General features: G+C 57.5%; 84 protein-coding genes, 1 pseudogene and 1 riboswitch (1 of these 86 only partly in view). Of the genes and pseudogenes, 32 read left to right on the forward strand and 53 right to left on the reverse strand.

The genetic code is table 11. The features are described from left to right. Window positions 1-489, forward strand: partial view of an FAD-dependent oxidoreductase gene (locus tag JUF21_RS02085; RefSeq protein WP_203662882.1) — the 3' portion only. The gene continues 882 nt to the left of window position 1, outside the view; only the last 489 of its 1,371 coding nucleotides appear in the window; its start codon lies beyond the left edge, outside the window; its stop codon occupies window positions 487-489. Window positions 490-545: 56 nt separating this feature from the next. Here the strand turns inward: JUF21_RS02085 and JUF21_RS02090 are convergent, their stop codons facing one another. Beyond that, complete coding sequence (locus JUF21_RS02090; RefSeq protein WP_203662884.1) at window positions 546-1,298, reverse strand: NADPH-dependent oxidoreductase; 753 nt, start codon at window positions 1,296-1,298, stop codon at window positions 546-548. A 21-nt stretch (window positions 1,299-1,319) separates the two neighbouring features. Then, entirely contained in the window at window positions 1,320-2,198 is an 879-nt protein-coding gene (gene pepI / locus JUF21_RS02095; protein ID WP_203662886.1) for a proline iminopeptidase, read from the reverse strand. A gap of 531 nt (window positions 2,199-2,729) precedes the next feature. Here pepI and JUF21_RS02100 point away from each other — a divergent pair. From JUF21_RS02100 to JUF21_RS02115, 4 genes are all read left to right on the forward strand, one after another. Continuing rightward, window positions 2,730-4,079, forward strand: a complete 1,350-nt coding sequence (locus JUF21_RS02100) for a PTS sugar transporter subunit IIC (RefSeq protein WP_203662888.1) — start codon at window positions 2,730-2,732, stop codon at window positions 4,077-4,079. A gap of 30 nt (window positions 4,080-4,109) precedes the next feature. Then, window positions 4,110-5,039, forward strand: coding sequence for a haloacid dehalogenase-like hydrolase (locus JUF21_RS02105; RefSeq protein ID WP_203624438.1), 930 nt, complete (start codon window positions 4,110-4,112; stop codon window positions 5,037-5,039). 104 nt (window positions 5,040-5,143) lie between these two features. After that, window positions 5,144-6,019, forward strand: a complete 876-nt coding sequence (locus JUF21_RS02110) for an AAA family ATPase (RefSeq protein ID WP_203624437.1) — start codon at window positions 5,144-5,146, stop codon at window positions 6,017-6,019. Further along, entirely contained in the window at window positions 6,012-6,599 is a 588-nt protein-coding gene (locus JUF21_RS02115; RefSeq protein ID WP_203662890.1) for a YdeI/OmpD-associated family protein, read from the forward strand. The genes JUF21_RS02110 and JUF21_RS02115 overlap by 8 nt, the downstream gene beginning before the upstream one ends. 14 nt (window positions 6,600-6,613) lie before the next feature. Here JUF21_RS02115 and JUF21_RS02120 read toward each other — a convergent pair whose 3' ends face one another. Both JUF21_RS02120 and JUF21_RS02125 read right to left on the reverse strand, forming a co-directional pair. Further along, window positions 6,614-7,765: a DUF2075 domain-containing protein gene (locus JUF21_RS02120; RefSeq protein ID WP_203662949.1), complete on the reverse strand. Its 1,152-nt coding sequence runs from the start codon at window positions 7,763-7,765 to the stop codon at window positions 6,614-6,616. A 25-nt stretch (window positions 7,766-7,790) separates the two neighbouring features. Further along, window positions 7,791-9,758 carry a translation factor GTPase family protein gene (locus JUF21_RS02125; protein ID WP_203662892.1) on the reverse strand — a complete coding sequence of 656 codons (1,968 nt, stop codon included), beginning with the start codon at window positions 9,756-9,758 and terminating at the stop codon, window positions 7,791-7,793. A 61-nt stretch (window positions 9,759-9,819) separates the two neighbouring features. Here JUF21_RS02125 and JUF21_RS02130 point away from each other — a divergent pair, with 61 nt between their 5' ends. Further along, the gene (locus JUF21_RS02130) at window positions 9,820-10,233 is read left to right on the forward strand and encodes a hypothetical protein (RefSeq protein ID WP_203662894.1); all 414 of its coding nucleotides are present in this window, start codon (window positions 9,820-9,822) and stop codon (window positions 10,231-10,233) included. A gap of 31 nt (window positions 10,234-10,264) precedes the next feature. Here JUF21_RS02130 and JUF21_RS02135 read toward each other — a convergent pair whose 3' ends face one another. Then, window positions 10,265-10,990: an alpha/beta hydrolase gene (locus JUF21_RS02135; protein ID WP_239061388.1), complete on the reverse strand. Its 726-nt coding sequence runs from the start codon at window positions 10,988-10,990 to the stop codon at window positions 10,265-10,267. A gap of 151 nt (window positions 10,991-11,141) precedes the next feature. Here JUF21_RS02135 and JUF21_RS02140 point away from each other — a divergent pair, with 151 nt between their 5' ends. Both JUF21_RS02140 and JUF21_RS02145 read left to right on the forward strand, forming a co-directional pair. Next, on the forward strand, window positions 11,142-12,185 hold the full coding sequence (locus JUF21_RS02140; protein WP_203624433.1) for an LLM class flavin-dependent oxidoreductase: 1,044 nt from the start codon (window positions 11,142-11,144) through the stop codon (window positions 12,183-12,185). Between the two features lies 1 nt (window position 12,186). Beyond that, complete coding sequence (locus JUF21_RS02145; RefSeq protein WP_203662896.1) at window positions 12,187-12,873, forward strand: NADPH-dependent F420 reductase; 687 nt, start codon at window positions 12,187-12,189, stop codon at window positions 12,871-12,873. Between the two features lie 238 nt (window positions 12,874-13,111). Here JUF21_RS02145 and JUF21_RS02150 read toward each other — a convergent pair whose 3' ends face one another. After that, complete coding sequence (locus JUF21_RS02150) at window positions 13,112-14,566, reverse strand: peptide MFS transporter (RefSeq protein WP_203624431.1); 1,455 nt, start codon at window positions 14,564-14,566, stop codon at window positions 13,112-13,114. A gap of 118 nt (window positions 14,567-14,684) precedes the next feature. Here JUF21_RS02150 and JUF21_RS02155 point away from each other — a divergent pair, with 118 nt between their 5' ends. The 3 genes from JUF21_RS02155 (at window position 14,685) to JUF21_RS02165 (ending at window position 17,786) form a co-directional block, all read left to right on the forward strand. Then, window positions 14,685-16,070: a TrkH family potassium uptake protein gene (locus tag JUF21_RS02155; RefSeq protein ID WP_203624430.1), complete on the forward strand. Its 1,386-nt coding sequence runs from the start codon at window positions 14,685-14,687 to the stop codon at window positions 16,068-16,070. A gap of 18 nt (window positions 16,071-16,088) precedes the next feature. After that, window positions 16,089-16,724, forward strand: a complete 636-nt coding sequence (locus JUF21_RS02160) for a TrkA family potassium uptake protein (protein ID WP_203624429.1) — start codon at window positions 16,089-16,091, stop codon at window positions 16,722-16,724. Window positions 16,725-17,069: 345 nt separating this feature from the next. Next, on the forward strand, window positions 17,070-17,786 hold the full coding sequence (locus JUF21_RS02165; RefSeq protein WP_203624428.1) for a sulfite exporter TauE/SafE family protein: 717 nt from the start codon (window positions 17,070-17,072) through the stop codon (window positions 17,784-17,786). A gap of 90 nt (window positions 17,787-17,876) precedes the next feature. Here the strand turns inward: JUF21_RS02165 and JUF21_RS02170 are convergent, their stop codons facing one another. The 4 genes from JUF21_RS02170 to JUF21_RS02185 all read right to left on the reverse strand — a co-directional run bounded on the left by JUF21_RS02170 (window position 17,877) and on the right by JUF21_RS02185 (window position 21,566). Beyond that, a complete protein-coding gene (locus JUF21_RS02170; RefSeq protein WP_308439741.1) occupies window positions 17,877-19,133 on the reverse strand; it encodes a divalent metal cation transporter in 1,257 nt (418 codons plus the stop codon). Between the two features lie 112 nt (window positions 19,134-19,245). Beyond that, a complete protein-coding gene (locus JUF21_RS02175; RefSeq protein ID WP_203624427.1) occupies window positions 19,246-19,650 on the reverse strand; it encodes a UPF0158 family protein in 405 nt (134 codons plus the stop codon). A 16-nt stretch (window positions 19,651-19,666) separates the two neighbouring features. Beyond that, on the reverse strand, window positions 19,667-20,836 hold the full coding sequence (locus tag JUF21_RS02180) for a sugar MFS transporter (RefSeq protein ID WP_203624426.1): 1,170 nt from the start codon (window positions 20,834-20,836) through the stop codon (window positions 19,667-19,669). A gap of 316 nt (window positions 20,837-21,152) precedes the next feature. Continuing rightward, window positions 21,153-21,566, reverse strand: a complete 414-nt coding sequence (locus JUF21_RS02185; RefSeq protein ID WP_203624425.1) for a pyridoxamine 5'-phosphate oxidase family protein — start codon at window positions 21,564-21,566, stop codon at window positions 21,153-21,155. Window positions 21,567-21,825: 259 nt separating this feature from the next. On the opposite strand from JUF21_RS02185, the gene JUF21_RS02190 reads away from it, so the two are divergent. Beyond that, entirely contained in the window at window positions 21,826-22,065 is a 240-nt protein-coding gene (locus JUF21_RS02190) for a hypothetical protein (protein ID WP_203662899.1), read from the forward strand. A gap of 67 nt (window positions 22,066-22,132) precedes the next feature. Here the strand turns inward: JUF21_RS02190 and rlmH are convergent, their stop codons facing one another. Beyond that, window positions 22,133-22,612, reverse strand: a complete 480-nt coding sequence (gene rlmH / locus JUF21_RS02195) for a 23S rRNA (pseudouridine(1915)-N(3))-methyltransferase RlmH (protein ID WP_125755716.1) — start codon at window positions 22,610-22,612, stop codon at window positions 22,133-22,135. 325 nt (window positions 22,613-22,937) lie between these two features. On the opposite strand from rlmH, the gene JUF21_RS02200 reads away from it, so the two are divergent. Then, window positions 22,938-24,044 (forward strand): SLC13 family permease, encoded by a 1,107-nt coding sequence (locus JUF21_RS02200; protein ID WP_203662901.1) that lies wholly within the window; start codon window positions 22,938-22,940, stop codon window positions 24,042-24,044. A gap of 175 nt (window positions 24,045-24,219) precedes the next feature. Continuing rightward, complete coding sequence (gene treP, locus JUF21_RS02205) at window positions 24,220-26,220, forward strand: PTS system trehalose-specific EIIBC component (RefSeq protein ID WP_203624422.1); 2,001 nt, start codon at window positions 24,220-24,222, stop codon at window positions 26,218-26,220. A gap of 57 nt (window positions 26,221-26,277) precedes the next feature. On the opposite strand, the gene JUF21_RS02210 is transcribed toward treP, so the two are convergent. From JUF21_RS02210 to JUF21_RS02225, 4 genes are all read right to left on the reverse strand, one after another. Continuing rightward, window positions 26,278-26,673, reverse strand: a complete 396-nt coding sequence (locus tag JUF21_RS02210; protein ID WP_203624421.1) for a DUF1093 domain-containing protein — start codon at window positions 26,671-26,673, stop codon at window positions 26,278-26,280. A 142-nt stretch (window positions 26,674-26,815) separates the two neighbouring features. Next, window positions 26,816-28,255 carry a 6-phospho-beta-glucosidase gene (locus JUF21_RS02215; protein WP_203624420.1) on the reverse strand — a complete coding sequence of 480 codons (1,440 nt, stop codon included), beginning with the start codon at window positions 28,253-28,255 and terminating at the stop codon, window positions 26,816-26,818. Window positions 28,256-28,551: 296 nt separating this feature from the next. Further along, window positions 28,552-28,896: a PTS lactose/cellobiose transporter subunit IIA gene (locus JUF21_RS02220; protein WP_125755726.1), complete on the reverse strand. Its 345-nt coding sequence runs from the start codon at window positions 28,894-28,896 to the stop codon at window positions 28,552-28,554. A 58-nt stretch (window positions 28,897-28,954) separates the two neighbouring features. Beyond that, a complete protein-coding gene (locus tag JUF21_RS02225; RefSeq protein WP_203662903.1) occupies window positions 28,955-29,284 on the reverse strand; it encodes a PTS sugar transporter subunit IIB in 330 nt (109 codons plus the stop codon). 138 nt (window positions 29,285-29,422) lie between these two features. Between JUF21_RS02225 and JUF21_RS02230 the strand changes: the two genes are divergently transcribed. Further along, window positions 29,423-30,130 (forward strand): GntR family transcriptional regulator, encoded by a 708-nt coding sequence (locus JUF21_RS02230; protein ID WP_203662905.1) that lies wholly within the window; start codon window positions 29,423-29,425, stop codon window positions 30,128-30,130. 57 nt (window positions 30,131-30,187) lie between these two features. Here JUF21_RS02230 and JUF21_RS02235 read toward each other — a convergent pair whose 3' ends face one another. The 10 genes from JUF21_RS02235 to yycF form a co-directional block, all read right to left on the reverse strand. Beyond that, window positions 30,188-32,011, reverse strand: a complete 1,824-nt coding sequence (locus tag JUF21_RS02235) for a heavy metal translocating P-type ATPase (protein ID WP_203624418.1) — start codon at window positions 32,009-32,011, stop codon at window positions 30,188-30,190. 61 nt (window positions 32,012-32,072) lie between these two features. Further along, on the reverse strand, window positions 32,073-33,272 hold the full coding sequence (locus JUF21_RS02240; protein ID WP_239061387.1) for a hypothetical protein: 1,200 nt from the start codon (window positions 33,270-33,272) through the stop codon (window positions 32,073-32,075). A 208-nt stretch (window positions 33,273-33,480) separates the two neighbouring features. Continuing rightward, window positions 33,481-33,912 (reverse strand): Hsp20/alpha crystallin family protein, encoded by a 432-nt coding sequence (locus JUF21_RS02245; protein WP_203624417.1) that lies wholly within the window; start codon window positions 33,910-33,912, stop codon window positions 33,481-33,483. Between the two features lie 353 nt (window positions 33,913-34,265). Continuing rightward, entirely contained in the window at window positions 34,266-34,670 is a 405-nt protein-coding gene (locus JUF21_RS02250; protein WP_203662907.1) for an iron-sulfur cluster biosynthesis family protein, read from the reverse strand. Window positions 34,671-35,254: 584 nt separating this feature from the next. Then, window positions 35,255-36,589: a S1C family serine protease gene (locus tag JUF21_RS02255; RefSeq protein WP_203624415.1), complete on the reverse strand. Its 1,335-nt coding sequence runs from the start codon at window positions 36,587-36,589 to the stop codon at window positions 35,255-35,257. A 101-nt stretch (window positions 36,590-36,690) separates the two neighbouring features. Further along, complete coding sequence (locus tag JUF21_RS02260) at window positions 36,691-37,488, reverse strand: MBL fold metallo-hydrolase (protein WP_374706431.1); 798 nt, start codon at window positions 37,486-37,488, stop codon at window positions 36,691-36,693. 132 nt (window positions 37,489-37,620) lie between these two features. After that, window positions 37,621-38,421, reverse strand: coding sequence for a two-component system regulatory protein YycI (locus tag JUF21_RS02265; RefSeq protein WP_203624413.1), 801 nt, complete (start codon window positions 38,419-38,421; stop codon window positions 37,621-37,623). Between the two features lie 14 nt (window positions 38,422-38,435). Continuing rightward, a complete protein-coding gene (locus JUF21_RS02270) occupies window positions 38,436-39,785 on the reverse strand; it encodes a YycH family regulatory protein (protein WP_203624412.1) in 1,350 nt (449 codons plus the stop codon). Continuing rightward, window positions 39,775-41,679 carry a cell wall metabolism sensor histidine kinase WalK gene (walK, locus tag JUF21_RS02275; protein ID WP_203624411.1) on the reverse strand — a complete coding sequence of 635 codons (1,905 nt, stop codon included), beginning with the start codon at window positions 41,677-41,679 and terminating at the stop codon, window positions 39,775-39,777. Before walK ends, JUF21_RS02270 begins: the two co-directional genes overlap by 11 nt. A gap of 272 nt (window positions 41,680-41,951) precedes the next feature. Then, entirely contained in the window at window positions 41,952-42,662 is a 711-nt protein-coding gene (yycF, locus tag JUF21_RS02280) for a response regulator YycF (protein WP_125756463.1), read from the reverse strand. 179 nt (window positions 42,663-42,841) lie between these two features. Here yycF and JUF21_RS02285 point away from each other — a divergent pair, with 179 nt between their 5' ends. From JUF21_RS02285 to argH, 3 genes are all read left to right on the forward strand, one after another. Further along, a complete protein-coding gene (locus tag JUF21_RS02285) occupies window positions 42,842-44,305 on the forward strand; it encodes an ABC transporter substrate-binding protein/permease (RefSeq protein WP_203624410.1) in 1,464 nt (487 codons plus the stop codon). Between the two features lie 94 nt (window positions 44,306-44,399). Beyond that, entirely contained in the window at window positions 44,400-45,620 is a 1,221-nt protein-coding gene (locus tag JUF21_RS02290) for an argininosuccinate synthase (protein ID WP_203662909.1), read from the forward strand. Beyond that, a complete protein-coding gene (gene argH / locus JUF21_RS02295; RefSeq protein ID WP_203624408.1) occupies window positions 45,620-47,005 on the forward strand; it encodes an argininosuccinate lyase in 1,386 nt (461 codons plus the stop codon). Before JUF21_RS02290 ends, argH begins: the two co-directional genes overlap by 1 nt. A gap of 50 nt (window positions 47,006-47,055) precedes the next feature. On the opposite strand, the gene JUF21_RS02300 is transcribed toward argH, so the two are convergent. The 12 genes from JUF21_RS02300 to JUF21_RS02355 form a co-directional block, all read right to left on the reverse strand. Continuing rightward, entirely contained in the window at window positions 47,056-48,252 is a 1,197-nt protein-coding gene (locus JUF21_RS02300; RefSeq protein WP_203662911.1) for a serine hydrolase, read from the reverse strand. Between the two features lie 4 nt (window positions 48,253-48,256). Further along, window positions 48,257-49,507, reverse strand: coding sequence for a D-alanyl-lipoteichoic acid biosynthesis protein DltD (gene dltD, locus JUF21_RS02305; RefSeq protein ID WP_203623730.1), 1,251 nt, complete (start codon window positions 49,505-49,507; stop codon window positions 48,257-48,259). Then, on the reverse strand, window positions 49,507-49,740 hold the full coding sequence (gene dltC, locus JUF21_RS02310; RefSeq protein ID WP_203623729.1) for a D-alanine--poly(phosphoribitol) ligase subunit DltC: 234 nt from the start codon (window positions 49,738-49,740) through the stop codon (window positions 49,507-49,509). The genes dltD and dltC overlap by 1 nt, the downstream gene beginning before the upstream one ends. A gap of 81 nt (window positions 49,741-49,821) precedes the next feature. After that, a complete protein-coding gene (dltB, locus tag JUF21_RS02315) occupies window positions 49,822-51,030 on the reverse strand; it encodes a D-alanyl-lipoteichoic acid biosynthesis protein DltB (RefSeq protein ID WP_203623728.1) in 1,209 nt (402 codons plus the stop codon). Further along, window positions 51,030-52,532: a D-alanine--poly(phosphoribitol) ligase subunit DltA gene (gene dltA / locus JUF21_RS02320; protein ID WP_203623727.1), complete on the reverse strand. Its 1,503-nt coding sequence runs from the start codon at window positions 52,530-52,532 to the stop codon at window positions 51,030-51,032. Before dltA ends, dltB begins: the two co-directional genes overlap by 1 nt. Before the next feature lie 10 nt (window positions 52,533-52,542). Next, a complete protein-coding gene (locus tag JUF21_RS02325) occupies window positions 52,543-52,680 on the reverse strand; it encodes a teichoic acid D-Ala incorporation-associated protein DltX (protein ID WP_203662918.1) in 138 nt (45 codons plus the stop codon). 90 nt (window positions 52,681-52,770) lie between these two features. Further along, window positions 52,771-54,156, reverse strand: coding sequence for a cell wall metabolism sensor histidine kinase WalK (locus tag JUF21_RS02330; RefSeq protein WP_203623725.1), 1,386 nt, complete (start codon window positions 54,154-54,156; stop codon window positions 52,771-52,773). Further along, entirely contained in the window at window positions 54,146-54,841 is a 696-nt protein-coding gene (locus tag JUF21_RS02335) for a response regulator transcription factor (RefSeq protein ID WP_203623724.1), read from the reverse strand. The genes JUF21_RS02330 and JUF21_RS02335 overlap by 11 nt, the downstream gene beginning before the upstream one ends. A gap of 156 nt (window positions 54,842-54,997) precedes the next feature. Then, the gene (locus JUF21_RS02340; protein WP_125756439.1) at window positions 54,998-55,408 is read right to left on the reverse strand and encodes a DUF956 family protein; all 411 of its coding nucleotides are present in this window, start codon (window positions 55,406-55,408) and stop codon (window positions 54,998-55,000) included. 110 nt (window positions 55,409-55,518) lie between these two features. Then, window positions 55,519-56,463, reverse strand: a complete 945-nt coding sequence (locus tag JUF21_RS02345) for a PTS system mannose/fructose/sorbose family transporter subunit IID (protein ID WP_374706428.1) — start codon at window positions 56,461-56,463, stop codon at window positions 55,519-55,521. Between the two features lie 18 nt (window positions 56,464-56,481). Then, the gene (locus JUF21_RS02350; protein ID WP_203623723.1) at window positions 56,482-57,306 is read right to left on the reverse strand and encodes a PTS mannose/fructose/sorbose transporter subunit IIC; all 825 of its coding nucleotides are present in this window, start codon (window positions 57,304-57,306) and stop codon (window positions 56,482-56,484) included. Between the two features lie 42 nt (window positions 57,307-57,348). Continuing rightward, window positions 57,349-58,323 (reverse strand): mannose/fructose/sorbose PTS transporter subunit IIA, encoded by a 975-nt coding sequence (locus JUF21_RS02355; protein WP_203623722.1) that lies wholly within the window; start codon window positions 58,321-58,323, stop codon window positions 57,349-57,351. Between the two features lie 539 nt (window positions 58,324-58,862). Beyond that, window positions 58,863-59,033: riboswitch (Lysine riboswitch) on the forward strand. Between the two features lie 118 nt (window positions 59,034-59,151). Between JUF21_RS02355 and JUF21_RS02360 the strand changes: the two genes are divergently transcribed. Together JUF21_RS02360 and JUF21_RS02365 are read left to right on the forward strand one after the other, a co-directional pair. Beyond that, window positions 59,152-60,738, forward strand: coding sequence for an ABC transporter permease subunit (locus JUF21_RS02360; protein ID WP_203623734.1), 1,587 nt, complete (start codon window positions 59,152-59,154; stop codon window positions 60,736-60,738). Window positions 60,739-60,751: 13 nt separating this feature from the next. After that, window positions 60,752-61,495, forward strand: coding sequence for an amino acid ABC transporter ATP-binding protein (locus JUF21_RS02365; protein WP_203662920.1), 744 nt, complete (start codon window positions 60,752-60,754; stop codon window positions 61,493-61,495). Between the two features lie 61 nt (window positions 61,496-61,556). Here the strand turns inward: JUF21_RS02365 and JUF21_RS02370 are convergent, their stop codons facing one another. The 4 genes from JUF21_RS02370 to JUF21_RS02385 all read right to left on the reverse strand — a co-directional run bounded on the left by JUF21_RS02370 (window position 61,557) and on the right by JUF21_RS02385 (window position 65,552). Further along, on the reverse strand, window positions 61,557-63,422 hold the full coding sequence (locus JUF21_RS02370) for a hypothetical protein (RefSeq protein WP_203623720.1): 1,866 nt from the start codon (window positions 63,420-63,422) through the stop codon (window positions 61,557-61,559). Further along, window positions 63,412-63,735 carry an LPXTG cell wall anchor domain-containing protein gene (locus JUF21_RS02375; protein ID WP_203662922.1) on the reverse strand — a complete coding sequence of 108 codons (324 nt, stop codon included), beginning with the start codon at window positions 63,733-63,735 and terminating at the stop codon, window positions 63,412-63,414. The genes JUF21_RS02370 and JUF21_RS02375 overlap by 11 nt, the downstream gene beginning before the upstream one ends. Beyond that, window positions 63,732-64,769: a DUF916 and DUF3324 domain-containing protein gene (locus JUF21_RS02380; RefSeq protein ID WP_203662924.1), complete on the reverse strand. Its 1,038-nt coding sequence runs from the start codon at window positions 64,767-64,769 to the stop codon at window positions 63,732-63,734. The genes JUF21_RS02375 and JUF21_RS02380 overlap by 4 nt, the downstream gene beginning before the upstream one ends. 72 nt (window positions 64,770-64,841) lie before the next feature. After that, entirely contained in the window at window positions 64,842-65,552 is a 711-nt protein-coding gene (locus JUF21_RS02385) for a WxL domain-containing protein (RefSeq protein ID WP_203623717.1), read from the reverse strand. A 278-nt stretch (window positions 65,553-65,830) separates the two neighbouring features. Here JUF21_RS02385 and JUF21_RS02390 point away from each other — a divergent pair, with 278 nt between their 5' ends. After that, window positions 65,831-66,433, forward strand: a complete 603-nt coding sequence (locus JUF21_RS02390; RefSeq protein WP_203662927.1) for a TetR/AcrR family transcriptional regulator — start codon at window positions 65,831-65,833, stop codon at window positions 66,431-66,433. Window positions 66,434-66,499: 66 nt separating this feature from the next. On the opposite strand, the gene JUF21_RS02395 is transcribed toward JUF21_RS02390, so the two are convergent. Both JUF21_RS02395 and pyk read right to left on the reverse strand, forming a co-directional pair. Beyond that, complete coding sequence (locus tag JUF21_RS02395; RefSeq protein WP_203623715.1) at window positions 66,500-67,813, reverse strand: NCS2 family permease; 1,314 nt, start codon at window positions 67,811-67,813, stop codon at window positions 66,500-66,502. 170 nt (window positions 67,814-67,983) lie between these two features. Continuing rightward, window positions 67,984-69,429, reverse strand: coding sequence for a pyruvate kinase (gene pyk, locus JUF21_RS02400; protein ID WP_125756421.1), 1,446 nt, complete (start codon window positions 69,427-69,429; stop codon window positions 67,984-67,986). A gap of 562 nt (window positions 69,430-69,991) precedes the next feature. On the opposite strand from pyk, the gene JUF21_RS02405 reads away from it, so the two are divergent. The 6 genes from JUF21_RS02405 to JUF21_RS02430 all read left to right on the forward strand — a co-directional run bounded on the left by JUF21_RS02405 (window position 69,992) and on the right by JUF21_RS02430 (window position 77,789). Further along, entirely contained in the window at window positions 69,992-70,675 is a 684-nt protein-coding gene (locus tag JUF21_RS02405; protein WP_203662929.1) for a WxL domain-containing protein, read from the forward strand. A gap of 114 nt (window positions 70,676-70,789) precedes the next feature. Continuing rightward, window positions 70,790-71,839, forward strand: coding sequence for a DUF916 and DUF3324 domain-containing protein (locus JUF21_RS02410; RefSeq protein WP_203623712.1), 1,050 nt, complete (start codon window positions 70,790-70,792; stop codon window positions 71,837-71,839). 3 nt (window positions 71,840-71,842) lie between these two features. Then, on the forward strand, window positions 71,843-72,235 hold the full coding sequence (locus tag JUF21_RS02415) for an LPXTG cell wall anchor domain-containing protein (RefSeq protein ID WP_203623711.1): 393 nt from the start codon (window positions 71,843-71,845) through the stop codon (window positions 72,233-72,235). Further along, window positions 72,216-74,174 (forward strand): hypothetical protein, encoded by a 1,959-nt coding sequence (locus JUF21_RS02420; protein ID WP_203662931.1) that lies wholly within the window; start codon window positions 72,216-72,218, stop codon window positions 74,172-74,174. The genes JUF21_RS02415 and JUF21_RS02420 overlap by 20 nt, the downstream gene beginning before the upstream one ends. Before the next feature lie 197 nt (window positions 74,175-74,371). Beyond that, window positions 74,372-77,206, forward strand: coding sequence for a cation-transporting P-type ATPase (locus tag JUF21_RS02425; RefSeq protein WP_203623709.1), 2,835 nt, complete (start codon window positions 74,372-74,374; stop codon window positions 77,204-77,206). Between the two features lie 283 nt (window positions 77,207-77,489). After that, the gene (locus JUF21_RS02430) at window positions 77,490-77,789 is read left to right on the forward strand and encodes a hypothetical protein (RefSeq protein ID WP_374706432.1); all 300 of its coding nucleotides are present in this window, start codon (window positions 77,490-77,492) and stop codon (window positions 77,787-77,789) included. 100 nt (window positions 77,790-77,889) lie between these two features. On the opposite strand, the gene JUF21_RS02435 is transcribed toward JUF21_RS02430, so the two are convergent. Beyond that, complete coding sequence (locus JUF21_RS02435; RefSeq protein ID WP_203623707.1) at window positions 77,890-79,380, reverse strand: glycoside hydrolase family 1 protein; 1,491 nt, start codon at window positions 79,378-79,380, stop codon at window positions 77,890-77,892. Between the two features lie 159 nt (window positions 79,381-79,539). Here JUF21_RS02435 and JUF21_RS02440 point away from each other — a divergent pair, with 159 nt between their 5' ends. Then, a complete protein-coding gene (locus tag JUF21_RS02440) occupies window positions 79,540-79,794 on the forward strand; it encodes a hypothetical protein (RefSeq protein WP_203623706.1) in 255 nt (84 codons plus the stop codon). 21 nt (window positions 79,795-79,815) lie between these two features. Beyond that, window positions 79,816-80,337, forward strand: a complete 522-nt coding sequence (locus JUF21_RS02445) for a GNAT family N-acetyltransferase (RefSeq protein ID WP_203623705.1) — start codon at window positions 79,816-79,818, stop codon at window positions 80,335-80,337. Between the two features lie 104 nt (window positions 80,338-80,441). On the opposite strand, the gene JUF21_RS02450 is transcribed toward JUF21_RS02445, so the two are convergent. Beyond that, window positions 80,442-81,323 carry a DMT family transporter gene (locus JUF21_RS02450; RefSeq protein WP_203662933.1) on the reverse strand — a complete coding sequence of 294 codons (882 nt, stop codon included), beginning with the start codon at window positions 81,321-81,323 and terminating at the stop codon, window positions 80,442-80,444. A gap of 196 nt (window positions 81,324-81,519) precedes the next feature. Between JUF21_RS02450 and galU the strand changes: the two genes are divergently transcribed. After that, window positions 81,520-82,431 (forward strand): UTP--glucose-1-phosphate uridylyltransferase GalU, encoded by a 912-nt coding sequence (gene galU / locus JUF21_RS02455; protein ID WP_203623703.1) that lies wholly within the window; start codon window positions 81,520-81,522, stop codon window positions 82,429-82,431. An 80-nt stretch (window positions 82,432-82,511) separates the two neighbouring features. On the opposite strand, the gene JUF21_RS02460 is transcribed toward galU, so the two are convergent. The 4 genes from JUF21_RS02460 to JUF21_RS02475 all read right to left on the reverse strand — a co-directional run bounded on the left by JUF21_RS02460 (window position 82,512) and on the right by JUF21_RS02475 (window position 85,975). Then, window positions 82,512-83,252, reverse strand: a complete 741-nt coding sequence (locus tag JUF21_RS02460) for a CpsD/CapB family tyrosine-protein kinase (protein WP_203623702.1) — start codon at window positions 83,250-83,252, stop codon at window positions 82,512-82,514. Window positions 83,253-83,264: 12 nt separating this feature from the next. Next, window positions 83,265-84,005, reverse strand: coding sequence for a YveK family protein (locus tag JUF21_RS02465; protein WP_203623701.1), 741 nt, complete (start codon window positions 84,003-84,005; stop codon window positions 83,265-83,267). Between the two features lie 79 nt (window positions 84,006-84,084). Continuing rightward, window positions 84,085-85,188, reverse strand: coding sequence for an LCP family protein (locus JUF21_RS02470; protein WP_203623700.1), 1,104 nt, complete (start codon window positions 85,186-85,188; stop codon window positions 84,085-84,087). A 16-nt stretch (window positions 85,189-85,204) separates the two neighbouring features. After that, the gene (locus JUF21_RS02475; protein ID WP_203623699.1) at window positions 85,205-85,975 is read right to left on the reverse strand and encodes an SGNH/GDSL hydrolase family protein; all 771 of its coding nucleotides are present in this window, start codon (window positions 85,973-85,975) and stop codon (window positions 85,205-85,207) included. 275 nt (window positions 85,976-86,250) lie between these two features. Here JUF21_RS02475 and JUF21_RS02480 point away from each other — a divergent pair, with 275 nt between their 5' ends. Both JUF21_RS02480 and JUF21_RS02485 read left to right on the forward strand, forming a co-directional pair. Continuing rightward, on the forward strand, window positions 86,251-86,931 hold the full coding sequence (locus JUF21_RS02480; RefSeq protein ID WP_374706429.1) for a sugar transferase: 681 nt from the start codon (window positions 86,251-86,253) through the stop codon (window positions 86,929-86,931). Window positions 86,932-87,046: 115 nt separating this feature from the next. Further along, window positions 87,047-87,811 (forward strand): tyrosine-protein phosphatase, encoded by a 765-nt coding sequence (locus tag JUF21_RS02485; protein WP_203662935.1) that lies wholly within the window; start codon window positions 87,047-87,049, stop codon window positions 87,809-87,811. An 80-nt stretch (window positions 87,812-87,891) separates the two neighbouring features. On the opposite strand, the gene rfbD is transcribed toward JUF21_RS02485, so the two are convergent. The 4 genes and pseudogenes from rfbD to JUF21_RS02505 form a co-directional block, all read right to left on the reverse strand. Next, on the reverse strand, window positions 87,892-88,737 hold the full coding sequence (gene rfbD, locus JUF21_RS02490) for a dTDP-4-dehydrorhamnose reductase (protein ID WP_203623697.1): 846 nt from the start codon (window positions 88,735-88,737) through the stop codon (window positions 87,892-87,894). A 64-nt stretch (window positions 88,738-88,801) separates the two neighbouring features. Beyond that, window positions 88,802-89,827 carry a dTDP-glucose 4,6-dehydratase gene (gene rfbB, locus JUF21_RS02495; RefSeq protein WP_203662937.1) on the reverse strand — a complete coding sequence of 342 codons (1,026 nt, stop codon included), beginning with the start codon at window positions 89,825-89,827 and terminating at the stop codon, window positions 88,802-88,804. A gap of 2 nt (window positions 89,828-89,829) precedes the next feature. Beyond that, window positions 89,830-90,402, reverse strand: a complete 573-nt coding sequence (gene rfbC, locus JUF21_RS02500; RefSeq protein WP_203623695.1) for a dTDP-4-dehydrorhamnose 3,5-epimerase — start codon at window positions 90,400-90,402, stop codon at window positions 89,830-89,832. After that, window positions 90,399-91,067: pseudogene (locus JUF21_RS02505) on the reverse strand (sugar nucleotidyltransferase); the annotation flags it as partial. The pseudogene JUF21_RS02505 and the gene rfbC, both read right to left, overlap by 4 nt. Window positions 91,068-91,131: the final 64 nt, after the last annotated feature.

The raw sequence follows: 91,131 nt of genomic DNA on the forward strand, positions 1-91,131 counted from the left end.
CAGCGCATTGCGCTGGCGACAGTGGCGCGCCGGCAAGGCCGGACGGCGGCAAAGAACATTCTCGGCCAGCCCATGAAAATGCCTGCAGTCTCCGGCTCCTCAGCGCTTTCGGTGTTTGACTACCATTTTGCCAGCACCGGCGGCAAGGAAGGCACCGCTGCCAAGCTGGGCATTGCCATCAAATCGATATATGTCGAAGATACCGCGCGCCCGGCGTTTGTACCAGATGCTGCGGGTAACGCCCCGGTGTACTTTAAGCTAACCTACGCGGCGGATAGCCAGCGCATTTTAGGCGCGCAGATCATGTCCAAGGTCGACGTGACGGCCAACATCAACGCCATCAGCCTGGCCATTCAGGGCAAAATGACCCTGAGCGATCTGGCCTACGCTGACTTTTTCTTCCAACCGGGGTTCGACCGGCCGTGGCACATCATTAACGTCGCGGCCCAGGCAGCACTGCTGGGTAAAACCACAGCGATAGCGGAATGAGTTGAGGCACGGCAAAAGCGGCGTCGGAAAATTTTCCGACGCCGCTTTTGTGCGGTTTATTCAGCTAGAAATCCTTGCTCACGAATCGCCGCCTGAAGCTCGCCGCGCTTTTCCGGCAGAACCTGCGCAAATCGCGCAATACGCGCCGTGAAGGTCTCCTCGCGCCGGTTGGTGTCGCGGGTCGCGTAGTAGTCGTGAATGACCTGATCATAATCCGCCAGCGCCAGCGGCTCTAGCAGCGCGTACCGATTCTCAAAATGCACGGCCGCTTCCGGCAGCCGCGGCTTTTCCTGCGGAGTCTGCGCCGGGTGGCCGACGATCAGGCCCAGCACCGGGAAGGTCAACTGCGGCAGTCCCAGCAGCGAAATCAGCTGCCGCGGGTCGTTCAGGATACTGCCGAGCAGCACCGTGCCCAGGCCCAAGCTTTCGGCCGCGTTCACCACGTTTTGCGCGGCCAGCACAGCATCCGACACTGCCTGAATAAACTTGTCGGTTGATCCAAGATGAGTCTCCGAAACACCGGCCTGCTTGGCGATCACCGCCGCGCGACGCTGGTCGGCGACGAACACAAACAGGTGCCCGTTTTGATTGATGTACGGCTGCTTGGCGATCGCGGCAATTTGGCCGCGCAGGTGTCGGTCTGTGATCGACAGCACCGAAAAGCTCTGCAAATAATGCGAGGTCGCGGTGTGCTGGGCGACGGCGACCAACTGGGTCAAGGTCTCCTGCGACAGCGCCTCATCCGTAAAATATCGGATGGTGCGGTGCTGAAGCTGACGGTTGATCGTATCATTCAGCGGTTCACTCATGTTTTTATCCCTCTTGCACGATTAGTCGTGCGCGTTTAGCCACTGGTCCAGCACGGAAATGAACTCGTCGTGCTGGTCGAGCAGTGCCAGGTGCCGGGAGTTGGCAAACAAGTGCCACTTGGCGCCTGGAATGTGATCGTAGACGGTTTTGGCGATCAGCGGTGTGCAGAGGTCATCGGTGCCGTTTGTGACCAGCACCGGCACGTGAATCTTGTGCAGGTCATCGGTCACTTCAAAGTCGGAAATTGTGCCGTTTTCGGTGAATTCGTTTGGCCCTTCGGCAATCAGGCTCGCGCGCTTGCCGTTGGTCGGCCGGCGCAGCGGCTCCGGGGAGTCCGGTGTTGGGTCGTCCCAGCAGTAACGCTCCATGTAGCGGTCGTTGGCGGCCAAGTACTTCGGACTCGTGAAATCGCCGGTGCGCTCGGCCTCGGCAATCGCGGTGCGGTCCTCGTATGACAGGTAGGAGATCAACCGGTGCTGCTCCTTGATCCAGAGCTTGATGGACGACGGCGAGCCATCAATCATCACCGACTTTATGCCTTTAGGATCCAGCGTGGTCAGGTAGTACATCTCCAGCATCCCGCCCCACGACTGGCCCAGCATGTGGATTTCATCGAGGTGCAGGTACTCGCGCAGCGCGACGAGTTCTTCGCGCCAGGTTTCGCGAACGTAGATGCTTTCGTCCTCCGGCAGCGATGACTTGCCGCAGCCGACCTGGTCATACATGATCAGCTGCCGGCCAGTTTCGGCGTAGTCATCCATCAGCTCAAAATAGTTGTGCGAGGAGCCGGGGCCGCCGTGGATCAGCAGCAGTGGCGCCTTGCCTGGCGTCTTTTCGCCGACAATGCGGTAGTACGTTTTGTAACCGTGAAACGGCATGTAGCCTTCTTCGATTTTCATGGGAGATGCCTTCTTTTCTTCGCTTTATAAGCGTCATTATAGGCCTTATGCGGCGCGTGTGTAAAAGCCGAATCCGGCGCCGCTAACTGCACAAACAATAATTGGTTCTGGTGTTAGACAAGCTGACATAATCTATTGCCATCTGTTTTCATGGCGGTATATTGAACGAGTTATTAAAATTGGTCTAGCAATCAGAAGGTGGTCCCTGCAAACGAAGCCTGACGGCAGCGGCAATTTGTCGGTCAATGCTGCGGCGTCGGCCGTCCTCGCCACCGATTGCGCACTTCCCTTGCCATCAGAAATGCTGACCAAGCAGCCTTATCGGCGGCAATAATAACAATATTTATAATAGCCTTAATAATAACAAAACCATTGGCAGTACGATTGATTGACTACCATGAATTTATTGCTTTAGGCTTAAGTTGTGATCATCAGTGGTCAGGTTTAGGGGGAGCGCTGCGTGATCACACCATTCATTGCTTTGAGGATGACGCCAGGCGCCTAGCGCCGGCGTTAAAGGAGGAATTATCTATGGCTGATTCAAAGAAAGGCGGCGTCTCCGGTATCATTGAAAAGTATCTGATGCCGGTCGCCACCACCCTTAGTCGCTTCAAACCGCTCATCGCGATTCGCGATGGGATCACCACCACGATTCCACTTATCATCGTCGGGTCATTCTTCATGATTCTGGCGAATTTTCCGGTCGCGGCCTGGACCGCCTGGATCGGCAGCGTCAGCATGCACGGCGTGGCCCTGCTCTCAATTTTTACCAAAATCACCAACGGGTCATTCGGGTTGCTGGGCCTGATCGGGTGCTTTGGCATCGCCTCTAGTTACGCCGAGCAGCACAATACCGACGGCAAGTCCGCCGGCATCATCGCTGTCGCCTCGTACTTTGTCGTCACCCCCAGCATTTTCACTGGGGCCAAGGCGCCGGCCGAGGGCATGCCGTACGACTTTCTGGGCTCCAAGGGTCTGTTCGTCGGCATCATCATCGGCCTGCTCGCCGGCGGCATTTTCCAATGGTTCATCAACCACGACGTGCAGATCCACATGCCCGATTCCGTGCCGCCGGCCATCGGGAAAAGCTTCTCTGCGCTGATTCCTGGGTTTGCCATTATTACCTTATTCGGTGCGGTGTACGCCCTGTTTTCTTGGACCGGGATGGGCAACATCCATCTGCTCATCATGCACGTGTTGTCGAAACCGCTGGGACTGCTCGGCGATACCCTGGGCGGCACCCTGGTCATCACGTTCTTGAACAGCGCCTTCTGGTTCGTCGGGATTCACGGCGCCAACGTGGTCAACAACATGATCCAGCCAGTGTGGCTGATGAACTCCGGCGCCAACCTGAAGCTCGCTCAGGCCGGCAAGCTGTCGCTCGACCACGGCGCCCACATCATCACCGAACCGTTCATCGACAATTTTGTCTTCATGGGCGGCGGCGGTGCTACACTGGGATTGGTCCTTGGCATCGGGATCTTGGTGCTCGTGCACCGCTCCAGCAAGCAACTGGAAACACTGGCGCCGTTGACCATCGTGCCTGGCCTGTTCAACATCAATGAACCGACCATGTTCGGGATGCCGATCGTGTTAAACATGACGCTGATCATCCCCTTCATCCTCGCCCCGATGTGGAACACGCTCACGACCTACATCGTCATGGCCACCGGCCTGGTGCCGCTGACCACCGGAACCATGGTGTCATGGACCATGCCGCCAATCATTTCGGGCTTTTTGACCACCAACAGTTTTGCCGGCGCATTGATCCAGATTTTTAACATCGTCATCGACACGCTAATCTATCTGCCATTCCTGCTGGTCGTCAACAAGTCGCAAAAAATCGAAGAAGCTGGCCAGGCTGCAGAAGACGCCGCCTGAGGGTCGGCCGCGTGCGAAAGGGAGTTTCTTATGGTTAAACGTTTGATCAGTACCACCAGCAGCGAGGTCCTCGCCATGAACGGGGCCGAGCTCAAGCAAAGCATCAAGGCCTCCGAAGGCCGCACCGTGTTGTCTGAAAATGTCGTGCTCACGCCACCCCAAGACGGCATCACGTACTCCGAAGTCGCCGCCGCGTTTGGCGCCGACCTGATCCTGCTCAACGGCATGGATGTCCTGAATCCCATTATCCTGGGGCTCTACCCGGGCGAGGACGATCTGGCAACGGCCAAACCGCGCCACGACGGCGAAAGCATTCACCGTCTGCAGAAGCTGGTCGGGCGCCCGATTGGGGTCAACCTGGAGCCAGTCGACCCGAACACCGACATGGCTGAGACCCGGCTGGTGATCCCCGAGGGCCGCATGGCTTCCGAGAAAACCCTGACTGAGGTTCAGCGCCTCGGTTTCAACTTCGTCTGCCTGACCGGCAATCCTGGCACCGGCGTCACCAACGCCCAGATCGCCGCGAACATCAAGGTCGCGAAGAAAGTCTTCAAGGGTCTGGTTATCGCCGGCAAGATGCACGGCGCCGGCGTCAACGAGCCGGTCGTTTCCGTAGAGGCCACCCAATCCTTCCTGGACGCCGGGGCCGACGTGATTCTGGTGCCGGCAGTCGGCACCGTGCCGGGCCTGGACGACGACGAGATCAAGAAGATCGTCAAGCTCGCCCACGAAAACGGTGCGCTGGTCATGAGCACCATCGGGACCTCGCAAGAAGGCTCCGGGGCCAGCTACATTGAGTCCGTCGCGATCCGCAACAAGATCGACGGGGTCGACATCCAGCACATCGGCGATGCCGGCTGGGGCGTTGTGCCGCCAACCGAAACCATTTACCCGCTGAGCAAGGCCATCCGTGGTACCCGCCACGCGATCGCCCGCATGGCCCGGTCGATCAACCGCTAATCCAAACTTCTCATCAAACAGTGACGCAATGATCATGCGCCGCTGTTTTTTTATTGTCATGCCGGCCCTTGACTGGGTACAATTGCCCCAAAGGAGGTGCGCCCATGACTTTTCTGAGCACGTTCACCCTGCCCGATGAGGACGCCGAGTGGGACTTTTTCATCAAACAAAAATCACGTGCGTACTCGACCTACTACCCGTTTCAAATCTTCCCGCAAAAGCATGTGCCAGAGCTGACCTTTGAACCCATCACAATTTTCTACGGCGACAACGGCTCGGGCAAATCGACGCTGTTGAACGTGATCGCCGAAAAACTGGGCCTGGCGCGCGGCACGCTGTACAACCGCTCGAGCTTTGAGGCCGACTACCTGGCGCTGTGCAATTTTGAACTCGCCGCCCCAATCCCAGATGAGTCAGCGATTATCTCCTCCGACGAAGTGTTCGACGCGATGCTGAACACCCGCGCGTTGAACCAGCAGATCGACCGGCGCCGCGATGACATGTTCGACGACTATCTTGACAACAAGTTCGCCAGTTTTCAGTACCACGACCTCAGCGACTACGATGAACTGAAGAAGGTCCTGGAGGCCCGCAGCAAGACCCAGTCTCGCTATGTGCGCGACAACCTGGCCAAAAACGCCCGCGAATTCTCCAATGGCGAAAGTGCCTTGCAGTTTTTCCAGGACAAGCTGCAGGACGAGCGGCTCTACCTGCTGGACGAACCGGAGAATTCGCTGTCGCCGGCCAACCAGCAAAAGCTGGCCGCCGACCTCGCGGACCGTGCCCGCTTTTTCGGTAATCAGTTCGTGATCGCCACCCACTCGCCGTTCCTGCTCGCGCTGTCACACGCTAAACTCTACGACCTGGACCAGGTGCCGGTCGCCCCGGGGCGCTGGCAGAACCTGCCCGAAGTGCAGACCTACGCCCAGTTTTTCGCGGCGCACGCGGCTGAATTCAAAAAGGAGCCTCACCATGACTGAAATTACCGATTACATTGACCAAGCCGCCCCGGCCGCTCAACCCCAGCTGCGGGCCATGTACCAGCTGTTAAAAACGCTGCTGCCAACCGCCCAGGAGAAGATCAGCTACGCCAAACCGACCTTTTTCGAGTCGGGCCGGGACCTGGTGTACTTCGGCGCCAATGCGCACGACATTGCGCTGTACCCGACGAGCGGCCCGCTGACCGCGATCGCACCGGCCAAAATTGCGCCGTACCCGCATTCCAAAGGCGCGATCCGCTTTGCGTTTGACCAGCCGCTGCCTGAAGCGTTGATTGCTGAACTGGTGACTTTGCGCCTGAACGGGGCCGCCTCAGCCGCGCCAAAACGCCGGCCACCTGTGTCTGTCCCCGAAGCAATCACCCAAGCACTGGCGCAAGCTGGCCTCAGCAAGGCGTTCGCCGCCCGGCCGCAATACCAGCGCACCGATTACCTCAACTGGATCGCGCAGGCCAAGCGCCCGGCGACTCGCGCCAAGCGCCAGGCCCAGATGCAGGCCGAACTCAAAGCCGGCAACGTCTACATGAAAATGGCCTGGCATCCCCGCAAAACGCAGGAATGACCAGGCCGATCGCCTTATAATGCCAGCAGCCGCTGGCGCAGCGCCGCATTCACGGCGTACAAGCCCAGCCCCATGCGGCCACGTTTGAGCAAAATATTGATGACGTGAAAAATGATGGCGGTACGATCGGCAGTTGAATCTGTCCCATCGGGCCGCCGCCGAAACGCTGTTTGGTCCTCGAAGCGGGCCGGGTCGATCGTAATCCGGTCCGTTTTCGCCTCGTAATCCACACTGGGGCCCAGGATCACCCCGGCGTAATTGAGGTCAAAGCCCTGAATCGTGTAAATCGAGCCAACCTCATTGATGGTTTGCGGCTGGCTGGCCCAGGGGCGGTCGGTGAAGTTGACTCGGTCCCACGGCAGCCGCAGCTTGCCGGCCTGCACGTACCAAGGGTCCTTCGTGTACACGCGAAACGGAAAATCCGCTGTGGCCAGCACTCGCGCCAGGCCGTGCTGGCGGTTCATCTCCTTGATCCAGTCGTACAAGGGGACCCCGTCTTCAAACACGCGCAGCTGATAATTGGCCGGATGCGGCGGCGGGAGCAGGCGCCCAGAGGCGAATGCATCTACCCACGCTGCGACTGTTGGGGACTGCATCCGCAGTTGCCCCGTCAGCTGCACCCGCTGAACGACATGGCCGGCCAGCGTTTGCTTGATCATCGCCGGAGTCCACAGACTTTTCAACTTGGTGACCTGGTGCAGGTCCAAGACCAGCACGACCACATGGGCCAGCTTTAAGAGCTCTGTGAGCTGGTTAGTTTGGCGGAACCTGTTGAACGGGTCGGGCTGGCTGAGCAGCAGCTGGGCCTCATCGATGAACACGACATCCGCCTTGTGGCCAGCGTTGATAAACGGCGTCGGTTTTTGAAAATCAGCCTTGTGCAGCCACTGGGCCTGGCTGGCCACTTCCCAGTAGATTTTCAGCATTTCGTTATGGTTGACCAGCAGCCGGTTGGTGGTGCCGGCAAGCTTACCGCCAGAGGTTCGGGCCTGCTTTTGCACGGCACTGAACACGGCGCTGAGCAGCGCACTTTTGCCCGTGCCGGCATCGCCTTCGAGCACGAACACGGCGGCTTGGGAGTCGCGGCAGTGCGCGGCAATAAAAGCCAGCACCTGTTGCTGAATGGTTTGCTGTTCGCAAGTCAGCTGCGCCTTTTCAGGCAACATAAACGTCGATTCTGCAAGCGTCAAACTAGTCCTTCTTTCCCGTCATGGCGGCTAATTCCGCCGGAGTGTATCGGTAAGGCACATGCGCGGCGGCCGGCACGTCCTCCCACGCCACCGGGTACCCGGCGCCGTGCGCGCAAAATACAGAGCCCGGCAGGTTGGCGGTATCGCCGATCTCCGTGTAGCCAATGTCCTTGATCACATCCGCCGCGTTGTGGCACGGCCGGTAGCCCGCCACCAGCAGCTCCAGCTGGCCCTGGCCATGGGTGTAGGTGCTGACGGTTTGGCCATAGTCTTGCATGGCCGCAACCGGTGCAAAACCGGTCAGCGTCACGGTGCCATTGCGGTCCGGGACGGTGGGCGGGTCGACCGTGCCGGCCATGCGGTCGACGTCGGCCATGGCGCGCCCCACCTGGTCTTGCGCGACCACCAGCCGAAAACTGTACCACGGCTCCAGCAGCAGGTCGCCGCCGGTTTGCTTTAGTTCCATCAGCCCCTGCCGCACGGCGCGCCAGGTGGCCTCGCGAAAATCGCCGCCCACCGTGTGGACGTTACTCCCGCGTCCGCCGACCAGCGTGATTTTCACGTCGGTTAAAGGCGATCCGGTGAGCACCCCAATGTGCTGCTTGGCCGTCAAGTTGGCCAGAACCAGGTGCTGCCAGTTTTTGCTCAAGGCTTCGACCGGCAAGTCGCTCGCGTAGGTCATGCCGCTGCCGCGCGGCGCCGGTTGCAGCAACAGGTGGACTTCGGCGTAATGGCGCAGCGGCTCAAAGTGGCCGACCCCTTCGACGGCCTGGGTGATCGTCTCCTGGTACAAAATGCTGCCAGTGCCAAACGCAACGTGCAGGTCAAAGCGCTGGGCGAGCAGCTGGGTCAAAATCTCCAGCTGCACCTTGCCCATAATCGACACACGCAACTCCTGCAGCCGTTCGGACCAGCTCACCTTCAGCGCCGGGTCTTCGTCTTCCAGCTGCCGCAGCGCGGTCAAACACGCCCGCGGGTCTTCTGCTTGCGGCGCCAGCTTGTAGGTCATGACCGGCTGCATCACCGGTGGTTTGGCGTCTGGCTCAACGCCCAGGCCAAGCCCCGGGTGCGTGTCCTGAAGGCCCGGGATCGCGCACACTTGGCCGGCACTCACTTCCTGCACCACCGAGAACTTTTCCCCATTGTACAAGCGCAGCTGGTTCGCCTTTTGCTCGCCAAGCAGCACCTGCTTGGGTTTCAGACTGCCGCCGGTGACGCGCAGCCAGGTCAGCCGCTCGCCTTTGTCGTCATATGAGATCTTGAACACGCGCGCCCCAAAATCCGCAGTCGGCTGCAACGGCTGGGTCCAACGTTCAAGCCCGGCAAGCAGGTCATCAATGCCCTGCAGCTTCAGGCCCGAGCCGAAGTACACCGGCGTCACCTTACGGGCAGCAATCAACCGCTGAATCGTGGCATCCGCCAGCTGGCCTGTGGTTGAAAACTCGTCCAGCGCCGCGTCATCCTGCAGCGCAATGGTCTCCTGCCGGTCCTGGTTCAGGTCGGTAAAGGCGATACAGCCGTCCCCGAACGCGCCTTGCAGCTGATCCAGCACCTGGGCCTGGTCGGCACCAGGCACGTCCATTTTGTTCACAAAAATAAACGCCGGCACCTGGTAGCGCGCCAGCAGCCGCCATAAAGTCCGCGTGTAGCCGGGAATGCCGTCGGTCGCTGAAACCACCAGCACCGCACAATCGAGCACGGACAACACCTGCTCGGTCGCACTGGCAAAGTCCACGTGTCCCGGGGTGTCCAAGAGCGTCAGTTCCAGGTCCTGGTATTGAAGCTTCGCCTCGTGCGAAAAAATCGTGATCCCGCGCGCTTTTTCCAGCGCGTCGGAGTCCAAAAAGGCTTCCCCGTTGTCGACGCGGCCGAGCTGGCGCAGCGCGCCAGTTTTGTATAAAAGGGCTTCTGACAGCGTCGTTTTCCCGGCGTCCACATGGGCGATGATGCCGGCGGTAATTTTTTTCATCAAGCTGCCTCCGATTTAAAATGCGTAATCTCATTTTAGCGCAAGGAAAGGAGATCCGCTGATGATCAAACGAGATTACGCGATGGAAGTCTACGAACTGCCGCTGCCGGCTGGCGCCGCGAAAGACACCAAGCCGCTGCGGCGCATCCGAGTGGTCGATCCCATCACGCACGCCGTCCTCGACGACGCCCGCGGCTTTGGCTACCGGTCGTTCCACAGTGCCAACATCGGCTATTATTATCACCGCCACCCGGAAAAGCTGGTGGCGGCGAAGGCCAAAAAGGCTGCGATTCTGCTGTGGGAAAGCCAGCACCCCGACCTCACGGAAAGGTTGACGGCAGCGGTGTTTCAGGCTCAAAAGGCCGGCCATCCGCTGGACGCCAAGCAGCGCCGCGCGCTGTTTGCCGAGCTGACTGCCGGCCTGAAGGAACCGCCGGGCTTTACCGCCGCCGACTTTTTCCGCCGCCATGCCTAAGCCCACGCCTGCCAGGATCTGGCAGGCGCTTTTAGCGGTTGACCTGCGTCTTCAGCCACTGGCGCAGCGTCTGCGCAACGGCGCGCTGCTGGGCGCCATCAGACACCGGGCTTGGGCCGTCGCCGCGTTGCTTGCCGTAGCTGCCAAAACCGGCGTGGTTGCCAACGAGTTCCACGAACTGCGTGGTCTTAGGCAGATTGGCCTTCGCCTTGCGGTACGCGGTCCAGTTCAGCACCTGATCATGGTCGGCGGTGACGGCAAGCACCGGCAGCCCGCGCTTGGTCAGCCGGCCCTTTTGGTCCGCGTAGCTCGCTAGAAAAAACACCCCTGCCAGGCGCTTGGTTTGGTGCACCTTGGCGTAGCGCGCCGCCATGACACCGCCCAGCGAGTGCCCGCCGATGACGACTGGCCCCTTGGTTTCTGCCAGCACCCGGTCGGCCTGGTTGCCGCGCAGCACAGCCAAGTTGAGCGGAAAGCGGACAATGTACACCGAGGTCCCTGAGGCGGCTAAGCGCTTAGCCCAAATACTGTAGCTGGCCGGCGCGACCAGTGCCCCGGGATAAAAGAGCACCCCGGCGCCTGCCGGGTGCTTGGCCTTGAACGCCAGCCCGTAGTCCGTCTTGACGGCACTGCGCGCGGCCTGTGCCGCTGCGGGACTGGGCTGGTGCATGGTCGCCTCAAGCGCGCCCCAGCCGACGCCCACCAGCAGCACCAACCCAATCAGCACGCCCAGCCAAATCTTCGACCTTCGTTTCACGTGAAACAGCCCCTTTCACCGCACCTAGGTTGACGCAATTATAACCCACGGGGCCGGTCAGGAAAAAATCACGCCAAAGACTTGCTTTTTGCCTCGTCAGCAGGTACGATACATTTAAACTTACAAAAAGTAAGCAATCGGAGGCGCAACTATGACTGACACAAAGTATGAGTTTGGACTCGACACATTCGGCGACCTGGCATTCCAGGATGACGGCACCCCACTAAACGGCGATGAAACCCTGCGCCAGGTGATCAAGGAGGCCAAGCTGGCTGATGATCTGGGCATTTACCGCATTGCGCTGGGCGAGCACCACCGCCCGGAGTTCGCCATTTCCAGTCCCGAGGTGGTGCTCGGCGCAATGGCCGCCGTGACCAAAAACATCAAACTGGGCACCGCGGTGACCGTGCTGTCCTCTGACGATCCGGTGCGCGTCTTCGAACGCTTTTCCACGCTGCATGGGCTAAGCCACGGCCGCGAGGAGATCATGTTGGGCCGCGGCTCATTCACGGAATCCTTCCCGCTGTTTGGCTTCAACCTGGAAGACTACAACGGCCTGTTTGAGGAAAAAATCGCGATGTGGCAAAAGTTGCTGGAAGGCAAGCCGATGAACTGGACCGGCAAGTACACCCAGAAGCTGACCGACACCACGGTTTACCCGAAGCTCCCGAGCGGTGAGACCATTTCGACCTCGCTGGCCGTCGGCGGCTCGCCGGAGTCGATCATTCGCGCCGTGGCCTACGACATCCCCGTCGTCATCGCCATCATCGGCGGCGAGCCGATTCGCTTCCGCCCGTATGTGGACCTGTACAAAAAGGCCGCCGCGCAGTTCAAGAAGCCGGAGCACCCGCTTGGCATGCACGCCCATGGCATCATTTTAGACGACGAGCAAGAGGCGGTGGAAGTCGGCTTCAAGTACATCAAGGCCGAAATGGACCGCATCGGCATCGACCGCGGCTGGGCGCCAATGACGCGCGACCGCTTCGAGTTTGAAATCGACAAGGGCTCGTACTACGTCGGCACGCCGGAGCAGGTCGCCCAGAAAATCGCGCATAACATGAAGGCGCTGGACATGAAGCGCTTTGACCTGGTTTACGGCACCGGCGGTCAGCTGCTCAGCCAGCGCGAAGCCACCATTCGCAACTTTGGCGAGCGGGTCATTCCCCGGGTCAAAGAACTGCTGGGAGGCGAGTAAAATGACAGAGCCAGTAATCGGGATTCTCAGCGCCGGCAAGCTCGGCTCCACGCTGGCGCGCATCGCCACCAGCCGCCGCTTACCGACCATGATTGGCAGCACCCATTCGGTCGCGGATCTAAAGTGGGTCATTGATACCTTGGCCCCCGGCGCAGTCAGCGCTACCTCGGCCGATGTGGTCAAAAAGGCCGACGTCATTATCCTGGCCATTCCGCTGAGCCGCTACAAGGACCTGGACCCCGCCGCTTTTGCCGGCAAGGTCGTCCTTGACGCGACCAACTACTGGAAGGAAGTCGACGGAACCCACAACAGCATCTCCGACTTCACGCGTTCCAGCTCCGAGGTCATCCAAGATTGGCTCAAGGACGATAAGGTGGCCAAAGCCTTCAACCACATGGGCTACCACGACCTGGAAATCGAAGTCGACCGTCATCCGGACGTGCCGCGGGCCATGGCCTTCGCCACTGACCACGACGACATTCGGCCGCTGGTCAAACAAGTCCTCACCGCGTTCGGCTTTGACCCGTTCGACCTCGGGCCCTTAAGATTTGGCCTGGTGCTGGAGCCAGGCAGCCCGCTGTTCGGCGAAGCCATCCCGCGTGACCAGTTTCAGGCCAAGCTCGACGCAGTCTACGACAGTCCGTTCGGCAAGGAAATCATTGCCAAGCGCGGCGGTCCAATCAAGTAAGCCTCCCCATCCCTGCCACCTCGGCAGGGTATTTTTTTGTCCTCGATCGTAAAAAGACCTCGTCTGCATCGCGGCAGCGAGGTCTTAAGCCATGAGGGCCACTGGCCGGGTCCGGTGCCGGCCAGTCGCCATTGCGCCGCTCGGGGGAGAAAGCGCCATTTGAGATGACTAGCACCTTCCTAGTCTCAAACAGTTTAACGAAAACAGGCAAACTATACAATGGGGTTAACAAACAATTTTACCCCTCAAGTCCGACTGTGATCCGCCGGTCCGCAAGCAGCATGAACAGCCCCCACAAGACGGCGAGGGCGCCGATGACCAGAAAATACCCGGACTCGTGTCCTGGCGTGTAAAAGTTTGCGGCGATCGCCGACAGGCCGGAACCGGCAGCCTGCGACAGCGTGAACACCGTCATCATCTGGGTCACAAACGCGGCCGGGGCCACCTGGCTCGCCAGCGCCGTACCGATCGGTGAGGTCAGGGTCTCACCTGCGATAATCAGGACGTAGAACATCACGATCCACAGCGGCGACACCTTCACGCTCGGCGGAAACAGGCGCAGCGGCAAGATCATGAACAGCGGCCCGGCCCCCCAAAACAGCATGCCCAGGCCAAATTTTCGGCTGGCGCTGGGCTGCCGCCGCCCCAGCCGCGCCCATACGCCGCTGATCACGGTGCCAAACAGCACCGCCAGGACCGCGGGAATGGTTTGAAAACTAGCGGCCGACAGGTGCAGTCCCCACACGTTCAGGTTCACCTGATCCAGCGTGTACAGCGACAATATCCCCGTCGCCTGGCCGTACACCAGCATCGTGATGCTGTTGCCGATGAGAAACAGCCCATAGGCTTTGACGTGCCGCGCCTCGGCCGCCTGGACCTTGGGACTGCGCACAATGGTGACCAGATACCATACCGGCAGAACAATCCCCAGGATGCCGACGGCGCTGCTAAAGCGACTAGCGGTGAGCCAGCCCAGCTTCAGCGTGCCGCCAATCAACGCGGCCGCCAACAAGGTGCCGATCAGCACCCGCCGGCCCAGCTGCCGGCGTTCACTGGCGCGCAAGGGATCCGGCACCGCCACGCCCAAATCACCGAGAAAGCGGTGATTCAGGATGAGGTACGGCACCGTCGTTACCAGCAGGACGAACACGGCCACCAGAAACCCGGCGTGGTAGCCGAAGCGCACCGCCACCGCGCCGGTGATGACCGGACCCGCAGCGCCGATGTTTGAGACGATGTAAAGCAGCGTGAACGCTGTGCTGCGCATCATTCCGCGATCGCGGTAAATCAAACCGACCAAGGCGTTCAGGCTTTGCCCGGTCACCCCGGACGCGACCACCTGCAGGACCAGACTGGCGAAAAATAACGCGCGCCCGCCGCGCGGCACGGCCAGCAGCGCGATGGCGACAATTTTCAGCAGCGTGCCGTACAGGTAAGGCTTGCGCAGGCCCACCAGCCGGTCGGCCGCGTAACTGCCCGCGATCCCAGCCACGTAGCCCAAAGAGGAGAACACCGCCATGATCTGCGTTGCCGTGATGCGATCCAGTCCGAGCCCGCCCAAGTGCAGCGGCTCGTACAGGTACAAGATCATGATGGCGCTGACTGCGTACGTTGCAAACCCCGTGCCCAACGACCCCAGTGCCATGAGTTTGAATGCCGGCGGCTGCCGGGAAATGCTGCTTTGCTGTGCCACAATTCGCCCCTCTTTGTGCCCAATTATGTTTCAATATAGCACAAGCCAAGGCGTCCGCGATGCTTTTCCCTTGACGCTTTGCTAAGGTTAAGGTAACGACTTTCGAAAGGAGTCCGCGATGCGCAAACGACACTGGCACCTCTCCGCCCCGCAGGCAATCCTGGTCAGTTTCGCCGCAATGATCGGCATCGGTAGCGCGCTGCTGGCGCTGCCGTGGGCCAGCCAAACCGGCCAATCGGTCGGCTGGCTCACTGCGCTGTTCACCGCCACCAGCGCCGGCTGCGTGACCGGGCTCGTGGTGGTCAACACGATGCAGCAGTGGACCCTGTTTGGCCAGCTGGTGATCCTGGCCTTGATTCAGCTTGGCGGCATCGGCTTTATCACCGTGGTCGCCGGCAGCCTGCTCCTGTTTCGCCAGCGCATCGGGCTCCGCCAGCGCCTGGCCATCCAAACTCTGTTCAACCAGGACGCGCCGGGCGGCATGGGACGGCTGGTCCGTCAGGTGCTGCGCTACACGCTCGTGATCGAAGGCGCCGGCGCGCTGTTGCTCACGCTCGGCTTTTTTGCGGCAAACCGCGGCTACGGCATGGGCGAGGCGCTGTGGTACGGCGTTTTTCACGCGGTGTCAGCCTTTTGCAACGCCGGTTTTGACATTATCGGCATGAATTCGCTGGCCGATTTTCAGGGCAGCTGGCTCATCAGCCTCACTGTCATGGCACTGATCACGCTCGGCGGGCTGGGCTTTCCGGTTCTGTACGAGCTTAAGCGCCTGCGCCAAAAAGGCCGCACGCCGCTTCACCGGCGCGGCCGCCTCAGCGTCAACGCAAAGCTGGTCTGCCTCACCAGCCTGATCTTGGTGGGCGCCGGCACCGGGCTGTTTGCCTTGCTGGAATGGGGAAACCCAGGCACCCTGGGTGAACTTGCCACCCCGCAGAAGTGGCTGACGGCGGCTTTTGAGTCCGTCACCCTGCGCACCGCCGGCTTTTCGACGCTGGATCAAAGCCAGCTGGGCGACCTCAGCAAGCTGCTTGCCTGCGGGCTGATGTTCATCGGCGGCTCGCCGGCGGGCACGGCCGGCGGCGTCAGAACCATCACGCTGGCCCTGCTGGCCGCGGCGGTGGTGTCCGGCCTGCGCGGGCGCCTCGGCATCGTGATTTTTGGTCGGCGCATTCCGATGGCACTGCTGCAGCGTGCGTTGGCCGTGTTTTTCGCGCTGTTTGCGGTGGTTGCCGCGGCGGTCCTGCTGCTGCATTTTACCGAGGCCCAAAGCGCGTTTCAGCCGGGGCTACTCGACCTGATTTTCGAGGCGACCAGCGCGACTGGCACCGTCGGCCTCACCACCGGCCTCACGCCGCACCTGAGCAGCGCGGGGCGGCTCATCATCGCCGCCTGCATGTTCATCGGCCGCCTGTCGCCTTTGACCCTGGCCATCGCCTTGACCGCGCGGCAAACGCGCGCGGCGCACACCGTCGACTACCCTGCCGCCACGCTTTTCGTTGGTTGAATCAGAAAGGAGAGCGCCATGACAATCGCCCAGGCTCACTCGTTTGCCATCTTTGGGCTCGGCCGCTTCGGCACCAGTATCGTTTCTCACCTGGCGGAAAATGACGTCGAGATTCTGGCCGCGGACCGCAACCTGGCCCGCGTCGAGGCCGTTGCCGACTGGGTCGACCGGGCCGTGGTGGGCGACGCCAGCGACGACGCGTTTCTGGCGCGCGTGGCCATCGAGCACTTCGACGTGGCCGTGTTTGCCATGGGCGAGCAGTTCGAAGCCAGCGTCATGGCCACCATGCTGGCCAAGGAGCGCGGCTGCCGGCGGGTCGTGGTCAAGGCCCTCGACGCCCGTCAGGCCAAAATCCTCAGCCGTATCGGGGCGGACCAGGTCGTCCTGCCGGAGGTGGAAATGGGGGCAAAAATCGCCCACACGCTGGTCAACGCCAACATCCTCGGCGTGCTCGACCAGATTCCAGGCGTTGACATCACCGAGCGCCGGCCCGACCCTCAGTGGGTGGGCAAGACCCTAGCCGAGGCGGACATCCGCCGCACGGCCGGGCTCGAGGTGCTGGCGCTGATTCGCGCCGGCCGGCCGCAGATCCCGGTGCCGCCCAGCACCATCTTGAGCGCAGACGATGTCCTGCTGACGGTAAATACCCAATGACAAAACGGCCCCGCGTCAGGCGATTGTTCGCCTGGCGCGGGGCCGCTGCTTTTGGGCTCATCATGATTGATCAGGAGTTACTTTGCGGCCTTGCGGGCCTCTTCACACGCCTTGATGATGGACGGGTTCTTGGAGTGGCAGTCCTCGATCATCTGCAGGTCTGCTTCGCTGAGCTTCAAGTCATATGTCATGTCGTTTACCTCGCTTTAGTTTAAAAGATAGTTTTACTGTACCACGATGGCAGACAGTTGCAACCCACACGTGAACACACGGCCGCCTTGACGCCTATTGACAGTGCCACGCGACTTGGCCACACTGAAACTATCGGTGTTAGGAGGCTTTTTCGTGGACTGGCTGCTCATTCTCATCCCCGCGTTTTTCGCGGCGCTCGTGCAAGGTATCACCGGCTTTGGGTCGGTGATCATCATGATGATCTTTTTTCCGGCAATCCTGCCCATCGCCGAAGCCGCCGGGCTGGGCGGCCTGGTCATGCTCAGCTGTACCGCCAGCCTGGCGTGGCGCTACCGGCGCGATTTTCACTTCAAGCAAGTGATTGGGCCGTTTCTGATCTACGCAGCGGTCGCCACCTGGTCGGTCCGCCTCGGCAAAGTGTTGGACACGCATGTGCTGCGGCTGTTGCTGGGCGTGCTGCTGGTTGCGCTGGCGCTGTACTTCATCCTCGCCAAAACTGCCGGCGACCGGCGCTACCCCTGGTACATCGCCGTTGCCTTCATGATCATCTCGGGGTTTTTTAACGGCCTGTTTGGCATCGGCGGCCCGCTGATGGCGCTGTATTTTCTCTCGCTGTCGACTTCGGTGCCGACCTACATGGGCAACCTGCAGGGCTTCTTCCTGCTCGACACGATATACATCACCAGCGTGCGGGTGGCCAGCGGCATCATCACGGTCAGCCTTATCCCCTACATCCTCGGCGGAATCATCGCGGCGACCCTCGGTACTCTGCTCGCCACGCGGTTAGCCGCCAAGTGGGATCTGGCGCAGATCAAGCCGCTGATTTACGGCTTCATCGGCCTCAGCGGACTGTATTACCTGTTCTTCTAGCAAGCGGCAAAAACCGCACCAACCGGGTCGACCCTGCAGTTTAGGGGCGTGCCCGATTGATGCGGTTTTGATGTCTAATGCCTCAAAACACTACCACAAGTGCGTCATCGGCCCGACCATGTACAGCCCAAAAGCCATCACCAGCAGACACAAGGTCGTGGCAACCACCCGGTACCAGCCGTGCATCCGATACTGATCTGGCAGCGCCTTGGCCTCCAGCAGCAACAAGAAGCCCAGCACGATCGGGACCAGCAGCGCGTTGATCACTTCAACCGTGACTGCCAGATCCACCAGCTGAATGTTCGCCAGCACCAGCACCGCGCCAATCACGTGCGCTCCGATATAAATCAGGTAAAAGCCAGCGCTTTTGCGGTTAAACGGCTCGTTGAGGCTGTGCGGCCAGCCGAGCACCTCGGTCAAGCCCCAGGTGCCGGCCAAGGCGACCACCAGGGCAGCGACCAGCGACCCGCCCAGCAAACTGGTGCCAATCAGCAGATTGGCGGGCAGCTCGTCGAGGTACGGCGCCAGCGCAGCCGCCATTTGGCCCACCGTCGCGAAGGCCTCACTGCCGCCGTGCTTGCCGACGGTCGCAGCGAAAGTCACGATGAACACGATCATGATGGCCTGCGAGATTAAGGTGCCAACGGCGGTGTCGCGCCGCTCCTGCGGAATGTCGGCGGCCGTCAAGTGCTTGTCGACCACCGCGCCCTGCTGGTAAAACAGCATCCAGGGCATGATGACCGCACCGACGTTGGCTGCCACCAGGTACACATAGCTGCTATTACGCCAAGGCACGGTCACCAGCCCGCGCATCAGGTCGCCGAGCTGCGGTTTGGCCATGATCATCGCGATGACAAAGGCGAACTCGGCGAGGCCGACCATCACGCCGATTTTTTCCACGCGCCGGTATTCGCCCAAAAAGGCGATGCCGACCAGAAACGCCGTCGCAATTGGAATGGTGATCCACTTTGACACCCCGAACAGTTCACCAACCCCGGCGATGCCGATGAACTCAGTCAACAGCGCCCCGACGGCGGAAATCCCCAACGTCACCGCCGCCAGCCACGCCCAGCCGCGCCCGAAGTACTTCCGGATAAGCGTGCCGTGGCCTTCCTGAGTGATGATACCCAGGCGCACGGTCATTTCCTGGGCCATGAACAAGACCGGGATCAGCACCAGCTGCGGCAGCACCATGGTGTAGCCCCACTGCGCGCCGGATTGGGCCGCCGTGATCAGACAGCCGGCATCGGTGTCGGCCAGCATGACCAAGAGACCCGGTCCCCAGACCGCAAGCCAGCCGTGCCCGCGAAGGCGAGTTTTGATTAAATTGTCATTTTTTTCGATAATTGCCACTCCGCTCTGTCGGCACTTCGCCGCGCATTCAAGAATAGGCTTATTGTACTACCAGAACGGCGGGCACTTGATCCAGAAATAGAAAAGATTCCCACCACTGGTCGCGTCACTCGACATATGCAATGTCATTAGCCTGGCACCACTGCCGAGCCTGTTCCTGGTACGCGGCAGCTTGAAACTCATACCAGCGGTCAAGCAGTCCGGCCGCCTCAAGGACGCGGCGAAACCGTTTAAAGACCCCACGACCATGCAGCGCACGCTCAAATTGAGGGCGCTGCACCCCTGTTGCGACCCTGGCGGTAAATTGAACCATAAGCTGGTAATCGTCTCGGTCATATTGTGTCGGCAGCGCGACATACCGCTCATCATCATCGGCCTCAAAGAGGGCCTCCGCCTCGTCGTCATCGTCCGGAACCGGGATGATTGTTCCCGCTTCGCGATCGTACAAGAACTCTAATTCTTCATCGGTCATCTCGATGGCTTCGCTGACCGCACTTAACTTGATGGGCATCTGAGCACCTTCTCTTCTATTCCGCAGTCTTCCCGCGCATCAGCCGCGTCTGCCAAATCAGCACCCCGGCCATCAGCACCGTGAAGACCAAAATGTACACGGGATACAGCCCGATGGACACTGCGCCGGTCAGCAGGCCAAACAGCGGCGGCGCAAAGGTGGAACCGACATAGGCCGACGCCATTTGCAGCCCGATCACCGCCTGCGACTGATCTGCGCCAAACGAGGCCGGCGTTTCGTGAATGATCGTCGGGTAGATGGGCGCACACCCCACGCCAAAGACCACAAGACCAACCAGCGCGGCCATCACGGGCAGCGGCAAGAGGATCAGCAGCACGCCCACCAACATGATGCCCGTCCCCAGTCCCAGCATGTGCCGGTCGCCCAGCTGATCGGCGATGATTCCGGACAAGAACCGGCCCACTGTGATCCCAATGTAGAACAGCGCGGCGAACCGGGCAGCCGTCGTGACTGCGACCCCGCGGGCCTGAACCAGGTAACTGGCGGCCCAAATGCCGGCCGTTGCCTCGAGCGCGCAGTATGCGAAAAAGGCCACGAGGACCTGCTTGATGCCGCGCAGGCGCAACAGCTGGCGGATTTTCAGCGGCGCGCTGGCGGTTTTCCCGCTTGCCGGGGTTTGGGGCTTGGCCCATAGCGGCAGACTTGCGATCAAGATAAAGGTCAAGACGACCTGAATGATGCCGATGATGCGGTAGCCTGCCTGCCAGCCCAGCTGGTGAGTCAGCGCAAAGCTCATCACGTTCGGGCTGATCGCCGCGCCCACGCCCCAGAAGCAGTGGAGCCAGTTCATTTGCCGACCCTTGTAGTGCAGTGCGACGTAATTATTTAGCGCCGCATCGACCGCGCCGGCGCCGAGCCCGTACGGCACCGCCCAGACACACAGCCAAATGAAACTGGGCGACAGCGAAAAGCCAAACAGCGCCAAAGCCGTGGTCGCGACGCTGGCCGCCGTGACCCTGCCTGCCCCGAATCGCCGCGTTAGCCGATCCGACAGCAAACTTGAAATGATCGTATCCGCCGAAATCAGCATGGTGATGATGCCGACATAGCTGGTCGGCACGCCGAGCTGCGTGTGCATCGCCGGCCACCCGGCTCCGATCAGCGAGTCCGGCAGGCCCAGGCTGATAAATGCCAAATAGATGATCCCCAACAGTAAAGAAAACATAAGCCCCTCCGCATGCGTCAATACCGGTAATTCTAGCGGAGTGGCAAGCAATGTCAACGGTTACAGCGTGACTACTTCGTCACTGGTGTCAAAGCACAAAAAAGACCGCTAGTAAACTTCTGGCAGGAGGTTTAGCGGTCTTCGACTATTCAAACTAAATGCCAACCGTCTTCAGCGGTCTGCAGGGCGACGCGCGGAATGGCACGCCGCCTTTTCTATACCTAAAGTGTAACATGGGTGAGTCCCGAGAGAAAGCCAACGAATGGCGGTTAGACTAGCTCAGCCGACCCAACGACTTGGTTCAGAACTTGCGGTGTTAATCCGCAACCTCGACTGTCGAGTTCTCCCCGCCGATTGTGACTTCCGCCTGCTTAAAGCTCAGGGCGAAGAAGTCGGAGTGGGCGGCGTACTTCGCAGTTTGTGGGTACTTCGCGTTGTACAAAGCCAGCTGCTCCGGCGTTGGGTCGATTTTCTGTACCGTTGCCTTGCGGACACGGGCCACATCGTTGCTGCCAAACTGCGGCGTCGCAAACGATGCCTGACTGTGCTTGCTGATTTCCGCAACCTTTTCCGCGTTCGCGGCCGTCATGAACAGCTCCTGGTTGTTGACCTTGTCGTAAACACCCAAGACAATGCGTACGTCAGGCGCAGTGCCGTCTTCGGTCAATGTCGCGACCGCGATTTGTGATGAGGCGTTAAAAATTCTCTCTAGATCTTCTGTATTAGCCAAAATAATCCCTCCAATAGGTATTTTCGGGCGAGCTATAGTCGTTCGTCACAATAAATGGTAAGCGGTTACGGCAGAGATTACAAGGCTCACCGCTCATGTGTCATGTTCCCCAATAAAAATCTTAGGCCACCGTGATAACTGCCTGAGCAATCCACACCAGCCTTCTCAGCGAATCATTACCGCCCACCCACTGGATTTTACTGCTGTCCTGATACGCTGATTGGATGGACGGCACCCATTAAACGATGGAGGAAAAGACATGAAAAAACGACTAACAGCCGCAATTATCAGCAGCATTTGCGTCATTGGCATCGCCGGGTTCGCGGTTCACCAACTGCGCCCAGCGCATCGGGCCGAGTCCGAAACCGTCATCTATGACAAGAACGGCAAACAGCTCAAGTGGCGGCATGCAACCGGCTCGATCCGACGCGTTTACGACAACAAGACCCATAAGATGATTACGATCGAAGAAAACCCCGACGGCAGTGAAAAGAAATAACTGCCGGCCAAACCAACAGCAGCAGCGCAGCTCATTGCCGCGCCGCCACTGGTCAAAAAGGCGGCCATCACTTGTGGTACGGGCTCCCAATCTGGATCATGAACGCTCGGTAGATCTGCTCCATGAGCACCAGTCGCATCAGCTGGTGCGGCATGGTCAGCTTGCCGAAGCTCAGGGTGTCATTGGCGCGCTTCATCACGGCCGGCGACAGGCCCAAAGAACCGCCAATGACGAAGGTGATATCGGAATGGCCGTACGTGCCCAAGTCCTCAAGCTCCTTAGCGAAGACCTCACTGGCCCGCTGCTTGCCTTCAATGGCCAGCGCGATGACCCACTCCTTGTCCTTGATTTTGGCCAGGATGCGCTCGCCTTCAACTTCTTTGACATGCGCCATCTCAGCTTCGGACAGCGACTCCGGGGCTTTTTCGTCGGCGACTTCGACGATCTGCACCTTGGCGAACTTATCCAGCCGCTTGCGGTATTCGGCGATGCCGTCCTTGAAGTACTTCTCCTTGAGCTTGCCAACCCCGATCACTTTGATGTTCATCCGCTTCACCTCTCAGGCCCAGTATACCCGAAATCCGCTCGCCTCAAAACGGCGCGCTGTGTTCATCAAGCAAGGACAATGTAACGATTTATTTGATGCTTTTTACACACCACCCATGACATAATTCAGGCCGACCATTCATGGTATGAAAAATCTAAATGCCGGTTTTTCAGCTTTTTGTTGCCGTTTCTTACACGTATTTAACCTTCACCACCCATTTTTTCAATGTTCGCTATTTACATGAGTTTTACACAGCGCCCGTTGTACGACCTGCGAAATAAGCGCAGAATAGAAGCGTTGAGTCATTTTTGGAGTGTGTAAACTTATGACTGTAATCAAAAACATTGCAAAGGACCGGGTGCTGCAGATCACCGCGTTCCTAGTAGTGCTGAGCTTGTTCGCGGCCAGACCGAAGCTTGAAGACATCAGCTTCGATACGCTCTGGTCGATTCTCGGGATGATGACTGTCATCCAGATCTTCGAGTACCTGCATGTCCTTGATTATTTTGCCTACCGGCTGACCAGCCTGGCTGCTGATTCACGCCAGCTGCTGCTGATGTTTTTGGGGCTCGCCATCGTCGCCGCCATGTTTCTCACCAACGACGTCACGGTGATCACCCTCATTCCGCTGTACCTTGAAATCGCCAAGAAATACAAGCTGCCCGAGATCCTGCCGGTCACGCTGATCGGCATGGCGGCGAACTTCGGCAGTGCCTTCACCCCGTTTGGGAACACCCACAACATTTTTCTGATGAGCCACTACACCATTGGCATCGGCCACTTCTTCAGCTGGTCGATCCCGCTCTTGATCGCCTCGATTATCCTGCTGCTCGGCTTCACTGTTTTCGTTAAAAAGATTCCCCTGCCGGCAGTCGGGTTTCAGGACATTCACATCCAGACTCGGCCAACCGTGATCACGGCCATCGTGGCGCTATTCATCTTCGCCGGGGTGCTCAAAGTCATCCCCTCCTATGTCGGCGCCATCGCCGCGATCTTGCTGGCGGTGCTGTACAACAAACAGATCATGAAGAAAGTCGACTACGCGATTGTCTTGACCTTCGCCGGCTTCTTCGTCATCGTGTCCGTCCTGCAGCAGATGCCTTGGGTGGTCGACCTGATCTCGGGGCTGGTCAGCTCCGCGCACTCCGTTTTCCTGACCTCGATTCTGACCAGCCAGCTGATTTCCAATGTCCCGTCGACGGTTTTGATCGGTAAATTCACCAACTACGCCGCCGCGCTGTTTCTGGGCTCGAACATCGGCGGCCTGGGCTCTGTCGTCGGCTCGATGTGCAACCTGCTGGTCTACAAAGAATACGCCACCTGGGGCAATCATCACGCCGGCAAATTCCTGATTGGCTTCCTCGTGTTCAACGTGATCGGCCTAATCGTGCTCGCCGGCATGGGCTGGCTCATCTTGGATTTCGTTTATTAAGGGATCGCTGCGTCGTCGCCGTTCGCGGCGCTATTTTTTTGTCTGCGGTTAAAGGACATGGCGATAACTATTGTCCTTTAATCTCGCCGCTACCCTTATTAGTTGCCTCATTTGACTCCACTACGATAAGCTAAAATTAACCTAGGTTATCAATATTTCATTCAAGGAGGCTATTATGGGTAAATATGAGTCCGACGCCAGGCAGCTTCTCACGGCCCTCGGCGGTGCTGACAATATCACGTCGTTCATGCACTGCGCCACGCGCATGCGGTTCGTTCTGAAAGACGACGCCAAGGCAAACAAGGCCGCGATTGAAAAAATCGGCGCCGTGCGCGGCATGTTCACCAACGCCGGGCAGTTTCAGGTGATCATTGGCAATGAAGTCCCTGACTTCTACCACGACTTCACCACTGTTTCTGGCCTGAGCGGCGCCAGCAAGGAAGCGACGAAAGCCGCTGCCAAGACGCACCAAAATGTGATCCAGCGCGCCGTCGCGACGCTGGCCGAAATCTTCACGCCGCTGCTGCCGGCCATCATCGTCGGCGGGTTGATTCTCGGCTTCCGCAACATTCTCGAAGGCGTCCAGTTCGGCGGCGCGACGATCGTTGAACAGTCGCAGTTCTGGGCGGGCGTGAACGCCTTCCTGTGGCTGCCGGGTGAAGCAATCTTCCACTTCCTGCCGGTCGGGATCACCTGGTCGATCACCCGCAAAATGGGCACGACCCAGATTCTGGGGATCGTCCTCGGGATCACGCTGGTTTCGCCGCAGCTGCTCAACGCCTACGCTGTGAGCAGCACGGCCGCCAGCAAGATCCCGTTTTGGGACTTCGGCTTCGCGCAGGTGAACATGATCGGCTACCAGGCGCAGGTCATCCCCGCGATGCTGGCCGGCTTCATGCTGGTCTACCTGGAACGCTTCTTCCGCAAGCACATCCCACAGGCGATCTCGATGATCTTCGTGCCGTTCTTCTCTTTGCTGCCGACGATCCTGGTCGCCCATGTGGTCCTCGGACCCTTCGGCTGGTGGGTCGGTGATGGCCTTTCCGCCATCGTCAACGCCGGTTTGACCAGCAACTTCAGCTGGCTGTTCGGCCTGGCCTTCGGGCTGCTGTATGCGCCGGTCGTGATCACCGGGCTGCACCACACCACCCTGGCGATCGACGCCCAGCTCATTTCCACTTACGGCTCGACCAACCTCTGGCCAATGATCGCCCTGTCCAACATTGCGCAAGGCTCTGCGACACTGGCCGTGGCGATTGCCCACCGTGGCAATAAGCAAGAGGAAGGCATTTCGGTGCCGGCCACCATCTCGGCCTACCTGGGTGTGACGGAGCCGGCGATGTTCGGAATCAACTTGAAGTACGTTTACCCGTTCATCGCGGCCATTATCGGCTCAGGCATTGCCGGCATGTTCGTCACCATCATGGGCGTGCGCGCCTACTCGATCGGAGTCGGCGGCCTGCCAGGGATCCTGTCGATTGTCGGTCAGTTCATCGGCGTCTTCGCCATCGGCATGGTGATCGCCGTAGCCGTACCATTTGTGCTCACCTTCGTCCTGCGCAAGGTGCCAGCGCTGAACAAGATCGAAGCCGTGGATGAAGCAACCGGCGCAATCATCGACGAAGACGAAGCCCCGGCGGCCCAGCCGCTGGCAATGGACGCCGAATCGATCCAGTTCGACTACCTTTATGCCCCGACCACCGGGCAGGTGATGCCACTGGCCGCTGTGCCAGATCAAGTTTTCGCCCAGAACATGATGGGCGAAGGGTTCGCCGTTGATCCTCAGGACGGCCACATCAACTCACCGGTCGTCGGCACTGTGACTTCAGTATTCGACACCAAGCATGCGATCGGCATTCGGATGCAAAATGGGCTCGAGGTGCTGGTCCACATGGGCCTGGATACGGTTGCGCTGAAAGGCGCCCCGTTCACGGTCCACGTGCAGCCCGGCGACGCGGTCGACCCAAGCGTCACCTTGGCGGTCATGGACATCGCCGCCGTCAAAGCCGCTGGCCACTCGGCGGAAGTCATCGTGGTAATCACCAACTCCGACCGCCTCGATGAGTTCAAGCTGCTGGCCACTGGCGCCCACCAGATGGGCGACGAGATTGCCGCAGCCAAAACCGCCGAGATGCCGGAAAAAGCGACCGGCAGTGCGGTGGCGCCTGCGCTTTAACTAATCGTACCTACAGCAAACGCCCGGATCAAATTTTGATTCGGGCGTTTTTTGCGGTCACTGCGCTAGTTTTCTGCGGGCAGCGCTGGGGAGCGCGCTGGCCTTGACCCGGTGCCAGGAAAGCACGGTTTGGCCTTTGGTGCGAACGGCCAGATAGGCGTGTGGCGTCAGCGGCGCGTCCGTCACTTGCAGCAGCACCTGGCGGGCAGTCCCCATGCGCGAGTAGCTTTGCAGGCGGTAGCGATAGTCGCGGCCGCCGTGGCGGTTGGCGACCCACTCGACAGAGCAGCCGCCAGTGGCCACGTACACCGTTTCTTCCGGGACGACGGGATTATACCGGTCAAGCATCCCCGCCGCCTCAGTGGGCTGATTGCGGGTAAATAGCGGCAAGCCAAACAGCACGACCGCAATGATCAGTCCCAACCCGCAAACGTTACACCAGACCCGCTTCATTTGACTCGCCCCTTCCACCCAATAGTTTACCGGGTGAAGCGCGTCGGCTCATAGGGCTTGAGGTCGAGTTTGAAAGAGGCCTGAGAATGATTTTAACGCAAATGCACGCCGCTCAATGACCGAGTGGCGTGCATTTTAGTGCTTACAGATCCTCGCCGCTGCTTGCGATGACCTGCTTGTACCAGTTAAAGGAGTCCTTGCGGCTGCGTTTCCACGTGCCGTGGCCCTGATCGTCGGCATCGACGTAGATGAAGCCATAACGCTTCTTCATTTCACCAGTGGAGGCGGAAACGATATCGATGGCGCTCCACGGGCAGTAGCCGAGCAGGTCGACGCCGTCTTCGGCGACAGCCTTTTCCGCCTGCAGCAGATGGTCGGCCAGGTACTTGATGCGGTAGTCGTCATGAACGCTGCCGTCAGCTTCGACCTTATCGAAGGCACCAAAGCCGTTTTCGACGATCATCATCGGCTTGTGCCAGCGTGCCGTCATCCAGTTCAGACTGTAGCGCAGGCCGATCGGATCGATCTGCCAGCCCCAATCGGAGCGCGGCACGTAGGGGTTCTTCGTGTCGTTTTTGGCTTCGTCGAAGTCCATGTCCGGATTGTCGTCGCTGTACTTGACCACGGCGGAGTTGTAGTAGGAAAAGCCCACAAAGTCCGCAGTGCCGGCCTTGATGATGGCCTCGTCCGCCGGCGTGATGCCAATGTCGTAACCCTTTTTCGCCCAGTACTTCTTGAGCCAAGCCGGGTACTCACCCAGCGCCATGACGTCGCCGAAGTAGTAGCGGTAATTCATCGCGCGCTGGCAGTACATCACATCTTCCGGCCGCGCGGTCAGCGGATAAATCGGGTTGAAGGCGATCATGTCGCCGATCTGCAAACTCGGGTCGATTGCGTGGCCGATTTGCACGGCCTGCGCCGAAGCGACAAATTCGAGGTGCGCTGCCTGGAACATTTTCTCTTCCCAGTTGTCGTCCTTGCCCAAGATCAGGCCGGAGTTTTGCAGCAGCGGGTGCGGATCGCGCCAGGACGTCTGGTTGTTGATCTCGTTGAAGGTCATCCAGTACTTAACCTGGTTGTGGTAGCGGCGGAAGCAGGTCTCGGCAAACTTGGTGAAGCAGTCGACGACCTTGCGGCTGCCAAAACCGCCATAGGCCTTGACCAGGTGCAGCGGCATTTCAAAGTGCGACAGGGTCACGATGGGCTCAATGTTGTACTTGTGGAGCTCGGCAAACAGGTCGTCGTAAAACTTCAGACCGGCCTCATTCGGCACGGCCTCGTCGCCGTTCGGGTAGATCCGGGTCCAGGCGATGGACGTCCGAAACGCCGTCATCCCCATTTCGGCAAACAGCTTGATGTCTTCCTTGTAGTGCGAGTAAAACTCAACACCCCAGTGGTTCGGGTAAATCTGGCCATCTAGGACTTTGTCATCCTCTATGCGCGGTACGCCGTTTTCTCCGGCCCGCATGGTGTCGGCAATGCTCAGTCCCTTGCCGCCTTCTTGCCAGCCGCCTTCCGCCTGGTGCGCCGCAATCGCGCCGCCCCACAGGAAGTCTTTTGGCATTTTGTATCCTTTTGTCATTGGTCTGAAACTCCTCACGTTTTATCTGTAATTGGAACTAAGTGCATGAAATCGGGGCACCTTGTAATCGGGCTCCGGGTTCGCAGCTAAGTGCGCGAACCATGCGCACCTTGCCTAACTGGGCTCCGGGTTCGCAACGCGGGAGTGGCTAGCTACGCTCAGGGCCTCGAAGCCAAAGTACGGCTTCAATGCCCTGAGCTAGGCTACCCATCCCGCTAAGTTCGCGAACCCTGCGCACCTTGCACCTTGCAAAAAAAGCCGGAACATCGCTGTTCCAGCCGCTTGCAATGTAAAGATTACTTGTCCTCGACCTGTTTGCCGTCTAGGCGCTTGTATAGGTCGACAATTTCGCCCGCAAGATCGCGGAATGTGATGCTGGTCATCAAGTGGTCCTGTGAGTGGACCATCAGCAGCGTGACCTTGGCGTGCTCGCCGTTTGCTTCGGCGGTCAGCATCTTGGTCTGTGAGTTGTGCGCATCCACCAAGAAGCCATCCGCTTCCTTGAGTTTTGCATCGGCGGTTTCAAAATCGCCCTTCTTCGCTGCCTGGATCGCTTCGAACGCGGAACTCTTTGCATTCCCGCCGTTCAAAATGAGACCCATGATCGCATCCATGTTCTGATCTTGTTCTTCTTCAGCCATTGTATTCTCCAATCATCCGTGTCAATTAGTCTAGAAAGCGGTTGCGGTTTACCGCAGCTTACTTGCCGGCCTTTTCGATTGATGACAGGGCTTCTTTGAGCACCTTTTCGCCGTTCATCATGCCGTAGTCCTGCATGTTGATGACTTCAACCGGCAGCTTGCCGTCAACCTTGCTTTGGAACTGACCCAGCAGGTAACGAACCTGAGGCCCGAGCATTAAAATGTCTGGGTTCTTGGTTGCCAGTGCGTTGTCAGCATCGGAGGCAGCGGTTGCAAAAATGTCCGCTTCAACACCCTCGGCCGTTGCGGCCTTTTTCATCTTAGAAACCAGCAGGCTGGTGGACATACCAGCAGAGCATACCAACATAATCGTTTTCTTGTCAGCCATAATTAAAACTCCCCTTTGTGTGAGAATAAAATTTTGCGGCTAGAAGTTTAACCGCTTTCATTGCTACAATGCTATAATAATACGTGGGTACGAAATAAACAAGTCCCATGACTTAAAATTTGTTGGGAGGGGCAACTCATGTATCACGAAATCGCGGAAAAACTGCTCCAGGCGATCCAGGCCGGAGAGTATCAAACCAAATTGCCGACTGAGCAGGAGCTGATGAAGCAGTACGGGGTCAGCCGCAACACGATCAGGCGCGCCATCGATGTGGTTTACCAGCATGGGTTGCTGCGCCGCATCCAGGGCTCCGGCTACTACATCAACAACGTGCAGCTGCAGGGCTCGATGACGATCAACCTCTCGATTGGCGCCGGCAAGTCGCTGGCCAAGCGCGGCCCGCTGACCTCCAAGGCCGTCACCTTTGACCGCGTGCAGGCCAGCGAGATCCCGCTGGCGCAAACGATGAAGGTCAAGGACGACACCGAGCTGTGGCGCATCATTCGCCTGCGTTACTTCAACTCAGTGCTGTACTGTTTGGAAGAGGCGTACTACCTGCGCGATCAGATTCCATTCATCTCGACTGACGCCCTGGATGACTCGATTTTTGACTTCATCAAGGAGACTTACGACATCGATCCTGAATCCTCCGACGATTTCCTGTCTTTGACCACGCTGGGCCCCGACAAGGCCGACTTGATGAACCTGGCCGCCGGCACTTCCCTGCTGACGCTGGCACAGATCAATTACACGCATAACAACGTGGTCTTCAATTTCTCCCAGACCGTGTACAGCTACCCGGGGCTGGACTTTTACTTCCACTCCGCGCACCTCAGCAGCAATTAGCTGCCGCTTGAAAACGCAAAAACGCCGCCGCGAAACTTTTTTCGCAGCGGCGTTTTGTTATGCCTTGGCCGGTTTGGCCGGCTCGTACATATCGGCGTTGCGCCGCCCGGAGCGGGCCCGCAGCGCGTACAAAATGGTGATGGTGTCGACGACTTCCTGCAGCATCGCGCCGATAATCACCGGGATCACCCCAAACGCCGCAATCAGCATCAGGCCGGTACAGATCCCGATGCCGATCCAAACGGCTTCCTTGGCGATGCGCATGGTATCTTGCGAAATGATCACCGCGCAGGCGACCTTGGTCAGGTCGTCGCGCAGGATGACCGCATCGGCGCTTTCGCTGGCAGCTGTGGCGCCGTGTGCGCCCATGGCGATGCCGACATCGGCGACCGCTAGCGAAGGCGCATCGTTGACCCCGTCGCCGACCATGACGACTGGCCGCGCGTTTTTCGGCGTGTTATCCAGCACCTTGATCTTGTCTGCCGGCAGCTGCTCGGCAAACACTTTATCCACCCCGACCTGCTGCGCGACATCATCCGCAATGGCCTGATTATCGCCGGAGATCATCATGGTGTTTTCAACGCCGAGTTCGTGCAAGGCGCTGAGGGTCTGCTTGGCTTCCGGCCGGATGCGGTCAGTGAACGTGATGACGCCAGCAAACTGGCCGTCGACGCTGACGTATACCGCTGTGCTATCGACGCTGGCGTCTGTGCCGGCAAAGCTCGGCTTGCCGACCTTGACCAGCTTGCCGTCAACGGTGGCCTGGACCCCTTCTGCGGTGACTTCCTCGGCGGCGGTGGCGGCCAAAAGTTTGCCACTGCCGACTTCGCTGACTAAAGAACGCGCCAGAATGTGCGTCGACTGCTGCTCCGCACTGGCGGCCAGCTTCAGAAGCTGCGCTTGGTCGAAGCCCGGCTGTGCTTGCACCTGATCGACAGCGAGCACGCCTTGCGTGATCGTCCCGGTTTTATCAAACGCCACGGTCTTAGCGGAAGACAGCTTCTCGAGCGCCGTCCCGGACTTCACAATAATCCCGGCGCGGCTGGTGCGGCTCATCCCCGACACCATTGCGACCGGCGCCGCCAAAATCAGCGGACAAGGGCTCGCGACGACCAGCACCTCGGCAAAGCGCAGCGGGTTGCCGGTGACGGCCCAGGCTACCCCGGCAATCACATACGCCAGCAGCGTGAACGGCAAGGCGTAGCGGTCGGCCATGCGGACAAAATGCGCCGGCCGGGCTTCGGATTCCTTGACCAGCTGCACGATCCCCTGGTACTGGCTGTCTTCGGCACGCTTGGTGACGCGCACGGTCAGGGCGCTGTCGCCGTTGACCGTCCCGCTCATCAGCTCGTCCTTGGGATTTTTTTCAACGGGCTTGGATTCACCGGTCAAGCTGGCCTCGTCGACCATGCTGCTGCCTTCGGTGACAACCCCGTCGACGGGCACGACCTCCTGCGGCTTGACCAGCACGATGTCATCCACGTTGACGTCATCAACCGAAATGTCTTCCTGCTTACCGGCCACCAGCCGGTGCGCCGTGGTTGGGGTGTTGTCGAGCAGCTGCTTGAGGTCGGAGTTGGCCTTGGTGGCCGCGAAGTCCTCCAGCGCGTCACCGCCTGTCAGCATCAACAGGACGATCAGCGCCGCCCAGTACTCGCTCACGGCCAGCGTCGCCACCACCGCCGTGATGGCAAGCAGGTCCACGCCAAACGACCCGCTGCGCAGCGTCTTAATCATGTCCCACAGCATCAACAGGGCAATGGCCGCCCCAATGACCGTGATCACGATCTGCGCCCAGGTCGGCTGATGCAGCCCGAACTCCAAGATCAACGCCACGATCCCGACCGTTAACACCGCCCACAGCCGCCGATAATTTCTCAACGCGCTCACTCCCTTGTTTTATCTAGGCTTAATTATAATCATTCTAATTAAGAAAGTCCAGTTAGTTGCGCGGGGAATTTTCTTTGTCTGGCTCACACTCAATGACGATCGGCCAGGCGACCGTCCCCTCAGCGATCAGCGCCTGCAGCCGGTTGAATAAAAAGAGCAGCCAGGCGAAGCCGATCGCGAAGCCTTGAATCTCAAAGGCGGTCAGGCTCGGGTAACCGAAGACTCGAAAGCCCATGTTCATCAAAAACTCGACCACCCCGATAGCGTACGACGCCCACAGAAATTCCTTGGAGACCTCCGGCAACAGCCACCGCAAGCCGATGATGATAATCAAGATGATGGTGACCAGCATCCCCGCGATCTCGTCATGCAGCACGTGAAACTGCGCGTTGTTCGGGAACACCCCGATGCAGCCCAGATCGATCGCCGCCAGCGTCAACAACGCCCGCAGCGTCGTCAGCCGCCAGGACTTGCGGTGCTGCGCGTTCAACTGCACGAATAGGTAGTCGATCAGGCTGATCATCACCAGCGCGGTCATCACCAGCGTGAGGTTGAACTGCCAGGCGTTTGAGGCCAGCTTAGTGCCCAGAAAACTCAGGTTGTGCTGCCACCACTGCCGGCTGCCGTTTGAGGCCATCGAGATGACCGCCCCCGACACGATCACGATGGTCAGCAGGCTGGACAGCGTAGCCGCGTTGATCCGCAGCGCCATCTGCACCATGAACACATTCGCCAAGATCAGAAAGACCAGCACCTGCAGCACCGCCGTGAAGGGATCAAAGGTCGCCCCCGGAAACAGCGTGCCCAGCACCCAAAAGGTGCCCAGCAGGGCCATGCCCAAAATAATGGCAAACGCCAGCAAGATCACCGGGAAGTTCCGCCAGTACACGGCTTTGGAGAACCGGTTATCCGGATCGTTGCGCGACTGCACAAAGAAGCCGGCAAACAGTGCGATGCCGCCCACGACCCCAAAACCGATGGTGAAACTGGCGATCGACACATCCCCGGTCATCGGGATCACGTGCACCCCGATGTGCAGCCAGTAGAGAAAAATCGCCACCGTTGACACCAGGCTGACCAACAGCGGCCAGATAAAGGCCAGCCGCCCTGACCGGAGGCGGTCCGCTGGGGCCGGCTGGATCACGATGCGATCATTTTTAATAGTCAGTTGCATGGGCGTCTCCAAGTCCCCGCGCAGCTGCGCATAGACGCCAGCCGGCACCGTGACCTTGAGTTCGCTTTTTTCTTTCATGACTGTCTCTCCCCCGTATCCTCTTCCATCATCATACCGTAACGCGCCGGCAAACGCTGGGCAAGACCTTTAAAAATCGCCTGTGAGCCGGGCTTTTCGCCTCTTGCTCAACTCAATTTACCATGGCTGAACGGCGGCACCAAAAAAACGGGCTGCCCGGAGGCAACCCGTTTCCTATAGAGGCGGTAATTCAGTTAGAGGCGGTTAATTAGTCAATATCGATTTGGTGAGGGTCTTGTTCCTGCTCGGTCAGTTTTGGCAAGGTGATGGTCAGAACCCCCTTGTCGTATTGCGCCTTGATGTTCGACTCATCCACGTTCGGCAGGCGGTAGCTGCGGCTCATGGCGCCGTAGCTGCGCTCGCTCATCAGGACGTTGCCCTTGTTATCGGCGTGATCATTAACTTCCTTCTTGTTGACGGAAATATTCAGCACATTGTCTTGATAATTCAGGTGAATGTCCTGCTTGTCGATCCCCGGGACATCGACCTTGGCAACATAACTCTTGTCGGTTTCTTGAATGTCAGTCTTGAGCACCCGGCTCGTGTCGCTAGGCATGAAACGATCGAAGAAACGCGCGCCCAGATCATCGAAGAACGGATCCGTCAACCAGTTGTCACGATTCATAATCTCATTAGCCATGATGCAAAACTTCCTTTCATAATTGTCTGTTGGGTTAGTTCAAACAGGGAAAGCAGCCGCCCTGGCAACCGTCCGGCTCACACCTGCTCGCCTGTCGATCGGGGCTTTAGCTTCTTACCTTGTTTACATAAAGTATTATGCCACGGCTTAGCACTCTTGTCAACAGAGTGCTAACTTTTTTCGAAAAAAATCCCAACGATCCAGCAGAACCGTTGGGGCTGTACTGTTTGTTAGATTAGATAAAGTGAGAAAAGCGTTGGGCTAGGCAAGGCGTAGGCGCGCTCAGCTGGCCAACGCGGGAATGGCTGGCTGCGGTTGTCCTCCGCTAAAACCGGCCATTGTCGCAGCCCGGGTTAACAAACTTTTGCACCGAGCGCCTTCATTTCCTCACGGCGGGCCTGTTCGTCGGCCGGGAGCGGCTGGGCGAAGTCGATCGTGACGGCGCCGTCCAGCACGCCGGAGTCGTCATGCAGGTTCAGCATGCCGCTGTGATGATCCAGCGCAAGGCCGTGGCCGAGGTAGGACAGCTCAAGCGGCCCAGTGGTCAGGTTTAACTTCGTATTGCTGGCCAGCGGCTCGGCATAGTCTGGATCCGGGGTGTCCGCAATCACCAACTGAAACTTGTTGCCGATCGCACAGGTCCCGCCGAGCTTAGAGTATTTGCTGGAGCCGTCGTCAAGCGCCAAGAACAGACGGTCGCCCGGCACGAGCTTGTGGTTCAAGTATTCCTTTGCTGCCTCTGTAATGGTAATTTCCATATCGGTCACCCTTTCAACTAGATTGTACACAACTATTATGTCTTCATCATACCGGCTTGTTCACGTCCTGTCAATTATAACTAACCAAATACTAGTGATTGCTGCTTTCACACACAGGCTTACACCAACTATCCCCAGCAGTTATCCACATCACCCCCTTGATCAACCCTAGCGCTGGTGTTCAGAACATTTTTTGATACCAGATTTCGTGCCCGGAAAAATCAAGCACTTTATTTTTGGCCGGGAGTTATCCACGGTTTTGAACATCGGCATTTCACAAAGTGAGGCGTCCAAAATCGCGTCCTCATCGCCCGTACACGCGTTTGGTTCACAAAGAAAAAAGTTTATCCACCGGCTTTTGACCCCCTGTGGATAAGCCTGTGCACGGGCTGAAAAGTGAGTTATAAACACTATCCACAGAGTTATCCACAGGCAAGGGGTGTGATTATCCTCAAGGCGAATTCACACTTGACAACCCTCACCCGAACAATCCTGGCCATTGGGTGTCCAACTGCCGGAAATTGCCGAAAATAACGCATCAAAAAACCGCGCATCACTGCGCGGCTGATCTCACCCTAATTCAGTTATTTCGCGTTCCCGGTGGTGCCATCCAGCTGATCCGTGGTTTGTGACAGCTTGACGTTGACTGTCTTCTTGTCGCTGCCGCGGTAGTAGGTCAGGGAAATGGTGTCGCCGATCGCGTGCTTGTAAAGCTGGGTGTGCAGGGTCGCGACGCTGTCCACCGCGTTGCCGTCAACGGCGACGATCACGTCGTACTGCTTGAGCCCCGCCTTTTTGGCGATACTGGTCGACGTGAAGCCGGCCACTACGACCCCGTTGGTCACACTGGCAGGCACCTTCAGCAGACTGGACTGCTGGCTGGCCGAAACGCTGGAAAGATCCCGCGCCTCGATGCCCAGTGCCGGCCGAACCACTTTACCGTTGGCCACCAGCTGATTGATGATGGACACGACCTCGTTGCTTGGAATGGAGAAGCCCATCCCTTCGATGGTGGCGTTCGAGTTGCTGGTGCCTGACAGCTTCATCGAGTTGATCCCAATGACCTGGCCGTTCAGGTTGATGAGCGGGCCGCCGGAGTTCCCCGAGTTGATCGCGGCGTCGGTTTGAATGACGGTCGCCTGACCGGTCACTTGGCCGGTTTGCTCGTCGCTGACGTCAACGGTGCGGCTGGTGGCGGAGATGATCCCTTGCGTGACCGAGGTCGCATACTGGGAGCCCAGCGGCGAGCCAATGGCAAGGACCGTTTGCCCGGCCTTGATCGCGCTGGAATCACCGAAACTGGCCACGGTATCGACCTTGCTGCCATCGATCGACAGCACGGCGAGGTCAGAATCCTCATCGGTGCCGACTAGTTTTGCGGTGACCTTAGACCCGTCAGCCAAAATGACCTCCAAGGCGTCTGAGCCCTCAACCACGTGGTTGTTGGTGACAATGTAAGCCTTGCCGTCCTTTTTCTCATAAATGACCCCGGACCCTTCGCTGGCGTCCTCGAGCTTGCCGCTGTCTGAGCTTGACGAGCTCGAATCGCTGCCGGAGTCGCCGAACAGGTCACCGAAGGCATCTAGGCCACTGGAGGTCGACTGCGTCTTTTGCATGTTCACAACTGAAACCACGGCGCCTTTGACCTTCGCGAAGGCCGACGAACTGGCGCTGCTTTCGTTCACGCTGACGTTAGAGACCTTGGTGGTCCCGGGCTTGCCTTCGCTGACGGCCTCGTTGACCGAGTTGGTTGGATTGCTGCTCATGATGCCGTATGCGACACCGCCGCCCACGCCACCACCGACGACGGCCGCCACGACCGCCACCAGCGCAAGCTGCTTGATCCCCGACCGCCGCTTTGGCGGCTGCGGGGTCTGCTGCTGATTTTCTTCGGAAAAGTGATGTGATTGGTTATCCATAATGACCCTTCCTCTCTTTTTCTACATAAACCAGTGTACGGGATTGGTTTGACGAAAGTATGAAAAAGCCTGGGCTTTTTCGGCGATGATCCGCCTTAAGCTCAGGCTCCGACGGTAAATAAGGGATCGGCCACGGCGGGATCGGTGTCGAGCACCTGAAAGTCATGCCCAACAGCTAAGCCCTGCGCCTTCAGCAGGTTGACCACGGTCACATGCGCCAGCGGCTTCATGTTATTGTGCGGCGACAGGTGCCCCAAGTAGACGCGCTTGGTTTTCAGCCCGATCACATCCATAATCGCGTTGGCCCCGTCCTCGTTGCTCAAATGCCCAAAATCGCCCAAGATCCGCTGCTTCAGCGGCCACGGATAAGGACCCTCGCGCAGCATTTCCAAATCGTGGTTGGTTTCCATCACGTAGGCGTCAGCGTCTCTGATCGTGCCTTCGACGCGGTCGGACACGTACCCGGTATCCGTCACGATGGCGAAGCGCTTGCCGTCGTGCTGGAACTGGTAGAACTGCGCCTGCGCGGCATCATGGGAGACCCCGAAGCTTTCAACGTCCAGGTCGCCCAAATCGAGCTGGGTCCCTTCGTCAAACACGCGGATCTGATCCTGCGGCAGCACGCCGACGCTTTTCGGCAGCGCCGCAATCGTTGGAGCGTTAGCGTACACCGTCAAGTTAGGGTACTTGCGGGCCAACACGCCCACGCCGCGGCAGTGGTCGGTGTGCTCATGCGAAATAAACACCGAATCGATGTCCTTGAGGTCGCGGCCGATGCTGTGCAGCAGCTCATTCAGCTTCTTGCCGGACAGGCCGGCGTCCATCAGCACGTGATGCTGAGGCGTTTCAATGTAAGTTGCGTTGCCCGAACTGCTGGAGGCCAAAACGGACACACGCATGCCAAAATCTTCTGTCACTCTGCTCACTCTTTTCGCGTCTATTGTACCATACGAACAACCCGCGCTAAACTGAGCGGGCTCGCCCACCAAAAAACGGTGGTGATGAGCTGCCCCACCCCACCGCGGTTTGCGTTATTCTTCGGTGCGTGTTTTCAGCACCGTTTTATTGATGGCGTTCACTTTTTTCACGGTCAAGTTCTTGGAGCCCTGACTTTCGATGCCCACCGACCAGGCCGGCACGTACACGATGCTGCCCTTGGCGTTCAGCAGGTAGGTGTATGACAGACGCGTCCAGAGCACCTTCGAGTTGCTGGTAATCTCGTTTTCGCGGTACAGCGTGGTGACCGCGTCCTGGGCCGAGCACAAGTTGACGTCCTGGCGCAGGGTGATCAGGTTCGGCAGGTAGGTCTGCGTGTACCCGGTCAAGCGCCCGTCGCTCACGTGAAGGGTCAACTGCGCGTGCGGATCATTGACCAGGTGGCCACTGATTTTTTGCGCGAACACGTAGCTGGTGGCGGTGGACAGGTCTTTCTGGTAAACATAGGCGCTGCCATGCGCGACGTTGTCAGCGCGCGCGACCCACCGCTGCAGCCGCGCCGCCGCGTCGGTCTTGACGTTCAGCGCAGTGGCTAAAGTCGCTGTCAGCGTGGTGCCGTTCACGTCGCTGAAGTGCAGCTCCTGACCCTTGACGCGGCTGGCATCCTGGCGCAGCGGCGACGGGGTCGTGTTGGCCAGATAAGCGCCGCGCTCGGTGCTGGTGCTCAGCTTAGGCAGCTTGATGTCATCGCGCTTGATGTCTGCCAGAATCGCGGTCGTGCCGGCGGCGTCCGTTGCCAGATCGACCTGCTGACTTTGAAAGAAGCTGATCCCCAGGAAGACATTCAGCGCGATGAAGACGAAGAGAAAAATCATTTCGATGCGGCGAAAATCCATAAGCCTGCTCCTTTCTAGCGAATTGCCTGCGCGGCGGATTGGTTCTGGTTTTCCGCAGTTTGCGGAGTCAACCACTCGGTGTAGCGCTTGTACTGCCCATTGAGCTCAACGAAGTACGTCGGCGTCAGGTCCACGACCTGCGAGCTTGCGCTTTGCGGCCGCCAGTAGTAACCCAGGCGAATGTCTTGAATGGTCGATTGCGCGTAGCCGGCGGTGGCCAGCTGATTCAAAACGTCCTGCGTGGTCGGCAGAGTCTTGGACGCCTGCGCGGTTGGGATGGCCACAGTCAGATTGTTCAGCGAGAAGGTCGTGGTTAAACCACTTTCGCTGCTGACCGTTTGCACCAGCCCGTTATCCAGGCTGTTGAAAATTGGCAGCCCCTGAGCATATGACCGGAAGCTCACGGTGCGACTGCCCTTATCGTAGCTGAAGTAATGCATCGAGGTGATGCCCTGCAGATTCAGCTGCGAAATGGCCGCCTCTCCTTTGGTCAAGGCCGTGCCCAGACTTTTACTCTTGGTAATCTTGCCCGGGTCCTCGTACTGCATCACACTGGACGAGCTGTTCAGAGTCATGCGCGTATCCCCAAGCGTGTATATCGATTCGTTGCCAATCTCTCGGCTGTCGACCGCCGTGGCGGAATTGGCCGGCATCAGCAGCGACACAAAGTGGTTAGCGGTTTGCTGATCCAGTAAGAAGGCGTAGGGACTCAGCGCCACCGGTTGCGCATAGTACGGAATCAGCTTCCCGTTTAGGCGTTTCTCCACCACCGGCAGCCCACTGGATTGGGCCTTGTTGAGGTAAGCGCGCAACTTGGTGGTCGGGCTTTTGGCGAGGGTCGCGGTACGGCTCATGCGCGTGGCGTCATCCACCAGCGTCAGTTTGGGCTTACTCTTTTTCAGATCGATGATCAGCCGGTCAAACTGAAAGGCAGGCGGATTCTTCAGCGGCTGGTTAAAATAGTGCGCGTTGAACACGCCAAAGGTCACCGGGGCGCTGAACGTCATCTGCAGCGTCTGATCCTGCGTCAACAGCGCCGAAAATGCGCTGGTGCTGAGCTGAACGGAGCTGCTGACTTTTTTAATCTGCCACGGCCGAATCGTCCGGTGAATCTGGCCGGTCGCCGACTGGTCGGCCTGCATCAGCTGCACCTTCTGACTGCCTGCTTGATAGTAGGCGGTCGTGGGGACAAACAGGTAGGCCGCCTGCTGATTGGCTGACGCGGTCTGCGTGGTTTTCAGCGCACTAGAAGTGTCGGTGCGGCCCAACCGAGACGGATTGCGCCAGATCAGCGCCGAGAACACGAGACTGAGCAGCACCATGGCGGTCAGTGAGACCCGTAAAATCAAGCCACTAAGCTTCATCCCAATCGCCTCCCTCATCAAGCGGCTGATACGGCAGCGAAATGTAGAACGTGCTGCCCTTGCCCTCCTGGGAATCGACCCAGATGCGGCCGCCCAGCGCCTCGACAACTTCCTTGGAAATCGCCAGGCCTAGGCCCGTGCCGCCTTGCTTGCGCGAACGGGCTTTATCGACCCGGTAGAAGCGATCGAAGACCTTGTTGATGTCCTGGCGCGGAATGCCCAGGCCCTGGTCCTGAATCGACAAAATCACGTGGTTGTGCGTTTCAAGCAGGCGTGCCGTGATCACGCCGCCATCCGGGCTGTACTTGATCGCGTTATTCATAATGTTGTCGATCACCTGCATAAACTTGTCCTGATCGATGTCGACCCACAGATCGCGCTTGGTAATTTCGCGGCGTAGCGTGTAGTGCTTATGCGGCGTGGTCTTCAGCGGCTCAACCTGATTATTGTCGGCACCGGCGGATTCGTTGTCGGTTTTCAGCATCATGTCAAAGCGGTCCAGAATGTAGTTGAAGAACTCATTCAGGTTGACGGTTTCCTTTTCGATTTTGGCTGTGCCGGAATCCATCCGTGATAGCGACAGCAGGTCGTTGATCATGCGGATCATGCGGTCGGTTTCCTCTTGGGTGACCTTGAGAAACTGCGGCGCAATTTTGGGATCCTTCCAGGCCCCTTCGTTCAGTGCTTCAATGTACGAACGCATCGAGGTCAGCGGTGTGCGCAGTTCGTGCGAAACGTTAGACACGAACTCGCGGCGCTCCCGTTCGTTTTTCTGCTGCTCGGTGACATCGTGCAGCACGGCCACGATCCCGGAGATGAACCCGGTTTCGCGCTGAATTAGGCTGAAGTCGACGCGCAAGATCAGCTCGTGATTGAGCTGTTCGGTGAAGTCCAGGAGCAGCTCCTTCTGGTTTTCCAGGAGGTCCCGCAGCGTGTAGTCCTTTTCGATGTTCAGCAGGCGGAGGATCGACACGCCGATCACGTCTTCATTTTTGGTCGCCAAAAATTCCAGCGCGGTTTCGTTGATAATGATGACATTGCCGCGGCGATCCGTGGCGATGACGCCATCAGTCATGTGGGCCAAAACGGAATCCAACCGCCGCCGCTCGGCCTCGCTGGCTTCCTGGGCTTCTTCGACCCGGACACTCAAGTTGTTGACCGCAACGGCCAGCTGGCCCAGCTCGTCCTGCCCGTAAATCCGGACCTGGCCGGAATAGTCGCCACGAGCCATACGAATGGCCTGCTTTTTCATTTCGTCGATGGGCCGCGTGATAGCGCGGGAGATGACAATGGAGATAATCACCCCGAGAAGGCCGGCGACCAGGCTGGCAATCAGGAAAATGCGGACGATTTGATTGATGTTGTTGTACACCGTCTCCATCGAGGCCGTGATGGCCACCGCGCCAATCACCGCATTGCCGTCCCCGGTCGCGTTAGGATTTTTGATAGGAATAATCTTGGTGTACATCGACCCGGACGAATCGCTGTACTCGTAGCCTTCGAACAGTTGACCGCTATACAGGACGTTTTTAATGCTGTTATTGGCGGACTTGGTGCCGACATCGTTTTGGGAATTAATGTTGGAATTGGCGCGCACCGTCCCCTTGGCATCGACGACCACAATCGTCGCAGTGTTGGCGACATCAGCCTGAGAAATCGTTGACTTGAGGGAATCGTCGGCGGCTGAGGTATCTGACTTCATCAGATCCGTGGCGACCTTATCCTGCAGATAGGGATCAAGGTTGATCGCAGTCTTAAACGTATCGACGTTCTGTTGTTCCAAGGACCGCACAAAATACGCGCCAATGATCTCCACCGTCACCAAAAGCAGCAGAATAAACACCAGCGCGATCTTAAAGTTGATCGATTGAAAAAAACGAATCTTCTTGTTCAATGTAAATCTCCAAGTTGTGAGGCACGACGGTCTTAGCCCGACAGCTAGCCTAGCTCAGAGCATTGCCGCCGCTCTTTGCGGCGAGGCTCTGAGCGTAGCTAGATGCTCGGGCGTTGTCGTGCCGAGCACGATTACGCAAGTTGCGAGGAGCGGCGGGTTTAGCCCGATGCTCGAGCGTTGATCAGCCTGTCTCGCAAAGCGAGTTACAGGCTGACATGCGTTAGCTGCCGCTCCGAGCACGATTACGCCGCAGCGCTATATGCTTTGCACGCCTACTCCTCATTCGGGTTCTTCAGATAATACCCAACGCCGCGCCGCGTGACCAGCCACTCCGGATGGGACGGGTTGTCTTCGATTTTTTCGCGCAGCCGGCGGACCGTCACATCAACGGTCCGAACGTCGCCGAAGTAATCATAGCCCCAAACTGTTTGCAGCAAGTGCTCGCGCGTCATCACCTGACCCAGGTGCTGCGCCAAGTAATGGAGCAGCTCGAACTCCCGGTGCGTCAGCTCGATTTTTTCGCCGCGCTTCGTGACGGTGTAAGCATCCGGATGAATCGTCAGGTCGCCGACGGTCAGCTCCTGATTCTCCGGCTCCTGCGCCTCGGCTTGCACCGGCGTGCCGGAGCGGCGCAGGTTGGCCTTGACCCGGGCCACTAGCTCGCGGTTGGAAAACGGCTTTGTGACGTAATCATCCGCGCCCATTTCCAGCCCGAGGACCTTGTCGATTTCGGAGTCCTTCGCCGTCAGCATGATGATTGGGGTGTCGTGGTCCTTGCGCACCTGGCGCGCCACTTCCAGCCCGTCGATCTTCGGCAGCATCAAATCGAGGATGATGAGGTCGGGATTTTCCTCGCTCACCTTGGTCAGCGCTTCTTCACCGTCTTCTGCAGTGACGACGTCGTAACCTTCCTTATTCAGATTGAATTTGACGATGTCCAGGATCGGCTTTTCGTCGTCGACCACTAGGATCTTTTTTGCCATAATTGGCCTCCATAACGTATACGTGTTACCTACATTATAACGGTTTCGCAGAGAGGGGGCAAAAGCGGGGCAGACTGATTGCCCGTTGAATATATTTTGCATATTTCTCAATTTTGCTTGCATATTTCCTAAAATGGGTATATATTCATTAAAAATTCAAGTTTGAGGGGTTGGCACTTATGCATAAACTTTATCGTTGGGTCATCGGTCTGCTGGCGACGCTGCTGGTAGCCGGCACCGCATTAACCACATCTAACGCCCAGCCGGTCGCTGCGGCGGGCAGTGGCACGACTTCAGTGCAAAAAATCAAGCAGCGCGGCTACGTCATTTTGGGCGTGTCCGCGGACTACGCACCGCTGGAATTCCACGCCACCGTTGATGGCTCGGATACCATCGTCGGCGCCGATATTTCCCTGGCCAAGCAGATTGCCAAAGATATGGGCGTGAAGCTGCAGATCAAGGAAATGGGCTTTGACGCCTTGATCGGCGCCCTGAAGACCGGCAAAGTCGACATGGTCATCTCCGGCATGAGTGCCACGCCTGAACGCGCCAAGCAGGTCAACTTCTCCAAGTCTTACACAGAAGAGAAGCAGATCATGGTCGTCAAGAAAGACGAGGCTTCCAAGTACAAGAACATCGCGGACTTCTCCGGCAAAAAAGTCGGGGCCCAAAAGCAGTCCACGCAGGAACAAATCGCCAAGGCCGAACTGCAAGGCGCCAAGATTGTGCCGCTGGAAAAAGCCAACGACGTCATCGCGCAGGTTGAGTACGGCAAGATCGACGCCGGCGTCATGTCCAACATTGTGGCCGGCGCTTACGTCGAAAAGACCCCGAGCCTGAAGATCATCGATCCTAAGTTCGCCACTGGGAAAGCCCCGACCGTTGTTGCCCTGCCAAAAGGGGACACAGCCATGACCAACCAGGTCAACGGCACCATTAACAAGGTGCGTAAAGACCACCTGTGGGCCGGCTGGATGAGCCAAGCTTACAAGCTGCAGAACCAGAGCAACAGCTTCTGGTCCAAGTACAGCAGCTTCTTCATCAAAGGCGCCCTTTACACCTTACTGTTTGCGCTGCTGACCGTCATCGCCGGGACCATCCTTGGCACGATTCTCGCCTTGATGCGCCGCTCCAGCCTGTGGATCCTCAAGGCCATCGCCGTGGTTTATGTTGAATTCATTCGCGGCACACCGCTGATGGTTCAGGCCTTCATCGTCTTCTTCGGGCTGCAAGTCCTCGGCCTGAACCTCTCCGCCTTTGTTTCCGGCGCGATCGCCATGGGCATCAACTCCGGCGCGTATGTTGCCGAAATCATCCGCTCCGGCCTGAACTCCGTGCCGATTGGTCAAACCGAAGCTGCGCGCAGCCTGGGTCTGAGCAACGGGGAAACCACTCGTTACGTCGTCCTGCCGCAGGCCGTCAAGAACATCTGGCCGGCGCTCGGCAACGAGTTTGTCACTGACATCAAGGAATCGTCCGTCCTGTCCGTTATCGGCGCCACTGAGCTGATGTTTGAAGGCACCACCGTTCAGGGCGCGTCGTTTGAGCCGTTCTTCCCAATCATGATTGTGGCCTTGATCTACTTCGCCATGACCTTCATCCTCAGCCGGGCGCTGGGCTTCGTCGAACACCGCATGAACTAGCTTCAACTGGAACTAAATGGTCAAACGCGCCCCGCGGGCAGCCGCGGGGCGTTATGATGTAAGCGAGTACTAAACTTTTAGGAGGAATTCTTTTATGACTGAAAAAATCGTGTTGGCATATTCTGGCGGCTTGGATACTTCCGTAGCCATTCCGTGGCTGCAGGAAAAGGGCTATGACGTGATCGCCGCCTGCTTGAACGTCGGCCAGCCGAACGCGGACATGGACTTCATTCAGAAAAAGGCCAAACAGGTCGGCGCCATCGAGAGCTACGCGATTGACGCGCAAGACGAGTTTGCTGATGAGTACGTGACCCCGGTCATCAAGGCCAACGCCTTGTATGAAGGCGACTACCCGCTGGTTTCCGCCCTATCACGGCCGCTGATCATCAAGCACCTGGTCGAGATCGCCCACCAGCACGGCGCCGTTGCCATTGCCCACGGCTCCACCGGCAAGGGCAACGACCAGGTCCGTTTTGAAGCCGCCATCCACGCCTTGGATCCGCAGCTAAAAATTGAAGACCCGATCCGCGACTTCCACTGGTCTCGCGAGGAAGAAATCGATTACGCCAAGGAACACAACGTGCCGGTGCCGATCGGCAAGAAGTCCCCATACTCGATCGACGCCAACCTTTGGGGCCGCGCCAATGAAGCCGGCATTTTGGAAAATCCTTGGAACCAGGCACCAGATGATGCCTGGGGCATGACGGTTTCCCCAGAAGAGGCCCCGGACAAGCCGACATTCCTCGACCTGACGTTTGAAAAAGGCATCCCCGTCGCCATCGATGGCAAGCAAATGAAGCTTTCAGACCTCATCAAGTCCCTGAATAAGCTGGCTGGCGCCAACGGCATCGGCCGCATCGACAAAATCGAAAACCGCATGGTCGGTATCAAGTCGCGCGAAGTCTACGAGGCGCCGGCCGCGGCCGTCATCATGGCGGCCCACCACGAAATGGAAAACCTCACGCTGGAGCGCGACGTCGCCCACTATAAGCCGCTGATCGAGCAGCAGCTGACCAACATGATCTACGAAGCCAAGTGGATCACCCCACTGTTTGACAGCTTGATGGCCTTCGTTGACGATACCCAAAAGGTCGTCAACGGCGTCGTCAAGATGAAGCTGTACAAGGGCTCGGCTGTGCCAGTAGCCCGCAAGTCGGACACCAACTCCCTGTACGACGAGAACCTCGCCACCTACACCTCTGCCGATACCTTCGACCAAGAGGCCGCAGCCGGCTTCATCAAGCTCTGGACCCTGCCGGCCACCGTTTACGAAGAGGTCAATCACGTGCACTCAAAGAAACCGGAGGATAAGTAATGACCGATAAGCTCTGGGGCGGCCGGTTTACCGCCAAGGCGGCCGAATGGGTCGATAAGTTCGGCGCGTCGATTTCTTTTGACCAGCAAATGGCTAAAGAAGACCTGACCGCCTCCATCGCCCACGTCAAAATGCTCGGCAAGCAAAACATCATTCCGGCAAAGGACGCCAAGACCATCGAAGACGGTCTGAACGTCCTGATGCAGCGCCTCGAGGCCGGCAAGCTGCACTTCACCGTCGAGAACGAAGACATCCACCTGAACATGGAAAGCCTTTTGACCGACCTGATCGGCCCAGTTGCTGGCAAGCTGCACACTGCGCGCTCCCGCAACGATCAGGTGGCCACCGATTTTCACCTGTGGCTGAAAAACCGCCTGCCAGAAATCAAGGAAGCCATCACCAACCTGCAAACGGTGCTGGTGGAAAAAGCCGAGGAAAATGCCGACACCATCATGCCGGGCTACACCCACATGCAGCACGCCCAGCCAATCACTTACGGGCACTATCTGCTGGCGTACTTTGAGATGCTGCAGCGCGACTACGAGCGCTTCGAATTTAACCAGAAGCACACGGACATGCTGCCGCTGGGCGCCGCCGCGCTGGCTGGCACCACCTTCCCAATCGACCGCGAGTACGTGGCCGATGAGCTCGGGTTCTATCAGGTGTACCACAACAGCCTCGACGCCGTCTCCGACCGCGATTTTGCCTTGGAATTTCTCAGCAACGCCGCGATGCTAATGGAGCACTTGAGCCGGCTGGCCGAAGAGCTGATCCTGTGGTGCACATACGAATTCAACTACATCGAAATGGACGACACCTTCGCCACCGGCAGCTCGATCATGCCGCAGAAGAAGAACGCCGACTTTGCCGAGCTGGTTCGCGGCAAGACCGGTCGCGTGTATGGCGCCTTGATGGGCCTGCTCACCACGATGAAGAGCCTGCCGCTGGCTTACAACAAGGACATGCAGGAGGATAAAGAGCCGGTGTTTGACACCTACAACACGATTCTCGGCTCCCTGCACATTTTCGCCGGCATGCTGGAATCCGTGAAGGTTCACAAGGAAAAAATGCACGACGCGACCAAGAGCGACTTCAGCAACGCCACCGAACTGGCGGACTACCTGGCGACCAAAGGGGTTCCGTTCCGCACCGCCCACGGCATCGTTGGCAAGCTGGTCCTGCACGGCATCGAAACGCACCAGAGCCTGCAGGACATGCCGCTGAAAGAGCTACAGGACGCTGCGCCACAGATTCAAGAAGACGTTTATCAGGAGCTGACCTCTGAGGCAGCCGTCGAGCGTCGCACTAGTCTGGGCGGCACGGCGGTTACGAACGTCAAGAAGGAAGTGGCCCGCGCAAAGCAAATCATCGCGGCACACCATTGATCTAACCGAGTAATAAAATGAGGACCCTGCACAATCGCAGCGTCCTCATTTTATTTTGCGGTCAAAAACTGCTGCCGCAGCTGCCCTGCCAGGTCAATGATGGCAGTGCGGCCGTGGCCTTGCACGTTGCCCAGGATCACCACGGCGTCTTTGCCATCCACCGACAGCTGCATCGTGGTCATGTACCCATAGCCAGATCCGTTGGCTCGCAGAAAGCCGGGCACATTTTGATAAAAACCACCGTCGTAAAGCAAGTTCGGGGTCCCGGGACGATAGACCTGCTTGCGACTCGCCTTGAGCAGGGTACCGGTGACCAAAGAGCGGGTGGCGCGGTAGAAATCCAGCGCACTCATGTACACCTGTCCGGTGCCTAGTTCCGCGTGCATCTGGTCAGAGCTCGTCAGCTGCTGTATCGCATACGGGTTGGCGCCTTGAAGAATATACCCCGAAGCGTAGTTCATCGTCGGTGCCAGCCGATAGGCCATCACGGTCTGCTTTAAGTGCAGGCGGTCGATGTACACTTGTTTGAAAAGTGTCTCATACGGCTGCCCGGAGATTTTTTCCACGATGCCCGCCAATAGGACATAGTTAGCGGGTGTGTAAGCCCAAGTCCCGAACTGCTTAGGGACGAAGGTCAAGTGCTTAGAGACATCATCGACCAACTGGGCGTCCGACTGGTAGTGCGGCGGTGCCATCGGGGCCTGTTTGAGCCCTGAATGCATTTGCAGCAGTGCCCCCACCGTCAGCTGTGGCACGCCCTTGAAGCGCGGGTAGTAAGCCCCGATCGGCGTGGTCAGCTTCAGTTTGCCTGCGTCGATCAGCCGCATCACTAAGCCAGCGGTTAGGCTTTTCTGCAGCGAATCAATTTCAAACATGGTGTCCTCACGGTTGGCGAAGTGCCTTTTCGCACTGGCCTGCCCCAGGCTCACTGAAGCAACCAGCTTATCGTCCTTGATCACGATCGCCGTGCCAGAAAAGTTCTGGGCCTGCAGCTTCGTTTTCAGGGTTCGCTCAATATTGGGCGCAATGGCCCGCGGTACTGCAGAAGCAGCCTTTGCACTCACGCGTTTACCCTTGGAGGAGGAGTTGCTGCGATTCACCTGGGCAGGCACTTTCTCCGTCTTTGGTGCGGTCACGCGGCCCAGCGCAAATCCCGCACCGACCAGGCAGATGGCTGCAAGCGCCAAGACCACCAGTCGCAAACGAACCTTCTGCATGTGGCGTTTTTGATGTTGCGCGCGTCTCATCCAATTACCTCACATTAGTCGTGTTCGCCCAAGTGGTGCCAAAAAAGGCATCATTCAGGCGGTAATGCTCCGCCGGCTGCCGCTGGGTCAAAAACGGGTCAACGGTCTGGTCAACCGCCAGCCAGCCGCGCCAGCCCAAGTGGATCGTGTCCTGCATGAAGTAAGGCTGCCCGCCGTCTCGGCTCAGGTCCTCAACGTGGGTGAAACCTTGACTGGCGAGCTGGTACTTCAGCTTAGCGACCGCCTGCTCATAGTTCCCCATTGGCAGCCCAGTGTAAGCTGCCCACTTGGCGTTGATTGGTGGAATGATGAACTGGACTGTCGTGTGATTTTTCGCAAACTGCTGTAAAAGCAGTTCAAAATCACCGTACTCCGGCCCGTACCGGTACTCGAAATGACGCTGACTGCCGCGCAGTGAGGCCAGCTTGCCATGCCCAAGGCGCTGGCGGAAGAAGGTGTCGTCAATCCCTAACCGATTGTGCTTAGTCTTATTCTTGGCAATTATGCCAGCAAGCTGTTCAAGCTGTTGCGGCTCATCCTTAGCCGGCAGCTGCTTTTCCCCGTCTTTGATCCTTCGCCAGTTGGTCGAATGCGTGAAACGGGAAAACAGCTGATCCTCATTGTTCAGCATGCGCAGCCGCGCCTGAAGGGCCAGGCGCGCCCAGCCCCTCACCGGCCGGCCGGCAGCGATTTGGTACAGCGACTGCCGGTCGAGCGTGCTTTTGGCCGGGGCATTCATCTTGAGCAGCCGGCGAGCCGCATACCGGTCGGCAACGTTCCCCTTTGCTCGCAGCAGCCAAGTGGAAAGTTGAAGCGGCGAGTAGTACATGTCAAAGGCCGCCGGAATCTGTCCCTGCCTGGTAAACCACTGCATCGACACAATGAAGACGACTTTCTTTCCTTTCAGCTGAGCGAGTTCAGACTGGCCGTCCACAAAATGCGTCAGTGACTGAGTGCCGGGATTGCCCAAAAGCAGCGGCTGATATGGCCGATGATACTTGGCCGCCAGCGTCGACGGGTGGAACGGGTCCATGCGTGCCAGCTCAGATGAGCCCATGAATGGCACGTAATGCTGCGCCAGCGCCTGATCTTTGACCCGCGCGCCACCAAGGACAGTCGGCGACAGGGAGACGGCATCCGCCTGCAACCGCGGTTTACTGATCCGACCGTTTGGCAGTGGGGCCAGCAAAATACCGACCACCAGCAATGCCGCCAGGACGACCGGGCCAAAAATCTGCCAGAGGCGCCTTGTCATTATTCCGCGTCCTCGGCTTTCTTGATGATCTTGGCCGGCGTGTTCCACTGATTGCGGTCGAACTCGGACACCGGGACGTCCATCCCCAGTTGAGACTGCAGCTGGAGCAGCAGCTGGACCGTATCCATGGAATCAATCAGCCCTGAGGCAAATAAGTCCTCCTCAAGGTTGTTGCTAAAATCTTCACCGGTGAGGTCGTTCAGAATTGACAGTACTGTTGCTTTTTTATCCATGAGTATTTTCTCCTTTGGTTTGAAAAAAATTAGCGGACCTAGTCGCGCTCAGTCGGGCTAAGTTCGCTCGACTTCGCAGCCTTACTTAAACCATAGCGTGTTTAGAAAACCTGAAAAGATCAGGAAGCTGAAGCAGACGACGCAGAAGGTGGTCGCGATGGCCAATGCTTCAGTCCAGCGATTGTGCGGCAGCTGTTTGCGATGTTTTTTCTTGAAGCGCAACCAGATGTCGTTGATGATGATCGCGCAGGCGTGAAACAGCCCATAAACGATGTAGTACCAAGTCACCCCGTGCCAGAAACCCATGATCAGGAAGTTGATCAGGTAGGCGACCTGGGAGACCCGGATCGGGTTTTTGATCAGCTTGTGCTTCATGATGAAGAATGTGACCCGCATGAAGATGAAGTCGCGGAACCAAAAAGACAGTGTCATGTGCCAGCGATTCCAAAAATCCTTGATGTTGTGCGCCTGAAACGGCCGGTTGAAGTTCATTGGGGTGTCGATGCCCATCACCAAACTGGTAGCGACAGCGAACAGCGAGTAGCCGGCAAAATCGAAGAATAGGTACATCGAATAAACAAACGCGACGCCGATCAGCGCCGGGCTCAGGCCCAGCCAGTACATGTGCCGCGCGGCCAGCGCCGAAAACTCGATGCGCGGCAGCAGCACCGTGCCGAACAGGTAGCCGAGCATGTACTTGTAGAAGAAGCCCAAAAACAGGTACCAGACTGCCCGGCTCAGCATGCTCAAGTACAAGTCGCGCTTGGGTACATTGTCATAGTCTTTTTGGAAGCGGCGGTAACGGTCGATTGGACCGCTGGAAATGACGGGCATGAACAGCATGAACCGCAAGAACGGCATCAGCTTCACGTCCTTCATCGTCCCGTCGCGCAGCTCCATAATCACCTGCACCGCCTTGAAGGTCAGATATGAGATCCCCAGGAAGCCCAGCAGCGATGGGTGCAGCGCCACAGCCGGTGTCACCTTCACCACCACGAGCGGCAAAATGCTCAACAGGACCGTCAGCACAAACACGCCGGTTTGGTTGTGGTGCTTGCGGTAGCGCAGGTAGCTGAACACGATGACTAGCTGCCAAAAAATGTACCCGATCAGCGCCAGACCTTGCTGCCACTTGGCGCCGGTGAACATCAGAATGATGAACAGGAGTGAAATCAGCGTTTCATAAGTTTTGAAGCGGCGCCCGTGGTACAACCCGATCATAACCGGGAGCAACCCCAGCATCAGAAGCAGGAAGTACTGCGGGTCCGCGTACGGTTGTAGGTTCAGCATTAGGCATTGACCTCACTGATGAGCGCCTTGACTGCGACCTTACCGTTTTGCGTCAGCGGCAGACTGTCCTTGTAGATGAACCGTTGCGGGATCATGTAAGGCATCATCACCTGCTGCAGGTGCGTGCGGATTTTCTTGGTCAACGCCAAGCCGCCTTCTTCCCCTTGCTCCGGGACAACGTAAGCCAGCATTTGCTGGACCTTGTGTTCGGCGTTGTACTTCGGCACGGCAACGGCCTGATGGATCATCGGCGCCTGATTGAGGTAATGATCGACTTCCTCCAGCTCGATGCGGTAGCCGTTGAGTTTGATCTGAAAATCGGTTCGGCCCCGGTAAAAAATCAGGCCGTCTTCGGCAATGATCCCCAAATCACCAGTGCGGTATCCGCGCATGCCATGCTCTTCAGTGAACGCCGCCGCAGTTTTCTCCGGCCGGTTCAGGTAGCCCTTGGACACGCTGGGCCCGATGATTTCCAGCTCACCGACCTGCTGATCATCCTCGACGCGCACCGTGCCGGGCACCAGTGTCATCGTGGTGTCGGGCTTGGCGTAGCCGATCGGCAGGCGCGGGTAGTCGGCCAGCACCGAATCGGTGATCTGCACCGCGGTGACCGCCACAGTGGCCTCGGTCGGTCCATAAGTGTTGTAAATTTTAGCCTGCGGGAAGCGCTGGCGAAGCTTGGTGGCAGTGGCGTGGGTCAGCTCCTCGCCGCAGAAGTAGAACTGCTTAAGCGCAGGATAACTGGTCGCGTCAAACAGCGGCGACAAGAGGCAAATATCGACAAAGCTGGGCGTGGAGACCCACACGTCAACCGGAACATGCGGCAACGTTTCAAACAGGGTCTTCAAGTCATCGGTTTGTTCTTTTGGCAGGATCTGTAAACAGCCGCCAGAGGTGAGCGTCGGGTACAGCGACATTACCGACAGGTCGAATGAAAATGGGGCCTGGGCCAGCATCCGCGGCCGCCGCGGCAGCTTGAAGCTCGCCATCCACGAGACAAACGAGATCAGGTTGGCGTGCGAGATCTGCACCCCTTTCGGCTGCCCGGTCGTGCCGCTGGTAAAGATGATGTAAAAATTGTCGTCAGCCGCCAGGTCCGCATTTTTCACTGGTGCCATGGTCATCATCTGACTGAGTTGAGCCGCCTTAACGGTCGTGGTCTGCAGCTCAAGCGGCAACGGAATCGTCGCGAGCACCAGCGCCGGGTGCGCGATTTCCTCGATCATGGTCAGACGGTCGTTCGGCGAATGGCTGTCAACCGGGATATAGGCATGACCGGCCTTCACGCAGCCCAAAAAGGTCGCGATCGCCGCAAAACTTTGATCACAGTAGACCATCAGCGGGGCCTTGGCCGGCAGCTTGCGGGCCTGTAGCGCCGCCGCGATCCCGTCCGATGCCGCCTTCAGATCCCCATACGTTTTCAACTCGCCCAGGGTGTTGACTGCAGGCCAGTCAGGATGGGAAGTGGCGATCTCATCGATAATTTCGATCAGAGATTTCATGTTTTGCCTCCTAGAACTCGTTATAGATAAAGTGGCCGCTGGCAACACCGCGATAGCTGTACAGGTACACCAGCGTCAGCAGCACCACGGCGTAAAATAACGTCTTTAACACAAAGCGGACGCCGGGCCGCGCAAAGAATGTTTTCATTGGGAAGACTCCTTGGCATAAAAAAATAAGCAACGACCACAGTGTAGTGGACGTTGCTTATTTGGTCAGGAGCGGTTTCTAAAGGTCACATTAAAGACTTTCAGAATCCGGTGCTTTTAACTTAATAATAAACCGGCTGCCGCGCGGCTGATTATCCACCACCCGGATCGACCCGCCGCTGAGCGTGATCAGTCGACGCGTGATGGCCAGCCCCAGACCAGTGCCGGAAATGGCTTTAGACCGGGATTCATCTAGGCGGAAGAAGCGGTCAAAAACGCGCGCTTTTTCACTGTCCGGAATGCCGGGGCCAAGGTCCGCGACACTGACTTCCACGTGATCGGCTACTTTTTGGCCACTGATCGTGACAATAGTGTTAGCCGGCACATATTTATTGGCATTGGATAACAATGACAGCAGGGCGTGCTCCACGCTTTCGGCGTTGGCCAAGACTTCAAGCTGCGCCGGCATCACGGCTTTAAGCTTTTGTTTACTTTGCGGCTGGAAGCGGCTGACCACCCGGCGGGCCAACCCCGCAGCGTCAAACGCCGCCACCTGGACCTCGGCGTGATCCATGCGCGACAGCGCCAGCAGGCTTTCGATCAGTTTCTGCATTTTCATCGACTCGTCATCGATCACCGCTAGCGAGTCGGGAATCAGCTCTGGGTGCTCTGTACCGTGCCGCCGCAGCAACGCGACGTGACCGCGGATCGCCGTCAGCGGCGTGCGCAACTCGTGCGACGCGTCGGAGACAAACTGATTATCCCGGATCACCTGCTCATTCAGTGAGTGCAGCAGGCGATTGAACTCCTGCGACAGCTCACGCACTTCCTGTGGCGCGGCCGGCACCGGCAATCGTTCATGATAGTTTGAATCCGGCTGGTCCGTGATCTGCTTGGTCGCCTGCGTCAGCGCCACCAGCGGGCGGTTGAGCCGCTTAGCCAGCCACTTGGTCCCCAGCGTCCCGAGGATCACCCCAACGGCCGTGACCAACAGCGTCATCAACAGGATCAGTTTGAAGATCTCGATCATGTTATTCAAGCTGAGCCACACCGAATACGTCGTTCGCCAGCCGCTTTGATCGACCACCTTGCGGACATGGTAGTAAACGCCCTGGCCGCGCTGATATTGGACGTTGGAGAACAGCGGCCAGGTGCTGAAGTTATCCTCAAGAAAATCCTTGGTGTGCCGCGTGTAGTAATCCGTGACCTGGCCATCCGGTTGGCGGACCCGCACGCGGACAAAGGTCAGCCGCGTGTTCAGCGGTGCGTTGTCGCGCCAGTAGTCCCAGTCGGGCTCGTGGTTGGCAAACGTGTGCCGCAGCGTTGTCATCACCTGTACGGCATCATCGCGCTTGTTCTTAATCAGGCGCCCACCAACTACGCTGATCACCGACACGAAGATCATCACCATCAAGGCAATGATCAGCCCGTTGTAGGCGCGCGCCATCCGGGCGGCGCTGCTGCTCCTATTTGGCATTGTCCGCCGCCTCTTCGAGCATGTAGCCGACCCCGCGCACGGTTTGGATCAGCGCCAGTTCTCCAGGACGCTCCAGCTTTTGCCGCAGGTAACGGACGTACACGTCCACGATGTTGGCCTGGCCGTCAAATTCCGTGCCCCACACCGCATCGAGTAGCTGATCGCGCGAGCAGACCTCACCGCGGTGCTGCATCAGCACCAGCAGCAGGTCATACTCCCTCTGCGTCAGTTGGGCCAGCTGACCGGCGCGGCGCACTTGACGCGCCTTGGTATCGAGCACCAAATCGCCGGCTGTGTAAGTAGCCGGCACCAGTTTTTGCCCGCGGCGAATCAGCACCCGAATGCGGGCGAGCAGCTCCTCAATTTCAAACGGCTTGGTGATGTAATCATCCGCCCCGTTATCTAACCCGGCCACCTTATCGCCGACGTAATCGCGCGCTGTCATCATCATGATCGGCACGTCCGAGGTTTTACGGACGCGCCGCATGACCTCAAGGCCGTCGAGCTTGGGGATCATCCAGTCCAACAGGATCAGGCCGATCGCCGCCTGCTTAGCCTGCCAGGTGTCCCACGCCACCTGCCCGTCCTGGGCGGTCAGGACCGTGTAACCTTCAAAATGTAATTCAGAATCCAGGTACGAGATCAGCCCCGCCTCGTCTTCCACCAAAAGAATCGTTGCCGCCACTTTGGCCACCTCTTCCACTACAGTCTTTATCCAGTCTATCACCCGGTTCGGGCCAACCACCTTTCACTTCTGTTATCTTAACTATTTCCCGGGTAATTACTGGCACTGTCAGACAGCAAAAAGCCCCTGCCGCGACGGGCAGGGGCTCAGCAAAACCTAATCTTTGGCCTGTTTATCTTTGGAAAAATACCGGGCCTTGATGTTGCGCAGGTAGCCGCCGAGAATCTTGAGAAAGGTCCGCGACTGCACCAAGTTCTTCGGGTCCACATAAACGCGGATCGCGCGCAGCGTGCGCTTGGGATCACGGGTGGCAAACGGGAAGCTGCTGCTGGTTTTGGTGTGAACGGTAAAGCGGGGAATGTACTTGCCTTTAAACATCACCGTGACCTCAACGAACGTCACCTCACCCCAAGGAATCTGGATGTACTTCTGGACGTTTTTGTCGGCGTACCATTCGAGACCGCGATCGCCGATCATCATTTTGCCGTAATCGGCAATGCCCATGTAGGATGTGGCATCGACGGTCAAGTCGACTTTTGTATTGATTGACTTCACTGGTTGTTGCATCGATATCCCTCTTTTACCACTTTACTGTCTATTATACGCCGCGAACCCGCGGAGCTCGCATCAAAAAGAAAAGCCTCGGAGCAGCCGCCCCGAGGCCAAGAGGTCTGAACTTACATGAGACCCCAGACATGGAACACAATACCAACAACGAAGAGGCCCAGGATAACGATAATCGGGGAAACCTTCTTCTTGAGGAGCCACATGCAAAGCAGTGTCAGCAGCAGCGCTGCCAGCCCTGGAATCAGCTGATCCAAGTTGTTCTGCAGCGTGGTGACCTTCATCTTGTCAAGCGCCAACCCGTTTGCTTGGTCAGTCAGCGCCTGCTTGATGCCGGCAGCACCCTTTGGCAGCTTCGACCATTCGATGTAAGCACCCTTTTGCTGGGTGATCGTGGAAACCACTGGGGTGAACTTAACTGTGACCCAACGGTTAATCAGAGAACCCAGGATGAACATACCCAGGATCGAAGCACCCTTGGTAACATCCTGCAGCAGCGAACCGGACATGTCGTCCGCGATCCGTGACCCGGCCTTGTAGCCGAATTCCTGAGTGTACCACATGAAGGCCACACGCATCAGGTTCCAAACGACGAAGAAAATGATTGGGCCCATGATGTTCCCAGCCAGCGCCAAGGACGCAGCCAGACCACCAAGGATAGGACGAGCGGTGAACCAGAAGACTGGGTCGCCGACACCGGCCAGAGGACCCATCATGCCGACCTTAACGCCCTGGATGGCAACGTCATCGATTGGGGCGCCGTTAGCACGTTCCTCTTCCAGTGCCAGGACCACACCGATAACCGGTGAAGCCAGGTACGGGTGAGTGTTGAAGAACTCCATGTGCCGCTTCAAAGCGGCGATCTGGTCGTCCTTCTTCGTGTAGAGCTTCTTGATGGCAGGAACCAAGGAGTAGCACCAGCCACCGTTTTGCATACGTTCGTAGTTCCATGAACCCTGAAGGAAGGTAGAACGCCAGCAAACCTTCATCCGGTCAGCTTTCGTCAAACTGTACTTGTGTTCAGCCAAACTTGCTTGTACTTCAGCTGTATCAGCCATATTTTTCTACCTCCTTCTCTAATAGTTGTCGATGATGTCGCCGACTGGATCGCCGGAGCCACCATTGTTGTCAGAAGAGCCACCATTGCTGCTAGAAGAGCCGCCCATCTTGGACAGGGTCAGGTAGATCAGCGCCAGGGACACACCGATCGCGCCAAGGCCGATCAGGGTCAACTGAGAAATGGTTGCCAAAACGAAACCGATGATGAAGAATGGCCATACTTCGCGGGTCGCCATCATGTTCAAAACCATGGCGTACCCAACGGCAACGACCATGCCACCACCGATGCCCAGGCCATCCGTCAACCACTTAGGCATAAGGCCAAGCAGGGAACGAACAGGACCGGCACCAACAGCCAGGATCAAGCCGGCAGGGATCGCGATACGCAGACCCTGCAAAGCAATGGCAACGTACTGCCAGAAGTCCAGCATCTTGAAGCTGCCTTCTTCGGCCGCGTGGTCCATCAGGTGGACAACCGCGGTGGCAATGGTACGAACCAGGGTGGTCAGCAGCAGGCCGGCAACCGCCAGCGGAACCGCAAGGGCGATCGCGGAGTTAACTCCGGCGCGGCCCTGACCGCCAAGAACCAGAATAATAGCAGAAGCAACTGAGGCCAAGGCAGCGTCAGGCGCAATCGCGGCACCAACGTTCGCCCAGCCAAGGGCAATCATCTGCAAGGTCCCGCCCAAAATCAGGCAAGGAAGCAGCTGGCCAGTGACCAGCCCAATCAGCGTGCACGCTACAACTGGCATATGGAATTCGAATTCATCAAGAACCCCTTCCATCCCTGCCAGGAACGCCACGATGAGGACCCCGATGATTTGAAGAAAGTTCAAATCCATGTGAATATCCTCCTTAAATTTAATTAGGAATATAATCTATTGCTACTTGTTCTGTGCATCCAGCGCGTCTTGCGCCTTCTTGAGGATCGCGTCCATGTTGTCCTTGCTGTCGGTTGGGACCTTCCGAACATCGAAGGTGACGCCTTCCTTTTCCAAGTCCCTGAACGTGTCGATGTCGGTCTGGTCAAAGGCCAGAACCTTGTTCGGCTGAACCTTGCCGACTGAGTGCGCCATGGAACCAACGTTCAGTTCCTTCAGCGGCACGCCGCCGTCAATGGCTTTTTTCGCGTCTTCCGGTGTTTCGAATAATAGCAACGCTTTTTCGCCGCCGAAGTGCTTGTCGTCTTTGGCGATCTTGATCATCTGATCAATTGGAATGACGTGAGCCTTAACACCTGATGGGGCCGCTTCGGTGATCAGCTGTTTACGCAGCTTGTCGTGTGCGACACCGTCCGATACAACAATGATCCGCGTCGGCTTGGTCTCTTTGCTCCAAGCCGTCGCAACTTGCCCGTGAAGCAGACGAGAGTCGATCCGAGCCAGAACGTAACTCATCTTCCCTGGCTTACCGCCGCTGACGTGCTGCGTTGGTGCTGCAGCAGGAGCCGCCTTTGGTGCCAGTTCTTCAGGCTTGACTTTGATACCGTCTTTACCTGACTCAATAATGTGCGCCGCAATATCGTGCGCTGAATCCATGGACAAACGGGAACCGTATGCCTCAATCAGCATTGGTAAGTTCAGCCCAGTGACGATGGCCCACTTATCTTTGTGTGCTTCGAACAACCCGTTAGACTGGTTGAACGGAGAGCCGCCCCACAAATCGATAAGGAACAGGACCTGATCATCTGAGTCGAGCTTCGCAATGGCTTCCTCGAGGTGTGCTTTCAAGTCGTCTGGACCCTCGTTGGGCTGGAATGTCACTGCTTCAACATTCTTCTGCTCACCGAAGATCATCTGACCTGATTGCATAATGCCTTTGGCAAAATCGCCGTGGCTAGCAAGGATGATTCCGACCATTGTTTGTCGCCTCCTATATGTATTTAGACATGATAGCGCCACCATTCGGATTTAGGTCAAACCTAGGGTGACGTGTCACATGTCCGACAGTTAGTATGCACAAAAATGGTTGCGATTGCAAAGGTTTACCCCTGCGAAAAAACAATCGTTTTCATGAAAGCCCACTTTTTTCTAAGGCTCTAGGCTCAAAAATTTTTATGATTAAATTTGGCTAAGGCCGCGAGCCGGACCATTCTGCTCTGAAACGGGTACCAGCCTCTGCTTTCCCTAGGGCTAGGTCGCCCAACCGGCCGGTTGCGAGCAACATTCTAATGGAAGAATAAACCTTTAGTTAGTAAAATAATTCATAGAAACCGCGACCGCGCCTCGAGAAAATGTGACAGAAGCCTGCCGCGCTTGCCGCCTGTGCCCAGCACCATGGGCTCACCGAGTGTGACATTTAGCATCTAAGACCAGTGGGTGAAATCGTTATCTTGGCAAGTCGCCTTGACACGGCGTTTTCAGACGCATAAACTGGCAAACGACAACTGAATTTACCACTAAGAAATAGAGGTCGCGGAAACGACGAACGCTGAGGAGTGCCTGTCACGTTGAATCAGCCGTAAGCGAATCCGCCGAAACGCATCCTGCCACAGGGGCAAGATGCGTTGGGCCAGTTTGGGGAAACCCGCTGGACTGTCGAAGCCTAGCTTCGGAGCGCTATGATTCTGGTTTAACCACTGAAATCATCGGTCGGCCTATTTCACATATAGGCCGACCTTTTTACTTCTCTATTTCCCGCGTGGTTCACCAAGTCAACTTGGGACAACACGAAGGGAGTTTTTAATGATGAAGAAGCATTTCTGGGGCCGCCTTGTCAGCGGACTCGCACTGCTCGCCATGGCGGCGGGCATCGCCTCGGGGACGACGCAGCACGTCGGTGCGGCCACCAAAGGCACATTCAAGGTCGGCATGGAGGCCGGCTACGCACCGTTCAACTGGACCCAAAACACGGCTGCCAACGGCGCCGTCAAGATCCAGGGCAGCTCGGACTACGCCAACGGGTATGACGTGCAGATGGCCAAAAAGGTCGCCAAGGCCTTGAATAAAAAGGTCGTCGTCGTCAAGACATCCTGGAACGGTCTGCCGCCGGCATTGACGTCTGGCAAGATCGACGCCATCATTGCCGGCATGAGCCCGACGCCTGAGCGCCGCAAAACCATCGATTTTACCAATACCTACTACGCCAGCAAACTGACCGTCGTGGTGCGCCGCGACAGCAAGTACGCCAAGGCCAAGAGCATCAATGATTTCAAAAACGCCAAAATCACGGCGCAACTGTCGACCTTCCATTATCAAGCCATCAAGCAGATGAAGGGCGTCATCAAGGAACCAGCCATGGATAACTTCCCGGCGATGCGCGTGGCGCTGGAATCCGGCACCATCGACGGGTACGTTTCCGAAGTTCCTGAAGGGATCACGGCGGAAAACGCGAACCCTGATCTGACCTACCTGCGCTTTTCCAAGACGAACGGCTTCAAGACCAATCCTGAAGACGTCGACCTGGCGATTGGGGTCCGCAAGAACGACCCGGACAAGGCCAAGATCAACGCCGAACTAGCCAAGATCTCTCAAAAGCAGCGCGACCAGCTCATGAACGAGGCCGTGGCTAACCAGCCGTCGACCACCAGCCAAGGCAACTGGTTCCTCGCCCTGCTCAAGCAGTACGGCCCGATGCTGCTGCGCGGGACCGGCATGACGCTGTTCATCTCCCTGATTGGCACCGTTGTGGGCTTTTTGATCGGCCTGCTCGTCGGCATTGCCCGCACCACCCCGGTACCGAAGAGCCGCGGCAAGCGCGGTCTGCGCGCCATCGGCAACTGGCTGCTCGCCGTCTACATTGAAGTCTTCCGGGGTACGCCAATGATCGTGCAGGCCGCCGTCGTCTACTACGGCGCCGCCCTCGCCTTCCACGTCAACATGGACCGCACCGTGGCCGCCTTGTTCATTGTCTCCATTAATACCGGGGCCTACATCTCCGAAATCATCCGCGGGGGCATCACCTCCGTCGATTCCGGCCAGTTCGAGGCCGCCCATGCGCTGGGCATGACCCACTGGCAGACCATGACCAAGGTCATCCTGCCGCAGGCGATCCGCAATTCCCTGCCGGCCGTCACCAACGAATTCATCGTCAACATCAAGGATACGTCGGTGCTGTCCGTCATCTCGGTTTCCGAACTGTTCTTCAGCGCCGAAACCGTCGCTGGCCAGAACTTCCAGTTCTTCCACACCTACCTGGTCGTCGCCGGCATCTACCTGCTGCTCACCTTCACCATCAGCCGGCTGTTCAGACTGGTTGAAAAGCGTATGGACGGGCCCAAGGATTACGACCTGATGACCAACCAGATGCAGGTTGACACCCCAAAGATCAAGTAAGGAGGACGTAAACATGTCAGAACCCATCATTGAAGTACGTAATTTGAAAAAGTCCTTCGGCAATCACGAGGTCTTGAAGGATATCAACCTGTCAGTCGACAAGGGCCAGGTGGTGTCGATCATCGGCCGCTCGGGCTCCGGGAAGTCGACCCTGCTGCGCAACATTAACCTGCTCGAAACGCCGACGGACGGCGACATTTTGTTCCACGGCAAAAGCATCCTAACCGATGACTTTAACCTGCCGCTTTACCGCGCCCATGTTGGCATGGTGTTCCAGTCGTTCAACTTGTTCAACAACCTATCCGTGCTGCAAAACGTCATGGTCGGTCAGCAAACCGTCCTGCGCCGCGGCGCCGATGAGGCGAAAAAGCACGCCCTGGAGCTGCTGAACAGTGTCGGCATGGACCCGTTCGTCAACGCCAAGCCGGCCCAGCTTTCCGGCGGCCAGCAGCAGCGGGTGGCGATTGCCCGCGCCGAGGCCATGGATCCCGAGGTCCTGCTGTTCGATGAGCCGACCTCGGCGCTTGATCCCGAAATGGTCGATGACGTTCTGAACGCCATGACCGCCCTGGCCCACACCGGCCTGACGATGATCATCGTCACCCACGAAATGGCCTTTGCCCGCGACGTCTCCGACAAGGTCGTCTTCATGCACGAAGGCGTCATCGCAGAAACCGGCACGCCGGACGAACTCTTCGGCCATCCGCAAGAGCAGGCCACTCAGGACTTCTTGAAGCGGTATTTGAGCCGCATCTAAATCGTCAAAGCTCAACAATTAAGGCAATCGACCGGCGTCGATTGCCTTTTCTGCGTCCTGTTTACTTCATTACAGGTGTGGACGTCAGGGTCCACTCAATCGTGGTGCTGTGCTGGCCGACGGTCGCGTGTGGATATGGCGCGATTGTCAAAGTCGGCTGTAAAACGGCGCCTTCAGGCAACTGACTGCCGGTCACATTAAAGAGCTCGGTCTCACTGTTGTCGTCAGTCAGCGTGCGAATGGCCCCGTTGTACTTAAAAGTCAGGTGCGCACTGCCGGCCTGGTAGCCTGGTCCTAGCTGAAACGGGGCCATTTTGGCGGTCAGGCGGTTGGTCGCGCCTTCAGGAATCGCGGCAGAAATGTTCCCCGAGGCAGTGCCCAGCTTGGCGTTCAGGCCATCGATCAGCTCACCCACCGTAATTTTCGGTGCGCTGCCTTCGCCAAAAGTAAAACTTGGCACCGAGTCGAGGGCCAAAGGCTCCGGTACCACCGCAGGCAGCGAGACGTTTGTCGTTGCCTGGCCGTTATTACCAATTACGGTACCAGCGGAGACTGTTTCAGCACCACCTACATCGGTCGCAATGATTGGGGCACTGAACTTAAGTTCCTGCACCGTCGTGTTTTTGGGAAAAGGCGGTATGTTATCCAGCGCAATTTTATTCACGACCCTCACCGGGTTACCGGCCCGATCGGTCATATCGCGGGGTTTCTCACCGGCTATGGCCTCAGCTAACAACCCCTGCCCGCCACCCAAGTCAAGGTGAACGTTGCCATCATCGGCCATCACAAACCCGTAGTGGCTGCCAGTTAGCAGCTGGGCGTACAAGGAACTCTGCTGCCCATTGCTCGGCTGCGGCCAGGCCTGAAGGCTGCCGTTGGGATCGTAAGTAATGGTGTAATTCTGACTTAATGTCGTGCGCGGATACACAGTGCCTTGAGCCACATCGACCGTCATACTGTTATCCAGCACCCCGGGAATGCTTTGAAAAGCGACCACTGCATCTTCAACGTACGCCCCAGTCGTCCCAGTGAAGCCCCAGTATACGGTTGTGCCGCCGAAGTACCGAGAGACATCTGCGTTATCCCAAGTCAGTGACTTGTCAACTACCTCGCTGCCGACAGCGAAGTGAAACGAGAACGTGCCGCCACCGTCACCTGTTGCCTCCCAATGAATGTGCAGCGGGTGCCATGTGCCGTCAGTCATTGCATTGTCGAGCGCTTGGTAACCGCCCAACCCCGGATTGCCATAGCTGTTGCCCGAGGCCCACTGAATCGGCAAGTCTTCGAGCCCGGTGTCTAACTTCCCTAACCCTTTGGCCGACTGGTTAGGCTGCGCGGGATAGCCCCAACCAACGTACTGGCCCGCCTTCTTTTGGACGACGTTATGGTCCTGGCGATCGTGATTATCCGTGGTATCAAAGGCAATGGCAAAGCTCTTGGGCAGCGCGTCTGTTTTCGAGCCATCTCTAAGCTGAGACCGCCAGATGCCAAGCGCCGAGCCAATGCCGTAGACCTGGGTTGGTTTGGTGCCGCTCATGACGAGCGCCATGCCGTCGCCTAAATCTGTGCCGTTATTAAAGTAAAGATTCATTCGTGCATCGAAGCTCTTGGTCAGATCCAGCGTGTAAATGCTCCAGATTGAGCCACTTTGGGTCGGCCCGTCAGTCACCTGCACGGCGACGTGGTTCCCATCTCCATTTGTCAGGACTTTGCTGGAGTCCTTCGTCCCAGTAAGGGGGCTCATCACCTCTTCAAACGGGACAAAGGCCGGAAGCCCTGTGGCGGGGTCAATCGGTTCTGGGTATGAGCCGGTCAGCCAAGGCAGGTAATCTACCGCGGGCGCGGCCTTAACCACGGCGGTCTGACTGCCGATAGCCAGGGCACCCGCAATAATGATAGAGATGAACGCAAAACCTTTATGCTTCACGATCATCCCTCCTCACCATCACTGTCAGGCCCAAACTGCCGATCACAACTCCGCCAAGAATCACGAGCCAGTGATTGGTCCGATCACCAGTGTTTGGCAACTGCCGCATGTCACCGGTGCCAGGCAACAGGTCATGCGGAGAATAGTCCACAACTGGAGGGGGCGCCGGCTCCTGCGGTGGGGGCCTTTTCCCGGTCACCACAAACTCGGCAACGGTTGCCCCCGATGCGGTGCTTGCACTCACCATTGAAGCCGGCGCGGCGATCACCGCCAGTACGAGCACGATCAACCCAATGCGTAGTCGGCGCATCATGCCTCCCTCCTTTCGCGAAGCAGCGACCTGCTCGGCCGGTGCAGCACCCACCAGCAAGCCGCGACCACTAACAGAAGCGCGAGGCCGATCAGCACCCAACCCCACCACGGCATGACGAACCGCCGCTTGAGGCCGACCTCCTTGTTGATGCTCTCCGCCTCACCGACCAGAATGGAAAAATTGCGGCGGAACTGCCACTGCCCGTGCGGCCCGGTCACCGCCAGATTCAGGGTGTAGTCACCGGGGTCCAGCGCCTGCTGATTGGTCACCGCAAAATTGAAGTGGGAGTTCGGCGCGACCGCGTAATTAGCCGCCTCGCGCTGCATCACGACGGCTTTTTGGTCGCGCTTGGTGACCGTCGCCTTCAACCGCATTTTGCCCCAATAGGTGGGCCGGTCATTTTGCAGCGTCGCTAAGACGCACGGCTGGTTGTCGTGCACACCGGCCCCGACCCCCAATAATTTCAAATGCGGCACGATATTATTGATTGCGCCAGTCGAGGTTTGCAGCTGCACGCCCACCACCGTCGCAAACCGGTTTTGGATCGCCACGCCGCCGCTATCTTCGCCGCCCGAGCGCTCATTGTCCACCAGATACAGCGCACCCAGCAGGGCACCGCGGAACCCGGCTTGGGGAATCCTGAGCGGGACCGTGACAGTTTTGACTTCCTTGGGCGCCAGGGTCAGCGTTATCGGCGGTGGGGCCAATTCGGTCAGGCGATACTCGGCCGAGTCGTCCGCCGGCGCACCGGGGCCGTAACTGACCTGCCCATTCGACTGCGACCATGCGTCGGTCACACTCAGGCGCACGTGCCGCACTTCCGCCGTCCGGTTGGTGACGGCCAGCGTCAGATTTTGCGTCGTCCCTGGCTTCACCACCAGATCATAGTAATTCGAGACCGCCGAGCGCTGATTCTCAGGAATCTGCGGCGCCACCGAAAAGCTCGCGCCTTCCGCCTGAACCACGCGCCCGGTTTGCAGCCAAAAACTGCCGGCGATCAGGATCACGCCTATTAACCATTTCCGCACCTTCACGCCTGTCCCCCCAATCTATAAGCAAAACGACCAAGGCAAATCCTTGGCCGTCATGGTGGCGCGCACAGAGATTTAGTTCATCTCAGGTGTGCCAGCCAGCGTCCAGGTGACAAGCGCATCGTACTGACCAGTGGTGGCGCTAGCGTTTGGTGTGAGCTTAAATGACGTACCAGCACCGACAGTCGCATCGTTGGCACCGGTCCCTTCACCAGGAGTCGCAGGATGGTCTGCGTCAGTCCCCGCAACAGCGGCCTTTGCTTGCCATATCTGGACGTTGTCACCGCCAGCTGTCATGGCGCCGCCAACAGTCCCTGTCGCACCCACATTGGTGAATTTGGAAATCGCTGCAGCCAGCGTCAACGTGCCCTCCAGCGTGGTAGTACCATTTGTTGGTTTGCCGACCTTGGCGGACAGTTTCCAACCGGCGTTGGTGCCGCGATAGTCCAGAACTTCGATGCTCCCATCTTGGACTTCGGCCTTGTCGCCAGTCTGTTTCGTCACGCCATCGGCATACCTCAACGTAGTCCCTGCAATGATGTCACCGACTTTCGGATTGGCCCCGTTGAGCATAAAATGCAGATCTGGAATTTTGTTGAGAATCAGGTTTTCATCCCCGTCCGTGCCGTGATCCCCGCCGTCGGTGCCACCGCTACCGGCATCCACGGTAAACTCTGCGTTGGTCGACCCAGAGGCAGAGCCCGCCGCAACGGTTTGGGCGCCGGTCAGCGCACCAGCTACCGTCATTGCCACGACCGCAGCAGTCACAAATAATGTCTTCTTCATTTCGATTACCCTCCCTAATGAATGTCACACAATAATTGGTCAACACACATCGTCAGAGTATTCACCATTTTCAATACTCTAAACACCGGTAGTATAAGCGCGCCCCGCCAGGAGTTGGTGGCGGTTTGAACCCAGCTGACCGTTTCGGGGCAAGCGCGCCTTGAGTGCCCACAACCCGGGTGCAAATGCTTGTATCCCAAAAAGGCACCCGACTACAATGCAGTCGGAACCTAACTCACTTCGCCAGAGTCGAATCGTCTGCGTGAGGAGAAGATAATGTGTTAAATCCAAATGATCTGAGAGTCCGCAAAACTCGGCGGGCCATTACGACCGCCTTTTATGCACTGCTGTGCGAGGAGTCCTTCGGCGCCACCACCGTGTGCCAACTGGCCAGCCGCGCGGAAATTGGGCAAACGACCTTTGACAATCACTATCAGGACAAGTTTGCGCTGGCCAGCGCGCTGATTCAGGCCACCACCACCCAGCTGACGGCCCTGTTTTTGGGGCAGTGTCATCTGCCCGCAATGGTTGCCCCTGATGGTGAGGACCCAGCGCTGCTCTGCCACGCGCGGCTGCTGAGCAAAATCGACACGGTGGAGGTCAGCTTCACGCGGGTGGCGATCCAGCACATCGCCGCCCTTTATCAGCGTGACCTCAACCGCCGCGGCGTCAAACTGGCTCATCTGCCGGCAATCGCGCAGCACCTGGCTATTTTGACGTACAGTTTCATCACAGCGCTCATCAACCAGCCTGACAGTCAGGCCGTGCCAACCTTAGCCTGCCAGCTCGCCGAGTTCGACCAAGTCCTCACCGGCCTGGGCATTGTGGGCGCGACCGCCAGTGTACCAGTGCAGCACCAAACAAGCACCACTCACTTTTAGCCGACACCAAAAAGGCAGTGCGACCAACTGGTCAGCACTGCCACATTTTTCCAATTTAAAAACCAATCACCCCACGTTCAGAATCCACATAAACCCGATGAAGACGAAGAACAGGCCGTACATGATTGGGGATACTTCCTTGCCGCGGCGGGCCGCCAGCATTGTAATCGGGTACATGATGAAGCCCAGCGCAATGCCGTCGGAAATGCTGTAGGTCAGCGGCATGCCGATCAGAATCAGAAACGACGGAATGGCGATTTCCAGCTGCGACCAGTTGATATTGCGTAGCGACTGCGCCATCAGCACACCGACGATGATCAGCGCCGGCGCGGTGACTTGGTCGGTCACGACCGAGAGCAGGGGCGAAAAGATCATCCCAACCAGGAACATCACGCCGGTCGTGATGGCGGTAATCCCAGTACGGCCGCCGACCGCGATGCCGGCTGAGGATTCAACATAGGCCCCAACCGGGCTGGTCCCGAGCACCGAGCCGACCAGCATGGCGGTAGAATCTGAGGCCAGCGCCTTGCCGACCCGCGGCATTTTATTATCCTTCATGAAGCCCGCCTGGTTGGCCAGCCCGACCAGGGTGCCGGCGGTATCAAAGAACGTGACCAGCAGGAAAGTCAGAACCACGACCGCCAGCTGGAGCGTGTTGATGTCGCCGATGTGCATCACCGCCACGCCGAATGTCGGTTTCAGGCTCGGCGCCGTCGCAATCAGTGCGGTCGGGGCCTTGATCTGGCCGGTGACCAAGCCCAGCAGCGTGGTCAGCACCATGCCGATGAAAATCGCCCCAGGCACTTTGCGCACCATCAGGATGGCGGTCACGACCAAGCCGAAAATCGTCAGCCACACCAGCGGGTTCTCAAGCGACCCTAGACCCACAATGGTGGACTTGTTAGCGGTGATCAGCTTCCCGTTGCTCAGGCCCAGAAAGGCGATAAACAACCCGATGCCACCGGAGATTGCGTACTTCAGGTCGGCGGGAATCGCATCGATGATCATTTCCCGCAGCTTGAAGATCGTGATCAAAATAAAAATCAGACTGGCGACGAACACGCCGGCCAGCGCCGTCTGCCACGGAATTTTCATGCCGATGACGACTGAATAAGCGAAGAAGGCGTTGATGCCCAAAGCCGGCGCGGTCGCGATCGGGTAGCGGGCCAGCGCCCCCATGAGGATACAGCCCAGCGCACTGGCCAAGGCGGTCGCCGTGAAGACGGCGCCTTTATCCATGCCGGCCGCACCGAGCACGGACGGATTGACGAACAGAATGTAGGCCATTGAGATGAATGTGGTGAACCCGGCCAAAATTTCACGCCGGACTGTACTACCTAATTCCGCGACTTCAAAGTAATCCAGGAGCTTTTGTTTCATGAATGATTGCCTGCTTTCTGAAATTTTCAAATCAGCACGGAATCAATCATAGAATATTCGGCTAAAATTGTAAACAGAACAATTTTTCTTATTTAACGTTCGTGTTTTACACGATTTTAGACAAAAAGAGAAGCCGGCCTTCGCCGACTTCTCTCTCTTGTTCGGGTTTACTAGTCTTTTGCGGCGTCCTCGTTGACCCGCGAGATCAGCACGTTGTTAGTTGAACCCGCCTGATATAAGGGTAAACCGACCACAATGACGATCACGTCACCTGCAGCCACCACCCCTTCTTTGATCAGGCGCTGCTCCGCCTGGGCAATCAGGTCTTCATAGGCGTCGCCCTTCGGCAGCACCATCGGGGTCACACCCCATGACAGTAGCAGCTGCGACGCCGTGCGCTCCGTGTAAGTCAGCGCAATAATTGGCGCTGCTGGCTTCAGGCGGCTGATCTGCCGGGCGGTGTAGCCGCTGGAGGTCAGCGTGATGATGGCCTTAGCGGACACGCGCTCGGCGGCGGTGACCGCAGCAATCGCCGTCGTGGTGGTGATGGAGCCGCTTTGCTTCAGCTCATTTAGCACTGGGCTGTGCAGCGGCCGCATTTTATCAGCGCGCTCGTCGATCACGGCCATGGTGTGCACGGATTCGACTGGATAGTCGCCATTAGCGGACTCGCCTGACAGCATCGTCGCGTCGGTGCCTTGCAGCACGGCAAACGCCACGTCAGTCACTTCGGCGCGGGTCGGCCGCGGGTTCTCCTGCATCGAGTCCAGCATCTGCGTCGCGGTGATGACCGGTTTCCCAATCAGATTGGCCTTGTGGATCAGCTCCTGTTCAACGGCAGGCACTTCTTCGTAAGGGATCTCGACGCCCATGTCGCCACGCGCAACCATGACGCCATCGGCGAGCCGGATGATCTCGTCGGCGTTGTTGATGCCCTCCTGCGATTCGATCTTAGGGATGATCAGCACGTCCTGGCCGCCGACTTCTTCAAGCAGGTCGCGCAGGTCCTGCACGTCGCTTGGCTTGCGGACAAAGCTGGCCGCAATGAAGTGAATGCCCTGCTCGACGCCAAACTTGATGTCGTCGCGGTCCTTGTCGGTCAGCCCCTTCAGCTTCAGGGATACCCCAGGCGCATTGACGCCTTTCTTGCTGCCAAGCTCCGCTGGGTTTTGCACGCCCAGTGTCAGTTCGCGCTTTTTGGCGTCTTTGGACAAAATGGTCGTGCCCAGCAGGCCGTCATCAAACAGGATCTGGCCGCCGACTTCCACGTCGTCAAACAGCCCGGCGTAGGTCACGTCAATGCGGTCCTTGACGTTTTGGATGCCCGTGTTCATCGTCAGGATGATCTTGTCGCCGGTGTCGTAGTGGAACACGGCATCGTCAACGTTTTCGCCGGTGCGGATCTCCGCGCCCTTGGTATCGAGCATCAGCCCAACCTTGATACCAGTTTCCTTCATCGCTTGCTTGACCAGGTTCATCCGGCCCAGCTGCTCGGGATGATCACCATGGGAGAAGTTGAAACGGAACACGTTTGCCCCCGCGTGGATCAAGGCGACGATGGTCTCTAAGTCATTAGATGCCGGCCCCAGAGTCGACACGATCTTTGTCTTGCGCATGTTTGTCCTCCATACTTTTGATTGCCCTGCTAATTTGACTACGTGAATGCAGTCACAAGTTCATTTTAGAAGAATCCGGGCGATTATACAAACGCTTTCTTTTTGGTGATCACGATCATGTTGGCCAGTCCGCGGTTAGCAAAGCAGAACCAGTCTGAGTGCTTTAAAATCGCATAAGGTTCGTGGCTTGAACAATATTTACTTTCGCATTTTGAACCGGGATTTTTAGTGCTCAAAATAGCCGGGCGTTCTTTTGAAAAGGGCAGTCTGTGTGCCGTTATTCCGCGTAGCGGCAGCACGTGTTCGATTGCTTCCCGACCTGCTCACACTGACAATACTCGTTCTTGAAAACGTAATCATTTCTATTAAAAAATCTGCCAGGTATTTTATTCTTCCAAATTTAGAAAAGAATTTTTTCAAAATACGGAATATTTATCAAACTGAATCATGCTATATTTGAAACAACCAAGCAGGCAAAAAGTTGGCTTGGGTGGCCATCGTTTGGGTAAGCGATCGGTCCGGGTTGACGCGCTAAGCAGATATTATTCAAGGAGGGGCAATTATGAAAAAGACACAGTTGATGACAAGTTTGACCGCACTGGCACTTATTGGTGCTGCGGCACTGACTCCGGTGGACGTTTTCGCCGCGGATGATGGATCATCAATCACCGCAACGACGAGCGCTGAATTCGAAGTCACCGCCGGTGGACCCACTGAGGATGGTGGGCATACTGGGACGCCAGGGAGCAAGAATGAGAATCTTTGGCTGGTCAAGGCGCCGGATTTGCACTTTGAAGACGCGACGATCGCCAAAATCATTGCTGGAACCGACTTAGCCTACGTGGATGGGACGGTCCAAAACCCAACCGGAGATACCGCGGAGAATAACACCCTACTGAAGGTCTCCGACCTGCGCGGGACCGGCGACGGCTGGGTCCTCACCGCCAGCATCGACCAGCCAACTTTGGTGTCTGATGACACGCAGAAACTGGACGGTATCTTGAGTCTGGCCCTGGGCGATGTCGACAAGTCCAACACCGCCACGCCAGACCCGGTGGTGGCTGACCTGAATACGGACGGCACGGCAGCAATGGTTTGGACCGCCGCAAAGGATTTGGGTCAAGGCGATAATCAGGCCAGCGTCGATGGTGCCACCAAGTTCCACATCAACGCTAAGCCAGACGTCAAAAAAGGGGTGTACGACGCGACCATCACCTGGACGCTGACCAGCACCCCGCAGCCTTAACGCCAAGGTTCGCCAAATGAGTTTGAAAAGCTGTTAGCCCTTGGCTCTTTGGGCTTGCCACAACGATCGAGGGCCGGCCCCTGCGATCGTTTTTTCGTGAGAAAGGATTCAGCCATGACGCGCGTAAAGATTCGCCTCAGCCTCATTATTGCTAGCTGGCTCGCCTTGCTGGGCCTAGCCGGACAGCCGGTTCATGCCGCCAGCGGCACCAACAATGGCGCCCAGTACACCGTGAGCCCGGTGATTCCGAACAACCAGCGCACCTCCGTCTCCAGTTATTTCGACTTGATCGTGAAGCCTGGCCAAAAACAGGATCTAACGGTGGCCGTCACTAACCAGTCCAGTGCGCCGCGCACGCTGCACCTGTCTTTGACAACCGCGTTCACTCAGCACAATGGCGTGATTGGCTACACCCCGGGCGGGCCGCGAGATGGCTCCGCTGAATACCGGTTGGCCGAGCTGGGACAGCCCTCCCAAACCATCGTGTTGGCCCCTGGCCAAACGCGCAACGCCACCGTCACCCTCACCATCCCGGCTAAAGGCTTCAAGGGTGTGCTTCTCGGCGGGCTGTACATCGTCGACAAGCAAAAATCGGCCGGCGGCGAGACGGACGGCATTAAGTTGAAGAACCAGTTTGCCACCGTGATCGGCGTCCAGTTGCAAACCAGCCCCGGCGCCGTCAACTACGTCAAGCACGACCTGAAATTGACGGGCGTCGGCGCCGGCGTGCAAAGCAACCAGCCTGGGGTGCTCGCCACCATTCAAAATCCCACGCCGAGCTTCTGGGGCAAAATGCACTTCATGGCCAAAGTCTACCGGCGCAACACCAAAACCGTCGTGATGCAAAATAGCCACACGAACTACGCCGTCGCGCCGAACTCGCATTTTGATTACGGCATCCTGCAGAAAAACGCGCTGGAACCCGGGGATTACACCTTAGACCTGAAGATTGAAAGCCCCAATGGCAACTGGCACTGGCGCCGCAATTTTTCGATTCTGACGGCCCAGGCGGACAAGATCAACCGCCAGCTGCAACTGAAGCGGCCGTTCATCATGCCGTGGTGGGGCTGGCTGCTGATCGGTCTGGGCCTGGCCACACTGGTGTGGGTGATCATCTTCTTCAGTCGCCGGCGCCGCAGTGCCAACCAAACAAAGGAGGCGTGACGCATGAAACGCTGGCAAAAATTGCTCATCATTAGCAGCGGCGTGTTCGGCGGGTTGCTCACCGCGGGGCCGGCCAGGCCGGCTGCCGCCGCGGCCGGCACGACCACCGCTGAGTTCACCGTGCTCGCATCCCCGCACCACATTCAACCGGCCGCCCCTGACCAGCCACTGCCAGCTCACCAGCCAATCGACCCGTTACCGGGGACGCAGCGCAACCACACCGTCCGCTATCGCCTGCCGGATACCGATGGCGACCAAGGCCGGCGCCGCCTACCGGAAACCGGTGAGGCCAAGCCGTGGTCGCTCACGCTGATCGGGATGATCATGCTGCTGGGCGTGGCCCGCACCACCCGGCCGAAAAAGGAGGTGGGGATTGATGCACCGGACATTCTTTAAGCGTTCTGTGGCGTTTGCTGCCATGATCGCCGGCCTCACGATCGCCGCCGGCCTGACTGTCACCCCCACCGTTCAGGCCGCCAGCTGGCTTTCTGACCCCGAAATTAACATACCAGAGCCGATTGACCCAGGTACGGGTCAAAAACTGTACGTGCCGTTCAACCAAGTGCTGGGGACCGTTGGTAAAAATACAGAATCACCCAAGGTGTTGACTGGCCTTGATGGAACTAACGTTGCCGCCCTAGTCACCAAGGACAAAGTGCCGCACCAATCTGGCGCGATTTGGAGCATCGATCCGATTTCTCTGACGCAGCCTTTTTCAAGTAAAATGCACATCTACTTTGGAACCAACACTGAGCCCGCCGACGGGATGGCCTTTGCCTTAACCGGTGGCGCCCGGCCCACTCGGCCCTACGATGACGGCGCCGGTCTGGGGGTCTGGCAGCTCAACACAGGCAGTACTCCTGGCGCACTGCCGAGAAGTTTCGCGATTGTCTTTGACCCCTACAAAAACGCCGACTGGCTCGACAAAAATGTCACTTATCCCGCTGATAGTAAGAAACAGTATGTCGGCTGGGGCTTTCCGGGGCAAACGGACTATCAGTACACTAGGTATGCGGTCGGCGAAAACCTGGGACTGGTGTGGGGCAGCGCCAGCAGCACGTCCGGCCTAGACAGTTTGGACAACAAGGCCACACACAAAGGACTGGGCGGCTACCAAGCGCTGGCAGCCGGCCAGCAGTTCAATGATGGCAAGTGGCACACCGTCACCATAGACTGGAAACCCGACGCCGCGACGGATGGCGGCGGCACCATCAAGTTTGAAGTTGAGCTGACGGATGGGACTTTTCTAAAAAAGCAGTTGACCTGGACCAAGGCGCAATCCCAAGCCATTTTTGGCGGGACCAACGTCTACTGGGGCTTCACTGGGTCAACTGGCGAGAATTTTGAAGATGCCATTGTCACTTTTGAAACCATTCCCGGGCTCGTCTCGGCAGGCGCCCAGACAGCGATCAAGGCGCCAAATGATGAGCCAGCGCCAAGCGCCGTGTACCGCGGCACTCGGCTCAAGCAAGTCTATACCGTGACCTACAACGGCGATCAAAGTAAGCAAGACTGGCCGGTGCAAGACGCCAATAACGGCCAGAACCTGGCCTTCCAGATGAAGACCGATAACCACTACGGCTTTGTCGTCGATAGCACCGGCAAGGTCCCAGTGACCCTCACGGCGCTTGGCCATGCCTACCCACGCGACGGCCTCCCGGTGGGCCCCTTGGCCTCTGTCCGCGATCGCAACGGCCACGTATTTCAGGTGGTGCATCAGATTACCGTGGCGGGACTCTCCGCCTTCCAGAAAAGGAATCACGGCCAGACCTACACCGTGTCCGCCCCGATCATGGCAGCGACCACCACTGCCCCCGGTGCCATCTTGACCGGCCAAGACGCCGGAGCCATCATCGGCAACAACGCACATATCAGCGCCACCGTCGATGTCCCCGCGGTCATCGAGCCACCACTCTCGCTGAGCGTCCCGGCGCGTTTCAACTTCGGCAACCTCAGCGTGGCTCAATTTGTGACGGGCTTCACCGTGCCAGGCCGGGTGACCGACGACCAAGGGATCGAATACGCCGGCGGCATTGCCGCGCAGATCCCCAGCGATGCGAAAAGCAGCTTGACCGCCCAAATGACCACTAGCTTCCCCCTGGGCAGCGGCTATCACCCGGAGAAGACGGTCATCAGCTTCAACTACAACAACCAGACCATCAAGCTCCAAGACGGCGCGCCTGAGCCGACCACGTTGTTCCAAAACGCAACGGTCGCTCCGCCGGCTTCGATCAACAACTTACGGCTGACCATGGGCAAATACCCCGCGGTTAAAAAAGGGCATTATGACGCCACCATTACCTGGACGTTGACCGTGGCCCCACCGGATGCTTAATCGCAACTCACAGCGGCCGCCGCGTGCGGTCGCTTTTTTAGTGGTTGAGCCGGTGAACTTGACAACATAATTATCGTTCCGGTAAGATTTAGGTAATCAATACTAGACATTCGGTTGGGCGCAGCGCTCAAGTTTGCTTTCTCGGGGAGGAAAGTCGCTTGGACGCCGTGCCCTTTTGTCTTTTAAGGAGGAAGAAAATGAACCCCCACAACGAACACAAAGCAGATGTCCTTAATCGCCTGCACACCAACCGCAGCACCGGCCTAACTCAACAGGAGGCCGACCGGCGGTTGAGCGAGTACGGCGAAAACGCCTTGGCTCAGGCCAAGCAGACCCCGGCCTGGAAGCAGTTCCTGCTCAGCCTGAAGGAGCCGCTGGTCATCATCCTGTTCATTGCCGTCGGGCTTGCATGGGCCAGCGCCGGCTACGATTTTTTCGTGCGCGATGACCCGGCCCACGGCATGGCCGCCGTGTACGAAAGCATCGCGATCCTCCTACTGATTTTCATTAATGCCGGCCTGTCATTTTGGCAGGCCAAAAGTGCGCAGAAGTCGCTGGACGCCTTGAAGGTCATGGCCGACCACCACGCCAAGGTCCTGCGCGACTCGGAGTGGGAAACCGTGCCGGCCAGCCAGCTAGTCCCTGGCGACATTGTCAGCGTCAAAACCGGCGATTTCATTGAAGCCGATGTCCGCTGGCTCCATGTGGCCGAGCTGCAAACCAACGAGGCCCACCTGACTGGGGAAGCCGAGCCGGTCCAGAAGCAGACCCACGCCCTCGCCGGCGACGCCCAAGTCGGCGACCGCTCCAATATGGGCTTCTCCGGGGCAACAGTCACCCACGGCAACGGCCTGGGCGTCGTCGTGGCCACCGGGATGCAGTCCGAGCTGGGGAAAATTGCGACCCTGCTCAACCAGGTCGAAACCAAGAAAACCCCAATCGAGCGCACCATTGCTGCCCTGTCCAAAAAGCTGATGATCGTCGCGATCATCATTGTCGCCTTGACCCTGATCCTCGAAATGGTCAAGGCTGTGCAGCAAACCGGCATCCTGTCCTTTGAGGTCCTTGCCGAATCCCTGTCAACCGCCATCGCCTTAGCGGTGGCCGCCATTCCCGATGCCTTGCCGGCCGTGCGGTCAATCGTGCTGACGATCGGTGCGACCATGCTGGCAAAGAACAACGGCCTGATCAAGTCGCTGAACTCAGTCGAGACCCTCGGCGCTACCAGCTACATTGCCTCTGACAAAACCGGCACGCTGACGCGCAACCAGATGACTGTCACGCGCTTTTACGCCAACGGAGCCAGTTACGTGGTCGAGGGCGATGGCTACGAACCCGTCGGCGAGATTCTGCCCGATGAGGAAGACAACACCCCAGGCTTCACCCGCTTCATGCTGGCTAGCGTCCTGAACAACGACGCCGCGATCCAGGCGGACGAGGACGGCCGCTCACAGCCCTACGGCAACCCCACCGACGTGGCCTTGATTGTCATGGGGCACAAGGCCGGCGTCGACCGCGACACCGTCCTCAACAAGGACCAGGCCCTGGACATCGACATCATCCGCGAGCTGCCATTTGATTCCGAACGCAAAATGATGAGCGTGGTGATCAACGACGGCGGCCAGTACCAGGTGCTGACCAAGGGCGCACCGGACGTGCTGCTGGCGAAAACCGACCTGATCGAGGACCACAACCAGCTGGTCTCGATCGAAGAAGGCCGCGCCGCCGTCGAGGCCCAGGTCAACCGCTTCGCCGAACAGGCTCTGCGCACCCTGGCCGTCGCGGTGCGCGACATTGACGAGGACCTCGCCATGCACGGCACCACCGAGCAGCTCGAGCAGCACCTGACGCTGCTGGGCATCGCCGGCATCATCGACCCGCCGCGTCCAGAAGTGCGGCAAAGCGTGCGCGAGCTGCATCAGGCCGGCATCAATGTCGTGATGATCACCGGCGACCACGCGGTGACCGCCCGCGCCATCGCGCTGAAACTTGGCATTGTGACCGACCCGAACGCCCGCGTCATCGAGGGCAAGCAGCTGGCCGCCATGGACGACGACACCCTGTTCCGCCTGGCGCCGGACATCCGCGTGTATGCGCGCGTTTCTCCTGAGCACAAGCAGCGCATCGTGCATGCCTTGCAGCGCCAAGGCGAAACCGTGGCGATGACCGGCGACGGCATCAACGACGCACCGGCCCTGCGCGCGGCCGACATCGGCATCGCCATGGGCATCAACGGCACCGAGGTGACCAAAGACGCCGCCGACCTGATCCTGCTGGACGACCAGTTCACCACCATTGAAAACAGCGTCCGCGCCGGCCGCACCATTTTTGCCAATATCAAAAATTTCATGCGCCACGAGCTGACCACCAACGTCGCCGAGGTCCTCGCCCTGCTATTTGGGGTGCTGCTGATGACCCAGCCGATTGGCCAGGTCGCCGCCACCACACCGACACTGACCGCTCTGATGGTACTGTGGGTGAACATGGTCTCCGACGCCTTGCCGAGCTTTGCACTGGGCTACGACGTCCCAGAAGCCGACCTCATGAAGCGCCCACCGCGCAACGTCAAGCAGTCGATCTTGTCCGGCATGCTGGGCCGCATCTTCCTGCGCGGCACCGTGATGGGCGGCCTGGTCTATGTCGCCTTTATCTGGGGGGCAGCGAGCGGGATGCCGGCCGCCCAGGCGCAGACCCTGGCCTTCTTGACCCTCGTGTTCGGCCAGCTGTGGCACGTGTTCGACGCCCGCAGCACCCGCACCTTATTCCGCCGCAACCCCTTCAATAACCCGCGCCTGCTGATGGCGGTGGCCTTCGCCGCCAGCGCGTCCCTGCTGGTGACCCTGATGCCGTTCTTCAACGAGGTCATGGGCACGGCGCCATTGACCACTGAGCTCTACGCGGCGGTAATCTTCCTCCCGGCGGTCCCAACCTTTGTCTTGTCCGGCTTGAAGGAACTCTACTGGGCGCTGCGGCCAGGAAAAGGTGGCAAATCCCAGTCCGCTTCACCTAACGAAATCCCAGAGGCCGATTGAAGGCCCAACGGGGAGCAGAGGGAGGATGGTCGGAGGCGGGATCGGCTCAGCAGTGAAGAAATTGTTGGCGACTTGTCGCCTACAATTTGCCCCGACTGAGAGACTCGCTTGCGAGGCTCGAAGCGGTGGCCACTGCTCTAGCTTCGCGTCGCCAGTCGAATCCCGCCGGAGACCATCCTCCGCCCCTGCCCCCAGTTTCGCCGTTGTATTTTCCAGGTAGAATGCCTACAATCGGGGTAACAATAGTGAGGTGAAAACTGTGGATGTTTATCACGCCATCAAAATGCTCCAGATTGAGCACCAACCGCTGAACCACTCGCAAGTCGTGATCATTGACGGCAACGGCAAGCCGCAATCGCAGCTGAGCGACCTGCTTTTCGACTGCATGAGCAAGATTGACCTCTTCACCGACCTCAGTACCACCGACACCTCGAGCGACGTGATCGACGACCTGCACCTGCAAACGCCCCTGCCTAACGATGTGCTGGACGAGTACCAGAAGATCCTCGACCAGCCGATTTCCGGCATCAACATCGCGTCGCACAAGAACCTGGTCGAGCTGGTTTACGAACCGCTCGTCTGAAGTTGCCACTAAGCCCAGCCGCGCCAGCGGTTGGGCTTTTTTGCGCCATTCAAACCAAAAAAGGCCGCCGGCACGATCCGTGTCAGTGGCCCAGTTAAAACTAGTTGTTGCTGAGATCTTCGCCATTGGTGGCGATGACTTTTTTGTACCAGTAGAACGAATCCTTCGGCGTGCGATTCAGCGTGCCGTTGCCCTGGTCGTCGCGGTCGACATAGACAAAGCCGTACCGCTTTTTCATCTCGCCGGTACCGGCGGAGACCAGGTCGATGCAGCCCCACATCGTGTAGCCCATCAAATCGACCCCATCGAGCGTCACGGCGTCGCGCATGGCGGCAATGTTCTGCTGCAGGTACTCGATGCGGTAGCTGTCGTGGATCTTCCCATCGGCGGTGAGCTCATCGGCCCAGCCAATGCCGTTTTCAACGACCCACAGCGGCTTGTGATAGCGATCGTACAGGTTGTTCAGCGCAATGCGCAGCACCTGCGGGTCGGTTGCCCAGCCCCAGGCGTTCGTCTTCAGGTACGGATTCTTGACACCCATCATAAAGTTGCCGGCGTCGCTGCCCTCGGTCTTGTGTGTGGTAACGGTGTTGGAGCCGTAACAGGAGAAACTGAGAAAATCGGCCGGGTAATGCGCCAGCAACTCGTAATCTTCTGGGGTGTCATCCAGCTTAATGCCGTCGCGGGCGTACTTCTTCAGGCGGTAAGCCGGATAGTGGCCACCAGTTTGCACATCAGAGAAGAAGTAGGTGTCCTGCATGTCGACCTGCGCCTTGAGCTGATCGTTCGGGTCAGCGGTCAACGCATACAGCGGACTGTAGGCCAGCATCTGGCCGATTTTGACATCCGGATCGATCTTGTGGGCCACCCGCACCGTCAGGGCACTGGCGACAAACTGGTTATGTGCGCCCTGCGCCCTGGTCTGCTCGGTGGCGTTGATGATGCCGCCGCCGATATAGCCGCTCATGTCGATCATGTTGATCTCGTTGAAGGTCAAATAGTAGTGGACCTTGCCCTTATAGCGCTCGATGACGGTCGTGGCGTACTTCACGAAGAAGTCGATCAGCTTTCGGCTCGCCCAGCCGTTGTACTTAATCGCAAGGTGCAGCGGCGTCTCGTAGTGCGACAGCGTCACCAGCGGCTCGATGTCATGCTTTTTGCATTCATCAAAGACGTGATCGTAAAAGGCCAGGCCGGCCTCATTAGGCTCTTTGTCATCCCCGTTCGGGAAAATCCGCGCCCAGTTGATGCTGAGGCGGAACACCTTAAAGCCCATTTCGCTCATCAGCTTAATGTCTTCCTGATAATGGTGATAAAAGTCCGTCGCCACGTGGCTCGGGTAATATTCCCCGGGTAATACTGCCGGCTCGGTGCCTTCTGGGACCTGCTGGCCATCCTGGCCAAACTGCATCGCGGTGGCGCCGGTTTCGCCGGTCACCGGGTTCTTCCAGGTGACCCGGCGCGGCTTGTCGTAAGCCCCAGCAGTCATCACATCAGCGGTGCTCAGGCCTTTGCCACCATCGCGGTAGCCGCCTTCGTACTGGTTGGCGGCAGTAGCGCCGCCCCACAAAAAGTGATCATCAAATGCCAAGTTAAAAACTCCTTTCTGGCTCACCGCTGGTCACCAAAGGCTGCCAGCGGACATGATCAGTGTAACCCAGAAATCGTGAAAACGATGCCACTTTTTTATTCAAGACCCGCCACGGCGACTTGATGTGCTACGCTTGTCACTAGAAAGAAGGCACAAACCATGGCTAAACCTGACCGCACCACTGCGCCTGACTGGGTGCTCATCCTGCTGCTTGCGGTGGGCTACCTCATTCCTCAGCTGGGCTTGCAGTGGCTGCACCGAATCGGCTGGCTCGCCTTGATCTTCCCTCCGGTCGGCGCGCTCTGTTTGTCCCTTGCCCTGAAGCGCGACCTACAGCCAGTCTACAAGCGCCTGATTCCCTGGGGCTTCGTCCTCGCCGCTGGGACCCTGGTCGCCATGCTGTTCGCCGCGTAATTTTTAAAAAGGAGCTTTACCATGAAAATCAAACCAATTACCCCAAACCAGTTTGACGCCAGCCTTGACGTCATCAAACAGGCCTTTGCCGGCGCTGCCCACACCGATGGCCACGAAGCCGAGCTGGTCGCCAAGCTGCGCAAAAGTCCCACCTACGATCCCGACTACGATGTCATTGCCACCAGCGACGACGGTGCCGTGATCGGCAGTGCCTTGCTGTCCCAGGCCAAAATCATCAGCGACGCGCAAACTTGGCCGGTGTTTGTCCTGGCCCCGCTGGCCGTGTTGCCTGCCTACCAGCACCAAAGCGTGGGCAGCAACCTCATCAAATACCTGGAAATGCAGGCCGGCGAAGACGAGCGCATGGCCATCAGCATCCTTGGCGACCCCAAATTTTACGGCCGCTTCGGTTACCTGCCGGCTAGTCAGTATGACATTACCGGTCCCTTCACAGGCGCCGAATTCATGATCAAGCCGATCCGCGAAGGCGGCCTGGACAACGTGTCCGGCCGGCTTGAATACGACCCGGCGTTTGGGCTTTAAAGCGCAACGGCTTGGTTTGACCTGCCCTCCCGTTTCACGTGAAACAGCCTGAATTTTAGCCAAGGCCCATGGCAATGCTGCCATGGGTCTTTTGCTAACCAGCGCTAGGCTGCTTTTCCGGACAGCCACAGGCCCACCAGCGTTAGTGCGGCCCCCAGCATGATCAGCGGTGTGAGCGGCTCGTGCAGGAGCCACACGGAAAAGCCCAACGTGATCACGGGTACTAGGTACATGTAAACACTGGTCCGCACCGTCCCCAGCCGCTTCACCGCGAAGCTCCAGGTCACAAAGCACAGGGCACAGGCGCCGATGCCCAGAAACAGGAAGTTGCTCAGATTGACCGGCTGCACCAGCTCATGCCAATCCAGCTTGAAGCCAAACAGCCACGTCAGCGGCAGCATAAACAAGATTCCATAGAAAAACGTGTGGCGGGTGGCCTGAATCAAATTCACATCCAGCGTCCCAATTTTGGCCGTCAGGAGCGAATAAACGGCCCAGACCAGCGCGGCCAGAACGGCCAGTGCGTCCCCCAGCCAATGACCGGCCATCGCGGCTTCACTGTGGTCGCTGACCAGAATCACGCCGCTCATCGCCACCACAAATCCAATGTAAAACCAGCGGTTAGGGCACTTGGCGTGCAGAAAGAGGACCGTCAGCAGCGCCATGAAAAACGGGGAGATCGTGACGATGATGCCCACGTTGCTGGCGGTGGTTTGGGTCAGCGCTAAGTTTTCTAGCAGGTAGTATAAGGTAATGCCGCTGAGCCCGGCAAAAATAAACAGCCATTCCTGCTTTGGCCGCGCCAGTCTCACGCGGCCGGGCCGCATCATGAGCAGCGTCAAATAACCAATCACAAACCGCGTGAGCAAGATCTCGAGCGGGCCAAAATGCCGCAGCAGCACCTTGGTCGCGATATAAGTCGTCCCCCACAGCAGAATCGTGAACAGCGCTGCCAAATGGCCGGCCCGTGTTTGTTCTTTTCGCAAATGGTCCTCCTACCTTAAACACTTATTAGGTCAACATTATAAGCTTACCCTGGCAATGTACTCAACCCGCGGTGCTGGCGGACTTGGCCCATCGGCATGTGACACTGCTGAACCCCAAAACGTCCAAGGTATCGTTTTCGCCCAGCCATGGGTATAATGAGAGTATTAAACAACCGAATTATCAAGGAGGAATCTCGTGAAAGTAAGAAAAGCAGTTATCCCGGCAGCCGGGCTCGGCACCCGCTTCCTACCCGCCACCAAGGCGCTGGCCAAGGAAATGCTTCCGATCGTCGACAAGCCGACGATCCAGTTTATCGTTGAAGAGGCCAAGGCTAGTGGGATCACCGACATTTTGATCGTTGAAGGCAAGAACAAGCGCAGTATTGAGGACCATTTTGACTCCAATCCCGAGCTTGAACAGAACCTTCAGGAAAAAGGCAAGACGGCGATGCTGAACCTGGTCCGCTCGACCACCGACATGGGCGTTAACCTCTTCTACGTGCGTCAGACCCACCCCAAGGGCTTGGGCGATGCGGTGCGCCTGGCGAAGTCTTTCGTCAACGACGAGCCGTTTGTGGTCATGCTGGGCGATGACCTCATGATGGACAAGGTGCCGCTCACCCAGCAGCTGATCAACGAGTACGAGCGCACCCACGCCTCGATCCTCGCCGTCAAGCGCGTCCCTCACCAGGAGGTGTCGGCCTACGGGGTCATCGACCCTGAGGCCGAAGTGTCTGAGGGCCTGTACAACGTCCGCAAGTTCGTTGAAAAGCCATCTGTTGACGATGCACCAAGTGACTTGGCCATCATCGGCCGCTACCTGCTGACGCCGGAGATTTTTAGCATTCTGGAGCACCAGAAGCCGGGTAAAAGCAACGAAGTCCAGCTGACCGACGCCATTGATACACTGAACCAGACGCAGCGCGTGTTTGCGCACGAGTTCAAGGGCAAGCGCTACGACGTCGGCAATAAATTCGGCTTCGTGGAAACCAGCGTTGAATACGGCCTCACCCACCCGGAAATCAAGGATGAGCTGCACGACTACATTCTCAGGCTCGCCGACCGCATCAAAAAAGAGGACGCGGCCAAAGCTAAGCAAAGCAAGTAAACAGACAAAGTCAAAAAGAGCTCCGACGGTCAAATTGGCCAATCGGAGCTCCTTTGCGTCATCGACGCATTGATATGGGATTACTTGTAATAGCCAGCGTAATAGTAGTACCCCGAGCCGGTTGGCTGAGGCACCCGGTTCATGACGACACCGATGATGTTGGCATTGACCTTCTGCAGGAGCACCTTTGCGTCCAGCACGGCCGCCTTCTGGGCGATCCCGTAAGGCACCACGAGAATCGTGGCATCGGCGTGAGACGCAACGATCTGCGCATCTGTGACACTCATCAGAGGCGGCGTGTCCAAGATGATCCGGTCATAGCGCGTGCGCAATTCGTTGAGCAGCGCGATCATCTGGTCGGAGCCAAGCAGCTCTGAGGGATTCGGCGGTGTGGGCCCAGAGGTCATCACGGCCAAGTCGTCGATGTTGGTCGCCTTGCAGTACAGTGGCAGCAGGCCGGCCAGGTCATTGGACTCGTCCGTCAGCAGTGTCACCAAGCCGCTGGTGTTCTGCAGGCCAAACGTGGCGTTGACCGTTGGCCGGCGCATATCGAGATCCACCAGAATCGTTTTTAACCCCTGCGCCGCAAAAGTCACGGCCAAGTTAGCACTGACGGTGGACTTCCCTTCCGCCGGCGCGTCTGAAGTGACGGCAATCGACTTGATGGCCCCACCAGCCTTAGAGAAGGAAATATTGGTCCGCAGGGTCCGGTATTCCTCACTCACGCGGCCAGTCGGGTCGTAATCGGTGACGAGTGCAACCCCTTGGCGGACACTTTGGTTGGCGAGCAGCTTCTTGCTTTTATGATTATACCATGCCATGTGCGTGCCCTCCTATCGGCGAGACCGGCCAGTCGGCCGCAGTCCCTTGGTGCCCAGCTTGATGTTGTGCTCATCGACCTCGGTGATCGTCCCGAGCAGCGGCAGATCCAGGGTGTCCGTGATGAACGCCGGGTCCTTGACCGTGCGATCGGTCAACTCACGCAGGAAAGCGAAGAGAATGCCGACCACGAGCCCAGCCAGCAGCCCAATCAAAATGTTCAGCTTCTTGCGTGGACTCACCGCGTTCTTGTTCAACGTCCCACGGGAGATGATCGTCACGTTCTTGGCGTTGGTCATGATCGAGGTGATCTTGCTTCGGAAGACCTCAGCTGTTTCATTGACGATTGCCCGCGCCGTGTAAGGATCATCCGCCTTGGCGGTGACACTCATGACCTGCGAATTCGTGTTGTTCGAGACAGTGATCTCATTGGCCAGTTCGCCAGTGCTGCCAACGACCACACCTTTCTTCTGCAGGTTCTCGCGCACCGGACTCAACACCACGTCCTTAGTGATGATGTCCTTGTATGTGTTGATCATCTGCAGGTCGGTTTGCAGGTCATTGTACTGGCCCGCGGCGGTAGTCTGCTTGCGGTTGACCAGCACCATTGCGGTGGATTCGTACTTCGGCTGCATCACCAGGAAAGTGACCGCCGCGGCAAGCACGCCGCCGGCACAGGTCGCGACAATAATTGCGATGATGTGCTTCCGCAGAATGGCAAAAATCTGGCCTAAACTAATTACTTCGTCGTCCATTGAATTCTCCTAAACATTTGGGATCCAGCTACAACACAAACGCCACCTTCGGGGAAAACGCCCAACGGTGACGCCAGGATTAATTCACCTGATCTGCGCCTTGCACCGTGTACTTGACGCTGCTGTTGCCAGCATGCCAGTCAAAGTGCGGGTTCAAGGCATTCTGTTTCGTTTCCTCATTATTGAGGGTGGCCGTTGGCAAGTCAAGGCTGTTGTTGAGCAAGTCCGAGACTCGCTGCAATTCCTTAGTCGACGCAATCTGATAGGAAGACCCGTTCAGATACGCGCCGACGCCTTGCAGATGGTCCTGTTTGACCGTCTGCCCCGCATCACGATACTTGCTGTACAAGGCCACCATGTCATCAAACTGAAGATTCGTCCGGAAATTGTTTTGGACCTGACTCATCAGCTCTTGGAACTTCGTCAGCGTCTTCAAAGACGGCGCTGCCTTGATGATGCCGGTGATGACCTGCCGTTCCCGGTCCTGCCGGCCGTAGTCGCCCTTGGGATCGTTGTACCGCATCCGAATGTAGGCCAAGGCTTCCTTGCCGTGCATCTCAGTGGCCTTGCCCTTGGTGAAGGTATAGCCCGTATTGGAGAAACTCAGGGCCGGCGTCACCGTCACGCCACCCAGGGCGTTGACGATCTTCTCCAGGCCGCCCATGTTGACGACCGCGTAGTAATTCACCGGCACGCCGATCAGCGCTGTGGTCGAGTTGACCGCCATATCCGCGCCGCCGATGCTGTAAGCCGCGTTGATCTTCTGGATATTGACCCCATCATCGCCGATCATTTGGGCCATCGTGTCCCGGGGAATACTGACCATGGTGGTCGTCTTCTTCGCCGGATTCAAGGTGGCGAGGATCATCGTGTCTGATCGCCCATTGGTTTCCGTCCGGCCCAAGGCCCCGGTATCTGTCCCCATGAGAAGAATGCTGATGGGCTTGTTCTTGTTTAAGGCCGAAGCAGATTGTTTCTGGTTGTGTAGCGGAATGTAGGTGTGATTCGCCGTAGAATGCAATGTGTGGTAGACGTAATAGGCGCCTCCTGCCGCGATGATCAATAGCGCCGCCACCACACCGGCCACCCACCGCCAGACGTGAAACTGACGATGGTGCCGGTGATGATGGTGATGCCGATGCGCCGGCCGCTGTGGAATCACTTGTGCTTTATTCTCATCCATACTTTAACTCCCTCAGTTACTTGTACAGCTTACTGATTACTTGAGCGACTGCATGGGCAATTTCAACATTGCCGCGGTCATTCGGCCAGTCGCCTCGAGGCGTGCCCGCCCAGGACTTGGTACTGACAGTAGCGTGTGTCTGGCTTGCGGCCTCAATCGCCGAAATATCAACGACCGTTGACCCTGTCGCCTTCCCAACGGCGAGCACCGCGCGCTGATAAGCTACCTGCTGCCGCCACGGCGTGATCAAGATAACCTTGACCCGCGGCAACTTCGCCTTCAGTTGACTTACCGCCTTCGTTAGATTCGCCTGATAGAGACTGGCGGAGCTACCGGCAGCAGTTTGTTCATTGTTCCCGTACTGAAGCGAGACAACATCTGGCTTGCCCTCAGCCACCTGATCAATGCTCGGTAACCCGCGCGTGCCGATGGTGGCACCTGCCTGCCATGACTCAATCATCGTGACGGTAAATCCTTGCGACTGCCGCAAGTCAGCGGCCACCAGATATGGGTAAGCACCCTTCTCGGTCGCCGTGTAGTGCCCCGCTGCGATGTCGTCACCCATCGCAGCGTAAGTCACTGTCTTGGCCAACTTCGTCTTCGCCTTCACAGAATGATTTGAGGCCTTGACCTTTGCGGAAGATGTGCGATTGCGCCCAATGCGGCTAAAGCCAGCGGATTGTGCGTCAAGCTCAGTTTGTTCACGCTGGTTGCCAATTATCGCCAGCCCGGCAATCATGATCACCGAAATGACGATGATCATGAACCCCCCGATAGTTTTTCGCATACACTCTACTCCCACTAATATTCGTCATTTTACTATACCACTAATAACGTCGTCTGAAGACAGTTGAAACATTTGAAAGCGATTTCTATCCAAAATATCCAACTGCGGAAATAAGTGGCTCCAAATGACATTATCTACGGGTGATTAGAAAAAAACATTCTCTGCGAGCGATTAATAATGCTACTTTCTTAAAATCATGTTAAGATACTTGTTGTGTTCTGTGCAACCGCCAATGCCGTCGTAGACAGAACAGAGTTTGGGGGAAACGTTAACGCATGGAAAATTATCTAGGAAAGAAGCCCCGTGCTGCTGAGCAAACCGCGCCAGATGCAACCGCGCTTGCTAGCCAGCATGGCTACATGGCCGTCAAGCGGACCATGGATGTGGTCGGCAGCGTGCTTGGCCTTGTTTTGTTATCGCCACTTTTTTTAATCTTGGCCATTCTCATCAAGCTAGATGACCCGGCCGGCCCCGTTTTCTTCTCCCAATTCCGAATCGGAAAAGACGGCCAACGCTTTCGGATGTACAAGTTCCGGTCGATGTGCGTCGGCGCAGAGTCCAAGCTCGCTAAACTCACTGAACAAAACGAGATCGCCGGCGCCATGTTCAAGATGAAAGACGATCCTCGTATCACGCGCATCGGCCGCTTCATTCGTAAGACGAGCCTTGACGAACTGCCGCAGCTGTACAATGTGCTGCGCGGCGACATGAGCTTGGTTGGGCCACGGCCGTGCCTGCCCCGTGAATACGCCGCTTACACGGCGTATGATAAACAGCGACTCCTGGTCGCCCCGGGCTGCACCGGTCTATGGCAGGTGTCAGGGCGCAACGGGTTGAGCTTTGATCAGATGGTTGACCTCGACTTGGAATACATCAGTCACCGCAGCATTCTCAACGACATCATTATTTTATTTAAAACGGTTAAAGTTATTATCGTTCCTAATCAGGCCTATTAACCTCAATCGGCCGCGCCGCTTCATCAGGAAGCGGCCTTTTTTCTTGCCGTCAATCATAGACCCCGTTCAGTCAAACTGGTACTTTATGAGAAGGAGCATCATAGCGGAGGGTATCATGACAAACAATCACATTCTTGAAGTGCCACATGCGATCAATCTGCGCACCTTTGCTGGCTATCGGGCCAAGGACGGCCGCACCATCAAGCCAAACAAACTACTACGCTCTGGCGCGCTGGACCAGCTGACCCAAGCAGACGCCCAGCAACTGGCAGATGACTACGGCGTGGAAGAGGTCATTGACCTGCGAACTGATGATGAGGTCAGACGCCATCCCGATATCTTGCCGCCAGAGGCGCGCTACTACCAACTGCCGGTCATGCCTTTCAGCGACCATGCGAGCTTCTCACAGCGGCTCAAACGGCACTTCGCCAAGCCTGAAGACCCGGTAGTGCACACGTACAAGAAAATGCTCACGGACTCGCACGCCAAGTCGGCCTACCAAGACATGTTCAGCCTGCTCTTGAACAATCCTGATGATAATCAATCCGTCCTCATTCATTGTACCGCGGGCAAAGATCGTACCGGGGTCGCAGCCATGCTCATCGAAGCCGCTTTGGGTATCCCTGAAGAAACGATGCAGGCCGATTATCTTTCATCAAATGTTGGCTTAAAAGCCTCAGGAATTATAGCCCCAGAGACCCGTTCCACTCATGGCAATCAGGTCGAAAGCATGGGCGCCTTGCCAGCAAAAAAAGTCAATATACAGGCCGTGTTCGAGCTTATCGCCAGAGAATATAACTCATGGGCTAACTATTTAGAGACTCAACTCGAGCTTTCTTCGACAGACTTAACTACTCTTCAGAAAATCTACCTTGGATGAAGTTACGCAAACGGCCCTCGGAATGTAGGGTCAACGAGATACACTCCGAGGGCCGTTCTCCACGCTGTGCTAGTACCAGACTATGCGTCAATGACCTTCATAAAGTCAGCAAGTGCCTCTTGCCAAGTCTGCATCTTAAATCCAGTGGCCTCGGTCTTGCTCAGATCTAGGATCGAATGCCGTGGCCGCCAAGCTTTCTGCGGATACTCAGCACTCGTGACCGGCACAACCTCAGTATCCGTGTCCTTGAGAATTGCCTTGGCAAATTCATACCAATTGCAACTGTTCTCGTTCGACAAGTGATAAATCCCGTACTCCAGGTCGTGATCAACGGCAAACAACATGAACTCCGCAAGGGTCTTAGTCCATGACGGCCGCCCAAACTGATCATTGACCACTGTCAATTTGTCATGGGTTTTGGCCAAGTTCAGCATCGTGTAGACAAAGTTGTGGCCGTATTCACCGAACACCCAAGAGGTCCGAATGATGTAATACTTCTTAGCGTACTTTTGAACGGCCTGCTCGCCTTCGTACTTGGTTCGGCCGTATTCATTGCGTGGAGCGGGCTTGTGATCGACGGTGTACAACTCATTACTATCGCCATCAAAAACATAATCCGTGCTGATGTATATCAGAGTTGCATCATTGGCGCCGGCAGCCTTAGCCATGTTCTCAGTGCCCTTGGCATTGACCAGCTCATCGATTGCCTTACCTTCGTCCTCTGCCTTATCAACCGCCGTGTATGCAGCGCAATGATACACAATATCGGGCTTGTAATCGGCAAAATACGCATTCACCGCTGTGGCATCAGTAATGTCCAATTCCTTGGTATCGGTCGCGCGGTATGCAATCCCGCGGCCGTCCAACATATGCCGTAATTCAGTACCCAACTGGCCATTAGCGCCCGTAATTAAAATCTTCTTCATTAAGATTCATCTCCGTGTTTTCACACAAAAACGAAGCGACTTGCGCTTCGTCTTGTTATTTTTGTTATTGCCCTTGCTTCGCATACTTGGCTTCGACCGCAGCCTTTTCTGCTTGCCACCAATCTTCATGCTCAGTGTACCAATCAATGATGTGCTTCAAACCCGACTCAAAGTCCGTAAACTGCGGCTCCCAGCCAAGCTCAGTGCGCAACTTAGTAGAATCAATGGCGTAGCGCAGGTCGTGACCGGGACGATCTTTAACTTGCTCGTAATCGTCTGGCGACTTGCCCATCAGTTTAAGAATCAGCTCCAGGACCGTCTTATTGTCCTTTTCACCATTAGCCCCAATCAGATAAGTCTCACCAATCTTGCCCTTTGTCAAAATTGTCCAGATTGCCCGCGAATGATCTTCAGTGTGGATCCAATCCCGGACATTTTTACCTGTACCGTAGAGCTTCGGTGTAATCCCACTCAAAATATTTGTAATCTGACGCGGGATGAATTTTTCAATATGCTGATACGGCCCGTAGTTGTTCGAGCAGTTCGATATGGTCGCACGAACTTTGAAGGAACGAGTCCACCCGTGAACGAGCATGTCCGACGCGGCTTTAGTGGATGAATACGGGCTGGAAGGATTGTACCGACTCTGAGTCGTGAACTTCTCGCCTTTACCCTCACCATGGCCAGGCAGGTCGTCCCGAAGCGGCAGATCGCCATAGACCTCATCGGTCGAAACGTGGTGGAAGCGAATGTCATACTTACGTGCGGCTTCCAGCAGCGTGTAGGTGCCAACCACATTAGAATGCAGGAACGGACTTGGGTCGATCAGCGAATTGTCGTTGTGACTTTCGGCGGCGAAATGAACGCAGGTATCGACCTGGCTCATCAGCTTGTCGACCAGCGGCGCATCGCAAATGTCACCAACGACCAGCTGGACCCGGTCGCCCAGCAGATCTTGGATGCTGGCCTTGTTTCCGGCATACGTCAGCTTATCCAGAACAGTAATCTGCACATCCGGGTGATTATTGTACACATAACGAACAAAGTTTGAGCCGATGAAACCGGCCCCGCCTGTTACCATGAGTTTCATGATTAAATCTCCCCGTATACGAAGTTGTTCTCGGCATCCTTGAGCTGTGGGTGTTTCGTGTCCTTTTCAGACATGATCAGATGCGTGGTCGGCATCGGCCATTGAATGCCAATATCGGGATCGTCAAACACGATCCCTCGGTCGGCATCAGGCGCGTAAACGCCTTCGACCTTATAGCAGAAGTTGACATTTGGCGTCAACGTAATAAAGCCATGGGCAAAGCCCTTCGGCACAAACAGCTGGCGGTGGTTAAACTCGGAAAGAATGTAGCCTTCCCACTGCCCATATGTCGGTGACCCCTTACGAATATCCACGAGCACGTCTTCAACGACCCCTGTCACCACACGTACCAGCTTGGTTTGCGCATATGGCGCCATTTGATAATGCATCCCTCGCAAAACCCCTGGCTCCGCCGACAGACTCTGGTTGTCTTGGTTGAAATCTGTGGTGATCCCAGCTTTCACAAACTTATCCCGGGTCCAAGTTTCCGTAAAGAACCCACGATTATCACAGAATACGTCGGTTTCAACAATTTTGACGTCTTTCAACTTTGTAGGAATCACTTTTAAACTCATTTGTTGTTCTCCTCCTGCTTGACTAGCTGCAACAAGTACTGGCCGTACTCGGTCTTTTTCAGTGGCTGAGCAAGCTTCTCGACCTGTGCGATGGTGATGTAACCCATTCGATAAGCAATCTCTTCCAAGTTAGAAATCTGCAAGTTTTGACGGTGCTGAATCGACGCAATAAACGCGGAGGCTGTTTGCAAAGACTCGTGCGTCCCGGTATCGAGCCAAGCAAAGCCACGACCCATTAACTCAACATCAAGCTCGCCCCGGCGCAGATATTCCTGATTAACATCAGTGATTTCCAGCTCGCCGCGTGCAGAAGGCTTAATGTGCTTGGCAATCTCCACAACATCGTTATCGTAGAAGTAAAGTCCCGTGACCGCGTAGTTAGACGCCGGATGAGTTGGCTTTTCAACGATGGACTTGGCATGCATGTTCTCGTCAAAGTCAACCACCCCGAACCGCTCTGGATCGTTCACATGATAGCCGAAGACGGTCGCCCCTTTCGGCTTGGCAGCAGCTCGCTGAAGCATCTTCGACAAACCACCGCCATAAAAAACATTATCTCCCAGAATTAAGCAAACAGAGTCATCACCGATAAAGTCAGCTGCAAGAATGAAAGCTTCAGCCAGACCATTTGGATGTTCCTGAACTTTATAGCTAGTGGATACTGAATATTTGTAAGTGCCTTGTTTTCATGGGAACCGTTCCGTTACTGTCGTATAATGAATGCAGAGG

The sequence above is a fragment of the Lacticaseibacillus sp. 53-4 genome (assembly GCF_016861805.1).
Lineage (GTDB): Bacteria > Bacillota > Bacilli > Lactobacillales > Lactobacillaceae > Lacticaseibacillus.

Bases quoted from the DNA above. Each gene is read 5' to 3' on its own strand.
- JUF21_RS02180 (WP_203624426.1), bottom strand. From the start codon at position 20,836: ATGTTTTCTTTACTGTTGGGGATCATCTATTTGGCATTTATCAGCCTG.
- JUF21_RS02330 (WP_203623725.1), bottom strand. From the start codon at position 54,156: ATGCCAAATAGGAGCAGCAGCGCCGCCCGGATGGCGCGCGCCTACAAC.
- treP (WP_203624422.1), top strand. From the start codon at position 24,220: ATGGGTAAATATGAGTCCGACGCCAGGCAGCTTCTCACGGCCCTCGGC.
- JUF21_RS02230 (WP_203662905.1), top strand. From the start codon at position 29,423: ATGTATCACGAAATCGCGGAAAAACTGCTCCAGGCGATCCAGGCCGGA.
- JUF21_RS02250 (WP_203662907.1), bottom strand. From the start codon at position 34,670: ATGGAAATTACCATTACAGAGGCAGCAAAGGAATACTTGAACCACAAG.
- JUF21_RS02120 (WP_203662949.1), bottom strand. From the start codon at position 7,765: ATGTTGCCTGAAAAGGCGCAGCTGACTTGCGAACAGCAAACCATTCAG.
- dltB (WP_203623728.1), bottom strand. From the start codon at position 51,030: ATGCTGAACCTACAACCGTACGCGGACCCGCAGTACTTCCTGCTTCTG.
- JUF21_RS02265 (WP_203624413.1), bottom strand. From the start codon at position 38,421: ATGGATTTTCGCCGCATCGAAATGATTTTTCTCTTCGTCTTCATCGCG.
- JUF21_RS02385 (WP_203623717.1), bottom strand. From the start codon at position 65,552: ATGAAGAAGACATTATTTGTGACTGCTGCGGTCGTGGCAATGACGGTA.
- JUF21_RS02325 (WP_203662918.1), bottom strand. From the start codon at position 52,680: ATGAAAACATTCTTTGCGCGGCCCGGCGTCCGCTTTGTGTTAAAGACG.
- rfbC (WP_203623695.1), bottom strand. From the start codon at position 90,402: ATGAGTTTAAAAGTGATTCCTACAAAGTTGAAAGACGTCAAAATTGTT.
- JUF21_RS02190 (WP_203662899.1), top strand. From the start codon at position 21,826: ATGAAAAAACGACTAACAGCCGCAATTATCAGCAGCATTTGCGTCATT.
- JUF21_RS02285 (WP_203624410.1), top strand. From the start codon at position 42,842: ATGCATAAACTTTATCGTTGGGTCATCGGTCTGCTGGCGACGCTGCTG.
- JUF21_RS02140 (WP_203624433.1), top strand. From the start codon at position 11,142: ATGACTGACACAAAGTATGAGTTTGGACTCGACACATTCGGCGACCTG.
- JUF21_RS02240 (WP_239061387.1), bottom strand. From the start codon at position 33,272: ATGAAAGAAAAAAGCGAACTCAAGGTCACGGTGCCGGCTGGCGTCTAT.
- JUF21_RS02375 (WP_203662922.1), bottom strand. From the start codon at position 63,735: ATGATGCGCCGACTACGCATTGGGTTGATCGTGCTCGTACTGGCGGTG.
- JUF21_RS02130 (WP_203662894.1), top strand. From the start codon at position 9,820: ATGATCAAACGAGATTACGCGATGGAAGTCTACGAACTGCCGCTGCCG.
- rlmH (WP_125755716.1), bottom strand. From the start codon at position 22,612: ATGAACATCAAAGTGATCGGGGTTGGCAAGCTCAAGGAGAAGTACTTC.
- JUF21_RS02430 (WP_374706432.1), top strand. From the start codon at position 77,490: ATGCTCCAGATTGAGCACCAACCGCTGAACCACTCGCAAGTCGTGATC.
- JUF21_RS02345 (WP_374706428.1), bottom strand. From the start codon at position 56,463: ATGGCTGATACAGCTGAAGTACAAGCAAGTTTGGCTGAACACAAGTAC.
- JUF21_RS02465 (WP_203623701.1), bottom strand. From the start codon at position 84,005: ATGGACGACGAAGTAATTAGTTTAGGCCAGATTTTTGCCATTCTGCGG.
- JUF21_RS02480 (WP_374706429.1), top strand. From the start codon at position 86,251: ATGGAAAATTATCTAGGAAAGAAGCCCCGTGCTGCTGAGCAAACCGCG.
- JUF21_RS02175 (WP_203624427.1), bottom strand. From the start codon at position 19,650: ATGCCCATCAAGTTAAGTGCGGTCAGCGAAGCCATCGAGATGACCGAT.
- JUF21_RS02395 (WP_203623715.1), bottom strand. From the start codon at position 67,813: ATGAAACAAAAGCTCCTGGATTACTTTGAAGTCGCGGAATTAGGTAGT.
- argH (WP_203624408.1), top strand. From the start codon at position 45,620: ATGACCGATAAGCTCTGGGGCGGCCGGTTTACCGCCAAGGCGGCCGAA.
- JUF21_RS02255 (WP_203624415.1), bottom strand. From the start codon at position 36,589: ATGGATAACCAATCACATCACTTTTCCGAAGAAAATCAGCAGCAGACC.
- JUF21_RS02155 (WP_203624430.1), top strand. From the start codon at position 14,685: ATGCGCAAACGACACTGGCACCTCTCCGCCCCGCAGGCAATCCTGGTC.
- JUF21_RS02340 (WP_125756439.1), bottom strand. From the start codon at position 55,408: ATGCAACAACCAGTGAAGTCAATCAATACAAAAGTCGACTTGACCGTC.
- JUF21_RS02110 (WP_203624437.1), top strand. From the start codon at position 5,144: ATGACTTTTCTGAGCACGTTCACCCTGCCCGATGAGGACGCCGAGTGG.
- JUF21_RS02355 (WP_203623722.1), bottom strand. From the start codon at position 58,323: ATGGTCGGAATCATCCTTGCTAGCCACGGCGATTTTGCCAAAGGCATT.
- dltD (WP_203623730.1), bottom strand. From the start codon at position 49,507: ATGACAAGGCGCCTCTGGCAGATTTTTGGCCCGGTCGTCCTGGCGGCA.
- JUF21_RS02350 (WP_203623723.1), bottom strand. From the start codon at position 57,306: ATGGATTTGAACTTTCTTCAAATCATCGGGGTCCTCATCGTGGCGTTC.
- JUF21_RS02445 (WP_203623705.1), top strand. From the start codon at position 79,816: ATGAAAATCAAACCAATTACCCCAAACCAGTTTGACGCCAGCCTTGAC.
- JUF21_RS02420 (WP_203662931.1), top strand. From the start codon at position 72,216: ATGCACCGGACATTCTTTAAGCGTTCTGTGGCGTTTGCTGCCATGATC.
- JUF21_RS02460 (WP_203623702.1), bottom strand. From the start codon at position 83,252: ATGGCATGGTATAATCATAAAAGCAAGAAGCTGCTCGCCAACCAAAGT.
- JUF21_RS02160 (WP_203624429.1), top strand. From the start codon at position 16,089: ATGACAATCGCCCAGGCTCACTCGTTTGCCATCTTTGGGCTCGGCCGC.
- JUF21_RS02245 (WP_203624417.1), bottom strand. From the start codon at position 33,912: ATGGCTAATGAGATTATGAATCGTGACAACTGGTTGACGGATCCGTTC.
- JUF21_RS02145 (WP_203662896.1), top strand. From the start codon at position 12,187: ATGACAGAGCCAGTAATCGGGATTCTCAGCGCCGGCAAGCTCGGCTCC.
- JUF21_RS02100 (WP_203662888.1), top strand. From the start codon at position 2,730: ATGGCTGATTCAAAGAAAGGCGGCGTCTCCGGTATCATTGAAAAGTAT.
- JUF21_RS02475 (WP_203623699.1), bottom strand. From the start codon at position 85,975: ATGCGAAAAACTATCGGGGGGTTCATGATCATCGTCATTTCGGTGATC.
- JUF21_RS02090 (WP_203662884.1), bottom strand. From the start codon at position 1,298: ATGAGTGAACCGCTGAATGATACGATCAACCGTCAGCTTCAGCACCGC.
- JUF21_RS02425 (WP_203623709.1), top strand. From the start codon at position 74,372: ATGAACCCCCACAACGAACACAAAGCAGATGTCCTTAATCGCCTGCAC.
- pyk (WP_125756421.1), bottom strand. From the start codon at position 69,429: ATGCGCAAGACAAAGATCGTGTCGACTCTGGGGCCGGCATCTAATGAC.
- JUF21_RS02105 (WP_203624438.1), top strand. From the start codon at position 4,110: ATGGTTAAACGTTTGATCAGTACCACCAGCAGCGAGGTCCTCGCCATG.
- rfbD (WP_203623697.1), bottom strand. From the start codon at position 88,737: ATGAAGAAGATTTTAATTACGGGCGCTAATGGCCAGTTGGGTACTGAA.
- dltA (WP_203623727.1), bottom strand. From the start codon at position 52,532: ATGAAATCTCTGATCGAAATTATCGATGAGATCGCCACTTCCCATCCT.
- JUF21_RS02270 (WP_203624412.1), bottom strand. From the start codon at position 39,785: ATGAAGCTTAGTGGCTTGATTTTACGGGTCTCACTGACCGCCATGGTG.
- JUF21_RS02200 (WP_203662901.1), top strand. From the start codon at position 22,938: ATGACTGTAATCAAAAACATTGCAAAGGACCGGGTGCTGCAGATCACC.
- JUF21_RS02470 (WP_203623700.1), bottom strand. From the start codon at position 85,188: ATGGATGAGAATAAAGCACAAGTGATTCCACAGCGGCCGGCGCATCGG.
- JUF21_RS02360 (WP_203623734.1), top strand. From the start codon at position 59,152: ATGAAGAAGCATTTCTGGGGCCGCCTTGTCAGCGGACTCGCACTGCTC.
- JUF21_RS02260 (WP_374706431.1), bottom strand. From the start codon at position 37,488: ATGCGTGTGTCCGTTTTGGCCTCCAGCAGTTCGGGCAACGCAACTTAC.
- JUF21_RS02415 (WP_203623711.1), top strand. From the start codon at position 71,843: ATGAAACGCTGGCAAAAATTGCTCATCATTAGCAGCGGCGTGTTCGGC.
- JUF21_RS02405 (WP_203662929.1), top strand. From the start codon at position 69,992: ATGAAAAAGACACAGTTGATGACAAGTTTGACCGCACTGGCACTTATT.
- JUF21_RS02410 (WP_203623712.1), top strand. From the start codon at position 70,790: ATGACGCGCGTAAAGATTCGCCTCAGCCTCATTATTGCTAGCTGGCTC.
- JUF21_RS02290 (WP_203662909.1), top strand. From the start codon at position 44,400: ATGACTGAAAAAATCGTGTTGGCATATTCTGGCGGCTTGGATACTTCC.
- yycF (WP_125756463.1), bottom strand. From the start codon at position 42,662: ATGGCAAAAAAGATCCTAGTGGTCGACGACGAAAAGCCGATCCTGGAC.
- rfbB (WP_203662937.1), bottom strand. From the start codon at position 89,827: ATGAAACTCATGGTAACAGGCGGGGCCGGTTTCATCGGCTCAAACTTT.
- JUF21_RS02215 (WP_203624420.1), bottom strand. From the start codon at position 28,255: ATGACAAAAGGATACAAAATGCCAAAAGACTTCCTGTGGGGCGGCGCG.
- JUF21_RS02440 (WP_203623706.1), top strand. From the start codon at position 79,540: ATGGCTAAACCTGACCGCACCACTGCGCCTGACTGGGTGCTCATCCTG.
- JUF21_RS02115 (WP_203662890.1), top strand. From the start codon at position 6,012: ATGACTGAAATTACCGATTACATTGACCAAGCCGCCCCGGCCGCTCAA.
- JUF21_RS02125 (WP_203662892.1), bottom strand. From the start codon at position 9,758: ATGAAAAAAATTACCGCCGGCATCATCGCCCATGTGGACGCCGGGAAA.
- JUF21_RS02220 (WP_125755726.1), bottom strand. From the start codon at position 28,896: ATGGCTGAAGAAGAACAAGATCAGAACATGGATGCGATCATGGGTCTC.
- pepI (WP_203662886.1), bottom strand. From the start codon at position 2,198: ATGAAAATCGAAGAAGGCTACATGCCGTTTCACGGTTACAAAACGTAC.
- JUF21_RS02225 (WP_203662903.1), bottom strand. From the start codon at position 29,284: ATGGCTGACAAGAAAACGATTATGTTGGTATGCTCTGCTGGTATGTCC.
- JUF21_RS02485 (WP_203662935.1), top strand. From the start codon at position 87,047: ATGACAAACAATCACATTCTTGAAGTGCCACATGCGATCAATCTGCGC.
- JUF21_RS02300 (WP_203662911.1), bottom strand. From the start codon at position 48,252: ATGAGACGCGCGCAACATCAAAAACGCCACATGCAGAAGGTTCGTTTG.
- JUF21_RS02210 (WP_203624421.1), bottom strand. From the start codon at position 26,673: ATGAAGCGGGTCTGGTGTAACGTTTGCGGGTTGGGACTGATCATTGCG.
- JUF21_RS02365 (WP_203662920.1), top strand. From the start codon at position 60,752: ATGTCAGAACCCATCATTGAAGTACGTAATTTGAAAAAGTCCTTCGGC.
- dltC (WP_203623729.1), bottom strand. From the start codon at position 49,740: ATGGATAAAAAAGCAACAGTACTGTCAATTCTGAACGACCTCACCGGT.